Origin of the sequence: Paramesorhizobium deserti (assembly GCF_001558695.1) — a bacterium.
Taxonomy (GTDB): Bacteria; Pseudomonadota; Alphaproteobacteria; order Rhizobiales; family Rhizobiaceae; genus Paramesorhizobium; species Paramesorhizobium deserti.
Genome location: NZ_LNTU01000012.1, coordinates 515,013 through 624,167, shown reverse-complemented (window position 1 = coordinate 624,167; position 109,155 = coordinate 515,013). Strand labels below are relative to the sequence as shown.

Annotated in this window: 122 protein-coding genes, 4 tRNA genes and 1 pseudogene (1 of these 127 cut by a window edge); 89 read left to right on the top strand and 38 right to left on the bottom strand. The window is 61.4% G+C overall.

Annotated features, from left to right (window positions below):
• The first annotated feature begins 99 nt into the window (after positions 1–99).
• Together ATN84_RS12175 and ATN84_RS12170 are read left to right on the top strand one after the other, a co-directional pair.
• Positions 100–483 (top strand): DUF6152 family protein, encoded by a 384-nt coding sequence (locus ATN84_RS12175; RefSeq protein ID WP_425287399.1) that lies wholly within the window; start codon positions 100–102, stop codon positions 481–483.
• A 10-nt stretch (positions 484–493) separates the two neighbouring features.
• Positions 494–964 (top strand): DUF6644 family protein, encoded by a 471-nt coding sequence (locus tag ATN84_RS12170; RefSeq protein ID WP_068881871.1) that lies wholly within the window; start codon positions 494–496, stop codon positions 962–964.
• A gap of 152 nt (positions 965–1,116) precedes the next feature.
• Here the strand turns inward: ATN84_RS12170 and ATN84_RS12165 are convergent, their stop codons facing one another.
• The 4 genes from ATN84_RS12165 to ATN84_RS12150 form a co-directional block, all read right to left on the bottom strand.
• On the bottom strand, positions 1,117–2,388 hold the full coding sequence (locus tag ATN84_RS12165; protein ID WP_068881870.1) for an O-antigen ligase family protein: 1,272 nt from the start codon (positions 2,386–2,388) through the stop codon (positions 1,117–1,119).
• Positions 2,385–3,929 (bottom strand): undecaprenyl-phosphate glucose phosphotransferase, encoded by a 1,545-nt coding sequence (locus tag ATN84_RS12160; protein WP_082766243.1) that lies wholly within the window; start codon positions 3,927–3,929, stop codon positions 2,385–2,387. The genes ATN84_RS12165 and ATN84_RS12160 overlap by 4 nt, the downstream gene beginning before the upstream one ends.
• A 77-nt stretch (positions 3,930–4,006) precedes the next feature.
• Positions 4,007–5,155, bottom strand: a complete 1,149-nt coding sequence (locus tag ATN84_RS12155) for a glycosyltransferase family 4 protein (RefSeq protein WP_068881869.1) — start codon at positions 5,153–5,155, stop codon at positions 4,007–4,009.
• Between the two features lie 10 nt (positions 5,156–5,165).
• Entirely contained in the window at positions 5,166–5,696 is a 531-nt protein-coding gene (locus ATN84_RS12150) for a polysaccharide biosynthesis/export family protein (protein ID WP_068882020.1), read from the bottom strand.
• A 26-nt stretch (positions 5,697–5,722) separates the two neighbouring features.
• On the opposite strand from ATN84_RS12150, the gene ATN84_RS27245 reads away from it, so the two are divergent.
• The 4 genes from ATN84_RS27245 to ATN84_RS12135 all read left to right on the top strand — a co-directional run bounded on the left by ATN84_RS27245 (position 5,723) and on the right by ATN84_RS12135 (position 9,078).
• A complete protein-coding gene (locus tag ATN84_RS27245; protein WP_161939568.1) occupies positions 5,723–5,872 on the top strand; it encodes a hypothetical protein in 150 nt (49 codons plus the stop codon).
• A gap of 145 nt (positions 5,873–6,017) precedes the next feature.
• Complete coding sequence (locus ATN84_RS12145; RefSeq protein ID WP_068881868.1) at positions 6,018–8,225, top strand: GumC family protein; 2,208 nt, start codon at positions 6,018–6,020, stop codon at positions 8,223–8,225.
• A gap of 59 nt (positions 8,226–8,284) precedes the next feature.
• The gene (locus ATN84_RS12140) at positions 8,285–8,572 is read left to right on the top strand and encodes a type II toxin-antitoxin system TacA family antitoxin (protein WP_068881867.1); all 288 of its coding nucleotides are present in this window, start codon (positions 8,285–8,287) and stop codon (positions 8,570–8,572) included.
• The gene (locus ATN84_RS12135) at positions 8,569–9,078 is read left to right on the top strand and encodes a GNAT family N-acetyltransferase (protein WP_244491063.1); all 510 of its coding nucleotides are present in this window, start codon (positions 8,569–8,571) and stop codon (positions 9,076–9,078) included. The genes ATN84_RS12140 and ATN84_RS12135 overlap by 4 nt, the downstream gene beginning before the upstream one ends.
• Before the next feature lie 18 nt (positions 9,079–9,096).
• Here ATN84_RS12135 and ATN84_RS12130 read toward each other — a convergent pair whose 3' ends face one another.
• Both ATN84_RS12130 and ATN84_RS12125 read right to left on the bottom strand, forming a co-directional pair.
• Complete coding sequence (locus ATN84_RS12130) at positions 9,097–10,230, bottom strand: GNAT family N-acetyltransferase (RefSeq protein ID WP_068881866.1); 1,134 nt, start codon at positions 10,228–10,230, stop codon at positions 9,097–9,099.
• A 63-nt stretch (positions 10,231–10,293) separates the two neighbouring features.
• Positions 10,294–10,512, bottom strand: coding sequence for a DUF2842 domain-containing protein (locus tag ATN84_RS12125; protein ID WP_068882018.1), 219 nt, complete (start codon positions 10,510–10,512; stop codon positions 10,294–10,296).
• A gap of 423 nt (positions 10,513–10,935) precedes the next feature.
• Between ATN84_RS12125 and ATN84_RS12120 the strand changes: the two genes are divergently transcribed.
• Positions 10,936–12,006, top strand: a complete 1,071-nt coding sequence (locus tag ATN84_RS12120; protein ID WP_068881865.1) for a COX15/CtaA family protein — start codon at positions 10,936–10,938, stop codon at positions 12,004–12,006.
• A gap of 238 nt (positions 12,007–12,244) precedes the next feature.
• Here the strand turns inward: ATN84_RS12120 and ATN84_RS12115 are convergent, their stop codons facing one another.
• The 6 genes from ATN84_RS12115 to ATN84_RS12090 form a co-directional block, all read right to left on the bottom strand.
• Positions 12,245–13,192 carry an aminoglycoside phosphotransferase family protein gene (locus ATN84_RS12115; RefSeq protein ID WP_082766242.1) on the bottom strand — a complete coding sequence of 316 codons (948 nt, stop codon included), beginning with the start codon at positions 13,190–13,192 and terminating at the stop codon, positions 12,245–12,247.
• Entirely contained in the window at positions 13,192–14,127 is a 936-nt protein-coding gene (argC, locus tag ATN84_RS12110; protein ID WP_068881864.1) for an N-acetyl-gamma-glutamyl-phosphate reductase, read from the bottom strand. The genes ATN84_RS12115 and argC overlap by 1 nt, the downstream gene beginning before the upstream one ends.
• Before the next feature lie 138 nt (positions 14,128–14,265).
• Positions 14,266–15,216, bottom strand: a complete 951-nt coding sequence (gene speB / locus ATN84_RS12105) for an agmatinase (protein ID WP_068881863.1) — start codon at positions 15,214–15,216, stop codon at positions 14,266–14,268.
• Between the two features lie 167 nt (positions 15,217–15,383).
• Positions 15,384–15,866, bottom strand: coding sequence for a 30S ribosomal protein S9 (gene rpsI, locus ATN84_RS12100; RefSeq protein WP_068881862.1), 483 nt, complete (start codon positions 15,864–15,866; stop codon positions 15,384–15,386).
• A 2-nt stretch (positions 15,867–15,868) separates the two neighbouring features.
• A complete protein-coding gene (gene rplM, locus ATN84_RS12095) occupies positions 15,869–16,333 on the bottom strand; it encodes a 50S ribosomal protein L13 (protein ID WP_068881861.1) in 465 nt (154 codons plus the stop codon).
• Between the two features lie 232 nt (positions 16,334–16,565).
• The gene (locus ATN84_RS12090) at positions 16,566–17,033 is read right to left on the bottom strand and encodes a PaaI family thioesterase (RefSeq protein ID WP_068881860.1); all 468 of its coding nucleotides are present in this window, start codon (positions 17,031–17,033) and stop codon (positions 16,566–16,568) included.
• 165 nt (positions 17,034–17,198) lie between these two features.
• On the opposite strand from ATN84_RS12090, the gene ATN84_RS12085 reads away from it, so the two are divergent.
• The 4 genes from ATN84_RS12085 (at position 17,199) to ATN84_RS12070 (ending at position 20,683) form a co-directional block, all read left to right on the top strand.
• Positions 17,199–17,627 (top strand): CoA-binding protein, encoded by a 429-nt coding sequence (locus ATN84_RS12085; RefSeq protein ID WP_068881859.1) that lies wholly within the window; start codon positions 17,199–17,201, stop codon positions 17,625–17,627.
• 35 nt (positions 17,628–17,662) lie between these two features.
• Positions 17,663–18,910: a glycosyltransferase gene (locus tag ATN84_RS12080; protein ID WP_068881858.1), complete on the top strand. Its 1,248-nt coding sequence runs from the start codon at positions 17,663–17,665 to the stop codon at positions 18,908–18,910.
• Positions 18,911–19,038: 128 nt separating this feature from the next.
• Positions 19,039–20,325 (top strand): O-acetylhomoserine aminocarboxypropyltransferase, encoded by a 1,287-nt coding sequence (locus tag ATN84_RS12075; protein WP_068881857.1) that lies wholly within the window; start codon positions 19,039–19,041, stop codon positions 20,323–20,325.
• Between the two features lie 4 nt (positions 20,326–20,329).
• The gene (locus ATN84_RS12070) at positions 20,330–20,683 is read left to right on the top strand and encodes a cupin domain-containing protein (RefSeq protein WP_068881856.1); all 354 of its coding nucleotides are present in this window, start codon (positions 20,330–20,332) and stop codon (positions 20,681–20,683) included.
• 156 nt (positions 20,684–20,839) lie between these two features.
• Here the strand turns inward: ATN84_RS12070 and ATN84_RS12065 are convergent, their stop codons facing one another.
• The 3 genes from ATN84_RS12065 to ATN84_RS12055 all read right to left on the bottom strand — a co-directional run bounded on the left by ATN84_RS12065 (position 20,840) and on the right by ATN84_RS12055 (position 22,546).
• A complete protein-coding gene (locus ATN84_RS12065; RefSeq protein WP_068881855.1) occupies positions 20,840–21,139 on the bottom strand; it encodes a putative quinol monooxygenase in 300 nt (99 codons plus the stop codon).
• 12 nt (positions 21,140–21,151) lie between these two features.
• Positions 21,152–22,405 (bottom strand): cytochrome P450, encoded by a 1,254-nt coding sequence (locus tag ATN84_RS12060; protein ID WP_068881854.1) that lies wholly within the window; start codon positions 22,403–22,405, stop codon positions 21,152–21,154.
• 65 nt (positions 22,406–22,470) lie between these two features.
• Positions 22,471–22,546, bottom strand: a tRNA-Val gene (locus tag ATN84_RS12055).
• 340 nt (positions 22,547–22,886) lie between these two features.
• On the opposite strand from ATN84_RS12055, the gene ATN84_RS12050 reads away from it, so the two are divergent.
• The 24 genes from ATN84_RS12050 (at position 22,887) to dnaE (ending at position 50,690) form a co-directional block, all read left to right on the top strand.
• Positions 22,887–22,963, top strand: a tRNA-Asp gene (locus tag ATN84_RS12050).
• 137 nt (positions 22,964–23,100) lie between these two features.
• The gene (locus ATN84_RS12045; RefSeq protein ID WP_153020191.1) at positions 23,101–23,370 is read left to right on the top strand and encodes a hypothetical protein; all 270 of its coding nucleotides are present in this window, start codon (positions 23,101–23,103) and stop codon (positions 23,368–23,370) included.
• A 146-nt stretch (positions 23,371–23,516) separates the two neighbouring features.
• Complete coding sequence (locus ATN84_RS12040; RefSeq protein WP_068881852.1) at positions 23,517–23,882, top strand: NADH-quinone oxidoreductase subunit A; 366 nt, start codon at positions 23,517–23,519, stop codon at positions 23,880–23,882.
• Positions 23,873–24,454 (top strand): NuoB/complex I 20 kDa subunit family protein, encoded by a 582-nt coding sequence (locus tag ATN84_RS12035; protein WP_068881851.1) that lies wholly within the window; start codon positions 23,873–23,875, stop codon positions 24,452–24,454. Before ATN84_RS12040 ends, ATN84_RS12035 begins: the two co-directional genes overlap by 10 nt.
• Before the next feature lie 11 nt (positions 24,455–24,465).
• On the top strand, positions 24,466–25,074 hold the full coding sequence (locus tag ATN84_RS12030) for an NADH-quinone oxidoreductase subunit C (RefSeq protein ID WP_068881850.1): 609 nt from the start codon (positions 24,466–24,468) through the stop codon (positions 25,072–25,074).
• 11 nt (positions 25,075–25,085) lie between these two features.
• Positions 25,086–26,276 (top strand): NADH-quinone oxidoreductase subunit D, encoded by a 1,191-nt coding sequence (locus tag ATN84_RS12025; RefSeq protein WP_068881849.1) that lies wholly within the window; start codon positions 25,086–25,088, stop codon positions 26,274–26,276.
• Positions 26,276–27,376 (top strand): NADH-quinone oxidoreductase subunit NuoE, encoded by a 1,101-nt coding sequence (gene nuoE / locus ATN84_RS12020; RefSeq protein WP_068881848.1) that lies wholly within the window; start codon positions 26,276–26,278, stop codon positions 27,374–27,376. Before ATN84_RS12025 ends, nuoE begins: the two co-directional genes overlap by 1 nt.
• 132 nt (positions 27,377–27,508) lie before the next feature.
• On the top strand, positions 27,509–28,816 hold the full coding sequence (gene nuoF / locus ATN84_RS12015) for an NADH-quinone oxidoreductase subunit NuoF (protein ID WP_068881847.1): 1,308 nt from the start codon (positions 27,509–27,511) through the stop codon (positions 28,814–28,816).
• An 81-nt stretch (positions 28,817–28,897) separates the two neighbouring features.
• Positions 28,898–30,979, top strand: a complete 2,082-nt coding sequence (gene nuoG / locus ATN84_RS12010; protein WP_068881846.1) for an NADH-quinone oxidoreductase subunit NuoG — start codon at positions 28,898–28,900, stop codon at positions 30,977–30,979.
• Positions 30,980–30,999: 20 nt separating this feature from the next.
• On the top strand, positions 31,000–32,043 hold the full coding sequence (nuoH, locus tag ATN84_RS12005) for an NADH-quinone oxidoreductase subunit NuoH (protein ID WP_068881845.1): 1,044 nt from the start codon (positions 31,000–31,002) through the stop codon (positions 32,041–32,043).
• A gap of 11 nt (positions 32,044–32,054) precedes the next feature.
• Complete coding sequence (gene nuoI, locus ATN84_RS12000; RefSeq protein ID WP_068881844.1) at positions 32,055–32,546, top strand: NADH-quinone oxidoreductase subunit NuoI; 492 nt, start codon at positions 32,055–32,057, stop codon at positions 32,544–32,546.
• Between the two features lie 196 nt (positions 32,547–32,742).
• Entirely contained in the window at positions 32,743–33,363 is a 621-nt protein-coding gene (locus ATN84_RS11995; RefSeq protein WP_068881843.1) for an NADH-quinone oxidoreductase subunit J, read from the top strand.
• 24 nt (positions 33,364–33,387) lie between these two features.
• Complete coding sequence (gene nuoK, locus ATN84_RS11990; RefSeq protein WP_068881842.1) at positions 33,388–33,696, top strand: NADH-quinone oxidoreductase subunit NuoK; 309 nt, start codon at positions 33,388–33,390, stop codon at positions 33,694–33,696.
• Positions 33,697–33,703: 7 nt separating this feature from the next.
• The gene (nuoL, locus tag ATN84_RS11985) at positions 33,704–35,695 is read left to right on the top strand and encodes an NADH-quinone oxidoreductase subunit L (RefSeq protein WP_068881841.1); all 1,992 of its coding nucleotides are present in this window, start codon (positions 33,704–33,706) and stop codon (positions 35,693–35,695) included.
• Positions 35,695–37,203 carry an NADH-quinone oxidoreductase subunit M gene (locus tag ATN84_RS11980; protein WP_068881840.1) on the top strand — a complete coding sequence of 503 codons (1,509 nt, stop codon included), beginning with the start codon at positions 35,695–35,697 and terminating at the stop codon, positions 37,201–37,203. The genes nuoL and ATN84_RS11980 overlap by 1 nt, the downstream gene beginning before the upstream one ends.
• A 17-nt stretch (positions 37,204–37,220) precedes the next feature.
• Positions 37,221–38,657 carry an NADH-quinone oxidoreductase subunit NuoN gene (nuoN, locus tag ATN84_RS11975; protein ID WP_068881839.1) on the top strand — a complete coding sequence of 479 codons (1,437 nt, stop codon included), beginning with the start codon at positions 37,221–37,223 and terminating at the stop codon, positions 38,655–38,657.
• A gap of 207 nt (positions 38,658–38,864) precedes the next feature.
• Positions 38,865–39,665: a biotin--[acetyl-CoA-carboxylase] ligase gene (locus ATN84_RS11970; RefSeq protein WP_068881838.1), complete on the top strand. Its 801-nt coding sequence runs from the start codon at positions 38,865–38,867 to the stop codon at positions 39,663–39,665.
• Between the two features lie 252 nt (positions 39,666–39,917).
• Positions 39,918–41,591, top strand: coding sequence for a ribonuclease J (locus tag ATN84_RS11965; protein ID WP_068881837.1), 1,674 nt, complete (start codon positions 39,918–39,920; stop codon positions 41,589–41,591).
• A 233-nt stretch (positions 41,592–41,824) separates the two neighbouring features.
• On the top strand, positions 41,825–42,229 hold the full coding sequence (gene mce, locus ATN84_RS11955; RefSeq protein WP_068881836.1) for a methylmalonyl-CoA epimerase: 405 nt from the start codon (positions 41,825–41,827) through the stop codon (positions 42,227–42,229).
• Positions 42,230–42,231: 2 nt separating this feature from the next.
• Positions 42,232–42,501, top strand: coding sequence for a DUF1467 family protein (locus ATN84_RS11950; RefSeq protein WP_068881835.1), 270 nt, complete (start codon positions 42,232–42,234; stop codon positions 42,499–42,501).
• 597 nt (positions 42,502–43,098) lie between these two features.
• Positions 43,099–44,424 carry a proline--tRNA ligase gene (gene proS / locus ATN84_RS11945; RefSeq protein ID WP_068881834.1) on the top strand — a complete coding sequence of 442 codons (1,326 nt, stop codon included), beginning with the start codon at positions 43,099–43,101 and terminating at the stop codon, positions 44,422–44,424.
• Positions 44,424–45,710, top strand: a complete 1,287-nt coding sequence (locus tag ATN84_RS11940; protein WP_068881833.1) for a lipoprotein-releasing ABC transporter permease subunit — start codon at positions 44,424–44,426, stop codon at positions 45,708–45,710. Before proS ends, ATN84_RS11940 begins: the two co-directional genes overlap by 1 nt.
• Entirely contained in the window at positions 45,710–46,405 is a 696-nt protein-coding gene (locus tag ATN84_RS11935; protein WP_068881832.1) for an ABC transporter ATP-binding protein, read from the top strand. The genes ATN84_RS11940 and ATN84_RS11935 overlap by 1 nt, the downstream gene beginning before the upstream one ends.
• Before the next feature lie 790 nt (positions 46,406–47,195).
• The gene (gene dnaE / locus ATN84_RS11930) at positions 47,196–50,690 is read left to right on the top strand and encodes a DNA polymerase III subunit alpha (protein WP_068881831.1); all 3,495 of its coding nucleotides are present in this window, start codon (positions 47,196–47,198) and stop codon (positions 50,688–50,690) included.
• Between the two features lie 37 nt (positions 50,691–50,727).
• Here the strand turns inward: dnaE and ATN84_RS11925 are convergent, their stop codons facing one another.
• Positions 50,728–51,654: a hypothetical protein gene (locus ATN84_RS11925; RefSeq protein WP_068882016.1), complete on the bottom strand. Its 927-nt coding sequence runs from the start codon at positions 51,652–51,654 to the stop codon at positions 50,728–50,730.
• A 97-nt stretch (positions 51,655–51,751) separates the two neighbouring features.
• Positions 51,752–53,065, bottom strand: coding sequence for a DNA polymerase IV (locus ATN84_RS11920; protein ID WP_068882015.1), 1,314 nt, complete (start codon positions 53,063–53,065; stop codon positions 51,752–51,754).
• A 50-nt stretch (positions 53,066–53,115) separates the two neighbouring features.
• Between ATN84_RS11920 and ATN84_RS11915 the strand changes: the two genes are divergently transcribed.
• Complete coding sequence (locus tag ATN84_RS11915) at positions 53,116–53,724, top strand: GNAT family N-acetyltransferase (RefSeq protein ID WP_244491062.1); 609 nt, start codon at positions 53,116–53,118, stop codon at positions 53,722–53,724.
• Between the two features lie 2 nt (positions 53,725–53,726).
• Here ATN84_RS11915 and ATN84_RS11910 read toward each other — a convergent pair whose 3' ends face one another.
• A complete protein-coding gene (locus ATN84_RS11910; RefSeq protein WP_068881830.1) occupies positions 53,727–54,023 on the bottom strand; it encodes a DUF3572 domain-containing protein in 297 nt (98 codons plus the stop codon).
• A gap of 222 nt (positions 54,024–54,245) precedes the next feature.
• On the opposite strand from ATN84_RS11910, the gene ATN84_RS11905 reads away from it, so the two are divergent.
• Positions 54,246–54,617, top strand: coding sequence for a response regulator (locus ATN84_RS11905; protein ID WP_068881829.1), 372 nt, complete (start codon positions 54,246–54,248; stop codon positions 54,615–54,617).
• 18 nt (positions 54,618–54,635) lie between these two features.
• A complete protein-coding gene (locus tag ATN84_RS11900) occupies positions 54,636–56,009 on the top strand; it encodes a PleD family two-component system response regulator (RefSeq protein WP_068881828.1) in 1,374 nt (457 codons plus the stop codon).
• Positions 56,010–56,644: 635 nt separating this feature from the next.
• On the opposite strand, the gene ATN84_RS27470 is transcribed toward ATN84_RS11900, so the two are convergent.
• The 7 genes from ATN84_RS27470 to topA form a co-directional block, all read right to left on the bottom strand.
• The gene (locus tag ATN84_RS27470; RefSeq protein WP_201026357.1) at positions 56,645–56,806 is read right to left on the bottom strand and encodes a hypothetical protein; all 162 of its coding nucleotides are present in this window, start codon (positions 56,804–56,806) and stop codon (positions 56,645–56,647) included.
• Positions 56,807–56,958: 152 nt separating this feature from the next.
• Positions 56,959–57,126, bottom strand: a complete 168-nt coding sequence (rpmG, locus tag ATN84_RS11895; protein WP_068881827.1) for a 50S ribosomal protein L33 — start codon at positions 57,124–57,126, stop codon at positions 56,959–56,961.
• Between the two features lie 101 nt (positions 57,127–57,227).
• Entirely contained in the window at positions 57,228–58,373 is a 1,146-nt protein-coding gene (locus tag ATN84_RS11890) for an MFS transporter (protein WP_342027680.1), read from the bottom strand.
• 37 nt (positions 58,374–58,410) lie between these two features.
• On the bottom strand, positions 58,411–59,142 hold the full coding sequence (locus tag ATN84_RS11885) for an NUDIX hydrolase (protein WP_068881826.1): 732 nt from the start codon (positions 59,140–59,142) through the stop codon (positions 58,411–58,413).
• A gap of 37 nt (positions 59,143–59,179) precedes the next feature.
• Positions 59,180–59,611 carry a DUF983 domain-containing protein gene (locus ATN84_RS11880; RefSeq protein ID WP_068881825.1) on the bottom strand — a complete coding sequence of 144 codons (432 nt, stop codon included), beginning with the start codon at positions 59,609–59,611 and terminating at the stop codon, positions 59,180–59,182.
• Positions 59,608–61,917 (bottom strand): ribonuclease R, encoded by a 2,310-nt coding sequence (gene rnr / locus ATN84_RS11875; RefSeq protein ID WP_068881824.1) that lies wholly within the window; start codon positions 61,915–61,917, stop codon positions 59,608–59,610. Before rnr ends, ATN84_RS11880 begins: the two co-directional genes overlap by 4 nt.
• A gap of 218 nt (positions 61,918–62,135) precedes the next feature.
• Positions 62,136–64,721 (bottom strand): type I DNA topoisomerase, encoded by a 2,586-nt coding sequence (topA, locus tag ATN84_RS11870; RefSeq protein ID WP_068881823.1) that lies wholly within the window; start codon positions 64,719–64,721, stop codon positions 62,136–62,138.
• 266 nt (positions 64,722–64,987) lie between these two features.
• Between topA and ATN84_RS11865 the strand changes: the two genes are divergently transcribed.
• Entirely contained in the window at positions 64,988–65,188 is a 201-nt protein-coding gene (locus ATN84_RS11865; RefSeq protein ID WP_068881822.1) for a hypothetical protein, read from the top strand.
• Here ATN84_RS11865 and dprA read toward each other — a convergent pair.
• The 4 genes from dprA to ATN84_RS11845 all read right to left on the bottom strand — a co-directional run bounded on the left by dprA (position 65,156) and on the right by ATN84_RS11845 (position 69,308).
• Positions 65,156–66,352 carry a DNA-processing protein DprA gene (gene dprA, locus ATN84_RS11860; protein WP_068881821.1) on the bottom strand — a complete coding sequence of 399 codons (1,197 nt, stop codon included), beginning with the start codon at positions 66,350–66,352 and terminating at the stop codon, positions 65,156–65,158. The two genes, ATN84_RS11865 and dprA, sit on opposite strands and share 33 nt — an antisense overlap.
• Positions 66,353–66,415: 63 nt before the next feature.
• The gene (plsY, locus tag ATN84_RS11855; RefSeq protein ID WP_068882012.1) at positions 66,416–67,015 is read right to left on the bottom strand and encodes a glycerol-3-phosphate 1-O-acyltransferase PlsY; all 600 of its coding nucleotides are present in this window, start codon (positions 67,013–67,015) and stop codon (positions 66,416–66,418) included.
• A 44-nt stretch (positions 67,016–67,059) separates the two neighbouring features.
• Entirely contained in the window at positions 67,060–68,346 is a 1,287-nt protein-coding gene (locus ATN84_RS11850) for a dihydroorotase (RefSeq protein ID WP_068881820.1), read from the bottom strand.
• Positions 68,343–69,308, bottom strand: coding sequence for an aspartate carbamoyltransferase catalytic subunit (locus ATN84_RS11845; RefSeq protein WP_068881819.1), 966 nt, complete (start codon positions 69,306–69,308; stop codon positions 68,343–68,345). Before ATN84_RS11845 ends, ATN84_RS11850 begins: the two co-directional genes overlap by 4 nt.
• A 194-nt stretch (positions 69,309–69,502) precedes the next feature.
• On the opposite strand from ATN84_RS11845, the gene ATN84_RS11840 reads away from it, so the two are divergent.
• Complete coding sequence (locus ATN84_RS11840; RefSeq protein ID WP_201026356.1) at positions 69,503–71,131, top strand: acyl-CoA dehydrogenase family protein; 1,629 nt, start codon at positions 69,503–69,505, stop codon at positions 71,129–71,131.
• A 248-nt stretch (positions 71,132–71,379) separates the two neighbouring features.
• Positions 71,380–71,661 (top strand): DUF6105 family protein, encoded by a 282-nt coding sequence (locus tag ATN84_RS11835; protein ID WP_068881818.1) that lies wholly within the window; start codon positions 71,380–71,382, stop codon positions 71,659–71,661.
• Here ATN84_RS11835 and ruvX read toward each other — a convergent pair.
• Positions 71,652–72,137 (bottom strand): Holliday junction resolvase RuvX, encoded by a 486-nt coding sequence (gene ruvX, locus ATN84_RS11830; RefSeq protein WP_068881817.1) that lies wholly within the window; start codon positions 72,135–72,137, stop codon positions 71,652–71,654. The genes ATN84_RS11835 and ruvX overlap by 10 nt on opposite strands.
• A gap of 91 nt (positions 72,138–72,228) precedes the next feature.
• Between ruvX and ATN84_RS11825 the strand changes: the two genes are divergently transcribed.
• From ATN84_RS11825 to ATN84_RS11795, 7 genes are all read left to right on the top strand, one after another.
• Positions 72,229–72,936: a metal-dependent hydrolase gene (locus ATN84_RS11825; protein WP_068881816.1), complete on the top strand. Its 708-nt coding sequence runs from the start codon at positions 72,229–72,231 to the stop codon at positions 72,934–72,936.
• A 228-nt stretch (positions 72,937–73,164) separates the two neighbouring features.
• A complete protein-coding gene (gene gatC / locus ATN84_RS11820; RefSeq protein ID WP_068881815.1) occupies positions 73,165–73,452 on the top strand; it encodes an Asp-tRNA(Asn)/Glu-tRNA(Gln) amidotransferase subunit GatC in 288 nt (95 codons plus the stop codon).
• A 5-nt stretch (positions 73,453–73,457) separates the two neighbouring features.
• The gene (locus ATN84_RS11815) at positions 73,458–73,937 is read left to right on the top strand and encodes a GNAT family N-acetyltransferase (RefSeq protein WP_068881814.1); all 480 of its coding nucleotides are present in this window, start codon (positions 73,458–73,460) and stop codon (positions 73,935–73,937) included.
• Positions 73,938–73,949: 12 nt separating this feature from the next.
• Positions 73,950–75,431 (top strand): Asp-tRNA(Asn)/Glu-tRNA(Gln) amidotransferase subunit GatA, encoded by a 1,482-nt coding sequence (gatA, locus tag ATN84_RS11810; protein ID WP_068882010.1) that lies wholly within the window; start codon positions 73,950–73,952, stop codon positions 75,429–75,431.
• A gap of 8 nt (positions 75,432–75,439) precedes the next feature.
• Complete coding sequence (locus tag ATN84_RS11805; protein ID WP_068881813.1) at positions 75,440–75,934, top strand: GNAT family N-acetyltransferase; 495 nt, start codon at positions 75,440–75,442, stop codon at positions 75,932–75,934.
• An 81-nt stretch (positions 75,935–76,015) separates the two neighbouring features.
• Positions 76,016–76,198, top strand: a complete 183-nt coding sequence (locus ATN84_RS11800; protein ID WP_068881812.1) for a hypothetical protein — start codon at positions 76,016–76,018, stop codon at positions 76,196–76,198.
• 406 nt (positions 76,199–76,604) lie between these two features.
• On the top strand, positions 76,605–76,898 hold the full coding sequence (locus tag ATN84_RS11795) for a hypothetical protein (RefSeq protein ID WP_068882009.1): 294 nt from the start codon (positions 76,605–76,607) through the stop codon (positions 76,896–76,898).
• 75 nt (positions 76,899–76,973) lie between these two features.
• Here ATN84_RS11795 and ATN84_RS11790 read toward each other — a convergent pair whose 3' ends face one another.
• From ATN84_RS11790 to gloA, 3 genes are all read right to left on the bottom strand, one after another.
• A complete protein-coding gene (locus ATN84_RS11790) occupies positions 76,974–77,402 on the bottom strand; it encodes a hypothetical protein (RefSeq protein WP_068882008.1) in 429 nt (142 codons plus the stop codon).
• Between the two features lie 196 nt (positions 77,403–77,598).
• On the bottom strand, positions 77,599–79,131 hold the full coding sequence (locus ATN84_RS11785; protein WP_068881811.1) for an acyl-CoA carboxylase subunit beta: 1,533 nt from the start codon (positions 79,129–79,131) through the stop codon (positions 77,599–77,601).
• A gap of 140 nt (positions 79,132–79,271) precedes the next feature.
• Complete coding sequence (gloA, locus tag ATN84_RS11780) at positions 79,272–79,712, bottom strand: lactoylglutathione lyase (protein ID WP_068881810.1); 441 nt, start codon at positions 79,710–79,712, stop codon at positions 79,272–79,274.
• A 285-nt stretch (positions 79,713–79,997) separates the two neighbouring features.
• Here gloA and ATN84_RS11775 point away from each other — a divergent pair, with 285 nt between their 5' ends.
• The 5 genes from ATN84_RS11775 to ATN84_RS11755 all read left to right on the top strand — a co-directional run bounded on the left by ATN84_RS11775 (position 79,998) and on the right by ATN84_RS11755 (position 83,199).
• On the top strand, positions 79,998–80,579 hold the full coding sequence (locus tag ATN84_RS11775; protein ID WP_068881809.1) for a cold-shock protein: 582 nt from the start codon (positions 79,998–80,000) through the stop codon (positions 80,577–80,579).
• 104 nt (positions 80,580–80,683) lie between these two features.
• Positions 80,684–81,163, top strand: coding sequence for a DUF192 domain-containing protein (locus ATN84_RS11770; RefSeq protein WP_068881808.1), 480 nt, complete (start codon positions 80,684–80,686; stop codon positions 81,161–81,163).
• A gap of 33 nt (positions 81,164–81,196) precedes the next feature.
• Positions 81,197–81,967, top strand: a complete 771-nt coding sequence (locus tag ATN84_RS11765) for an alpha/beta fold hydrolase (RefSeq protein WP_068881807.1) — start codon at positions 81,197–81,199, stop codon at positions 81,965–81,967.
• A gap of 101 nt (positions 81,968–82,068) precedes the next feature.
• A complete protein-coding gene (cysE, locus tag ATN84_RS11760) occupies positions 82,069–82,893 on the top strand; it encodes a serine O-acetyltransferase (protein WP_068881806.1) in 825 nt (274 codons plus the stop codon).
• A 99-nt stretch (positions 82,894–82,992) separates the two neighbouring features.
• Complete coding sequence (locus tag ATN84_RS11755) at positions 82,993–83,199, top strand: DUF3126 family protein (RefSeq protein ID WP_068881805.1); 207 nt, start codon at positions 82,993–82,995, stop codon at positions 83,197–83,199.
• 51 nt (positions 83,200–83,250) lie between these two features.
• On the opposite strand, the gene ATN84_RS11750 is transcribed toward ATN84_RS11755, so the two are convergent.
• Positions 83,251–83,976 (bottom strand): hypothetical protein, encoded by a 726-nt coding sequence (locus ATN84_RS11750; protein ID WP_068881804.1) that lies wholly within the window; start codon positions 83,974–83,976, stop codon positions 83,251–83,253.
• Positions 83,977–84,118: 142 nt separating this feature from the next.
• Between ATN84_RS11750 and ATN84_RS11745 the strand changes: the two genes are divergently transcribed.
• On the top strand, positions 84,119–84,646 hold the full coding sequence (locus tag ATN84_RS11745) for a gamma carbonic anhydrase family protein (protein ID WP_068881803.1): 528 nt from the start codon (positions 84,119–84,121) through the stop codon (positions 84,644–84,646).
• A 116-nt stretch (positions 84,647–84,762) separates the two neighbouring features.
• Here the strand turns inward: ATN84_RS11745 and ATN84_RS11740 are convergent, their stop codons facing one another.
• The 3 genes from ATN84_RS11740 to ATN84_RS11730 all read right to left on the bottom strand — a co-directional run bounded on the left by ATN84_RS11740 (position 84,763) and on the right by ATN84_RS11730 (position 87,312).
• Positions 84,763–85,371 carry a transglutaminase-like cysteine peptidase gene (locus tag ATN84_RS11740; RefSeq protein ID WP_068881802.1) on the bottom strand — a complete coding sequence of 203 codons (609 nt, stop codon included), beginning with the start codon at positions 85,369–85,371 and terminating at the stop codon, positions 84,763–84,765.
• A 599-nt stretch (positions 85,372–85,970) separates the two neighbouring features.
• On the bottom strand, positions 85,971–86,576 hold the full coding sequence (locus ATN84_RS11735) for a PilZ domain-containing protein (protein ID WP_068881801.1): 606 nt from the start codon (positions 86,574–86,576) through the stop codon (positions 85,971–85,973).
• A gap of 91 nt (positions 86,577–86,667) precedes the next feature.
• Positions 86,668–87,312, bottom strand: a complete 645-nt coding sequence (locus ATN84_RS11730) for a PAS domain-containing protein (protein WP_068881800.1) — start codon at positions 87,310–87,312, stop codon at positions 86,668–86,670.
• Positions 87,313–87,682: 370 nt separating this feature from the next.
• On the opposite strand from ATN84_RS11730, the gene ATN84_RS11725 reads away from it, so the two are divergent.
• Together ATN84_RS11725 and ATN84_RS11720 are read left to right on the top strand one after the other, a co-directional pair.
• Positions 87,683–88,420: a rhomboid family intramembrane serine protease gene (locus ATN84_RS11725; protein ID WP_068881799.1), complete on the top strand. Its 738-nt coding sequence runs from the start codon at positions 87,683–87,685 to the stop codon at positions 88,418–88,420.
• A 111-nt stretch (positions 88,421–88,531) separates the two neighbouring features.
• Positions 88,532–88,963 (top strand): CBS domain-containing protein, encoded by a 432-nt coding sequence (locus ATN84_RS11720; protein WP_068881798.1) that lies wholly within the window; start codon positions 88,532–88,534, stop codon positions 88,961–88,963.
• Positions 88,964–89,031: 68 nt separating this feature from the next.
• Here the strand turns inward: ATN84_RS11720 and ATN84_RS11715 are convergent, their stop codons facing one another.
• Positions 89,032–89,913 carry a TrmH family RNA methyltransferase gene (locus tag ATN84_RS11715; RefSeq protein ID WP_068881797.1) on the bottom strand — a complete coding sequence of 294 codons (882 nt, stop codon included), beginning with the start codon at positions 89,911–89,913 and terminating at the stop codon, positions 89,032–89,034.
• A gap of 201 nt (positions 89,914–90,114) precedes the next feature.
• On the opposite strand from ATN84_RS11715, the gene ATN84_RS11710 reads away from it, so the two are divergent.
• From ATN84_RS11710 to ATN84_RS11555, 33 genes and pseudogenes are all read left to right on the top strand, one after another.
• A tRNA-Tyr gene (locus ATN84_RS11710) sits at positions 90,115–90,199 on the top strand.
• Between the two features lie 26 nt (positions 90,200–90,225).
• A tRNA-Gly gene (locus ATN84_RS11705) sits at positions 90,226–90,299 on the top strand.
• A 252-nt stretch (positions 90,300–90,551) separates the two neighbouring features.
• Positions 90,552–91,727: an elongation factor Tu gene (gene tuf / locus ATN84_RS11700; RefSeq protein WP_068881796.1), complete on the top strand. Its 1,176-nt coding sequence runs from the start codon at positions 90,552–90,554 to the stop codon at positions 91,725–91,727.
• A gap of 31 nt (positions 91,728–91,758) precedes the next feature.
• A pseudogene (locus ATN84_RS26005) lies at positions 91,759–91,854 on the top strand (EF-Tu C-terminal domain-related protein); the annotation flags it as partial.
• Positions 91,855–91,927: 73 nt separating this feature from the next.
• Complete coding sequence (gene rpsJ / locus ATN84_RS11695) at positions 91,928–92,236, top strand: 30S ribosomal protein S10 (protein ID WP_002964363.1); 309 nt, start codon at positions 91,928–91,930, stop codon at positions 92,234–92,236.
• 27 nt (positions 92,237–92,263) lie between these two features.
• Positions 92,264–93,001, top strand: a complete 738-nt coding sequence (gene rplC / locus ATN84_RS11690; RefSeq protein ID WP_068881795.1) for a 50S ribosomal protein L3 — start codon at positions 92,264–92,266, stop codon at positions 92,999–93,001.
• Positions 93,001–93,621: a 50S ribosomal protein L4 gene (gene rplD / locus ATN84_RS11685; RefSeq protein WP_068881794.1), complete on the top strand. Its 621-nt coding sequence runs from the start codon at positions 93,001–93,003 to the stop codon at positions 93,619–93,621. The genes rplC and rplD overlap by 1 nt, the downstream gene beginning before the upstream one ends.
• Complete coding sequence (locus ATN84_RS11680) at positions 93,618–93,911, top strand: 50S ribosomal protein L23 (protein ID WP_068881793.1); 294 nt, start codon at positions 93,618–93,620, stop codon at positions 93,909–93,911. Before rplD ends, ATN84_RS11680 begins: the two co-directional genes overlap by 4 nt.
• Positions 93,912–93,931: 20 nt before the next feature.
• A complete protein-coding gene (rplB, locus tag ATN84_RS11675) occupies positions 93,932–94,765 on the top strand; it encodes a 50S ribosomal protein L2 (protein WP_068881792.1) in 834 nt (277 codons plus the stop codon).
• Positions 94,766–94,780: 15 nt separating this feature from the next.
• On the top strand, positions 94,781–95,059 hold the full coding sequence (gene rpsS, locus ATN84_RS11670) for a 30S ribosomal protein S19 (protein ID WP_068881791.1): 279 nt from the start codon (positions 94,781–94,783) through the stop codon (positions 95,057–95,059).
• Between the two features lie 2 nt (positions 95,060–95,061).
• Complete coding sequence (gene rplV / locus ATN84_RS11665; RefSeq protein WP_068881790.1) at positions 95,062–95,451, top strand: 50S ribosomal protein L22; 390 nt, start codon at positions 95,062–95,064, stop codon at positions 95,449–95,451.
• Complete coding sequence (gene rpsC, locus ATN84_RS11660; RefSeq protein WP_068881789.1) at positions 95,451–96,161, top strand: 30S ribosomal protein S3; 711 nt, start codon at positions 95,451–95,453, stop codon at positions 96,159–96,161. The genes rplV and rpsC overlap by 1 nt, the downstream gene beginning before the upstream one ends.
• A 38-nt stretch (positions 96,162–96,199) precedes the next feature.
• Positions 96,200–96,613, top strand: a complete 414-nt coding sequence (rplP, locus tag ATN84_RS11655) for a 50S ribosomal protein L16 (protein ID WP_068881788.1) — start codon at positions 96,200–96,202, stop codon at positions 96,611–96,613.
• An 11-nt stretch (positions 96,614–96,624) separates the two neighbouring features.
• Positions 96,625–96,825, top strand: coding sequence for a 50S ribosomal protein L29 (gene rpmC, locus ATN84_RS11650; RefSeq protein WP_068881787.1), 201 nt, complete (start codon positions 96,625–96,627; stop codon positions 96,823–96,825).
• Between the two features lie 13 nt (positions 96,826–96,838).
• The gene (rpsQ, locus tag ATN84_RS11645; protein WP_068881786.1) at positions 96,839–97,081 is read left to right on the top strand and encodes a 30S ribosomal protein S17; all 243 of its coding nucleotides are present in this window, start codon (positions 96,839–96,841) and stop codon (positions 97,079–97,081) included.
• A 68-nt stretch (positions 97,082–97,149) separates the two neighbouring features.
• Positions 97,150–97,518 carry a 50S ribosomal protein L14 gene (gene rplN, locus ATN84_RS11640; protein WP_068881785.1) on the top strand — a complete coding sequence of 123 codons (369 nt, stop codon included), beginning with the start codon at positions 97,150–97,152 and terminating at the stop codon, positions 97,516–97,518.
• Between the two features lie 12 nt (positions 97,519–97,530).
• Positions 97,531–97,845, top strand: a complete 315-nt coding sequence (gene rplX / locus ATN84_RS11635) for a 50S ribosomal protein L24 (RefSeq protein WP_068881784.1) — start codon at positions 97,531–97,533, stop codon at positions 97,843–97,845.
• Positions 97,838–98,395, top strand: a complete 558-nt coding sequence (gene rplE, locus ATN84_RS11630; RefSeq protein ID WP_068881783.1) for a 50S ribosomal protein L5 — start codon at positions 97,838–97,840, stop codon at positions 98,393–98,395. The genes rplX and rplE overlap by 8 nt, the downstream gene beginning before the upstream one ends.
• Before the next feature lie 25 nt (positions 98,396–98,420).
• A complete protein-coding gene (rpsN, locus tag ATN84_RS11625; protein WP_068881782.1) occupies positions 98,421–98,726 on the top strand; it encodes a 30S ribosomal protein S14 in 306 nt (101 codons plus the stop codon).
• Positions 98,727–98,738: 12 nt separating this feature from the next.
• Complete coding sequence (gene rpsH / locus ATN84_RS11620) at positions 98,739–99,137, top strand: 30S ribosomal protein S8 (protein ID WP_068881781.1); 399 nt, start codon at positions 98,739–98,741, stop codon at positions 99,135–99,137.
• A gap of 39 nt (positions 99,138–99,176) precedes the next feature.
• The gene (rplF, locus tag ATN84_RS11615) at positions 99,177–99,710 is read left to right on the top strand and encodes a 50S ribosomal protein L6 (RefSeq protein WP_068881780.1); all 534 of its coding nucleotides are present in this window, start codon (positions 99,177–99,179) and stop codon (positions 99,708–99,710) included.
• A gap of 12 nt (positions 99,711–99,722) precedes the next feature.
• Entirely contained in the window at positions 99,723–100,085 is a 363-nt protein-coding gene (gene rplR / locus ATN84_RS11610; protein WP_068881779.1) for a 50S ribosomal protein L18, read from the top strand.
• A gap of 81 nt (positions 100,086–100,166) precedes the next feature.
• The gene (rpsE, locus tag ATN84_RS11605) at positions 100,167–100,727 is read left to right on the top strand and encodes a 30S ribosomal protein S5 (RefSeq protein WP_068881778.1); all 561 of its coding nucleotides are present in this window, start codon (positions 100,167–100,169) and stop codon (positions 100,725–100,727) included.
• Positions 100,728–100,777: 50 nt separating this feature from the next.
• Complete coding sequence (gene rpmD / locus ATN84_RS11600; RefSeq protein WP_068881777.1) at positions 100,778–100,978, top strand: 50S ribosomal protein L30; 201 nt, start codon at positions 100,778–100,780, stop codon at positions 100,976–100,978.
• Positions 100,979–100,998: 20 nt separating this feature from the next.
• Positions 100,999–101,475, top strand: coding sequence for a 50S ribosomal protein L15 (gene rplO / locus ATN84_RS11595; RefSeq protein WP_068881776.1), 477 nt, complete (start codon positions 100,999–101,001; stop codon positions 101,473–101,475).
• 270 nt (positions 101,476–101,745) lie between these two features.
• Positions 101,746–103,086, top strand: a complete 1,341-nt coding sequence (gene secY / locus ATN84_RS11590; RefSeq protein ID WP_068881775.1) for a preprotein translocase subunit SecY — start codon at positions 101,746–101,748, stop codon at positions 103,084–103,086.
• Complete coding sequence (locus ATN84_RS11585) at positions 103,083–103,667, top strand: adenylate kinase (RefSeq protein ID WP_068881774.1); 585 nt, start codon at positions 103,083–103,085, stop codon at positions 103,665–103,667. Before secY ends, ATN84_RS11585 begins: the two co-directional genes overlap by 4 nt.
• A 312-nt stretch (positions 103,668–103,979) precedes the next feature.
• On the top strand, positions 103,980–104,348 hold the full coding sequence (rpsM, locus tag ATN84_RS11580) for a 30S ribosomal protein S13 (protein WP_068881773.1): 369 nt from the start codon (positions 103,980–103,982) through the stop codon (positions 104,346–104,348).
• 143 nt (positions 104,349–104,491) lie between these two features.
• Complete coding sequence (rpsK, locus tag ATN84_RS11575; RefSeq protein ID WP_068881772.1) at positions 104,492–104,881, top strand: 30S ribosomal protein S11; 390 nt, start codon at positions 104,492–104,494, stop codon at positions 104,879–104,881.
• Positions 104,882–104,984: 103 nt separating this feature from the next.
• Entirely contained in the window at positions 104,985–105,998 is a 1,014-nt protein-coding gene (locus ATN84_RS11570) for a DNA-directed RNA polymerase subunit alpha (RefSeq protein ID WP_068881771.1), read from the top strand.
• Between the two features lie 46 nt (positions 105,999–106,044).
• Positions 106,045–106,473: a 50S ribosomal protein L17 gene (gene rplQ, locus ATN84_RS11565; RefSeq protein ID WP_068881770.1), complete on the top strand. Its 429-nt coding sequence runs from the start codon at positions 106,045–106,047 to the stop codon at positions 106,471–106,473.
• A 454-nt stretch (positions 106,474–106,927) separates the two neighbouring features.
• Positions 106,928–108,451, top strand: coding sequence for a DegQ family serine endoprotease (locus ATN84_RS11560; protein WP_082766237.1), 1,524 nt, complete (start codon positions 106,928–106,930; stop codon positions 108,449–108,451).
• A 16-nt stretch (positions 108,452–108,467) separates the two neighbouring features.
• Positions 108,468–109,155 carry the 5' portion of a replication-associated recombination protein A gene (locus tag ATN84_RS11555; protein WP_068881769.1) on the top strand. It continues 623 nt past the right edge of the window, so the window shows 688 of its 1,311 coding nt (coding positions 1–688); it begins with the start codon at positions 108,468–108,470; its stop codon lies off the right edge, out of view.

Here is a 109,155-nt window from a genome sequence, read left to right as displayed (position 1 = left end):
ATTAACCATTCAGCCTTTCCATCGATGCGCCATCGCGCCATTTTCAGAGCATCGGATTGTTGGGAACGAACCCGCATGAGCCAGATGGAGGCAAAAATGATGATGACTATGTTCGGCCGCTTTCTCGGGGGCGGCATTCTGATGATGCTGATCGTCTCGGGCGCGGCGGCGCATCATGGCTGGTCCTGGGCGGAGGCCGACCAGCTGGAGCTGAAGGGTGTGATCCGCGATATCTTTATCGGGCCGCCGCATCCCACACTCGATATCGAAACCGCCGACGATGGTGTGTGGCGGGTGGAGCTCGCCAACCCATCTCAGACGGAGCGGGCAGGCTTCGTCGAAGGCTCGGCAAAGGTCGGTGACGAGATCGTGGCGCTTGGAAACCGCTCCACCGATCCCGGGGAGAAGCGGATGAAGGCGGTGCGGATCACGGTCGGCGGCAAGACATACGATCTCTATCCCGAGCGTATAAAGACGAACTGACGATGCGCTGATGGAACTGCTGCAGGCGCTTTCCGAATGGCCGGTCGCAGCCGCTCTCCGGCGGTCCACCATCGCCTATCTGCTGGTCAATGCGGCGCATGTCTTCTCGATCGGATTGCTCGTCGGCTCGATCGTGACGCTTGATCTGCGCATTCTGGGGCTGTTCAAGCGCTATCCGATCGCCGTCCTCGGTCCGCCGCTGTCCCATATGGCGGCGGCGGGCCTGGTCCTCGCCATCCTGACCGGCATCCTGCTCTTCACCGTTCGGCCTGTCGCTTACGCGCAGAACAGCGCGTTTCTTGCCAAGATCGCCCTGGTGGGGCTCGGCGTGGCCAATGCGCTCTTAATCAACCGCAGCCGCCGATGGAGGCTTGCTGTTGCCGGCGGTGATGTGTCGGCACAGGTCCGGCTTGCGGCGCTCATCTCGATTACGCTCTGGGCCGGCGCCGTCATTGCCGGCCGCTGGATCGGCTTTCTCTAGAGTTTGTCAGAACTGGCTTGAAGCGACGCCTGTCTGGTCGTCATTCTCGGGCTTGTTCCGAGAATCTACCGCAGCTCAACCTGTCAGGACGGTAGTCGCTTATCTTTTTCTTATGGCAGATTCTCGGGACAAGCCCGAGAATGACGACAGGATTACGCGCGTTCTCTTGTCTGCGTTTCAGTTGAGTTCTGACACATTCTAGCTTCCAGCGCCGCACAGCCCCAGATCATGCCGATCAGGAGATAGAAATGCCGCCAGTGGTCGGTATCGATCACATTGCCGACCATCACATGCGTCAGGTAGGCCACATAGGCGCAGACGAGATAGGGCTGCCAGGGCCGGTTGCGCAGGAGGATGCGAAAGCCGAGACCAATGGTCAGCATCGTCATCGTCAGGAAGGCGGCGAAGCCGAGCCAGCCATAGTCGAGCGCCGCCTTCAGCCAGACATTGTGCGTATCCTCCCCGTAGATCGGCCCGAATTCCAGCGGGCCTATGCCGAGCGGATGCTCCGCGGCCAGCACCAGGCCGTACCAGTGGCGCGCGAAGCGGCCGATCCGGTCGGCGTCATAGGACTGCACCAGTTGCGCGCGTTCTGAGAAGAGTTCCGCCACGCGCGGTATCTGCAATGCGGCGACGATGGCGAGGCCGATGATCACCAGCGCCAGGGCAGCGAGGATGATCAGCTTCAAGCGGAACTTGTTGCTGGGGTTCTGGACGGCGAGGATCAGCGGCAGCAGGATCATCACCACCGCCAGCATTCCCCATGCGGCGCGCGAAAACGATAAAAGAAGCCCCAGCACCAGAACGAGAAGCGGGACGATGTGCATGAGCAGCACGCGCGGCTTTCCCGTCAGTATCCGGTAGATGCTCCATGTCGCGGGCAGGATCAGGAACGGCCCGAAGACATTGGGGTCCTGAAACGCCCCCTTGGCGCGCCCGTAGAGCGTGAACATCTCGGCCCCGGGGAATGCGTTGAAATAGCCGAGAATGCCGCAGACAGACGTGAGGAAGGCGGCGAGATAATAGGCGTGGAAGATGGTCGCCAGCCTGCGGTAATCGGCTTCGACGATGGCGGTGAAGAAGACCGCGGTGAACGCCAGGAAGAGCGATACGGCGATATAGAGCGGCGCGTTCTTCAGATCAGGCATTTGGCTGGCCGAGATCACGCCGCCGAAATTGAAGACCACCAGCAGCGCCAGAAGCACCGCGGCGGTGCGCGATATCCTGAGGCCGAACAGCGCCCAGACCGCGATCAGCCCTGCCATAAAGAGTTCGTAAGGCGCCGGCTCTTCGATCACGAAGCCGGAGAGGAAAACGCCGAGGCCGATCGCGGCTTTCGAGATCAGCCGAATGAGCGCCCGGTTGACCGCCGCCCGGTCGGGCGCGGGTCGGGATTGCGGGTCATCTTCGGCGATCGCGCTCAATAGGCGTTGTCCGTGTTGAGAAGGCGGATCGGGGTCAGGAACAGGATTTTCAGATCGAACCAGAGCGACCAGTTCTCGATATAATAGAGGTCGAACTCGGTGCGCATCTTGATCTTTTCGGCATTGTCGATCTCGCCGCGCCAGCCATTGATCTGCGCCCAGCCGGTAACCCCGGGCTTCACCTTGTGGCGGGCGAAATAGCCGTCCACCACCTCGTTGTAGAGCACATTGTGCGAATGGGCGGCGATGGCGTGGGGACGGGGCCCGACGAGCGACAAGGTCCCCATTAGCGAATTGAAGAATTGCGGTAGTTCGTCGATCGAGGTCTTGCGGATGAAACGCCCGACCTTCGTGACCCGTGGATCGTTCTTGGTCACGGCCATCTTGGCGGTGGGGTCGCATTGCTCGATATACATCGAGCGGAATTTCCAGACCTTGATGATCTCGTTGTTGAAGCCGTGCCGCTGCTGCTTGAAGATGACAGGTCCCTTGCTCTCCAGCTTGATGGCGAGGGCCGTCAGAAGCATGATCGGCGAGAAGACGATGATCCCGATCAGGCTGAACACGATGTCGAAAGCGCGCTTGGCGACCGAATCCCAGTCGTTGATCGGCTTGTCGAAGATATCGAGCATCGGCACCGCGCCGATATAGGAATAGGCGCGCGGACGGAAGCGGAGATGGTTGGTGTGCGCCGATAGCCGGATATCGACCGGCAGCACCCATAGTTTCTTCAGCATGGAGAGAACGCGCGCTTCCGCCGTGATCGGCAGCGACACGATCAGCATGTCGATATGGGCGATCCGGGCGAATTCGATCAGCTCCGAGACATTGCCGAGCTTCGGGTATCCCGCGACGATGGGCGGCGAGCGGCGGTTGTCGCGGTCATCGAAGATGCCGCAGATACGGATGTCGTTATCGGGCTGCTGCTCCAGCGAGCGGATCAGCTCCTCGGCGTTCTTGCCGCCGCCAACAATCACGGCGCGCCGTTCCATGGTGCCGTTGCGTGCCCAGCCGCGGATCTTGCGCGCGATGACGAAGCGCAGCACGACAAGCAGCGCCAGGCCGGTGCAGAACCAGGTGACGAACCACAGGCGCGAATATTCCTCCGAGATTTTCAGGAGGAAACCGGCCAGCGCCAGCATTGCGAAGACGCCGATCCAGGCCAGCAACTGGCGTCCGAGCTGATGCGCGGGATGGCGCAGCGCCATGATCTGATAGCCGTCCGTCATCTCGATCAGGAGCACATAGAGCAGCGCTCCCGCCAGGATGACCATCGGATAGACGAAGGCGAGATGCGTAGCGAGCCCGACATAGACCGCGAAGATGACGAGGCCGGAAATGAGCACGATGCCGAATTCGGCCATGCGCATGAGGCCGCTCACCATCACGGGCGAAATGGTGTCGCGGCGATACTGATGGGCGACCTGGCTTGCGATCGCATTGAGCTTGACGGGCTGTGACGCCTCGTTTCCCGGCTCGGTCTGGCTAGGCCGGGTGATGGCTTCCCTCCTGAAAGGTCCGCCGGAATCTTGACTGTTCATTGTTGTGCGCCTCGCCCGAAGATCGCAGAAATATCGTGCTTTATATTAGGCTATCAGCCACTAAGAAAGGCTTGATGTCAGGCCTTTCCGAGCGTCGCCTTGTAGACGTCCTCGATGGCCTGCGCCATCGCTTCCGCACCGAAGCGCTGGCGGATATCCCTGTGGTCGGGCATTTTCCTGGCGTAGGCCGATGGATCGGCGGCGGCCTCCGCCATCTTTTCCGCGAGCGCCTGCGTGGTCGGGGCGACCAGCGCGGATGGATCGCCGGCAAGGATCTCGGGAATGCCACCGACGCGGGTGGCGATAACAGGCTTGCCTGCGGCAAGCGTCTCCAGAACGATATAGGGCATGGCCTCGGCGCGGGACGGGACGACCACAATCCGCCCCAGGCGGAAGGCCTCGCGCACCGGCATGGGGTCGCAGAACGTGACCCGGTCGGCAAGCCCCAGCTCTTTGGTCATCCTGATATAGCGCGGCTTGTCCGCGCCGTCGCCCACCAGAACCGCTGAGAGCCGGCGCTTGATGAGGCGCTCCGCCTCGGCGATCGCGCCGATGAAGATATCCGGGCCCTTGAGGTCGCGCATCATCCCGACATAGAGGAAATCGGCGGCGTCGGCGGCAGCTTCGACCTTCTCGAAATCCGCCTCCGTCAATCCGTTGTAGATGACGACATCAGGGCATTTCGGAGCGCCGAGCTTCTGGATATAGCTGTCGCGCTCATATTGCGAGACGAAGATGATGGCGTCGGTGAGCGGTTCCATCATGCGTTCGGCGGCAAAGACGAGCTTTCCCTCCCACTCGTCCTTGCCGAAATGCAGGCTACCGCCATGCGGTGAATAGAAACGGGCTACGCGAGACCTGAAAACCCGTAACACTGAGCCGAATATGCGCGAGTAGACGCCGCCCTTGGCGCCGTGCCCGTGCAGGATGTCCGGCCGCAATTTCCTGATGATCCCATATGTTCTGATGCCGGCGAGAAGGTCGCCCGGCCCGACATGGCGCTGCATGGCGATGCGGTGCACGCCGAGCGCCAGCTTGTCGCGTATGCCGTCGAACAGGCGGTCCTCATAGTCTCCGCCCGTCGACGAATCGCAGATGATGCCGATCTGGTGTCCCGCCGCCGATTGCGCCGTCGCCAGATCCCGCACATGGCGGAAGATGCCGCCGACGGGCGAGCGAAAGCAGTGAACGATGCGTAAGGGCCGGAATGCGGGCTCATGGACCATCGATCACGCATCAGAACAGGCGTTCGCGAACATAGATCGTATCGCCGGGCAGGAGGGGATCGGTAATGAGGACGCGCCCCGTGAGGATCTTGCCGTTGAGCTGCCTGGTGATGTCGACATCGGCCTGGTTGGCGCGCGGGCTGAAGCCGCCGGCCGCGGCGATGGCCTTTTGCGCGGTCATCCCCGGCACGTAGGAATATTGCCCGGCGGCGCCCACTTCACCCATGATGAAAACAGGCCGGTAGCGGTCGATCTCGACCGAGACGTCGGGATCGCGCAGATAGCCGTTGCGCAGCTTGGCGGCAATCGCGGCTTCAAGCTGCTGCAGCGTGCGGCCGCGCGCCGGCACCTTGCCAACAAGCGGGAAGGCGACATAGCCCGAGGGATCGACGCTATAGGTATTGGTGAGGTCCGCCTGTTCGAAGACGGTGATGCGCAGCCGGTCGCCGGCGTCCAGCATATAGGGCCGGTTGAGCGCCTCGTGGAAGGCGGCGGGCGCGGGACGATAGCTGGAGCATCCGCTGCTGGCGAGAAGGGCCATGCCGAGAGCTGTCAGGAAAATACGCCTTGTCTGCACCGCTTGTAACCTCTGTCGCTGCGCCGGTTTCTTTCTCAAAGGGCTGTATTGAGCAGACCAATGGATACGCGATCCGCACGCTTGATATGGATGCCGTTATCGAATGGTTAGGGTTAATGACGGGTAAAGACGGATCCTGAAATTCCGACTTTTTTGAAAGCAGGGAAGGGAAGACGGCGGCCTGTTAACCGCTCGCTAATATCCGATAATATTTGCCTAACAGTGGCTTAACGCGATGGTTACCATGTCCGTTTACCATGCTGGGGATTGGTATGGAGTAGATTGATGTCTGGCGCAGGCTCCGTTGGAAACGATGTCGATATAGATCTGGGCGCTCTCTTTGGCAGCCTCCGGCGCCACTGGCTGTTCATTCTGGCCGGTGCGCTGGTCCTTGCGGCGCTCGCCCTGTTGTTCTGCCTGCTGTCGACGCCCGAATACCGCGCCGAGACGCGGATTCTGATCGAAACGCGCGAATCCGTCTTCACCCGGCCCAATGGAGAGACCGCCGCCGACCGCCCGGTCCTCGATCAGGAGGGGGTAAAGAGCCAGGTGGAGGTCATCACATCCTCCGACCTGCTGAAGAAGGTAGGCGCCAGCCTCAAGCTTGCCGAGACGGATGAATTCGGCAGGCCCTCGCTTCTTTCGCGCGGGCTTATCGCGCTCGGGCTGAAGCCGGATCCCGCGAAGATCGGCGGCAACGAATACATGCTGCGCGAAATGCGGGAGCATCTGCAGGTCTATAATGTCCCTGATTCCCGCGTCATCGTCGTGCAGTTCTCGTCGGAGGATCCGGCGCTGGCGGCCAAGGTTTCCAATGCCATCGGCGATGAATATATCGCGCTCCAGCGCGCCGCGAAGCTGCAGTCGACCGACGATGCGACGGGCTGGCTCGAACCGGAAATCGCCGATCTCACCAAGCGGGTGAAGGACGCCGAGGCCAAGGTCGCCAATTACCGCGCATCCTCCGATCTGCTGGTCGGTCAGAACGATTCGCCGATCGCCAACCAGCAATTGTCCGATATCTCGTCGGAGCTCTCGCGGGTGCGCGCCAACCGGGCGGCAAGCGAGGCGAGGGCGGCGAGCATCCGCGCGGCGCTCCAGACCGGCGCGGCGCTCGATACGGTGCCGGATATCGTGTCCTCGGGACTGATGCAGCGCCTGCGCGAGCGCCAGATCCAGCTGAATGCCCAGATCGCCGATCTCTCGACCTCGCTTCTCGATGGTCATCCGCGCATCAGGGCTCTTCGCTCGCAGCTTTCCGATCTCAACCAGCAGATCCGGGCCGAAGGCCGCAAGATACTGGAAAGCCTCGAGAACGAGGCGTCGCTCGCAAAGTTGCGCGAGGTCGAGCTGACGCGCGAACTCAACACCATGAAGGCCCAGGCGGCCCGCGCCGGCGACCAGGAGGTGGAACTGAGGGCCCTGCAGCGCGAGGCGACGGCGCAGCGCGAATTGCTGCAGACCTATCTGACGCGCTACCGCGAAGCCGCCTCGCGCACCGACCGTAACTACCTGCCGGTCGACGCCCGGGTCTTTTCACGCGCCGACACGCCGGCAGAACCCTATTTTCCCAAAACCCTGGCGATCGTCAGCGCGACCTTCTTCGCCGGCCTGCTCCTGCTTTCGATCTTCGTTCTCCTGCGCGAGCTCTTCAGCGGACGCGCCATGCGGCCGGTCGAGGGCGTCGCGCAGGCGCCGGCAAACGAAATCCAGATGCCCGCAGCGGCCGCCGAAGCCGCGGAGCCTGCTTCCGAAGGCGCCGTGACGGAGGAAAAGACCGCTCCGCGTCCATCATATGCAGCGCCTCCGCCCGCATCGGTGGAGACCATCCAGCAGATCTATGACAGCTACACCACCCTCGGCGAGGATGTTCCCGAAAATCCGCACAGCGTGCATGCCGTCGCCTCGCGGTTGATCGAACTTGGCATGACGCGCGGCCTCGTCGTATCGCCGGAGGGCGACGACGGCTCGGCCGCCTCGGTTCATCTGACCCGCGAGCTGGCGGACAGGAAGCTGCGTTCGATCCTGATCGACATGACGGGTACGGGCGCCATCAGCCGGGCGATGCTCGACGGCAAGGAGATGGCCGGCATTACCGATCTCCTCGCATCGGAAAAGCAGTTCACCGACGTCATCCACAGCGATCACTATTCGGACGCGCATGTGATGCCACTCGGCCTTGCCGATCCCGAGCGCGCCATGCGCGCCGTCGACCGGCTGCCGATCATCCTCGATGCGCTGGAGGCCGCTTATGACGCCGTCATCGTGGAATCCGGCCCGTCCACTGCCGAGAACGTCAAAAGGCTGATCGGCACCGCGACGCAGGTCATCCTGAGCGTGGTCGACCCCGACAACAATGCCGTGGCGCTCTCCGCGCTCGACCTTGACGAGAACGGGCTCGACGACGTGCTCATCCTGATGGGCGCCGAGCCCGACGTGCCGACGCCGCCCTCCGGAGGCGAAAAGAAATCGGGCTCGCAACCAACTTTGTGAGCGAATTTACTAGAGATGCACGGCATTTTCACGTACAATATCCGGGAAAGGAAAATGCCGTGCCAGCCATATCCAAAAGCAAGCGTGAACTGAAGACGGATCGAATCGAGCTTCGGGTTTCGCCGGCAGCCAAGCAGCTTATCCAGCGGGCAATGGCTGTGTCGGGCCTGACCGCCGGCGATCTTGCCTTTGAGGCCGCGCGCCGTGTGCTGGATGAGCATGAGCGGATCGTGCTGAGCGGAGAGGATAAGCAGGCTTTTCTGGACGCTCTGCTCAATCCGCCGGAGCCGACGGACAAACTCGTCGCCGCCTTCAAGCGCCATCGCGAAATTACCAGGCCGCAGTGAGGATCGTTTTCCAGCCGCTCGGCAAGCACCATGATCGGGCGCGGTTTTCGAGTGGCCAACCGGCCCTCGACGACTGGTTCCATGAGCGAGCAAGCCAGGACGAGAAACGCGGCATCGCCCGTACATTCGTTGCCTGTGATGATGAACTTGGCGTTGTCGGCTTCTATTGCATCAGTTCTCTCTCGGTGGGGTTCGATGTGATTCCGCCGGAGATATCCCGCAAGCTGCCGCGTTATGATGAGATCCCGGCTGCATTGATCAGGCGGCTGGCGCGTGACGCGCGGGTTCGCGGCGAGGGAATTGGCGAGTTACTGCTGACCGACGCGCTGCAACGGATACTTGGCGCGAGCAAGACGCTGGCCTCATTCGTCATCATCGTTGATGCCAAGGACGATAAGGCGGCGGCTTTTTATGCCGGTTTTGGCTTTCAGCCATTTCCGACGCGGCCGAAACGGATGTTCATCTTGAGATCGGTCGTTGCGGCGGCGCTGGAGCGGTCTTTGTGATGCAAATGCAGCGCGTATTCAACGGCTTTTGTGTCCTAGCCATCCCCGCAGCTTCTTGGCCGCGGCCCACGCCCGAGGATTGTTCTTGATCGCGGCCGCGGCGACATTGCGCAGCCGATAGGCCGCGACGTGCGCGCGGCCCTTCAGCGTGAAGCCCGCCATGCAGTCGTAAAGCGGTTCAACGATATCGCACCAGTCGCGCTTGTAGGGCTCGTCGCCTATGCCGAAGCTATAGACGGCGATGCCGTCGCGGCAGGCTTGCATGATGTCCTCGAAGAACAGGAACTCACCCGGGCTCGCCGAAACGAGATCGTCCTCGGCGATGCCGCCGAATTCCACCGTCAGATCGCCTGACCAGTAGGATTTTCCGATGATGGCGCGCAGGATTCCTGCCACTTCCAGCGCCTTCATCTCGAAAGTTGCGGGCTTTTTGCCCGCCGCTTCCCCGAACAGCGCGCGGAAGAAATCCCGCACGCCTTTGTCGGCGAAGACATCGGTAATACCTGTCTTGGCGAAGCGCTCGGCCTTCATCGCGAAGAAGCGGTCGAGCATGGCGATCGTGTCGTCGGCGGTTGAGGCCGTGACGATCCGGTAGCCGCCGGCTTCCTCGTAGCGGCGGGCATGCTGCCGGTGCTTCTTGCGCTTGCGCTTGGCGTTGCTGCGCTCGAGCACCGCATCGAAGCCGCATGAGAGCGAGGCTGACAGCACCGGATTGGGGTTCAGCGTCTTGTCGAGATGGAGCAGGGGATTGCCGATCCCGTGGAGACGATCGACCTGTCTGGCCAGCAGCAGCGCGTCGATATCGGGCCGCGCCGCGTGAATGGCGCGGGTAAGCCTACGGATATCGCTCTGGCCGATCCTGCTCGCAGCCCCACGCGCCAGGGCGGGAAAATTGCAATTGGCATGGGTGCCGCCGGGAAAGCGCGCCAGCCGGATCGAGCCGGATTTTACAACTTCGAGCGGGAGAAGCAGGACGGGCGTCTCTGTTTCATAAAGTGCGGCGACGAAGCAATCCGCGTTGGCATGGGCCTGCCAGTTACGCACCCACGCCCCCGATTGCGGCAGTCCCGCGAGATGACCGGGCATCCGGTCCCAAAGGGCGAGGGCGGCGCTGATGTCGCCGAGAATACGAGGCGATAGGCTCTCAATCATTCCGCACCCTCCCGATTGCCCGCTCAATGAATCCATAGAGGCAATTGGTGAACGAATGATCGATCAGCCGTTTTTTTCGCGCGGCGGCTTTTCCATCCACCAGATGATCCACATGGCTGGAAGCACCCAGAGAATGCCGGTGAAGAGGAAATAGGCAAGATGCACCCAGCCGCTCGACTGGCCGAGATGGGCGACCGCGACGATCGTGGCGACAAGCGCATAGATCGAGACCAGCGCCACCAGCAGAAATGTCCCGATCAGTTTCTTCAGCCTTACCGGCATCGGCATCTCACTTTCATTTGGAGCTTAACTAACGCTTCGAAGGTGAAAGGAAAAGAGGGAAAGCAGGAACCGGTCATCACTTCTGGACCGTTATAGCAATGGCGATATCGAGGCATGGATTCCTGTGACGAGCACAGAAATGACGCAGTTTGTCTGCCCCTCGGCCAATCGTCGGAGGCGAAGCCCGCTCATCCCGTCATGCCAGTGCTTGTCACTGGCATCCATGCCTCAACGCTGCCACAGCCGCTGCTCGGAAAATGAAACGCGACGGCGTGTCGCGCGGTATCTCCTTGTAATGCAGGCAGGGATGCGGCACCTATCCGCCCTTGGAGCATGATCCCGAACCGAAGGTCAGCGTCAGCAAAAAGTTGCAGACTTCCAGGTAAGATCATGCGGCTAAAAAAGAATGCGCGGAGTGGATAGATGGCGACAACGGCGATGGGCGGCAATCTTGTTTCAACAACGGAGCAGGAAGACCGCAACCGGCGCGCCGTGCGCTATTGGCTCTACCTGGTATTCGCGGTCCTCGTCGCCATCGTCATGGTCGGCGGCGCAACGCGCATGACCGGCTCCGGTCTTTCGATCACCGAGTGGAAGCCGATCCACGGTGTCATTCCGCCACTCAATCAGGCGGAATGGCAGGAGGAATTCGAGAAATACAAGCAGATCCCGCAATATGTCGAGATCAACAAGGGGATGACCCTCGACGAGTTCAAGGGCATCTTCTGGTGGGAGTGGGCACACCGGCTCTTGGCGCGCGGCGTCGGCTTCCTGGTGGCGATTCCGCTCGCCTTCTTCTGGTTCACGGGCAGGCTGCAGCGTGGGCTGAAGCCGCGCCTCCTCGGCATCCTTGCGCTGGGCGGCCTGCAGGGCGCGATCGGCTGGTGGATGGTCGCCTCCGGCCTCAGTGAGCGCGTCAGCGTCAGCCAATACCGGCTGGCAATCCACCTGACGCTCGCCTGCATCATCATAATAGCCGTGTTCTCCGTGGCGCGCGGGCTCGTGACCTATAGCGAACGGCCCGCTGAACGTTCCATCCGCCGTTTCGCCGGCTGGATGGTCGTGGCTGTTCTCGTGCAGATTTATCTGGGCGCCCTCGTGGCCGGGCTCCACGCGGGCCTCACCTACAACACCTGGCCGCTAATGGACGGCGCGATCGTCCCATCCGACCTTTTCATCCAGTCGCCCTGGTGGCGCAATCTCTTCGAGAACCCGAAGACCGTGCAGTTCGTCCACCGCATGTTCGCCTATACGGTGCTGGTGCTGGCCGTCCTTCACGCCGTCCAGGCCTGGCGGATTGCGCCTGAAACCACCCATGCGCGCCGCACGATCGTGCTCGTCGGGCTGATCGTGGTGCAGGCGGCGATCGGCGTGATGACGCTTCTCCTGAACGTGCCGATCCATTGGGGCCTGACGCATCAGGCCTTCGCGCTGGTCGTCCTTGCCTTCGCCGTGGCGCACTGGCGTGCGGCCAAGGGGACCTATGCGGGATAGGTCGACACGTAGAGAGCGTGACTTAGTGTTTGTCAGAACTAGCTTGAAGCGCCGTCCGTCCGATCGTCATTCTCGGGCTTGTCCCGAGAATCTGCTGCAGCCTGATCTGTCAGGACGGTAATTATTCTCTTTTTTTCTTATGGTAGATTCTCGGGACAAGCCCGAGAATGACGGCGGGATAATGGGCCGCGTTCTGCTAGCGTTTCAATTAAACCATGACAGACTCTAAGGATATACATCAGGACCGGTCCGTCTTGCCCGGCATTTCGCCGGAGCGAGGGAAGTCAACCTCGATATCTTCGATGACCGGCGGCGAGCCGAGGCCATCGATTAAACTTTGCTGCTGGCCAATGTTCTGCGGATAGGCAGATAGCCGCAGCCCGCGCAGCGCGGCGGCGATTTTCAGTTCCCGCGCTTCGTCTTTCTCATTGCCGTCCTCGCGATGCCATGCGGCGGAAAGGCAGCCATAGGCGAAGGCATAGTCGAGGATGAAGGCGGGGTGCCGGTTGATAACAGGCGCAAAATGCTCCGCCATGCGCTGGGCACGCTTCAAGTCGAGGCAGAGATCTTCCCGATCGAGCGGATTATAGAAGATATTGGCCGCGTCGAACGCCGCATCGCCCACCAGCCCATGTGGATCGATCGCCAGCCAGCCGCGCGGGCTCCGGATGATATTTTCGTGGTGGATGTCGCCATGCAGCGGTATCGCCTCATGCGGCGTCGCAAGGAGGCGTTGGGCGAGCGCCGTGGCTTCGGCATAAACAGGCTTTTCGCCCGCCACCGCGAACAGACCGGAAAAGTGCTTCTCCAGCGGCTGCAGATCGGCGGGAATGGGCGAGGGGGAGGGCGTGTGCAGCGCGGCAAGTATCTGTCCGAAGATTTCCAGGCATTCCGCGTCCTTGCCGGCGTCGAGATGCTCTTCGAGGTGATAGCTGCCCGCATATTCGAGCAGCATCGACGTGCCCTTGAGATCGTATAGGCGGGCGGCACCATGGCCATTCCGCCAGTCAAGATAATGCGCGCCGCGCAGCTCCTCCATTCCGGCGGGTTTCAGCTTCTTGACGACCAGCGGAACACCCGGATGATCCAGGCTCTCTACCTTCCAGATATGGCTCGAATGCGTGTCGGCCAGCGGCTCGAACGAGCCGATATTCCATTCGGGCGGAAATATCGGCTGCGTATCCATCAGGCCTTCCCGAGCATCAGGTTCATGTTCTGCACGGCAGCACCCGAGGCGCCCTTGCCGAGATTGTCGAGGAGCGCCACGAGATTGGCCTGCCCGTCGCCTTCCGTGCCGAAGACGAAGAGCTTCATCCGGTCGCTTCCCGCCAGCTCCTCGGCGTCGACGCGCGGAAGCTTGGCGCTTTCCTCCAGCGGCACCACTTCAACGATGTCCTGCCCGGCATAGTGCTCGGAGAGCACCGCATGAACCTTCTCGAGCGAGGGCGAACCATCGAGCTCGCCCAGGAACAGCGGCACCTGCACGATCATGCCTTGCGGAAAGCGTCCGACGCTGGGGCTGAAGATCGGCCGCCGGTCGAGCCGGCCATGCATCTGCAGTTCCGGCACATGCTTGTGGCGCAGTGGCAGGCCATAGAGGAAATTGTTCGCGGCAAGGTAATCCGGATTATTCTTGTCCTCCATCTGGGCGATCATCTGCTTGCCGCCGCCGGTATAGCCGGAAACGGCGTTGACGCTGATCGGATAATCGGCGGAGAGCAGCCCGGCATCGCGCAAGGGGCGGACAAGCGCGATCGCGCCGGTCGGGTAGCAGCCGGGATTGGCGACGAGCCGCGCCTCGGCAATCCGCTCACGCTGGCCTTTGGCGAGTTCGGCAAAGCCATAGGCCCAGTCGGGGTGCACGCGATGCGCCGTGGAGGTGTCGATGATGCGCGTCGAATTATGTCCTTCGAGCAGCGACACAGCCTCGCGCGAGGCGTCATCAGGCAGGCAGAGAATGGCGATGTCGGCGGCCCGCAGATAGTCGGCGCGCAAATCCTTGTTGCGCCGCTCGGCCTCGGGGATCGAGATCACGTCGAGATCGTCGCGCTCGGCAAGCCGCGTCCTGATCTGCAGGCCCGTCGTGCCGTGTTCGCCATCAATGAAGATCTTCGGTTTCATGCGTCTTGCCTTTAGTCCATGTTTTTCAGAATGATGCGGAAATTTTCGGAATCTGTTTCCGAAGCGCTTGAATCAATGTGCAAGCTTCATCAGCCGCATGATCTTACCTGGAAGTCTGCAACTTTTCGGGATCCTGCTCTATCGTCGCGCTCGTTTCTCCGCAAGCAGGCCCAGATAGTACATGGCGATGGTCGCGCCGGCGATCGCCGTTATATCGGCATGGTCATAGGCCGGCGCAACTTCGACCACATCGGCGCCGACAATGTCGAGCCCGCCGAGCTGGCGCAGCACCGACAGCATCTTGGCGGAGGAGGGGCCGCCCGCGACCGGCGTCCCCGTGCCCGGCGCATAGGCGGGGTCCAGGCAGTCGATATCGAAGGTGAGGTACACCTTGCGGCCGGCGGTCCGCCCGGCAATCGCCTGGGCGATTGCGCGGGCCGGCATCTCCTCGACCTCATGGCCATGGATAAGCTTGATGCCGTAATCCTCCGGCGCATGGGTGCGGATGCCGATCTGGATAGAATGATCAGGATCGATCACGCCGTCGCGCACCGCCCGCCCGACAAAGGAGCCGTGATCGATGCGCTTGCCATCATCATGCCAGGTGTCCTGATGCGCGTCGAACTGGACGAGCGCCAGCGGCCCGTATTTTGCCGCGTGGGCCCTCAACAGCGGCCAGGTGACGAAATGGTCGCCGCCGAGCGACAGGAGAAACGCGCCGGATTTGAGAATCTTCGCCGCTTCGCGTTCGATGGTCGCCGGCGTCTTCTGGTGATTGCCATAGTCGAGCAGGCAATCGCCATAGTCGATCACCGCCATCTCTTCGAAGAGATCGCGCTCAAACGGATATTGGGGGTCATTGTCGAAAATCGCGGAAGCACGTCGGATCGCCTGCGGGCCGAATCGAGCGCCTGGCCGGTTGGAGACGGCCGCATCGAAGGGAATGCCCCAGACGACCGCATCCGCGCCCTTCAAATTCTTCGTATAACGCCGCCGCATGAACGACAGCGCCCCCGCATAGGTCGGGTCCGTTGCCGCGCCGGTCAGGCCGCGGGCGGTAAAGGCGTGGTCGATGGATTTTGAGGGCATGGGATTAACCAGTGAGATAGTGAGTAGTGAGGTAGGGAATAGGAATAGTGAGATAGTAAATGGAATTTTCCTATCTCACTACCTCACTACTCACTATCTCACTACCCACAACAAAAAAGCGGACCCGAAGGCCCGCTTTTCCGTGAATTCCGTCCGAAGCGTATGAATTAACGCTTGGAGAACTGGAACGAACGACGGGCCTTGGCCTTGCCGTACTTCTTGCGCTCGACCACGCGGCTGTCGCGGGTCAGGAAGCCGCCCTTCTTGAGGACGCTGCGCAGCGCCGGCTCGTAATAGGTCAGCGCCTTGGAGATGCCGTGACGCACAGCGCCGGCCTGGCCGGAGAGGCCGCCGCCGGCGACGGTGGCGATCACGTCGTACTGGCCGGCGCGGTTCGTCGCGACGATCGGCTGCTGCAGGATCATCTGCAGGACCGGACGGGCGAAATACTTTTCGAATTCCTTATCATTGACGATGATCTTGCCGGAGCCCGGCTTGACCCAGACGCGGGCAACCGCGTCCTTGCGCTTGCCGGTCGCATAGGCGCGGCCATGGGCGTCGAGCTTCTGGACGTGAACCGGTGCGGCCTCGGCCTGCGTAGCGCCTGCGACATTGCCGAGTTCTTCGAGCGAGTTGAGCTGCTCAGCCATGATTATGCGGTCCTCTTGTTCTTACGGTTCAGCGCGCCGATATCGAGTACCTCGGGCTGCTGGGCTTCATGCGGATGGGCAGCACCGGCGTAGACGCGCAGGTTCTTCATCTGACGGCGGCCGAGAGGCCCGCGCGGAATCATGCGTTCCACGGCCTTCTCGACGATGCGCTCGGGGAAACGGCCCTCGAGGATCTGGCGCGCGGTGCGCTCCTTGATGCCGCCCGGATGGCCGGTGTGCCAGTAATATTTCTTGTCCTGAACCTTTTTGCCGGTCAGGACCACCTTGTCGGCATTGATGATGATGACGTTGTCGCCGTCGTCGACATGCGGGGTGAAGGTGGCTTTGTGCTTGCCGCGCAGACGGTTGGCGACGATCGTGGCGAGACGGCCGACGACGAGACCCTCGGCGTCGATCAGAACCCACTTTTTCACCACTTCTGCCGGCTTCTGGGAGAAGGTTGTCATGTTTCGATCCTTGAATGATCCTTCACGAAAGAAGGCATTTCTTGTTGCTTGCGTTGCCAGGAGAGGCCGGAGCCGCCCAGAACAACAAAGGATGCGAAAAGCGAACTTTCCGCATCCGTGCGGCCAGATACACGCATGCCGGCATTGCGTCAAGCGTTTATTTATACGAATGCGCAGAAAACATCAATGAAAACAATAGCTTGAAATTTTGGTATTATAATACCGTATCTTTTCAACCCGTTTTGGGTGGAATGGAATAGGTGGCGGTGGCATGCGCCACCAGTTCGCCGTCCGCCACGCTCGTCATTGACACCTCCACCACGGCCAGCCGTTTGCCGAGTTTTAGGATGCGGCAGGTAGCGTCGATGCGCCCTGAGGCAGGCTTGCGCAGGAAATTGATGTTGAGGTTCGTCGTCACCGCCAGCGCCACCGGCCCGATATGGGCGAGGATCGCCACATAGGCGGTGATATCGGCAAGCGCGAACAGGGTCGGCCCCGAAACCGTGCCGCCGGGGCGCAGGTGCCGCTCGTCGGCCTCGAGCCGCATCGATGCGGTGCCGTCGCCGATCGCGAGAATCGCGTAGGTCGGCCTGCCGGGCGAGCTCCCGGCATTGACCTGCGGGAACTCCCGTTCGATGAAACGGTTCACGTCCTGAACGCTCATGACGGGATTGAGTTTTCGAAACGAGGTGTGATCCATATGTCCTCCCATATCATGCGGATGTTATGGGGCAAGGCGCGGCAAGGGAAGGGATCGGCAGGCGCTTCGTTACAATATCTGAATCGGATTGTAAGAAAGCATGCGCAATCCACTGTTGCGAAATCATCTTTGACGCTGAAACGCCGGCCGGAATGGAGAGAGCGAATGGACCGATTGATTTATCCCGATGAATACCTCCGCGATATCCTGCGCTCGGTGAAGACCATTGCCATGGTCGGCGCCTCTCCCAAGGAGATCAGGCCGAGCTTTCGTGTCATGGCTTTTCTCCTGGCGCGGGGCTACCGCGTCATCCCCGTCAATCCCGGACAGGCGGGCAAGGAGATCCAGGGGCAAGGGGTTTATGCCCGGCTGGCCGATATCGGGGAGCCGATCGACATGGTGGACGTCTTCCGCGCATCTTCCGCGCTGCCGGCGCTTGTCGATGAGGTGCTGGCGCTGGAGCCCGTGCCGAAAGTGCTGTGGACGCAACTGGATGTGCGAGACGACGAGGCGGCGGCGCGTGCGGAACGGGCCGGCATCAAGGTTGTGATGGACCGCTGCCCGGCGATTGAATATCCTCGGCTTATCGGCTGAACCGGTAGCTTTGCGTCGGAAAATCAGGAAACAGGATGAACGACCTTTCCGGTGCTTTCACCAGCGGCAGGCGCGTCGCGCTTTTCATCCGCGCGCTCAAGGGCAATGGCGCCGAGCGCTCCACCCTCTATCTGGCGCGCGCTCTGGCGGAGCGCGGCATCCCGGTCGACCTGCTGCTTGTCGAGGCGACAGGGGAACTGCTTTCCGAGGTGCCGGATACGGTCGAGGTGATAGTGTTGAAGCGCAACTCCACCGTGGGGGCGTTGCTTTCGCTCCTGCGACGGCCGCACGACCTTCTTGCGCTTCTCTCGCTCGTCCTCGTACCTCATTCGCCCAAGCCGCTCAGGGCAATCCCAGGCCTCGTCACCTATCTGCGCGTGACGCGGCCGGTCGCGCTTTTGTCCGCTCTCGATTACGCCAATATCGCCGCTGTCGTCGCCGCCGACATGGCTGATGTGGGTACGCGGATCGTCATAAGCCAGCGCAACCATTTCTCGTCCGAGATGGCCGGCCGGCAGGCCTGGCGTATCGGATATGCCCGCCGCATCTTCCGCTGGTTTTATTCCCGCGCCTATCGCATCGTCGCGGTTTCGCAGAACGTTGCCGATGATATCGCGACATCGTGCAATCTGCCGCGCGAGCAGGTGGTGACGATCTATAATGCCGTTTCCGGAGCTGTTCTCGATGCAAAGGCCGCGGAGCCGCTCGACCATCCCTGGTTTGCACCGGGCGCGCCGCCGGTCATCCTCGGCGCCGGCAAGATGAAGCCGCAGAAGGATTTCCCCACGCTTCTGCGGGCTTTCGCCGCACTGCGACAGGCACGCGAGGCGCGGCTGATGATCCTGGGCGAAGGGCCTGACCGGGAAGCGCTCGAGGTGCTCGCTCGTGAACTCGGCATTGCCGAGGATGTCGCCTTTCCCGGTTTCGTGGTAAACCCGTTCCCCTATATGGCGCATGCCGGGCTTTTCGTATTGTCGTCGACATTCGAGGGCCTGCCCGGCGTGCTGATCCAGGCGCTCGCCTGCGGCTGCCCGGTCGTCAGCACCGATTGCCCCGGCGGTTCGGCCGAAATCCTGGAAAAGGGCCGCTATGGCCCGCTGACGCCCGTCGGCGATGCGCAAGCGCTCGCCCGGGCGATGAAAGCCGTGCTGGACGCGCCGCCCGTTCGGAAAATTTTGAAGGAACGCGGTGACTTCTTCTCGCCTGAGCGCGCCGTAGACGGCTATCTCGACGTCCTGCTTGGCGCCAGGCTGCCCCGCGCGCAAGCCCTGAAAGGGCGGTGATTGCGGGCAGATCTTCGCCGTTTTTCCTCTTTTCCGCATTTTTTCTGGAATGAATTGCTTTGATTTCCGGCAAGGTGCTGGCCCATAGATAGGTGATAAACAGGCAAAGCCAGTCAAGCGGAGGAAACATGGCCAGACACACCCCAGCTATCGAAACGCTCGCGGTTCACGCCGGCGCCAAACCGGATCCGACCACCGGCGCCCGCGCCACGCCGATTTATCAGACGACCTCCTTCGTCTTCGAGGATGCCGATCACGCCGCCTCGCTCTTCGGCCTCCAGGCTTTCGGCAACATCTATACCCGCATCACCAACCCCACCACCGCCGTGCTTGAGGAGCGTATCGCGGCGCTCGAAGGCGGCACGGCGGCGCTGGCGACAGCCTCCGGCCATGCGGCCCAACTCCTGGTCTTTCAGACATTGATGCAGCCGGGCGACAATTTCATTGCCGCGAACAAGCTTTATGGTGGCTCGATCAACCAGTTTGGCCATGCCTTCAAATCCTTCGGCTGGGAGGTGCGCTGGGCCGATACCGACGATCCGGCCTCCTTTGAAAGCCTGGTCGACGAGCGCACCCGCGCCATCTTTGTCGAAAGCATCGCCAATCCCGGCGGCATCATCGTCGATCTCGAAGCGATAGCCGCCGTCGCCCGCAGGCACGGCATCCCGCTCATCGTCGACAACACGCTGGCCTCGCCCTATCTGATCCGCCCGATCGAGCATGGCGCTGATATCGTCGTCCATTCGCTGACCAAGTTCATCGGCGGCCACGGCAATTCCATGGGCGGCATCATCGTCGATGGCGGCACCTTCGACTGGTCGAAATCGGGCAACTATCCGCTTCTTTCCGAGCCGCGCCCGGAATATGCGGGGATGGTGCTGCACCAGACCTTCGGCAATATCGCCTTCGCCATCGCCGCCCGCGTTCTCGGCTTGCGCGATCTCGGTCCCGCAATCTCACCCTTCAATGCTTTCCAGCTGCTCACTGGCGTGGAGACGCTGCCGCTGCGCATGCAACGCCATTGCGACAACGCGCTTGCCGTCGCCACCTGGCTGGAAAAGCACGACAAGATCTCTTGGGTCTCCTATTCGGCCCTGCCGGCGGACAAATATCACGCGCTCCAGCAGAAATATTCGCCCAAGGGCGGCGGCGCCGTGCTGACCTTCGGCCTCAAGGGCGGCTATGAGGCGGGCGTCAAGCTCGTCGGCAGCCTCGAGCTCTTCTCGCATCTCGCCAATATCGGCGATACGCGCTCGCTGGTCATTCATCCCGCCTCGACAACGCATCGCCAGCTCTCCGACGAGCAGAAGATCGCCGCAGGCGCCGGCCCGGATGTGGTGCGCCTTTCCATCGGCATCGAGGACGCGAATGACATCATCGCCGATCTCGACCAGGCCCTGGCGAAGGCAGGCTGATTCCATGACGGCGCGCCCTCTCTTTCAACCGATCGATACGAATCATGCGGATATGGAGGAGGGCGCGCCTCCTGCCGACCGTGTCATCTCCGGCAATCCCACATTCCGCACATGGAATGTGGAGGAAGCCGAAGGCGGCCTCTATGCGGGCATCTGGGAGGCGACCCCCGGCAAATGGCGCATAGAGTATGACGAATGGGAGTTCTGCCACATCATCTCCGGCGTTTCGGTCATAACGGAGGAGGGCGGCCCGGCGATCACCGTGCGCGCCGGTAACAGCTTCGTCTTGCGCCCCGGCTTCAAGGGAACGTGGGAAGTTATTGAAAAGACTCGCAAGGAATATGTGATCAGGGTTTGAGCGCGGCAGGCATGGGGATTCTGGCATTGGAGTGTTCCCACGCTAGGCTGGTTCCGGGTTTGATGGAATCGCTACCCTCTCCATCGTCATTCTCGGGCTTGTCCCGAGAATGACGATGGAGAGGGCTTTGCCGCTTCCGCCGAAACAGGAACTGCTCTAGGTCGCGCGCGGATATCCTACTTCATAGACACAAAGATTGCGCTCGCCGATTCCAAGCCTTGGCCACTCCGCGCGCCATTTCGCAATGTGCTCCGACGCAAAGTGCCGATCCAGCGCCGCCTGGTCGCGCCACATCTCCTTGACGTGAATAAGCCCCGGTTCGAGGACGTCTTGCGCGTAGGAATATTCCTCGCAGCCATCCTCGGCACGGCTGGCAAATACCATCCGCGACATCACCGGACGGGCAATTTCCAGATTCTCGGGCGGTAAACGGATCGTTCCGACGATTAAAAGCATGCAGTCACCCCGTCACCATTCAAGAAGCAGCCGCTCCAGCCCGTGGAAATGATAGGTGTCGCGGTAGAGCGGCGTCTCGGCAAGACGAAGATCGGGCAGGCGCGTGAAAAGCGTATTGAGCGATACCTGCATTTCCAGCCGTGCCAGCGGTGCACCGATGCAGAAATGGATGCCGGCGCCGAACGAGACATTCTTCTGGTCCGCTCGCCCGGGCAGAAACCGGCCCGACTCCTCGAACGCGCGGGGATCGCGATTGCCGGCACCCAGGATCAGCCCGATCTGCTCTCCCGGCTGGATGGTGATTCCATCGTCAAGCTTGATCTCGCCATAGGCATAGCGCGTGAACATGTGCAGCGGCGCGTCATACCGCAGGCATTCCTCGACGGTTGCCGCCGTCGATTCGGGTGACGCGAACAGCGCCTTCGGATCGCGGCCGCTTTTGAGAATGGTCTTTACGGCATTCCCCGTCTGATTGACGGTGGCCTCGTGGCCGGCGTTGAGCAGCAGGATCGCGGTCGTCACCAGCTCGTCTTCGGAAAGCTTCGCCCCGTCTTCCTCGGCGGCGAGCAGCAGGCTCAGGAGGTCGTCTCCCGGCTTCTTGCGGCGCTCATTGGCGTAATCGCGGATGTAGGCGGAAAATTCTGCCGCGGCGCGATTGGCGCTTTCCTGCGTCTCGCGGCTGTGTCCGTGCATATACATGGCGACCATGCGGTGTGACCAGTCGAGAAGCTGCGGCGCATTCTCGGTCGGCACACCCAGCATTTCCGCGATCACCACCACGGGAATGGGTGTCGCAAAGGCCGGCATCAGGTCGACGCCGCCATCGCTTTCGAATCCGTCGATCAACTCGTTGGCAAGCTTTTCGATGCGCGGGCGCAGCCGTTCCACCTGCCGTGAAACGAAGGCGCGATTGACGAGCGTTCGCAGGCGCGTATGCACCGGTGGTTCGAGCTCCAGCATCGAATGCCGCTCAACCCGGTCGAAATCGGCAAGATGGGCGCGATCCATGCCGCCGTCGGAGTCATCCGCCGGCTTTTCGCGGCCGAAACGGCGGTCGCGCAGCAATCTGCTGATCTCATCATGGCCGGCGAAGCACCAGAAACCGTAATCCTCCCAGAAGAAGGCAGGGGAATGGGCGTGCAGCCAGCCATAGGCCGCGTAAGGATTCTGCACGAAGACCGGCTCGTGCGGATCAAGCCGGATATGGCGCGTGGCCGCATCGAAATGGAGATAGGGCAGGATGGAGATATTCGCCGAGTCGTTCATGGAACCGTTCTAGCAGGGCTCAATTACCAGAACGAGATAATCCAGATGATTTCGGTGAGAAGAAATGGTGGGCGATGACAGGCTCGAACTGCCGACATCTTCGGTGTAAACGAAGCGCTCTACCAACTGAGCTAATCGCCCGTCTGCTTGAAGCAGCGTATGTGTGCAGCGTTTAGGCAATTCGCCGGCCAAGTGCAAGAGGCAAGTGCGCGATCGAGGCGAATCCCGGAAATCGATGCCCCGGGCCGGCTGATGCGTGAGCGGATTCGGCAGACGGGATCATTTCAGGCCATGTGCGACGGGCTGCGAGAGAAATATCGAGCGGAACCCAGCCATTCCGGGGTCGTCGACGGGCGGTCCAACCCCACGTTTCCCGGCGCTGAAAATATTCTCGAAATTTCCTTCAGATGTTCGCTTGACAGGTGCCGACGAACCCCTTAAACGACCGCTCACGCCGGACGAAGCGCCGGCCGAAAAATGCGCGGGTGTAGCTCAGTTGGTTAGAGTGCCGGCCTGTCACGCCGGAGGTCGCGGGTTCGAGCCCCGTCACTCGCGCCACTTTTCACTGGCAAGTCAGAGATTTGATTTGTTCGATGAAGAGTGGCGCTTCCACGCGGTTTCGACTTTCTTTCCCTGACGGTTTCAATTTTCTCGCATCGTTCTGCTGCGAGCAAGCCCTGGCTTGATGGCTGTGATTGCTGCTCGCGCATCACGAACATTTGAAACGTCTATACAAGTTGCAAAACATTTGTTCGGCCTGCCTTCCGTGCGAAATCGCATGCGAAATGTCGGCTATCTCCGCCTTTTTGCATCTTTATTTCCCGATCTTTGCGGGCGTCATACCTAGCCGCGCCGCCCTGATTGTCCTATATGCGGCGCAGGGCGGCATGTTATTAAGCATGTGGCAAAAGCTCGGCGGCTCTTTGGCGGTCTATGGGCTTGCGCCGTCGGCGGCTCTGCGCTAACCCTCGCCGCAAATTCGCACGGCATGCCTTTTGAAGCTGCTTGGGCGAGGGGCTTTGCACAGGTGCAATGTGTCGCATGTTCGTGGCCGTCAAAAGGCTTATAGACCAAGCGCAACAGCCTCGTTTCAAAAGGCGGAAACAGGATCATGAACGAACTTTTGAGTTCCTACCTGCCCATCGTCATTTTCATTGGCGTGGCGCTGGTGATCGGTCTGGCGCTTCTCGTCGCGCCCTTCCTTGTGGCTTACCGGCAGCCGGACCCCGAGAAATTGTCGGCATATGAGTGCGGCTTCAATGCCTTCGATGATGCGCGCATGAAGTTCGACATCCGCTTCTATCTGGTGTCGATTCTCTTCATCATCTTCGATCTGGAAGTCGCCTTCCTCTTTCCGTGGGCCGTTTCCTTCGGCGCCATAGGCTGGTTCGGATTCTGGTCGATGATGCTGTTCCTCGCCGTGCTGACCATCGGCTTCATCTATGAATGGAAGAAAGGAGCGCTGGAATGGGATTGACCGATAGCAGCGCCACGCTCGTCGCGCCCCAGCCCAAGGGGATCATCGATCCCCGGACCGGCAAGCCGGTCGGTGCGGATGACGCGTTTTTCAACGATATCAACAGCGAGCTCTCCGACAAGGGCTTTCTCGTCACCTCCACCGACGCGCTCGTCACCTGGGCGCGCACCGGCTCGCTGATGTGGATGACCTTCGGCCTCGCCTGCTGCGCGGTGGAGATGATGCACATCTCCATGCCGCGCTATGACGCCGAGCGCTTCGGCATTGCACCCCGCGCGTCCCCGCGCCAGTCCGATGTGATGATCGTCGCCGGCACGCTGACCAACAAGATGGCGCCGGCGCTCCGCAAGGTCTACGACCAGATGCCCGAGCCGCGCTACGTCATCTCCATGGGCTCCTGCGCCAATGGCGGCGGCTATTATCATTATTCCTATTCGGTGGTGCGCGGCTGCGACCGCGTCGTGCCGGTGGATATCTATGTGCCGGGCTGCCCGCCCACGGCGGAAGCGCTGCTCTACGGCATTCTTCTTCTGCAGAAGAAGATCCGCCGCACCGGCACGATCGAGCGATAGGAGAGGCCGATATGAACGAGGAAGCCCTCGGCGATCTCAAGGTCTATCTCACCGAGCGTCTCGGCGCCGGCATCGATGACATCGCGTTGAGCTATGGCGAGCTGACGCTGGTGGTGCCGATCGAAAAGCTCATCGGCACGCTGACATTCCTGCGCGATGACGTGCAGTGCCAGTTCGTGGCCTTCATCGATATCAGCGGCGTCGATTATCCGGAGCGCGCCAAGCGTTTCGATGTCGTCTACCAGCTCCTGTCGCCGCGCCAGAACCTGCGCGTCCGCGTCAAGGTTGAGACCGACGAAGATACGCCCGTTCCTTCGGCGACCTCGGTCTATCCCGGCGCGGACTGGTACGAGCGCGAGGCCTATGACATGTACGGCATCCTGTTCTCCGGCCATCCGGACCTGCGCCGCATCCTGACCGACTATGGCTTCGAGGGGCACCCGCTGCGCAAGGACTTCCCGCTCACCGGCTATGTCGAAGTGCGCTATGACGACGAGCTGAAGCGCGTCGTCTACCAGCCGGTCGAGCTCAGGCAGGAATTCCGCAATTTCGATTTTCTCTCCCCGTGGGAAGGGACGGATTACGTCCTGCCGGGTGACGAGAAGGCCAAGGCGAACTGAGGCGATAAAGAATGGCTGAAACACAGGTTCGCAACTTTAATATCAATTTTGGGCCGCAACACCCTGCCGCCCATGGTGTTTTGCGTCTGGTTCTCGAACTCGACGGTGAGGTCGTGGAACGCGTCGATCCGCATATCGGCCTGCTGCATCGCGGCACCGAGAAGCTGATGGAGGCCAAGACCTATCTGCAGGCGGTGCCCTATCTCGATCGCCTCGATTACGTCGCGCCGATGAACCAGGAGCATGCCTATGCGCTCGCCGTCGAGCGCCTGCTCGGCATCGAAGTGCCGCGTCGCGGTCAGGTCATCCGCGTGCTCTTCTCCGAGATCGGCCGCATCCTCAACCATCTCTTGAACGTCACCACGCAGGCCATGGACGTCGGCGCGCTCACCCCGCCGCTCTGGGGTTTCGAGGAGCGCGAGAAGCTGATGGTCTTCTATGAGCGCGCTTCCGGCGCGCGCATGCATGCGGCCTATTTCCGTCCCGGCGGCGTCCATCAGGATATCCCGCAGAAGCTGGTCGAGGATATCGGCAAGTGGATCGATCCGTTCCTGAAAACCTTGGCCGATCTCGATGATCTCATCACGCCGAACCGCATCTTCAAGCAGCGCAATGTCGATATCGGCGTCGTCACCCTTGAAGAGGCGTGGGCATGGGGTTTTTCCGGCGTCATGGTGCGCGGTTCCGGCGCGGCCTGGGATCTGCGCAAGTCGCAGCCCTATGAAATCTATCCGGAAATGGAATTTGATATTCCCGTGGGCAAGAACGGCGATTGCTACGACCGCTATCTGATCCGCATGGAGGAGATGCGCCAGTCGGTCCGCATCATGCGCCAGTGCGTCGATCTGCTGCTGGGCAAGGATTCCACCGGTCCCGTCTCCAATTCGGACCACAAGATCGTGCCGCCGAAGCGCGGCGACATGAAGCGCTCGATGGAAGCGCTCATCCAGCACTTCAAGCTCTATACCGAGGGCTATCACGTGCCGGAGGGCGAGGTTTATGCCGCCGTCGAGGCGCCCAAGGGCGAATTCGGCGTCTATCTCGTCTCCGACGGCAGCAACAAGCCCTATCGGGTCAAGTTCCGCGCGCCGGGTTTTGCCCATCTCCAGGCTATGGACTTCATGTGCCGTGGCCACATGCTTGCCGACGTCTCCGCGATCCTCGGCTCGCTCGATATCGTGTTTGGTGAGGTTGACCGCTGATGTCCGTACGCCGTCTCGCTGATGATTCCGTCCAGCCGCTCGCCTTTTCGTTCAACCGCGCGAACCAGGTCTGGGCCGAGCAGACTATTCTGAAATATCCCGAAGGACGCCAGCAGTCGGCGGTGATCCCGCTGCTGATGCGTGCGCAGGAGCAGGATGGCTGGGTCACGCGCGCCGCGATCGAATATGTGGGCAAGATGCTCGACATGCCGCTGATCCGCGTGCTCGAAGTGGCGACCTTCTATACGCAGTTCCAGTTGAAGCCGGTCGGCACCCGCGCTCATATCCAGGTCTGCGGCACCACGCCGTGCATGCTGCGCGGCGCGGAAGAGCTTAAGAAGGTCTGCCAGCACAAGATCAATCACGAGCCGTTCGAGACCAATGCCGACGGCACGCTGTCGTGGGAAGAGGTCGAGTGCCTGGGCGCCTGTGTCAACGCGCCCATGGTCATGATCTTCAAGGACACCTATGAGGATCTGACGCCGGAGCGCCTTGAGGAGATCATCGATGCCTTCGAGGCGGGCAGGGGCGACGAGGTGAAGCCCGGTCCGCAGATCGATCGCATGCTCTCCGCGCCAGCGACCGGATTGACGACGCTCAAGGGCGAAGGAGCGGCAAAGCCGAAGGCTGTCGAAAGCAAGCGCAAGGCCGCCAAGGGCGCTGCTGCGGCCGATGCCGATCTGCCGCCGTCGAAAGCGGCAAAGCCCAAGACCTATGCCGAGGAGACGAGCGAGGCGATCAAGTCGCCGTCGCCGGTCAAGGTGAGCAAATCAGCCGAAAGCAAGACCTCGACGGCGCCCGCGCCGGGTGCCTCGCTTGACGACAAGAACCGCCCGGCGGCGATCGAGAAGCCGGCTGTGGTCGACGATCTGAAGCTGATTTCAGGCGTCGGCCCGAAGATAGAGGGCATCCTGCACGAACTCGGCATCTATACCTATGCGCAGGTCGCCGCATGGAAGAAGGCCGAGCGCCAGTGGGTCGACGGCTACCTGAAATTCCACGGCCGCATCGAGCGCGAGGATTGGGGGAAGCAGGCCAAGGCGCTCGCCAAGGGCGGCGTCGCCGAATACGAAAAGGTTTTCGGCAAGAAGCCGGTTTAAAGCATTTGCAGCCAAGCGGGAGCTTGGCGTCGCATAATGCGATGGAGATAAAGCATAGCTTGGCGTCGCATGATGCGACCAAAGAATGCGATGTGGATGATGAACGAGATCGATCGGGACAAGAGGTGAGACATGCTGGCTGACAAGGATCGCATCTTCACCAATATCTACGGCCAGCATGGCCACTCGCTGAAAGAGGCGATGGCGCTTGGGCGTTGGGATAACACCAAGGCCCTGATCGAGAAGGGTCGCGACTGGATCATCAACGAGATGAAGGCGTCCGGCCTGCGCGGCCGTGGCGGCGCGGGCTTCCCGACCGGCCTCAAATGGTCCTTCATGCCGAAGGAGAGCGACGGGCGTCCGCATTACCTCGTGGTCAATGCCGACGAGTCCGAGCCCGGCACCTGCAAGGACCGCGACATCATGCGCAACGACCCGCACACGCTGCTGGAAGGTTGCCTGATCGCGGGCTGCGCCATGGGTGCCCATGTCGCCTATATCTATATCCGCGGCGAATATATCCGCGAGCGCGAGGCGCTGCAGCGGGCAATCGATGAAGCCTACGAGTTCGGCCTGCTCGGCAAGGACAACAAATGCGGCTGGGACATGGATATCTATGTCCACCACGGCGCCGGCGCCTATATCTGCGGCGAGGAAACCGCGCTTCTCGAAAGCCTCGAGGGCAAGAAGGGCCAGCCGCGCCTGAAGCCGCCATTCCCGGCCAATATGGGCCTCTATGGCTGCCCGACGACGGTCAACAACGTCGAATCCATCGCCGTCGCGCCGACCATCCTGCGCCGCGGTGCGGCATGGTTCTCCTCGCTCGGCCGGCCCAACAATGTCGGCACCAAGCTTTTCATGATCTCCGGCCATGTCAACACGCCCTGCACGGTCGAGGAAATCATGGGCATCACCTTCCGCGAGCTGATCGAGCAGCACGCAGGCGGCATTCGCGGCGGCTGGGACAATCTGCTCGCGGTCATTCCCGGCGGCGCGTCCTGCCCGGTGGTCAAGGCCGAGGACATCATCGACTGCCCGATGGATTTCGACGGGCTGCGCGAGGTCAAATCCTCCTTCGGCACCGCCGCTGTCATCGTGATGGATAAATCCACCGATATCATCAAGGCGATTGCGCGCCTGTCGCAGTTCTTCAAGCATGAGAGCTGCGGCCAGTGCACGCCGTGCCGCGAGGGCACCGGCTGGATGTGGCGGGTCATGGAGCGCATGGTCACCGGCAACGCGCAGAAGCGCGAGATCGACATGTTGCTCGACGTCACCAAGCAGGTGGAAGGCCACACGATCTGCGCGCTGGGTGATGCGGCCGCCTGGCCGATCCAGGGGCTCATCCGCAATTTCCGTCCGGAAATCGAGAAGCGGATCGATCACTACAGCCGCAATGCCGTGAACAGCCGCAATATCGCGCTGGAAGCGGCGGAGTAGGGCATTTTGTGACCAAGGCGGTATCCGCCGGTTTGAAGACTGATTGAAGAATGCGGCGCGGGCCGCGGGTTTGGACAAACGATGGCAAAGATCAAGGTTGACGGCAGAGAGATCGAGGTTCCCGATCACTACACGCTCCTTCAGGCAGCCGAGGAGGCGGGGGCAGAAGTGCCGCGCTTCTGCTTCCACGAGCGTCTTTCCATTGCCGGCAATTGCCGCATGTGCCTGGTCGAGGTGAAGGGCGGCCCGCCGAAGCCCGCCGCCTCCTGCGCCATGGGCGTGCGCGACCTGCGTCCCGGCCCGAATGGCGAGACGCCGGAGATCTTCACCAACACGCCGATGGTCAAGAAGGCCCGTGAAGGCGTGATGGAGTTCCTGCTGATCAACCATCCGCTGGATTGCCCGATCTGCGACCAGGGCGGCGAATGCGACCTGCAGGACCAGGCCATGGCCTTCGGCGCCGATGGTTCGCGCTATCGTGAGAACAAGCGCGCCGTCGAGAACAAATATATCGGCCCGCTGGTCAAGACGATCATGACGCGCTGCATCCACTGCACGCGCTGCGTCCGCTTCACCACGGAAGTGGCCGGCATTTCCGAGCTCGGCCTCATCGGCCGCGGCGAGGACGCCGAGATCACCACCTATCTCGAACGCGCCATGACCTCCGAATTGCAGGGCAATGTCATCGATCTCTGCCCGGTCGGCGCGCTGACCTCCAAGCCTTATGCCTTCCAGGCGCGTCCGTGGGAACTTTCCAAGACCGAATCCGTCGATGTGATGGATGCGGTCGGCTCGGCGATCCGCGTCGACACGCGTGGCCGCGAGGTGATGCGCATCCTGCCGCGCGTTAACGACGCGGTGAACGAGGAGTGGATCTCCGACAAGACCCGCTTCATCTGGGATGGCCTGCGCACCCAGCGCCTCGACCGCCCCTATGTCCGCCGCAATGGCCGGCTGCAGGCCGCCACTTGGCCGGAAGCTTTCGCGGCCATCGCCGCCAAGGTTTTCGCCACCTCTGGCGAGCGGATCGGCGCGGTTGCCGGTGATCTCGCCAGCGTCGAGGAGATGTATGCGCTGAAAGGCCTTCTCGCCTCGCTCGGTTCCGCCAATATCGATTGCCGGCAGGACGGCGTGGCGCTCGACCCGTCGCTCGGCCGCGCCTCCTATCTCTTCAATCCGACCATCGAAGGCATCGAGGATGCCGATGCGCTGCTGATCGTCGGCTCCAACCCGCGCTTCGAGGCATCGGTGCTGAACGCCCGCATCCGCAAGCGCCAGCGTCAGGGCAATTTCCCGATCGGCCTGATCGGCGAGGAAGCGGATCTGCGCTATGACTACGCCTATCTCGGCGCCGGCATGGACACGCTGCGCGGCCTGGCTGGCGGCAAGGGCGAGTTCTATTCCGTTCTCGAAAACGCCAAGCGCCCGTTGATCCTGATCGGCCAGGGCGCGCTTACAGGCGAGAACGGCATGGACGCGCTGGTCCTCGCCGCCAAGCTGGCGGCGAAGGTCGGCGCCGTCAGCGAAGGGTGGAACGGCTTTGCCGTGCTTCACACGGCTGCGGCGCGGGTCGGCGGTCTCGACATCGGCTTCGTGCCGGGCGAGGGGGGCAAGAAGGCCGCGGAAATGGTGGGCGGTCTCGATGTCCTGTTCCTGCTCGGCGCGGACGAGCTTGACTTGTCAAGCAAGGACAACACCTTCACCGTCTATATCGGCACCCATGGCGATGCCGGCGCCCATGCCGCCGATGTTATCCTGCCGGGTGCCGCCTATACAGAGAAGTCCGGCACCTATTTGAACACGGAAGGCCGCGTACAGATGACGAGCCGCGCCGGCTTCGCGCCGGGCGAGGCCAAGGAAGACTGGGCGATTCTCCGCGCGCTTTCGGACGTGCTCGGCCACAGACTGCCATTCGATTCGCTAGCCGCATTGCGTGCGTTGCTCTATGCTGAGCACCCGCATCTCGCCCGGATCGATGCGATCGAGCAGGCACAAGCGGACGATATTGTCGCACTTGGCGCGAAAAAGGCCGGTTCGGGCAAAGGCGCATTTGCTTCCGTGATCAAAGACTTTTATTTGACGAACCCGATCGCGCGGGCATCGGCGGTCATGGCCGAGTGTTCCGCACTCGCCCAGGGCGGCTTCCAGCAGGCAGCCGAATAGGCAGGGAAAGAAACGGAAAAATGGACGGTATTTTCGTAAACTTCGTCTTGCCGACGCTGATTATCGCGTTGAAGTCGGTCGTACTGCTCGTCGTGCTGCTCATCGTCGTGGCTTATCTGCTTTATGCGGACCGCAAGATCTGGGCCGCCGTGCAGCTGCGCCGCGGTCCGAACGTCGTCGGCCCCTGGGGCCTGTTCCAGGCATTCGCCGATCTTTTGAAGTTCGTCGTCAAGGAGCCGATCATTCCGTCGGGCGCCAACAAGGCGGTGTTCCTGCTCGCCCCGCTCGTCTCCGCCGTCCTGGCGCTGGCCACATGGGCGGTGATCCCGGTCAATGAGGGCTGGGCGGTCGCCAATATCAATGTCGGCATTCTCTATATTTTCGCCATCTCCTCGCTCGAGGTCTATGGCGTGATCATGGGCGGCTGGGCGTCGAACTCGAAATATCCGTTCCTCGGCGCGCTGCGTTCGGCGGCGCAGATGGTCTCCTACGAGGTCTCCATCGGCTTCGTCATCGTCACGGTGCTGCTTTGCGTCGGCTCGCTCAATTTGACGGATATCGTGCTTTCGCAGAACACCGGCCTCGGCACGATGATGGGCCTGCCAAGCTCGTTCCTCGACTGGCACTGGCTTGGCCTGTTCCCGATGTTCGTCATCTTCTTCATTTCGGCACTTGCCGAGACCAACCGTCCGCCCTTTGATCTGGTCGAGGCGGAATCGGAACTCGTCGCCGGTCACATGATCGAATATTCGTCGACGCCGTTCCTTCTGTTCTTCCTCGGCGAATATGTCGCCATCACGCTGATGTGCGCGCTCACCACCATCCTCTTCCTCGGTGGCTGGCTGCCGCCGCTCGACGTGTGGTTCCTGAACTGGGTGCCGGGCGTGATCTGGTTCATGTTGAAGCTGTGCTTCTGCTTCTTCATGTTCGCTATGGTGAAGGCTTTCGTGCCGCGCTACCGCTATGACCAGCTGATGCGTCTGGGCTGGAAGGTGTTCCTGCCGATCTCGCTGTTCATGGTCATCGCGACCGCCGCCTTCCTCAAGATCACCGGTCTGGCATAAGGAGATTGAATATGGCTTCACTTGCTCAAGCCGCAAAATCGCTCCTTCTGCAGGAGTTTGTCGGTGCGTTCTTCCTTTCCATGCGCCAGTTCTTCTCGCCCAAGGCGACGCTGAACTACCCCTTCGAGAAGGGCCCGGTCAGCCCGCGCTTCCGGGGCGAGCATGCGCTGCGCCGTTATCCCAACGGCGAGGAACGCTGCATCGCCTGCAAGCTCTGTGAGGCGATCTGCCCGGCGCAGGCCATCACAATCGAGGCTGGCCCGCGCCGCAATGACGGCACCCGCCGCACGGTGCGCTACGACATCGACATGGTGAAGTGCATCTATTGCGGCTTCTGTCAGGAGGCCTGCCCGGTCGACGCCATCGTCGAGGGCCCCAATTTCGAATTCGCGACCGAGACGCGCGAGGAGCTTTACTACGACAAGGAGAAGCTGCTCGCGAACGGCGACCGATGGGAGCGCGAGCTCGCGCGCAACATCGCCATGGATGCACCGTACCGCTGAGTACGGTTGGTGGCAAAAACACGGGGATTTAGTATCCCCAAACACCCCTGTACGCCCCCCAAAAGAGGGGTATAGGGGGGTGTAAATGAACGGATGTCCCACCGTCGGGCCTCTAGGCCTCGGCGGAAGGCGACATTGAAATATAACGATCGCGTCGGGTGTCCGGCGCGAAAATTGGAACAGTCGGGGAACCCCCATGCTGACAGGTCTAGCGGCGGCGTTTTTCTACCTATTCGCCTTTATCATGATCGCGAGCGCCTTCATGGTGATTGCGGCGCGCAATCCCGTGCATTCGGTGCTGTTCCTGATCCTTGCCTTCTTCAACGCGGCCGCGCTGTTCCTGCTGGCCGGCGCCGAGTTCCTGGCATTGATCCTCCTCGTCGTCTATGTCGGCGCGGTGGCCGTCCTCTTCCTCTTCGTGGTCATGATGCTCGACGTCGATTTCGCGGAATTGAAGAGCGGCGCGCTGCAATATGCGCCGATCGGCGCGCTGGTCGGCATCATCCTGGCGGCGGAGCTGATCGTCGTGCTCGGCGGATCGGTCTTTGCGCCGCAGCTCGGGCAGGCGACGGCGCAGCCGATCCCGGATATGGCGACGCGCACCAACACCGCTGCGCTCGGCGACATCCTCTATACGAACTATGTCTTCTTCTTCCAGATCGCCGGCCTCGTGCTGCTGGTCGCCATGATCGGCGCGATCGTGCTGACGCTGCGGCACAAGGAAGGCGTCAAGCGCCAGTCGGTCCCGGCGCAGGTGGCGCGCACGCCGGCCACCGCGATCGAGGTCAAGCAGGTCGAAACGGGCAAGGGTATCTGAGGGTAAACAGACGGGAAACATATGATGGAAATCGGTATCGCACATTATCTGACCGTCTCGGCCGTTCTGTTCACGCTCGGCGTCTTCGGCATCTTCCTGAACCGCAAGAACGTCATCGTCATCCTGATGTCGGTTGAATTGATCCTTCTCGCCGTGAACCTCAATTTCGTCGCCTTCTCCGCAGCGCTGGGCGATCTGGTCGGACAGGTCTTCGCGCTTTTCGTTCTCACCGTCGCGGCCGCCGAGGCCGCCATCGGTCTGGCAATTCTCGTTGTTTTCTTCCGCAACCGCGGCTCCATCGCGGTGGAAGACGTCAATGTCATGAAAGGTTGACGGGCAAATGCTCTATTACGCGATCGTCTTCCTTCCGCTTCTGGGCTTTCTGGCTGCCGGGCTTCTCGGCAAGCAGCTCGGCGTCAAGGCTTGCGAGTATATCACCTCCGGCTTCCTGGTGATCAGCGCGGCCCTTTCCTGGGTCGCCTTCTTCCAGGTGGCGCTCGGCCATGGTGAAACGCTGCGCATTCCGGTGCTGCACTGGGTCAACTCCGGCGCGCTCACCTTCGATTGGGCCTTCCGCATCGACACGCTGACTGCCGTCATGCTGGTCGTGGTCAACACCGTCTCGGCGCTGGTGCATATCTATTCGATCGGCTACATGCACCACGATCCGAACCGGCCGCGCTTTTTCGCCTATCTCTCGCTCTTCACCTTCGCCATGCTGATGCTGGTGACGGCGGATAATCTCGTGCAGATGTTCTTCGGCTGGGAAGGCGTCGGTCTCGCCTCCTATCTGCTGATCGGCTTCTGGTACAAGAAGCCCTCGGCCAATGCCGCCGCGATGAAGGCCTTCATCGTCAACCGTGTCGGTGATTTCGGCTTCCTGCTCGGCATCTTCGGCGTGTTCGTGCTGTTCAGCGCCGTCAATTATGACACGATCTTCGCTGCCGCGGCGCAATATCTGCCCGCTGAAGGCAGCGCTGAGGCAGGGCAGGCGGTTCTCAATTTCTTGGGCTATTCGCTCGACCGGCAGGGCGCGATCACTATCGTCTGCCTGCTCCTCTTCATGGGCGCGATGGGCAAGTCGGCACAGTTCCTGCTGCACACCTGGCTTCCCGACGCCATGGAGGGCCCGACGCCCGTCTCCGCGCTCATCCATGCCGCAACCATGGTGACAGCAGGCGTGTTCATGGTAGCGCGCATGTCGCCGCTGTTCGAGCTGTCGCAGACCGCGCTCACCTTCGTCACCATCATCGGCGCCACCACCGCCTTCTTCGCGGCGACCGTGGGTCTCGTACAGAACGACATCAAGCGCGTCATCGCCTACTCGACCTGCTCGCAGCTCGGATACATGTTCGTGGCGCTCGGCGTCGGCGCCTATGGCGCGGGCATCTTCCACCTCTTCACCCACGCCTTCTTCAAGGCGCTTCTGTTCCTTGGCGCGGGCTCGGTCATCCATGCCGTCTCCGACGAGCAGGACATGCGCCGCATGGGTGGCCTGCGCAAGCTGATCCCCACCACCTACTGGATGATGATCATCGGCACGGTGGCGCTGACGGGTCTCGGCATTCCCTTCACCTCCATCGGCACGGCGGGCTTCTTCTCCAAGGATGCGATCATCGAATCCTCCTACGCCTCGCATGCCCCGGCGGCGGGATACGCCTTCGTTCTGCTGGTCGTCGCGGCGCTGTTCACCAGCTTCTATTCGTGGCGCCTGATCTTCATGACCTTCCACGGAAAGCCGCGCGCCACCGCCGATGTCATGCATCATGTGCATGAATCGCCGCCGGTCATGCTGGTGCCGCTGTTCGTGCTGGCGCTCGGCGCGCTCCTGGCCGGTTTCCTGTTCCACGATTATTTCTTCGGCCATCATTACGTCGAGTTCTGGAAGGGCGCGCTCTTCACCGGACCCGAAAACGAGATCCTCGAAGAGTATCATCACGTGCCGTTCCTGGTGAAGATCGCGCCATTCGTCGCAATGGCGATCGGCTTCGTCATCGCCTGGATCTTCTATATCCGCTCGCCGGAAACGCCGAAGGAACTGGCGCGCCGCCATCCCGGCCTCTACCAGTTCCTGCTCAACAAATGGTATTTCGACGAGCTCTACGACTTCCTGTTCGTCCGTCCCGCCAAGGCGCTCGGCCGCCTGTTGTGGAAGGGCGGCGATGGCTGGCTGATCGACGGCTTCGGCCCGGACGGCATTTCTGCCAGGGTCGTTGATGTCACCAACCGGGTCGTCAAGCTGCAGTCCGGATACCTTTATCACTACGCATTCGCGATGCTTATCGGCGTCGCCGCGCTCGTCACTTGGATGATGCTCGGGAGCTCTTTCTGATGACCGACTGGCCAATTCTCTCAACGGTCACCTTTCTGCCGCTCGTCGGCGCGTTCCTGATCCTGCTGATCAAGGACGACAGCGAAGCCGCACGCCGCAACATCCGCAATGTCGCGCTGCTGACGACCTTGTTCGTTTTCATTCTTTCGCTCGTCGTCTGGGGCTCGTTCGACAATGCGAACGCCGGCTTCCAGATGGTCGAGAAGCATGACTGGCTCGGCTCCGGCATCTCCTACCATATGGGCGTCGACGGCATCTCCATGCTGTTCGTCGTGCTCTCCGCCTTCCTGATGCCGTTCTGCATCCTGGCGAGCTGGCAGTCGGTGGATTTCCGCGTCAAGGAATACATGATCGCGTTCCTGATCCTGGAAACGCTGATCATCGGCGTGTTCTGCGCGCTCGACATCGTGCTCTTCTACGTGTTCTTCGAGGCGGGCCTCATTCCGATGTTCATCATCATCGGCGTGTGGGGCGGCAAGCGCCGCGTCTATGCCAGCTTCAAGTTCTTCCTCTATACGCTGCTCGGCTCCGTGCTGATGCTGATCGCCATCATGGCGATGTACTGGCAGGCCGGCACGACGGATATCACGGAGCTGTTGAAGTATAACTTCCCCGCGTCCATGCAGACTTGGCTGTGGCTCGCCTTCTTCGCCTCCTTCGCGGTGAAGATGCCGATGTGGCCGGTCCATACCTGGCTTCCCGACGCGCACGTCGAGGCGCCGACAGCCGGTTCGGTGATCCTGGCGGGCATTCTCCTGAAGCTCGGCGGCTACGGCTTCCTGCGCTTCTCTCTGCCGATGTTCCCGCTTGCTTCCGCCGAGCTCGCGCCGTTCGTCTTCACCCTGTCGGTGATCGCGATCATCTACACCTCGCTGGTGGCGCTGGTGCAGGAGGATATCAAGAAGCTGATCGCCTATTCCTCCGTCGCCCATATGGGCTATGTGACGATGGGCATCTTCGCCGCCAACCAGCAGGGCGTGCAGGGCGCGATCTTCCAGATGCTGTCGCACGGCATCGTCTCGGGCGCGCTCTTCCTCTGCGTCGGCGTCGTCTATGACCGCATGCACACTCGCGAGATCGCGGCCTATGGCGGCCTCGTCAACAACATGCCGAAATATGCCGTCGCCTTCATGATCTTCACGATGGCCAATGTCGGTCTGCCCGGCACGTCGGGCTTCATCGGCGAATTCCTGACCCTTTTCGGCGTGTTCCAGGTCAATAGCTGGGTGGCGTTCTTCGCGGCAGCCGGCGTGATCCTGTCGGCGGCCTATGCGCTGTGGCTCTATCGCCGGGTGATCTTCGGCTCGCTCGACAAGGAAAGCCTGAAGGCGCTGCTCGATCTCTCGCCGCGCGAGAAGGTCATCCTCTACCCGCTCGTGGCTCTCACCATATTCTTCGGCGTCTATCCGGCTCCGGTCTTCAACGCGACCGCAACCGCCGTGAACGCGCTCGTCAACCAATACAACGCATCGCTGGCCGCAGCCGCCAGCCTTGCGCTGGCGCACTAGTAAAGAGGCGAAGGCCGATGCAGACCGATCTGATTGCTCAACTGACGCTCGCGGCTCCCGAGCTGTTCGTCGCGGCCGGAGCGCTGGTGCTTCTGATGGTGGGGGTCTTTTCCGGCGAGCGGGCGAACACGCTGGTGACCGGCCTTGCTGTCGCCGTGCTGGTTGGCGCGCTGGCGCTCGTCATCCTCTTTCCCGATAACGGGAACGCATTCGGCGATGCCTTCGTCAGCGATGGTTTCGGGCGTTTCATGAAGGTGCTGACGCTGATCGGCTCGCTCGTCACCCTCGTCATGTCCGTCGGTTTCGCCAAGGCGGAGAAGTTCGACCGGTTCGAATTCCCGGTGCTGATCCTGCTCGCCACCCTCGGCATGATGCTGATGGTCTCGGCCAGCAACATGCTGACGCTCTATCTCGGCCTCGAATTGCAGTCGCTCTCGCTTTACGTGCTGGCGGCGATCAACCGCGACAGCGTCCGCTCGACGGAAGCAGGCCTGAAATATTTCGTGCTGGGCGCGCTTTCATCAGGCATGCTGCTCTACGGCATCTCGCTGGTCTATGGCTTTACCGGCCAGATCGGCTTCCGTGAGATCGCCGCGGTCCTTTCCGGCGGCGAGCGCCAGCTCGGCCTCGTCTTCGGCCTGGTCTTCGTGCTCGCCGGCCTCGCTTTCAAGATTTCCGCCGTGCCCTTCCATATGTGGACGCCGGATGTCTATGAAGGCGCGCCGACGCCGGTGACGGCCTTCTTCGCCGCAGCACCGAAGATGGCGGCCATGGCGCTCGTCGTGCGCGTGGTGATGGGCGCATTCGAGCCGGTCACGCAGGACTGGCAGCAGGTGATCATCTTCATTTCGATCGCCTCCATGCTGCTCGGCGCCTTCGCGGCGATCGGCCAGCGCAACATCAAGCGCCTGATGGCCTATTCCTCGATCGGCCATGTCGGCTACGCGCTTGTCGGCCTTGCCGCCGGCACCACGACGGGCGTGCGCGGCGTCGCGCTCTATATGCTCATCTATCTCGTCATGACACTCGGCACCTTCGCCTTCATCCTCGCCATGCGCACCAAGGACGGCAATGTCGAGCAGATTGAAGATCTGGCGGGCCTGTCGCGAACCAATCCTGTGATGGCGACGATCATGACCATCTTCCTGTTCTCGCTGGCCGGTATTCCGCCGCTCGCCGGCTTCTGGGCGAAATGGTATGTCTTCCTCGCCGCCGTCGAGGCCGGTCTCTATCCGCTCGCCGTCATCGGCATCGTCAGCTCCGTCATCGGCGCCTTCTATTACCTGCGCCTGATCAAGATCATGTGGTTCGACGAACCCGCCGGCGGCTTCGTGCCGGTGGCCGGAGAACTGCGGCTGGTGCTCGGTGTATCAGGAGCTTTCGTCCTGCTCTATGTCTTGATCGGCGGGCCGATCGGCGCGATCGCCGACGCTGCGGCGAAGTCGTTCTTTTAAAGAAATGGATGGGCTGACGGGACAGTACCCCCCTCTGCCCTGCCGGGCATCTCCCCCACAAGGGCGGAGATTATGCCTTCATAAACGTTCGTCACCAATCGCAGACGTCACAGAGTATGGGCGGTATGTCCTGTCAGCCAATCTCCCCCCTTGTGGGGGAGATGCCCGGCAGGGCAGAGGGGGGTGTTTGGAGCCCGCCTTCCCACTATGACCTTCTCCCTCTCACCACTCGCCGGCCGGGGCGGCTATCGCCTGGAAGCCTTCGACACGGTCGGCTCCACCAACGCCGTCGCACTTGACCGCGCACAATCGGGCGATCCGGGCAAGCTCTGGGTTGTTTCGAAGCGTCAGGAAAGCGGGCGTGGACGGCGTGGACGCGCCTGGGCGACACCATCAGGCAATCTGGCCGCCACGCTGCTCCTCGTAGAGACCTATGAGCTGAAAACGGCGGCGACGCTCGGTTTTGTCGCCGGGCTGTCGCTCGCCGACGCGCTCGACGCCGTCTTTTCCGGGACGCCCTCGCTCGCCTCCGCCCGCATCGGCCTCAAATGGCCTAACGACGTGCTGGTCGATGGCGCCAAGCTTTCCGGCATTCTGCTGGAATCGTCGCTTTTATCCGAAGCCCGTTTTGCTATTGCCGTGGGGATCGGCGTCAACGTGGTTTCCCATCCCGAGGACCTGCCATATCCCGCAACGTCCTTTCAGGCGCTGGGCAGCGCTTGCGATGCCGAAACCCTGTTCCTCGCGCTCTCCGATAGCTGGCGGGAGAATTATGCGCTGTGGAACGAGGGGCGGGGGCTTGGAAAAATCCGTTTGCGATGGCTTGAGCGAGCCGCGGGTCTCGGCGGTGAAGTGTCCGTGCGGGTGGACGACCGCGTCATCCGCGGCATATTCGAAACCATCGACGAGGACTGCCGTTTCGTCATCCGTGATGAGAACGGAGAGCGAGTGCGCATCGCCGCCGGTGACGTTCATTTCGGCGCCGTGGCGTCTGCGAGTGCGGGATAGCGCGTCCTCTCCGCCTTCATTCTCGGGCTTGTCCCGAGAATCCTACTGCCATGGCAGAACTGGCCTTCTCGCTGCTTCCTGCGCGTACAAGTCGCTGACGTTGGTTCGCGCCTGTCTTTTGTCAGTAGATTCTCGGGACAAGCCCGAGAATGACGGCGACGGGGACAACGTAGGGGTAGCATTGGGTAATCCCCCAGTGTTAAGCGTTTGCAAACAATGCAAGTATTCGTGAAAACTTTGCGAGGAGCCTGAATGCCTCAACCCAAATCCGCGGAACTCGTCTTTCTGCCGCTAGGCGGCGTTGGCGAAATCGGCATGAATCTCGCCATGTACGGCTACGGACCGGAAGACGACCGCGAATGGATCGTTGTGGATATGGGTGTGAGCTTCGCCGGACCGGAACTGCCGGGCGCCGATCTGATATTGCCGGACATCCGCTTTCTGGAGGCCGAGCGCCACAATCTCAAGGGCATCGTCATCACCCACGCCCATGAGGACCATTACGGCGCGCTGCTTGATCTCTGGCCGCGCCTGAAAGTGCCGGTCTATGCCTCGCCCTTCACCGCCGGACTGCTGGAAGCCAAGCGCCAGGCGGAGCAGAACGCGCCCGAAATCCCGGTGACGCTCTACCGTGTCGGCGAGACCTTCTCCGTCGGCCCCTTCGAGATCGAGGCGATCCCGGTCACCCATTCCATCCCCGAGCCGGCGTCGCTGGCGATCACCACGCCGCTCGGCACCGTCATCCACACCGGCGACTGGAAGAGCGATCCCGAACCCTCGCTCGGGCCGCTGCTCGACGAGGACCGCTTCCGCGAACTCGGAGACGAGGGCGTGCTGGCGCTCGTCTGCGATTCCACCAACGCCATGCGGGAAGGGGAGTCGCCCTCCGAACGGCAGGTCGGCGAATCCCTGCGTGAGCTGATCGAGAATGCCCGCGGCCGCGTCGCCATCACCACCTTCGCCTCCAATGTCGGGCGTATCCGCTCGATCGCCGAGGCCGCGCGAGATGCCGGACGCCAGGTGCTGGTCCTCGGCCGATCGATGAAGCGGGCGATCGAGGTCGCCTCCGACCTCGGCTACATGGAGGGCCTGCCGGAATTCCTGTCCGAGGAGGATTACGGCTATATCCCGCGCGAGAACGTGGTGCTCATCCTGACGGGCAGCCAGGGCGAGTCGCGCGCCGCGCTCGCCAAGCTGGCGCGCGACGAGATGCGCAGCGTGGCGCTTTCGCCGGGCGACACGGTGATCTATTCCTCCCGCACCATTCCCGGCAATGAAAAGGCGATCATCGAGACGAAGAACCTGCTGATCGAGCAGGGCGTCAAGATCATCACCGATAGCGACGCTCTCGTGCACGTCTCCGGCCATCCGCGCCGCAACGAGCTGAAGCGCATGTATTCCTGGGTGAGGCCCAGGATACTGGTTCCCGTACATGGCGAGGCCGCGCATCTGGTGGCGCAGGGCTCCCTCGGCGCCCTGGAAGGCATCCCTGAAGTGGCGCAGGTGCGCAATGGCGATATGCTCCGACTCGCGCCGGGGCCGGCGGAGATCATCGACGAGGCGCCCTTCGGCCGCGTCTTCAAGGACGGCAAGCTGATCGGCGACGAGGACGAAGTTGGCATTACCGAGCGCCGCAAGCTCTCCTATGTCGGCCATGTCGCGGTCTCGATCCTCGTCGACGGCAATTACAACATCGTCGGCGATCCCGATCTGGTGCCTATTGGCCTGCCGGAAGCAGATGCCGGCGGCGACCTGATGGAGGATATCCTGTTCGATGCGGCCGTGAGCGCCGTCGAAAGCATTCCGCGCGCCCGCCGCAGGGATATCGAGGTGCTGCGCGAGGCGGTTCGCCGCGCCGTGCGCGCCGCCGCCAACGAGGTCTGGGGCAAGAAACCCGTCGTGACGGTGTTTTTGACGAGGGTGTAAGGGGAAACTTTGATGGAATCCCTAGGCGCCCCCCTCTGTCCTGCCGGACATCTCCCCCGCAAGGGGGGAGATTGGCTTACACTGCCCAAGGCGCTTGTTCGGCAACGTCTGCGGCTGGCGCCGAACCTCCATGAAGGCATAATCTTCTCCCCCCTTGCGGGGGAGATGGGCGGCAGCCCAGAGGGGGGCGCTGTCCTGCCAGCCTTTCCGGTTCAAGGTGGAGAACACTAACCATGCTCACCCGCCTCAATCATGTCGCAATCGCAGTGCCCGATCTTAAGGCGGCGGCCGCGCTTTACCGCACGGCGCTCGGCGTCGAGCCGAGTGTGCCGCAGGCGCTGTCCGAGCATGGCGTCACCGTCGCCTTCGTCGATGTCGGCAACACCAAGATCGAATTGCTCGAACCCTTGGGGGAAGACTCGCCAATCCGGGCCTTTCTGGATAAGAATCCGGCTGGCGGCATGCATCACCTCTGCTATGAGGTGGAGGATATCATCGCGGCGCGGGATCGCCTGAAGAGCGAGGGCGCGCGCATTCTGGGCGACGGCGAGCCGAAGATCGGCGCGCATGGAAAGCCGGTGCTGTTCCTGCATCCCAAGGATTTCAACGGCACGCTCATTGAACTGGAACAGGTGTGAACATGGGTATTGGTTCGGCTTTGGCAATCTATTTCATCATCTGGTGGGTGATGCTCTTCGCGATGCTGCCGATCGGTCTGCGCACACAGGCCGAAGAGGGCGACATCACGCTCGGCACGACCGCCAGCGCGCCAGCGCGGCCGCGCATCTGGCTGGCGTTTTTCCGCACCACCATCGTCTCCACGATCATTTTCGCGGCCTTTTATTACTTGACGCAGGTCGCCGGCTTCGGTCTTGACGATATTCCGCGTTTCTTTCCCGAGCTTAAGTAAAGCGGATGCCGCGCCATCGGCGCTGATAGCGGGTCGCATTCCTATCGTTTTGAAATCCCGCAGGATTTTCCCACAAAAATAGTGTAGTTTAGCCGCCGTTCGCCAGCGGCTTTTTCTTTTGAACCCGCATGCAGGCCAAACGGGCGTCCTGCCACCGCCCCATCGGACCAGGGCAGCTCACCCGCAACCGCAGAAAACCGGGATTATTGCTTGAATTTGCAAAAAAAAAGCAAGGCTTGCGCCTTGCAGTTGAATACGCGTCCGATCTCATATCCGTGTAGTCGGCGGCTGCGGAATATCGCGCCGAGATCGCATCCTCCCAAGACTTTGACCGCGTAGGAAAGCAGTTTCATACCTGCTTTCTCTTTATGCTTAAAAAAATAGCGGAGTGCTTACGGATTGTCACGCAAATTTTTTCAATTTTTCACATTGTGATTAATCACGACGCAATCCGCTATGCCTTTTGCCGGCTGACGTTTGAAAGAGCATTTTCTTGCCGGGTTCCCAACGGGATGAGAAGCCGCTAGAAACGCCTAACCCTGCTCATGCTTTCGCCTGATTCTTCAAGCACTCAGGCTTTTCTGTTTCGGTGGTCCCATGCGTCTTTCGCGTTACTTCTTGCCCATTCTCAAGGAAAATCCCAAAGAGGCGGAAATCGTCTCGCATCGGCTGATGCTGCGTGCCGGCATGATCCGCCAGCAATCCGCCGGCATCTATTCCTGGCTGCCGATGGGCCTCAAGGTGCTGAACAAGGTCTGCGACATCATCCGCGAGGAGCAGAACCGGGCAGGGGCGAACGAAATCCTCATGCCGACCATCCAGTCGGCCGATCTCTGGCGCGAGAGCGGCCGGTATGACGCCTACGGCAAGGAGATGCTGCGCATCAAGGACCGCCAGGAGCGCGACATGCTGTTCGGCCCGACCAACGAGGAAATGGTCACGGACATCTTCCGTTCCTATGTCCGTTCCTACAAGGACCTGCCGCTCAATCTCTATCACATCCAGTGGAAGTTCCGCGACGAGGTGCGCCCGCGCTTCGGCGTCATGCGCTCGCGCGAATTCCTGATGAAGGACGCCTATTCCTTCGACCTCGATTATGAGGGCGCGAAGATGGCCTATTACCGCATGTTCGTGGCTTACTTGCGCACCTTCACGCGGGTCGGCCTGCAGGCGATCCCGATGCGCGCCGATACCGGCCCGATCGGCGGTGATTTGAGCCATGAATTCATCATCCTGGCCGATACGGGCGAAAGCCAGGTCTTCTGCGACCGCGCCTATCTCGATCTCGCGGTGCCGGGCGCGGACACCGATTTCCGCAATGATCAGCAACTGACCGATATCGTCAATCGCTGGACGGCGCCTTATGCGGCGACCGACGAGATGCATGACGAGGCGGCCTGGGCGAAGGTCAAACCGGAGGATCAGGTGTCCGCGCGCGGCATCGAGGTCGGCCACATCTTCCATTTCGGCACGAAATATTCAGAACCCATGGGTGCCAAGGTGCAGGGCCCCGACGGCAAGGAGCATCTGGTCTCCATGGGCTCCTACGGCATCGGCCCGTCGCGTCTTGTGGCCGCGGCAATCGAGGCCTCACATGACGAGAACGGCATCATCTGGCCGAAGGCGATCGCCCCGTTCGGCGTCGGCATCGTCAATATGAAGGCGGGCGACGAGGCCTGCGACAGCGTCTCGGAAAAATTCTATCAGGCGCTGACCAAGGCCGGGCTCGACCCGCTGCTCGATGACACCGACGAGCGCGCCGGCGCGAAATTCGCCACGATGGATTTGATCGGCCTGCCGGTTCAGGTCATCGTCGGCCCGCGCGGCGTAGCTAGCGGCGAGGTCGAGATCAAGGACCGGGCGACGGGCGCGCGCGAGACGCTCTCGATCGAGGCCGCGATCAACAGACTGGCGGGGGCCTGATGAGCGAATCGGCGGCTGCGACAAGGCAGGGCTCCGGCCCTTTTTCCGCCTTCGAGCGGATGATCGCGTGGCGCTATCTGCGCGCCCGCCGCCGCGAGGCGTTCATTTCGGTCATCGCCGGCTTCTCCTTCACCGGTATCATGCTCGGCGTCGCGACGCTGATCATCGTCATGGCGGTGATGAACGGTTTCCGCGCCGAGCTGTTGACCCGCATCCTCGGAATCAACGGCCATCTGATCATGCAGCCCATGGACCGGCCGCTCGATGACTATGCCGATTTGATCAAGCGCATAGATGCCATTCCGGGCGTCTCCTTCGCCATTCCGCTGGTCGAAGGCCAGGCGCTGGTCCAGGGCAATGTCGGCGCCGGTTCCGGCGCCCTGGTGCGTGGCCTGCGCGGCGAGGATATCGCCAAATTGAAACTCGTCGCAGACAATGTGAGGCAGGGCACGTTCGAGGGTTTCGATGAGAGCGGCGGTGTCGCTATCGGCACCCGCATGGCCCAAAATCTCGGGCTCGCTGTCGGCGATAGCCTGACGATCGTCTCGCCGGAAGGCGATGTCACGCCCTTCGGCGTCAATCCGCGGGTCAAATCCTACAAGATCGTGGCCATCTTCGAGATCGGCATGTCGGAATATGATGCCACGATCGTTCTCATGCCGTTGACCGAGGCGCAGCTCTTCTTCAACCAGGAAGGCAAGGTGCAGTCGATCGAGATTTTCGCCGACAATCCGGATAATGTTGATGCGCTGAAGAAGCCTGTCGAGGACGTCGCCGGCCGCCAGCTCCTCCTGACCGACTGGCGCCAGCGTAACCAGACCTTCTTTTCCGCGCTGGAAGTCGAGCGCAACGTGATGTTCATGATCCTGACGCTGATCGTGCTCGTCGCGGCGCTCAACATCATTTCCGGCCTGATCATGCTGGTTAAGGACAAGGGCAGGGACATCGCAATCCTGCGCACCATGGGCGCGACCCGCAATGCCATCCTGCGCATCTTCCTGATGACGGGGGCCGCCATCGGCACCGCCGGCACCCTGGCCGGCGTGGTGCTCGGCATTGTCGTCTGTTTGAATGTCGAGCGCATCCGCGAATTCTTTTCCTGGCTTTCCGGCACCACGCTCTTCAATCCCGAGCTCTATTTCCTGAGCCAGCTGCCGGCCAAGATGGACCCCGGCGAGACGATCTCCGTCGTCGTCATGGCGCTGGCGCTCTCCTTCCTCGCCACGCTTTTCCCGGCCTGGCGCGCCGCCGCGCTCGATCCGGTCGAAGCCCTGAGGTATGAGTGATGGCGAACAAACAGCTTCGCAACCCTATTCTGAAGCTCACCGGCGTCGACCGCGCTTATCATGAGGCCGGGCGCGAGCTGGTCATCCTGAAGGATGCCGATTTTTCGCTTCAGCGCGGCGAGATGGTGGCGCTTGTCGCGCCTTCCGGCGCTGGGAAGTCCACGCTTCTGCATACCGCCGGGTTGCTCGAGCACCCTGACAAGGGCGATGTCATCCTCGACGGCCGGTCCTGCAGTGCGCTTTCCGATGACGAGCGTACCGCAATCCGCCGCAACGATGTCGGCTTCGTCTACCAGTTCCATCACCTTCTGCCGGAATTCTCCGCGCTTGAGAATGTGATGATCCCGCAGATGGTGCGCGGGCTCTCCCCGGCGGCGGCCGCCGAGCGGGCGCAGCAGCTTCTCGATTACATGAAGGTCGGCCCACGCGCCTCGCACCGCCCGTCGGAGCTTTCCGGCGGCGAGCAGCAGCGCGTGGCGATCGCCCGCGCCGTCGCCAACGCGCCGCTGGTGCTTCTCGCCGACGAGCCGACCGGCAATCTCGACCCGCAGACGGCCGGTTACGTCTTCGACGCGCTGGAAGCGCTGGTGCGCCAATCCGGCCTTTCCGCGCTGATCGCCACCCACAACCACGAGCTCGCCGCCCGCATGGACCGTCGCGTGACGCTGAAGGACGGCAAGGTCGTCGATATCTGAGGGAGTTAACTGGGGGCCTTCCGCCCTCAGCCATTGGTCCTCGGGTTGAGTTTGGTGATGTATCAGACGGTCCGGAATGAATCCTCGGATCAAGCCCGAGGATGACGATAGGAGGGATGGAAACATTCGTCTCCTGCCATAGCGCCTGCCAATTCGTGTCAGCCGCAGCGCCTGCTATTGAGGTGCCTTCCTCCTCACAGTCGTCATCCTCGGGCTTGATCCGAGGATCCATTCCGGAACGATAAAAGCGCTCGTAACGAAACCCTTCTTCCAAAACCTTATCCTACACTTCCCGCTCTGCCCAAATCTTTGCCCTCAGTTCTTCTCGCGGGAACGTGGCTCGCGGCGACGGCTCCCTCGGGGAGATGCCCGGCAGGGCAGAGGGGCGCGCTGTCCCGCCGGCGTTTCCATCCAAGGTGACCGCGCCAAGGCGAAGAAAGCCTCCCAATCCCATTAACCCTTCGCAAACCATGAGCGAAAAACAGCGGGGAAAACTTGCTTGACTTTAGAACAAAAATGGAACAAAAACTAAACATACGCGAACAGAGAGGAGTTCACCGATGCCCGATCTTTTCCAGGATGTCTTGTCCTTCGTTTCCGTCAGCCTGTTCATTGCAACTTTCGCCATCTGGGTCAGTGCGATCTGAGGTATTTCCCGCCGGTAGACTGTTAACTGCCTGTAACAGGCGCGGCTTTGTCTGGACATGCCGCGCACGATCCCTAAGACTGAATGCTGAGGCGGCCGAGAGTCGCCGGACGCGTCAATTGGGGAAGCGAAGTGGCAGACGGCATGGCACAGGCAGGAACGGGTGAGCCGAACGGGGCCAATGGAACATCCGGCCCGCGTTTCATCCATTTGAGGGTCCATTCCGCCTATTCCCTGCTTGAGGGTGCACTGCAGGTCGGCAAGATCATCGGCCACGCGGTCAAGGACGATGCGCCGGCCATTGCCATCACCGACACCAACAATCTTTTCGGCGCGCTGGAATTCGCCCAGAAAGCCGTCAAGGATGGTGTGCAGCCGATCATCGGCTGCCAGCTCGATATCGGCTTCGGCGACAGTGGCGATGACAGCCGCAGCGCTTCGAGGCGCGATGCGCTCGGGCTGGCGCCCATGGTGCTGATCGCCGCCAGTGAGGAGGGCTATGCCAATCTGGTACGGCTCGTCAGCCGCGCCTATCTCGATACGGCGCCCGGCGATCCTGTGCATATCGAAGCCGGCTGGCTGGAAGGCCATTCGGAAGGCATCATCGCGCTGACCGGCGCAGCACTCGGGCCAATCGGCCGCGCGCTAGCCGCAGAGCGGGCCGACCGCGCGGAGCAGCGGCTGCGTTATCTGCACTCCCTGTTCGGTGATCGTCTCTATGTCGAGCTGCAGCGTCCCGCCGGCTATGACCGGATGATCGAGGCGCGCATGGTCGAGCTTGCCTATTCGAATGCTCTGCCTCTGGTGGCGACCAATGAGGCTTTCTTCCGCGAGAGCGCCGATTTCGAGGCGCATGACGCGCTGCTCGCCATCGCCGAAGGGCAATTGCTCTCCTCCGACGAGCGCCGCCGGCTGACGCCGGATCACTATCTGAAGAGCCAGGCCGAGATGGCGGCGCTCTTCGCCGACCTGCCGGAGGCGCTGGAGAATACCGTCGAGATCGCGCGGCGCTGCTGTTATTATCCAGAGACCCGCAAGCCCATTCTGCCGCGTTTTACCGGCGAGGCCGATGATCCGGAGGCAGCCCTCAAGGCGGAAGCCGACGAGATGGCCCGCCAGGCGCGCGAAGGCCTCGAGCGGCGCATCGAGACCCTGGGGATGGCCGAGGGCTATACGCGCGAGCAATATGCCGAGCGTCTCGAATATGAGATCGGCATCATCACGCGGATGAAGTTTCCCGGCTACTTCCTGATAGTTTCCGACTTCATCAAATGGGCGAAGGCGCAAGGCATCCCCGTCGGGCCGGGGCGCGGTTCGGGCGCCGGCTCGCTGGTCGCCTATGCGCTCACCATCACCGACGTCGATCCCTTGCGCTTCTCGCTGCTCTTCGAGCGCTTTTTGAATCCCGACCGCGTGTCGATGCCGGACTTCGATATCGATTTCTGCCAGGATCGGCGCGACGAGGTCATCCGCTACGTTCAGCGCAAATATGGCCGCGACCAGGTGGCGCAGATCATCACCTTCGGTACGCTGCAGGCCCGCGCCGTGCTGCGCGATGTCGGGCGCGTGCTCGAGATGCCTTATGGCCAGGTGGACAGGCTCTGCAAGCTGGTACCGCAGAACCCGGCCAATCCGGTGACGCTCGGCCAGGCGATCGAGGGCGAGCCGAAGCTTATCGAGGAGCGCGACAAGGAGCCGGTGGTCGGGCGGCTGCTCGATATCGGCCTGAAGCTCGAAGGGCTCTACCGCCACGCCTCGACCCACGCGGCGGGCATCGTCATCGGCGACCGGCCGCTGTCGGAGCTGGTGCCGATGTACCGCGACCCGCGCTCCGACATGCCGGTCACCCAGTTCAACATGAAGTGGGTGGAGCAGGCGGGGCTGGTCAAATTCGACTTCCTCGGCCTGAAGACGCTGACGGTCCTGCAGACGGCGGTGCAGCTCATCGCCCGAAAGGGCATCGAGATCGATCTTTCCAACCTGCCGCTCGATGACCAGCTCACCTACGAGATGCTGTCGCGCGGCGAGACGGTCGGCGTGTTCCAGGTGGAAAGCGCGGGCATGCGCAAGGCGCTGATCGGCATGAAGCCGGACCGCATCGAGGATATCATCGCGCTGGTCGCGCTCTATCGCCCCGGTCCGATGGAGAACATCCCGACCTATAATGCCCGCAAGCATGGCGAGGAGGAGGTCGCCTCCATCCATCCGAAGATCGATCACTTGGTGAAGGAGACGCAGGGCGTCATCGTCTATCAGGAACAGGTGATGCAGATCGCGCAGGAGCTTGCCGGCTATTCGCTCGGCGAAGCGGATCTCTTGCGCCGTGCCATGGGCAAGAAGATCCGTGAGGAGATGGACAAGCAGCGCATTCGCTTCGTTGATGGCGCAGTCGAGCGCGGCGTCGGCAAGGCGCAGGCGAACATGATCTTCGACCTGCTGGCGAAATTCGCCGACTATGGCTTCAACAAGTCGCACGCGGCCGCCTACGCCATCGTCTCCTACCAGACCGCCTATCTGAAGGCGCATCATCCGGTCGAGTTCCTCGCCGCTTCGATGACCTACGATATGTCCAACACGGACAAGCTCAACGATTTCCGCCGCGAGGCGGAACGCCTCGGCATCGAGGTCGTGCAGCCTTCGGTCACGAGCTCCTTCCGGCCGTTCGAGGTGGGCGAGAACAGGATTTTCTATTCGCTCGCCGCGATCAAGGGCGTCGGTGAGGCCGCCGTCGACCACATCGTCGAGAAGCGGCAGGAGAAGCCTTACGAGAGCCTAGAGGATTTCTGCGAGCGCATCGATCCGCGCGTCGTCAACCGCCGGGTTCTGGAAAGCCTGATCAACTCAGGCGCGCTCGATTGCTTCAAGCGCGACCGCGAGGCGATGAGCGCCGGGCTCGACCGCATCATGGGCCATGCCCAGCGCACGCAGGAAAACGCCGTCAGCGGCCAGGCGGATATTTTCGGGGCAAGCGGCGGTCCCAAGGAGAAGCTGCAGCTTCCCGTCGCAACGCCCTGGCTTCCATCGGAAAAGCTGCATCGCGAGTTCCAGGCGGTCGGCTTCTATCTCTCCGCCCATCCGCTCGACGAGTACCGCTCGGTACTGGAGAAAATGCGCGTGCAGAGCTGGGCCGATTTCTCCAACGCCGTCAAGCGCGGCGCCAGCGCCGGGCGGCTGGCCGGCACGGTGACGAGCCGGCAGGAGCGCAAGACCCGCACCGGCAACAAGATGGGCATCGTGCAGCTGTCGGATGCGACCGGACAGTTCGAGGCGGTGCTTTTCTCCGAAGGGCTCGCGCAATACCGCGACCTGCTCGAGTCGGGCAAATCGGTGGTGATCACGGTCGCGGCGGAGAACCGGCCGGAGGGGATCAGCCTGCGCATCCAGACCGTCCAGTCGCTGGAGGACGAGGCGAGCCGCATCCAGAAGGCGCTGCGGCTCTATCTGCGCTCGAGCGAGGCGCTGAAGCAGATCACGCCGCATCTGACGACGCGCGGCGACGGGCAGGTCAGCCTCATCGTCATCAAGGAGAACGGCCTGCGCGAGGTGGAGATCGAACTACCCGACCGCTACCGCGTCAGCCCGCAGATCGCCAGCGCCATGAAGGCGATCAAGGGCGTGGTGGACGTGGAGCTGGTTTAGCGCGGAACCGTTGTGGTAAAGGACCGCGCGCGACTCCCTATCTTCCCTGCAATGCAGACAGCAACCTGTCATAGGTCGGCGCGAGCGCCCGCAACAGGGCTGCTGCATCCGGATCGGCGCCCGTCGTGAGCGGATATTGCAGCGCGCCGACCAACTCCGCCTGTTCGGACGCGATGGAGGCCGCTTGCGTCTGGCCGATTTGCGCGAGACAGGTCGCGGCATCTGCGAGCCGTCTCGCACCGACGCGCACGGCGAAATAGATGAGATGTCCGCGCAAGTCCTCCGTGCAGCCTTCTTCGATCATCTTGGCCAGGGCGTTAGCGGCTTCGCCGTTGCCTAGGGTTCCCGGCGACAGATGGTGCGGTTCGCCCATTGACAGCCAGCGGATCGCGTTGGGCAATGACGCCCGGATCGCATCCTCCTCCGATACCTTTCGCACGCGCCGGAAATCAGTTCGCATTGTGAAGGGCTCGCCATAGCCGAGCGTTTCCGCCTGCCACGCAGTGAGAAAGTCTTTGAGCGGCAGAGAAGCGAAAGGAAAACCCTGAGGGTCGTGCATCTGCACCCTATCGCCGTCAACGGCGAGGACGATGACATAATGATCCGCCCCAATAGGGCCTTTCATGCCCGGCTGGTGTCGAAGATGCCCCATCTCGACGGGGCCGACCCAGACCGGGCCGCCGGCGAGCGCTTGCCGAAGTCGGACAAGGGCGTCATCAGCGCTTCCGCCCTTCGTCACTGACGATGTCCATCCCAACGCCGTGAGGGCGTCTTCAAACCCCGCTTCCGGCGTCCAGCTATAGGGGTCGAAGAAGGGAAGGGTGCCGCCGACGAGTTGCATCCCGAACGGACTGCATGTGGCGAACTCGATGATCACCGGCGATGGCGCATCCACGCCGAACATCATGGCAAAGCAGTTGGCGTAGCAATATGGGCCAGAGCCGATATAGGAAAAATGCTTCACGAAAACGCCTCCAAATTCGGGAGTAGAGGTGAGAAAGAGCGGCATTTTTCTTAAAATTGTCAACCCAAAGCGTCATGAAGCGTGGGGCTGCAATAATTTACCCCTCAGCGCCTTCCGGGGGCGGTTCCCTCCGCTCCTTGCCGAAAGTGTAGCCGGTCTCCACAGCCTTGTTGCCAAACTTGTTTCGAAGTTTGTCGATCGCGCTTTCGGCTACGGCGCGCTTCGTCGCCTGGGCGTCGACCAAGTCGGGTGGGTCGGCCTTTCCCGCATCGGCCAAGTCGCTGACGCCGATGCCGATCAGGCGGAACTTCGTCCCGTCGAGCTCCTTTTCGAGAAGCTGCAGGCCGGTGCGGAATATCCGGTCGGCGAGCTGCGTTGGATCGGAAAGCTGTCGGTTGCGCGTCTTGATCTTGAAATCCCGCGTCTTGAGCTTCAGGACGACCGTTCGTCCGGCGATGCCGCCGGCCTTCAGCCGCCGCGACACCTTCTCCGAAAGCGAGCGCAGGATCGGCACCAGATCGTCGGCGGAGGCGAGGTCCGTATTGAAGGTGGTCTCGGACGAGACGCTCTTCATCTCGCCATCAGGCTCGACCCGCCGCACATCCATCCCGCGTGACAGGCGGTAGAGCCGCTGGCCCATCGTGCCATAGGCCTTCATCAGCGCCGCTTCCTCCATGCCCTGCAACTGGCCGATCAAGCGGATGCCATCCGCCTGCAAGGTCGCCGCGAAGGCTTTGCCTACGCCCCAGATCAGCGTCACTGGCTTGTCCTTGAGGAAGGACAGCGCCTCCTTTTCTCCGATGACGGAGAAACCGCGCGGCTTCTCGAAATCGGAAGCAACTTTCGCCAGGAATTTGCAATAAGAGAGGCCGATGGAGATGGTGATGCCGATCTCGTCCTCGATGCGCCTGGCGAAACGCGCGAGCACGCGGGCAGGGGGATCGCGATGCAGCTTCTCCGTGCCCTTCAAATCAAGAAACGCCTCGTCGATCGAAAGCGGTTCGACCAGCGGCGTCAGTTCCAGCATCAATTGCCGGATTTCTCGGCCAACCCGGACATATTTCTCCATATTCGGCTTCAGCACCACCGCTCCAGGGCAGGCCTCCAACGCCTTGAACATCGGCATGGCCGAGCGCACGCCGTGAATGCGGGCAATATAGCAGGCCGTCGAGACGACGCCGCGTTTGCCGCCGCCGATGATCAGCGGCTTGTCCCGAAGCTCCGGATTGTCGCGCTTCTCCACCGCCGCATAGAAGGCGTCGCAGTCGATATGTGCGAGCGACAGGCTGTAGAGTTCGTCATGACGCACGAGCCGCGGGCTGCCGCAGGCATGGCAGCGCCGCGCCGCGGGACGTTGCAGCGTCAGGCAATCGCGGCAGAAACCGCTAAGCGGATCGTTGACAGGGCCCATGTGTATCGCGAACATAAGAAGAACATTTGGAATCATATGGGAGGGACGCTATGGCGGCAAGTGAGATGCGCGATCATGCACCGATAGAAATCGCCACCGCGCCGCTGACGCCGGAGCGCTGGTCGGATTTCGCCGATCTCTTCGGCCCGCGCGGCGCCTGCTATGATTGCTGGTGCTTGCATTTCCGTCTGCCGCCGAAGCTGCGGCAGTCGCTGTCCGGGCCCGAGAAGAGGGATCTGATGCGCCGCCGCGTGGAGGAGGGGCCGCCGCCCGGAATTCTGGCCTATGGCGGCGATGAGGCGATCGGCTGGATGCAGATCGGCCCGCGCGCCGACGTGCCGGAATGGAACAACAAGGGCCGCGTCAGCGCGCCGTTGGATGATGCTCCAATGGGGGATCGGGCTGTCTGGGCGGTTTCATGCTTCTTCGCCAGATCGTCCGCACGCGGCAAGGGCATTTCCCATGTGCTGCTTGCATCGGGCATCGATTTCGCCCGGGCCAATGGCGCACGTGTTCTGGAAGCCTGCCCGATGGACCGGGCCAAGCAATCGAAATCCATCGGCCTGTTTGTCGGCTCGACCCGCGTTTTCGAGGTGGCTGGTTTCGAAAAGCTGGCCGTGCGCAAGGAGGGACGGCCGCTGATGCGGCTTGAATTGTGAAATCAGATCTGCCGGTCCCACGCCTCGTCGCCGCCCGGCAGGGCGTTGAGCGCGCGCTGCATGTCCTCCGGCTTGCTGCCGGTCGCCTCGCAGAAGCGCATGAGCGTCGGCTCATGCGCGAGATAGAACTGCAGCACGCCGGCGAGGAAGCCGGGCTCGCGCGCCGCGGTTCTGATATCGCCCGGCTGAATGCCGGTCAGCGAAAGGAACCGCGGCAGAAGCTCGTCGTCCCCGGCAAGAAAGGCCAAGGCCTGCACGGCCAGCGTCTGGGCACTCTCGGTTGTCATGTTGGTTTTCATGAGCCTTTCCCGGCGCAAGCATCCATTAGAATCGGCTGAAATTTTTAGGGCTAGGCAATCCGTTCCGCAACTTTATAGTAGGCGCGGGAACATCAGCGGGTTCATTTGCCTTTCGTCAATCAAATCGACTTAGGATGCCAATAACCGATTGGGCGGCTTTAGCGGGATTATTGTCGCACGCATAATGAACGGCAAGCGCTGCCAGATGCGAGAAAGTTTTCAATGACAAAGAAAGTGATGATCGTTGAAGACAACGAGCTCAACATGAAGCTTTTCCGGGATTTGATCGAGGCGAGCGGCTATGAGACCATTCGCACGCGCAACGGTCTGGAGGCGCTGGATCTCGCCCGGCAACATAAGCCCGATCTGATCCTCATGGACATACAGTTGCCTGAGGTTTCCGGTCTCGAGGTCACGAAATGGCTGAAAGAAGACGATGAATTGCACCGCATTCCCGTCATCGCGGTCACCGCGTTTGCAATGAAAGGCGACGAGGAGCGTATCCGTCAGGGCGGCTGCGAGGCCTATATCTCGAAACCCATTTCCGTTCCGCGGTTCATCGAAACCATAAAATCCTATCTGGGCGATGCCTGAGAGGCTGGGGATTCTTTTGTGACTGCTCGCATTCTTGTCGTCGATGATCTTCCTGCCAATGTGAAGCTGCTCGAAACGCGGCTTCTCGCGGAATATTACGACGTTGTTTCCGCGCTGAGCGGCCAGGAAGCGCTCGAGATCTGCCACAGCAGCAATGTCGATATCGTGCTTCTCGACGTGATGATGCCGGGGATGGACGGGTTCGAAGTCTGCCGTCGTCTCAAGGCCGATCCGAAGACGACCAATATTCCGGTGGTGATGGTGACGGCGCTCGACCGTCCGGAGGACCGCGTGCGTGGGCTGGAAGCCGGCGCCGATGATTTTCTGACCAAGCCGGTCAACGACCTGCAGCTGATATCGCGGGTAAAGAGCCTGGCGCGGCTGAAGAACCTTTCGGACGAACTGTTCCTTCGGGCTTCCACGGCGCGGGAGGCGGATATCGAGGCCCTGCTGATGAGCCGGGCGGATGACGCCAAGGCGCGGGCAAAGCTTCTCATCGTTGATGAGGACCTGAAGGTGGCCTCGCGGCTGGAGGGCCTGCTTTCGAAGGACAATCAGATCGATATCGTCACCCAGCCTCCAGCCGCGCTGATCAGCGTGGTGGAAGGCGGCTATGATTGCGTGATCATTTCCACGGGCCTTTCCGGTTACGATCCGTTGCGCCTGTGCTCGCAGATGCGGGCGATCGAGCGCACGCGTCTCCTGCCGATCATTCTCATCGCCGAGCACGGCGAGACCGGTCTCGTCGCCCGCGGGCTGGATCTCGGCGTCAACGACTATCTGATGCGCCCGCTGGATCGCAATGAGCTGCTCGCCCGTGTGCGCACCCAGGTCAAGCGCAAGCGCTACAACGATCTTCTGCGCCGGAGCCTCAGCCAGACGATCGAAATGGCGGTGACCGACGGTCTGACCGGTTTGCACAACCGCCGCTATCTCGACAGCCACATGTCGATGCTGTTCACGCGCTCGGTCTCACGCGAGCGTCCGTTGTCCGTCCTGATGACCGACATCGATCATTTCAAGCGGATCAACGACACCTATGGTCATGACGCCGGGGATGATGTCCTGCGCGATTTCGCTGGACGCCTGCACCGCAACATCCGGGGCATCGACCTCGCCTGCCGCTACGGTGGCGAGGAGTTCATCGTCGTGCTGCCGGATACCGACGCGCACATGGCGGCTGTCGTGGCTGAGCGCATCCGCGAAACTGTTGCTTCGACGCCGTTTCTCATCTGCAATGGTACGGCAAGCGTTGACGTCACGATCAGCATCGGGCTGGCCTCCCTTCAACTGCGCGACGACAGCGTAGAGAAGCTTTTCAAGCGCGCCGACGTGGCGCTGTACGAGGCCAAGAAGAACGGCCGCAACCGCGTGGTCGGGGCGGTCGCCTAGTGTCCCGAATCCGAAATTCGCATCATTTCCGGGAGGCGTCGGTCGAATTTCGGATTCGATCAGGACACTAGCAAGCTAATGATTATAGTGTGGTTTTCGGATTTGAAATTCGCTCGCCACGCTCGATCCATTCCGGAACATCGCCTCTCCACCAACGCCAGGTATTAAGCCGCCGTCTCTACGATGCGGGTGGTGCGATATCTCCACCAAAGTTGGAACCGCTTGCGGCCGGAGCACCCTCTAAATCCGTACCTGCGCAAATGCGCATTTACCAATTTATCAGGATGTTGCGCGAGATGGTTAAGATTTAGTTGCTTTTCTCTTTCATTTGCGCAAATTTCTTGGGAGCAAAAACGCGTGGTTGGGGGCTTCCACGCGCATAAATACCCCATGATGCTCAGGTCCGCCGCATCTCCTGGGTCCGTGGGGTCGGTCGGTCGGCGTTGGCACATAGTGGAATCCTCGTACCGCTGCCAATTCGCCGGCCGACCCCCTTTTCTTTTTATTTCAATCACTTGCCGCCAAATCTGCAGGCAAAATAAAACGCCGCCCGAAAGGCGGCGCTTACAGTTCCTTTCTTTCTCCCGCAAGGGGAGAAGGGTGTTCATAGGCAGTGCTGTGTTCAAAGACCAATCCTATTCGGTCTTGGTCTCTTTTTTGTCGGTGGACTGCGTATCGGTCGAAATGCTTGCCGTGGTCGTGTTCTTGTCGACGGATGCCGAATGGGCGGGGCAATCCGCGGCGGCGGCTGATATCGAGAGGCCGAAAGCGGCGGCAAGTACGAGGATTGTCTTCATCGTCTGTCTCCAAGCTTTGTTAGGGCCGGAACAGGCTAACCGCAATTTCCGGATCGACCAAATCAACTTTTCGTCGGCTTTCGCTGATGCCCGGCCGCAAACACAAACGCCGCCCCGAGGGACGGCGTTCTGAAAATCGCAGAAACCGGAGATTACTTGATCTTGGTTTCCTTGAACTCGACGTGCTTCTTCGCGACGGGATCGTATTTGCGCTTTGTCATCTTGTCCGTCATCGTGCGGCTGTTCTTCTGCGTGACGTAGAAGAAACCGGTGTCTGCGGTCGACAAAAGCTTGATCTTGATGGTCGTAGCCTTAGCCATTTTACAATACCTGCTCTTTTCTGATTGAAACCGCCTGCGATTCCGGCGATATCATCCGGCAGCGGAAATTCGGCGCGACACTACGGATAAGCGTTGAAAAGTCAAGCCCGGTTCTTGTGCGCAATGAGCCTGAATGCGGCAATAAGCATGTAAAGCGCGAAAAATATGCCGAGAACGATGGCAAAACCCTTCGGCCCCATGGCGTCCATGCCGATGCCGACGGCCTGCGGGCCGGCCAGCATCCCCAGCGCATAGCAGAAGACGAAGGCGGCGTTGGCCGAGGCGAGTTCGCGTCCGGTGAGCTGCGAGCCGAGATGCGCGAGGCCGATCGTATAAAGCCCCGCCACCACGCCGCCCCAGACGAAGAGCAGCGCCGCCACCAGATACCAGTTGCCGATGATGAAAGGTAGGAGAACCATGCCGACGAGCCCGATGAATGCGCAGATGAGCAGGAGGTTGCGCCGGTCGCGGACTTTGTCGCTGATGATGCCGAGCGGGATCTGCAGAAGCACATTGCCGAGGCCGATCATGGTAAGCAGCAGGGCGGCCGCGCTTTCGGAATAGCCGATGCGGGCGCCGAAGACGGGGAAGAGGGCGAAGCCGCCGGTCTCCACCGCGCCGAATACGAAGACGGCGGCCGTGGCCGTGGGCACGGCGAAGATATAGGGTACGAACGGTACGTGATCGCCGTCCTCGAAATCCGGGCTGTCCTTCCAGGCGAGAAGCACCGGCACGGCCGCCAGCAAGATGATGGCGAAGCCGACGCCGAAAGGCAGCATGCCCGTACTGCCGATATGCGCGAAGAGCCAGGGGCCGAGCGCGAAGCCGAGCGACAGCGTGGTGGCATAGATGCCGAGCACCAGCCCCCGCTTTTCCGGCGGCGCGGACGCGTTGATCCAGTATTCCGACAAGACGAACAGAACGGTCAGCGCGAAATGCAGGGCGACGCGCAGGAGAAACCACGCCCACAGGGCCTGGAAGAAATGAAATCCGAGAAAGGCGAAGCCGCCGAGAACAAGCATCGCCAGGATCGACCGCGCCACGCCGAAGCGTGCGGCGATCGGCGCGGAGAGCGGGGCGGCGGCGATCGAGGCGAGCCCGGCGACGGCGGTGTTGGCGCCGATCAGGCTTGCCGAATAGCCGCGGCTTTCCAGAAGCACGCTCAGCAGCGGAATGCCGAGGCCGATCGCCATGCCGACGGCGCTGATGGTGGCGATGGCCGCCCCCAGGGAGCGCCAAAGCGTCACGGGCTGCTCTTGGTCCGAGGAGAAGGTTGTTAGGTCGTCAGATGACTTCACGAACAAAGCGGCCATACCGCATTTTGTATTGCACCACCGGGAGGCCGGGAGAAAGGGCGGGGCTGTCCCGCAATTGCGCCTCGGTCTCCCTGAGAATCGTCAGCGTAATCGAAGGCAGGTCCAGAGAACAGGCGTCGGCAAATGACAGCCAGCACAATTCCTCCAGTTCGCCGGAAGGGCCGGTGCCCTCCGGCAGATGATCGGCGATGGCGTCGCGGAAGGCGATAAAGAAGCGCGTGTCGAAACGCCTGATATTGCCCGGCGGAGTGATGGCGCGCGCGGCATAGCGCAGGGCCGAGAGATCGGGCGCGAGGCTGCGTGCGGAGAACGCCTCCCAGTCGGGATGGCTGGAGGCGGGCTTCGTCCCGTTCCCGACGGGGCTGCCCAGAAAGAGCCCGGCTTCCTCATAGGTCTCGCGGATCGCGCAGAGGGCAAGCGCCCTGGCGCGCCGCCGTGTGGGGCGAGCGCCCATGCCGGCCATGAGCTTTTGTTCGTCCGGGCCGACGAGCTCGGCCGCGGCAGGGATATCGCCATCGGCCGGATCGGCTCGTCCGCCGGGAAAGACGAATTTGCCCGGCATGAAGACATGGCCCATATGCCTGCGTCCCATCAGGACACGGAAATCCTTGCCCTCGCGGTCAACCAGGATCAGCGAAGCCGCGTCGCGCGGGCGCAGGGGAAGCTTCTTTGCATCCGGCTTTACCTGTGCTTCTGACATTTGCTGGGCGCTTGCGGACGGCATGTTTCGGATTGCGCTAGATGTGGTCTTCTTCGCCGCCGAACCCGTGCATGTAATAGGCCCATTGCAGCCCGATGGTGGCGCCTTTGAGCGGTTGCAGGAGCGCGAGCGCCAGGAGGAATGTGAGCGGGCCCCAGATCGCCATATGCGCCCAGAGCGGAAGATCGACCGCGGCTTCGACGCCCATGAATGCGCCCACGACGATGTGACCGACGACGAAGATCGTCAGATAGGCCGGCAAATCGTCGGCGCGCTGGTGATGGTACTCCTCGCCGCAGACCGCGCAGGCATCGACAGGCTTGACGAAGGCGCGGAACAATTTGCCTTCGCCGCAATGCGGACAGCGTCCGCAAAAGCCGCGCCACATGGCCTGCCACAGTGGTCGCACGGGGCGCGCGGCGGCCGGGGCTGCGCCGAAGACTTGGCGGTCGTCGACAGACTGGTTCATGAACGTCCTCTCCGCTTGCCGCGCGGAATGCCCGATGGCCTTCCCCGGCGCCCGCGCATGGCGCGGCTCGATTTGTGGTGCGAACGCATGGATGCCGGCATGGGATGTGGTTCGGAGACCATCTCGAAACGAAGCGCTCCCGCGATCGGAAGCGCTTCGACCAGCCTGACATCGACGATATCGCCGAGGCGATAACCCTTGCCGCTGCGTTCACCGGTAACGGCATGGTTCGCTTCGTCGTATAGATAGTACTCGGCCCCCAGCGTTGAAATGGGGATGAAGCCGTCCGCGCCATATGTCGCAAGCGCGACGAAGAGGCCGGATTTCGTGACGCCGGAGATCCTCCCCTGGAACTCATTGCCGATCTGGGTCGCCAGATGATGCGCGATCAGCCGGTCTATGGTGTCGCGCTCCGCCGCCATCGCGCGGCGCTCGGTAGCCGAGATGAGGGCTGCGATCTCCTCGAGCTGCGCTTCCTCGTCCGGCGTGATTCCGCCGGGGCCGAGGCCGAGCGCGCCGATCAGCGCGCGATGGACGATCAGATCGGCATAGCGGCGGATCGGCGAGGTGAAATGCGCATAGCGATGCAGATTGAGGCCGAAATGGCCGATATTGTCGGGGCTGTATTCGGCCTGGCTCTGCGAGCGCAGCACCACCTGGTTGACCAGTTCCTCATGGGCGCTGCCCTCGACGCGCTTCAGGATCTGGTTGAACTGGCCAGGCTTCAACTGGGCGCCCTTGGCGAGGCTGATATCGAGCGTATGCAGGAATTCGCGCAAGGTTTCCTGCTTGATCATCGACGGCGCGTCATGGGTGCGGAAGATCAGCGGCTGGCGCTTGCGCTCCAGCGTTTCCGCCGCCGCGACATTCGCCTGGATCATGAACTCCTCGATGAGCTTGTGCGCATCGAGCCTGGGCGGAATGACGACCTTGTCGACCTTGCCTTCGGTGTCGAGCAGGATCTTCTTTTCCGGCAGGTCGAGCTCCAGCGGCTCGCGCTCGTCACGGCCGCGCTTGAGCGCTCTGTAGGCCTCCCACAGGGGCTTGAGGATCGTGTCGAGGATGGGCCCGGTCTTCTCGTCCGGCGCGCCGTCGATCGCGGCTTGCGCCTGGGGATAGGCGAGGCGGGCGGCCGAGCGCATCATCACCCGGTGGAAGCTGTGCGAGCGCTTGCGCCCCTCGGCGGTGAAGATCATCCGCACGGCGAGGGCAGGGCGGTCGACCAGCTCCTTCAGCGAGCAGAGATCGTTGGAAATCCGCTCGGGCAGCATCGGCACCACGCGGTCGGGGAAATAGACCGAATTGCCGCGCTTCAGCGCCTCGCGGTCGAGCGCGGAGCCGGGCAGCACATAGGCCGAGACGTCGGCGATCGCCACCGTGACGACATGGCCGCCGGGGTTGGAGGGATCGCTGTCAGGCTCGGCATGGACCGCGTCGTCATGGTCCTTGGCGTCCGCTGGGTCGATGGTGACGAGCGGGAGCGCGCGCCAGTCCTCGCGATGCGCCATGGTGGCGGGCTTCGCCGCCTCCGCCTCGCGCAGCACGGCTTCAGGAAACACATGCGGGATCTCATGCGCATGGATGGCGATCATCGACAGCGCCTTTTCGCTGTCGATCGAGCCGACAACCTGGCGCACGCTGGCGCGGGCGAGCCCGTAGCGCCCGGCGCGGGTGACGTTGACCTCGACGAGATCGCCGGCTTTCGCATCGTTCAGCGCCCCACTGTCCACTACCAGCTCCGCTTGCCGGCGTTCCACCGGCTCGATGCGCCATTCGCCATCGCTGGTCTGGCGCAGCACGCCCAACACCGCATCGCGCCGGTGCTCCAGACGCTTCATGATGCGCGCGGTGTAGGCTGGCCCGGTTTTCTCGGTGGTTGGGAATATCTTGGCGAGGACCCGATCGCCGATGCCGGGCGCGGGGCCTTTGTCGCCGCGCGAGGGGCGAATGAGGACCTCGGGCGCCTTCTCGCCGGTCGCGTCCCATTCCGCCGGTGTGGCGATCAAGCCGCCATCTTCGTCGCGGCTCGTGATGTCGAGAACGGCGACATGCGGCAGCGCGCCCTTGGTGGTCAGGCGCTTGGCGCGCTTTTCGACGAGGCCTTCGTTGGCCAGATCGCGCAGCATGTCCTTGAGATAGATGCGCGCATCGCCCTTCAGGTTGAAAGCCTTGGCGATATCGCGCTTGCCGGCGCGATCGGGGTTCTCGTTGATGAAGGTCAGGATCTCGTCACGCGTCGGCAGATGCGCGCTGGCGCCGGCGCTTGCCCGCCTGGGCTTGGGTGATTTTGAGATACGCCGCGCCAACTCCTAGGGCCTTTTCTGTTCAACGGGAGATGCTGGTGACGACACCCCCCTCTGGCCTGCCGGCCATCTCCCCCACAAGAGGGGAGATCGGATATAAGTTCCGCTTTCGCCAATCGCCAACATTGCAGAATGAAGCGGAGCGGCTAGTGCAAGCCAATCTCCCCCCTTGTGGGGGAGATGCCCGGCAGGGCAGAGGGGGGTGATTGGCTCGGCGGTTTTCATTCGGACTTCGTTGTTTTCTTCGCCGTCTTGGCCGATGTCTTGCGGGCAGGGGCCTTCTTCTTCGGGGAAGCGCCGCCCTTTTCCGCGATCAGCGCCAGCGCTTCCTCAAGCGTCACCGTTGCCGGGTCCTTGCCCTTGGGCAGCGTGGCATTGACCTTGCCCCAGTTCACATAGGGGCCGTAGCGGCCGTCGCGCACCGTGATGGGACCGCCATCGGGATGGTCGCCCAGGGTGGAGAGCGCCGCCGGCGTGGACCGCGCGCGCCCGCCCTTCGCCTGCTTGTCGGCAAGAACGGTCACGGCGCGGTTGATGCCGATGGAGAACACGTCGTCGACATTCTCGATATTGGCGAATGTGCCGTCATGCGTCACATACGGACCATAGCGCCCGATGCCGGCCGAGATCATCTTGCCCGTTTCCGGATGCTTGCCGATGTCGCGCGGCAGGGACAGGAGCGCCAGCGCCTTTTCATGGTCGATGGTTTCGAGCGACCAGCCCTTCGGCAGGCTGGCGCGCTTTGCCTCCTTGCCTTCGCCCCGTTGTATATAGGGGCCGAAGCGGCCGTTTCGAGCGGTGATCTCCTCATCGGTATAGGGATCCTTGCCAAGCACCTTCGGCTCGTCGGCAGCGGCCGATCCATTGCCATCGCCGCCATTGGCGTCGCCGCCGAGCTGGCGGGTATATTTGCATTCCGGATAGTTCGAGCAGCCGACGAAAGCGCCGTAGCGGCCGAGCTTGAGCGACAGCGTGCCGGTGCCGCAGGTGGGGCATGCGCGGGGGTTCCCACCGTCCTCACGCGCGGGGAAGACGAGCGGGCTCAGTTCCTCGTTCAGCGCGTCAAGCACATTGGTGACGCGCAATTCCTTGATATTGCCGACAGCGCCTGAGAAATCCCTCCAGAAATCGCGCAAGACCTCCTTCCAGGAAAGCTTGCCGTCAGAAATGAGGTCGAGCTTTTCTTCGAGATCGGCCGTGAAGTCATACTCGACGTACCGATCGAAGAAGCTTTCCAGAAATGCCGTGACCAGCCGCCCCTTGGCCTCCGGAATGAGCTTGCGTTTGTCGACCGTGACATATTCGCGGTCGCGCAGGGTGCTGAGCGTGGAGGTGTAGGTGGAGGGCCGGCCGATGCCGAGCTCTTCCATTTTCTTGATAAGCGTCGCTTCGGAATAGCGCGGCGGCGGCTCGGTGGAGTGCTGCGTGGCGTTGATCTTCTCACGTGCGAGCGCCTCGCCGGAACGGATTTCCGGCAGGCGGGCGCTGTCCTCGTCTTCGTCCTCGTCTTCGCGGTGCTCGGTATAGGCGGCGATGAAGCCGTCGAAGCGGATGACGGAGCCGGTGGCGCGCAGCTGCGCCGTCTGCGAACCGTTGACGGCTTCGATCTCGACGGTGGTGCGCTCGATATCGGCCGACTGCATCTGGCTGGCGATCGCGCGCTTCCAGATCAGGTCGTAGAGCTTCGCCTGGTCGTCATCGAGATATTGACGCATCTCCTTCGGATGCCGGGCGAAGTCGGTCGGGCGGATAGCCTCGTGCGCTTCCTGGGCGTTCTTGGCCTTCGTCGAGTAGTAGCGCGGCTTTTCCGGCACGTAATTGTCACCGAACCCGCTGCCGATGGCGCGCCGCGCCGCCTGGATGGCGTCGGGATCCATCTGCACGCCGTCGGTACGCATATAGGTGATCAAGCCGGCCGTCTCGCCGCCGATGTCGATGCCTTCATAGAGACGCTGGGCGATCTGCATGGTGCGCGACGAGGAGAAGCCGAGCTTGGCGGAAGCCGCCTGCTGCAGGGTAGACGTGGTGAAGGGCGGCGCGGGGTTGCGCTTCGTCGGCTTGGCCTCGACCGAAGCTGCCTGGAAGGTCGCCCCTTCCAGCATTGTGCGGATGCCGCCTGCCTGTTCGGCGTTCTTGATGTCGAGCCTGCCGAGCTTCTTGCCGTCGAAAACGGTGAGCCTTGCCTCGAACGAATCATCGCGCGGCGTCTTCAGGAGCGCGGCGATATTCCAGTATTCCTCGCGAACGAAGCGCTCGATCTCTCCCTCGCGGTCGCAGATGAGGCGCAGCGCCACCGACTGGACGCGGCCCGCCGAGCGCGCGCCGGGCAGCTTGCGCCAGAGCACCGGCGAAAGCGTGAAGCCGACCAGATAATCGAGAGCGCGGCGCGCGAGATAGGCATCGACGAGCGGCGCATCGATCTCACGCGGATTGGCGATGGCATCGAGCACCGCCTTTTTCGTGATGGCGTTGAAGGCCACGCGCTTGACGGGCTTCGAGCCGAGCGCCTTCTTCTGGCGCAGTACCTCAAGCACATGCCACGAGATCGCTTCGCCTTCGCGATCCGGGTCGGTTGCGAGAATGAGGCCGTCGCTCTCCTTCACCGCCTTGGCGATGTCGTTGAGGCGTTTGGCGGACGGCGTGTCGACTTCCCACGACATGGCGAAATCTTCGTCCGGCCGAACGGACCCGTCTTTGGCCGGAAGGTCGCGGACATGGCCGAACGACGCCAGGACCTTGTAGCCCGAGCCCAGATATTTGTTGATTGTTTTTGCCTTGGCAGGCGATTCGACAACGACGACGTTCATTCCCTGACCCTGTTCTGCGGGCCCCTGTCGCTACACAAAAGCACATTCGATGGGGTAAATTCGTTCCCCAAATGAACAGCCCATTCCGTTTGGTCAAGGGCAACACGATATTTTTCGTGAAATACAACCAATGGTTGCTTTCTATTGAATTGAAAGTCAAAGTAGTATTAATGAAATTTAACCGACCAGCGAATAGCCGGATTTTGAAACAAATATCAACATGCTGAAACTTATCGATTTGCTGTTAAAATTTTTCAAGGTCTGCAATGAACGATACCGATGTAAAACGCATTGAAGTCCTTTCCTATATCCAGCAGATGCTTGGCGAATTGCGCTCCATGGCTCACGCTGTAGACTATCCGTTACTCGCATATTTCATTGAGATGGCCTACATCGAAAGCGAGGATACGCTAAGGGGCGAGCGCGATGCGAGGTTACACAGGCAGAAGCGAGACGGCGCCGCCTGAATGGCGCGTGATGCGGCCGGCGAGATCGAGTTCCAACAAAACCAGGAACACTTGCGACGGGTGCAGGCCCGTATGACGTATGAGCAGATCCGGATCGGTCGGCACCGGGCTCAGCGCCTCGATAATGCGCTCCCGGTCCGTCTCTCCCAGAAGCGGCATGGGAGAGGCGGCTGCCTCGTCGTCGAGGACATTGTCGGAAAGACTGAGCGGCAATTCGCCCTGGGCAGCTCCGCTGATCAGCGGCGCGAGCGCTTCCACGATATCGTTGGCTTCGGTGACGAGGATCGCCCCGTTTTTCAGGAGCCTGTTCGTCCCGGCCGAGCGCGGATCGAGCGGCGAACCGGGAACCGCGAACAATAGCCGCCCCATCTCGCCGGCAAGCCGGGCGCTGATCAGCGAACCCGACCGGTCGGCGGCCTCGATCACGACCAGCCCGAGCGAAATGCCGGCGATGATGCGGTTGCGGCGGGGAAAGTCACGGGCGCGTGGCTCCCAGCCCATCGGCATTTCGCTGATCAGCACGCCGCCTTTCTCTGGAATGGCATTATAGAGATGCATGTTCTCGGGCGGGTAGGGCTTGTCCAATCCACCTGCGAGGACGGCGATGGTGCCGGTCTCCAAGCTCGCTTCATGGGCGGCAGCGTCGATCCCGCGCGCGAGGCCTGAGACGATGGCATAGCCGGCGGCGCCAAGCTCCCTGACTAGCCGATGCGTGAAACGGTTGCCGACCGCCGAGGAATTGCGCGCGCCGACGATTGCGACCGGCGGGGCGTGGAACACGCTGGCGTTGCCCTTGATGGCGACGAGCGGCGGAGACGCCTCGTAATGGCGCAGATAGGGCGGGTAATCCGGTTCGCCCATTCCGACGAAACGCGCGCCGATTTTTTCGATCTGCTCCATTTCGCGCTCGGCGTCCTCGATCGTCGCCACACGGATCGGCCGGTTCCCGCCGCCGCGGCGCATCAGTTCCGGCAGCATCTGCAGCGCGTCGCCGGCAGAGCCGAAATGCGAGACAAGGTCGCGAAAAGTGACGGGGCCGACATTCTCGCTGCGAATGAGACGCAGCCAGTTCAGCCTCTGGCGGTCCGACAGGCGAATCCCCTCAGAGCGCCGCGCGCCCGGTTGGGCGCGCAAAGGACGCTCTGGGTCATTGTATCTAGGCATCGTGCTTTCCGAAAATCGATTTCGATTTTCGGGCCGATGCCGGTGAATCCGCCGGAGCCGCCATTATCCCTTGGCTCCGATCTTGCCTTCCGTTCCATTCAGGAGACGGGAAATATTGGCGCGATGCTTAATGAAGATGATGACGCTCATGATCGCGAAGAGCAGGGCGACATCCCGGAGCCCGAGAAAATAGAGTACGATGGGCACGGCGACCGTCGCGATGAGGGCCGAAAGCGAGGAATAGCGCGTCACGAACGCCACTGCGAGCCAGACGAGGGCAAAGACCAGTGCTCCTTGCCAGGCAAAGCCGATGAGGACGCCGAGATAGGTGGCCACGCCCTTGCCCCCCTTGAAACCGATCCAGACGGGATAGAGATGGCCGAGAAAAGCGCCGAAGCCTGCGGCAAGCGCGAGTTCCCGCCCCCAATGCCAGGCAATGAGAACGGCGGCGGTGCCTTTCAGCGCATCGAGGAGAAGCGTTGCCGCGGCCAGCTTTTTGTTGCCGGTGCGCAGCACATTGGTTGCGCCGATATTGCCCGAGCCGATGGAGCGCACGTCGCCAAGCCCGGCGAGGCGCGTAAGGATCAGGCCGAAGGGGATCGACCCCAGGAGATAGCCGAAGAGAAGCGCGGCAGCGAGGGCGGGCAGGCCCGCCTCAAGGATGGTCTGGTCGATCACTATGCCTCCCCCTCGACTGGAGATTCAACTTATATGCTAAATTTCGTCTTTCCGGCAACCATAGTCTGTATTACTCGACCCTGGAAGCGCGCGCCCTCGAAACAGCTGTTCTTGGAGCGCGAGTGCAGGTCTTCTTCCCGCACGATCCACGGCTCGTCCAGATCGACGATGGCGAGGTCAGCCGGCGCGCCGGGTTTGAGCGTGCCCGCGTCGAGACCGAAGATCCGCGCCGGCGCGGTCGACAGCACCTCGATGATGCGGATGAGCGGCAGGCTCTCATTATGGTAGAGGCGCAGCGCCGCCGCCAGTAGCGTCTCGAGGCCGATCGCGCCCGCCGCGGCGTCCGAGAAGGGCAGGCGCTTGGTATCGACGTCCTGCGGATCATGCGCGGAGGCGACGAGATCGATCACCCCGGCGCGCACGGCTTCCACCATCGCCAGCCGGTCCTCCTCCGTCCGCAAGGGCGGCGACAGGCGGAAGAAGGTGCGGAATTCCCCGACATCGTTCTCGTTGAGCGAGAGATGGTTGATCGAAATCCCCGCCGTGACCGGCAATCCCTGGTCCTTGGCGCGCAGGATGGCCTCCGCCGACATCGCGGTCGAGATCTGCGCGGCATGGTATTTGGCTTTCGTCAGCGCCGCCAGCCGCAGGTCGCGTTCGAGCGGGATGACCTCCGCCTCGCGCGGAACGCCGGGCAGGCCCAGCCAGCTTGCGAACAGCCCCTCATTCATCACGCCATTGGCGGCGAGATAGGGGTCGTGCGTCTCATGGGCGATGACGACGCCGAAATCGCGCGCATAGGTGAGCGCCCGGCGCATCAGCAGTGTATTGGCGATCGTCTTGCGCCCTTCGGTGATGGCGACCGCGCCGGCTTCCTTCAGAAGCCCCACCTCGGTCATCTCCTCGCCGTGCAATCCCCTGGTGATCGCGGCTGCGGGATGAACGTTGACGATCGCGGTATCCCGCGCCGTGCGCTTGACGAATTCGACCAGCGCCACATCGTCGATCACCGGATCGGTATCCGGCATCATGATGATGGAAGTAACGCCGCCCGCCGCTGCCGCCTGGCTCGCCGAGGCGATGGTCTCGCGATGTTCCGCGCCCGGCTCGCCGATGAAGACGCGTGCGTCCACCAGTCCCGGGATGATCGCCTTGCCACCGACGTCGATCCGCTCCGCACCCTCCGGCGCACCCTGGTTGCGCGCCTCAGCCCCCGAGGCAGCGATCTTGCCGTCCTTGACGATGACCGTCCCGATCTCGTCGAGCCCACGGGACGGGTCGATGACGCGAGCATTTTCGAAAACGACCGCGCTCATACGGATTCTCCGGGCTCGTTGCGGCGCGGATCGAGCAGCGCCTCCATCACCGCCATGCGGACGGCCACGCCCATCTCGACCTGCTGCTGGATCACGCTTTGTGGCCCGTCGGCGATATCGGAGGCAATCTCGACGCCGCGGTTCATGGGACCGGGATGCATCACCAGCGCATCGGGCTTGGCGAATTTCAACTTCTCGCGGTCGAGGCCGTAATAGCGGAAATATTCGCGCACCGAAGGCACGAAGGAGCCGGCCATGCGCTCGCGCTGCAGGCGCAGCATCATCACGACATCGGCGTCCTTCAGCCCTTCCTTCATGGAATTGAAGACCTCGACGCTCATTTGCGCGATCCCCGAGGGGAGCAATGTCGAGGGCGCGACCACCCGTACACGGGCGCCGAGCGCGTTGAGCAACAGGATGTTGGAGCGCGCCACGCGCGAATGGAGCACATCGCCGCAGATCGCAATCGTCAGCCCTTCGATCCGGCCCTTGGCGCGGCGGATGGTCAGCGCATCGAGCAGCGCCTGGGTCGGGTGCTCATGCGCGCCGTCGCCGGCATTGACGACCGAGCAACCGACTTTCTGCGCCAGCAGTGCCGCCGCACCCGCCGAGGCATGGCGGATGACGAGGATGTCGGGGCGCATGGCGTTGAGCGTCATCGCCGTGTCGATGAGCGTTTCGCCCTTCTTCACCGAGGAATTGCCGACCGACATGTTCATCACATCCGCGCCGAGCCGCTTGCCGGCCAGCTCGAAGGAGGATTGCGTCCGCGTCGACGATTCGAAGAAGAGGTTGATCTGGGTCCGCCCGCGCAGCACGGTCTTTTTCTTCTCGGGCTGGCGCGAAATCGCCACTTCCTGGTCTGCCAGATCGAGAAGGCAGACGATGTCCTGGGGAGAAAGACCCTTGATGCCAAGCAGGTGGCGATGAGGGAAGAGGAGGGAGGCCGGGTTTGATGTCATATCAAGACACCCCTATAGGCCCGATGCGGTAAGCCCGCAAGCGGCGTATATCGAAGAAATCGGTGGAGTTTGCAGTCATTCCTTGGAAAGGGGCCGCAAGAAGGGGAAAATTTAGCAAATAGGCATAGGACATCTTAAATTAGTGCGGAATCGCCCCGCGACGAACGGGGCCTGCAAGCAGATGGAAATTGTCGTTGAAAACGCATGAGGTCACCAACCAGCCGCCGCCGATGACCGGCATGAACGCCTATCTCGGCGATCCGCTGCTGATGCAGATCGCATCCGGTTTTCCGAAGGCGCTGCACAGCGATCTGGAGCAGGCGGGCCGCTTCGTTCTGTCGGCCGAGGCGCAGGACCTGGCGCGTCTGGCCAATACCGAACTGCCCAAGCTTAGGACCCATGACCGGCAGGGCAGGCGCATCGATCTGGTCGAGTATCACCCCGCCTATCACGCGCTGATGCGGCGCTCGATCGGGCAGGGGCTGCATTCCTCGATCTGGGAGAACGGCCAGGAAGAGGCGAGCCGCCGTCATCAGGTGCGTGCCGCGCGGTTTTACGTGACGGCGCAGCTCGAGACCGGCCATCTCTGCCCGGTCACCATGACCAGCGCCTCGCTGGCCGCCCTCATGGCGACCCCCAATCTTTATCGCGAGTGGGCGCCGCTGGTGCTCACCCGCAAATATGATCCGAGCCAGAAGCCGCCAGCAAGGAAAGCCGGCCTGACGCTCGGCATGGGCATGACGGAGAAGCAGGGCGGCACGGACGTGCGCGCCAACACCACGCGCGCCGAGCGCGCCGGCAACGGCTTCTACCGCATCACCGGCCATAAATGGTTCCTCTCCGCGCCGATGTCGGATGCCTTTCTGGTGCTGGCGCAGGCGGCTGAAGGGCTTTCCTGCTTCCTCGTTCCACGTATCCTGCCCGATGGCAGCGCCAATGGCTTCCGCTTTCAGCGGCTGAAGGACAAGCTGGGCAACCGCTCCAATGCCTCCGCGGAAGTGGAGTTCGAGGAGACGCTGGGCCAGATGGTCGGTAAGCCGGGCGAGGGTGTGAAGACCATCATCGACATGGTGACGCTGACCCGGCTCGATTGCGCGATCGCCTCGGCCGGCCTGATGCGGGCCGGTTTGGCGGAGGCGGTGCACCATGCGCGCCACCGCCAGGTCTTCGGTAACGCGCTTTTCGAGCAGCCGCTGATGCAGCGTGTTCTGGCCGACATGGCACTCGACGTGGCGGGCGCGACGGCGCTTTCCCTGCGTCTGGCGCGCGCCTTCGACATGGCGGCGAGCGATCGTGGCGAGGCGGCTTTCGCCCGTGTGATGACGCCCGTCGTCAAATATTGGGTGGCGAAGATCGCCCCCGCACTTCTTTATGAAGCCATGGAGTGCCTGGGCGGCAACGGCTATGTCGAGGAGGGCAACCTCGCCCGCTATTACCGGGAAGCGCCCGTCAACGCCATCTGGGAAGGCTCGGGCAATGTCATGGCGCTCGATGTGAGACGGGTTCTCCTGCGCGCGCCGAAGCTTTTCGATGATGTGCTGGCCTGGATCGCCCGGCAATTGGGCCGGAGCGGGCAGGGGACGGTGGATGTGCTGCGCGCCGCCATGAGCGTGGCCGAATCCGACGAGGGGGCGGCCCGCATCCTGACGGAACAGCTAGCGCTCGCCGCCGCCGGTGCCGAACTTCGCCAGCTCGGCGCGGACAATATTGCCGATGCTTTCGTCGAAACCCGTCTCGCCGGACAGTGGCGCACGACCTATGGCATGATCGACGCCCGCCACAACGCCAAGACGATCCTCAACTCGCTTTATCCGGCTCCGTAGTTGGCGTGGGCTCGCATCTTGCGAAGGTCCTAACGTCCGACCGCTGGTGACATGGGGGTGTTCGGCATCACTCCACCAGCATCCAATGGGACGCACCGCACCCCGTGAGGCGGCTTTTCCACTCCGCCATTAACCTTAACAAATGGTTTCGATTGCCGTCCGGGTGTTAACTAACCAAGGTGCGGGTCGAAAGGATATGCCCCCATGATTCCCGAACTGAGAGCCTTGCAGGAGAGGAGACGGATGCCGTGCGCTATCTCCTGATCTTCTGGGCCGGCCCGCTCGCTCTCTTCTGGGGGTGGTATTTCCTGTCTTTGAACGATGTCAGCTTCGGCACCGTGTTTTTTAGCCGCCAGATGCATGATCTGGTCTTTGCGGTCTATGGCAATGTGCTTGATATGGACCCGCAAGCAATCCCGCCGCTCGCCGCACGGGCATGTGTGGTCGATTCGTTGATCCTGTTCGCCATTCTTGCCTTTCGCAGGCGGCGCGAAATCCGCTGCAGGCGCGGGCGTGAGCGCTATTCCTGATCGGCCACGCGCCGAAGCGTGTTCAGCCTGTCGAGCGCGCCTTGCAGGATGAAGGCGGCTGCCGCGGAATCGATCCGTTCCGCGCGTTTCTGGCGGGAGACGTCCATGCCGATCAGCGCCCGCTCGGCGGCCACCGTCGAAAGGCGCTCGTCCCAATAGACGAAGGGCAGGTCGGTCAGTTTTTCCATATTGCGCACGAAAGCGCGGGTCGCCTGCACGCGCGGTCCCTCGCTGCCATCCATATTGACCGGCAGGCCGATGACGACCGCTCCGGCATTTTCCGCCTTCAGCGCCACTAGCAGCACCTGCGCGTCGATGGTGAACTTGGCGCGCCTGATCACCGGGCGCGGATTGGCGAAGGAGAGGCCGCGGTCGGAAACGGCGAGGCCGATCGTCTTGGTGCCGAGGTCCAGGCCGGCAATGGTCTGGCCGGGCGCCAGGGCCTTCTCGACGGTTTCGATAGCCAGAACGGTCAATTCACACCCTTTCCGTTTCTGCTCTTGAATTGAGCCTTGCCCGCGTCATAACTGTCTCCTTACGATTGCGATATCCCAAGGAGCAAATCTCATGAAGATCAAATGGCTTGGCCATTCGGCTTTCCGCGTCGACATAGCAGGTGCGGCGATCCTGATCGATCCTTTCCTGACCGGCAATCCCGGCGCGAAGGATGTGGATCTCAAGGCCGCCACCCAGGGGATCACGCATATCGCCCTGACCCATGGCCATGGCGACCATGTCGGCGATACGATCAAGATCGCCCAGGAGACGGGCGCGACTGTCATCGCCAATGCCGATCTCGCCGCCTGGCTGGCGCGCCAGGGCGTCGAAAAGGTCGATATGGGCAATACCGGCGGCACGATTTTTCATGGCCCCTTTTCCATAACCTTCGTCAACGCGCTGCATTCCTCCGCCACCATCACCGAGGACGGTGTTTCTCATTCGCTGGGGAATGCCAACGGTCTCGTCTTCCATTTCGAGGATGAACCGACGCTTTATCACATGGGCGACACCGACATCTTTTCGGATATGGCGCTGATCGACGAGCTGCACCGTCCCGAGATCGGCATCGTCCCCATCGGCGACCGCTTCACCATGGGCGGCGCGGTGGCGGGGCTCGCCTGCCAGCGTTACCTGAAGTTCTCCACCGTTCTTCCCTGCCACTACGGTTCCTTCCCGATCATCGACCAGACGGCCGACAAGTTCGTGGCGGCGATGGAGGACGCGAACGGTACAAAAGTCGAGGTGCCGAAGGCGGGCGATACGCTGTCCGTCTGAGGCATCGGGAAAGGCCGCACCGGGCGATTGTGCAATTAACTGCAAAATTATTGCGCTTCCAGCGCCCGCCCGGTATAGCCGCATTGTGCGGCAAAGTGCGGCCATTGGACCTACGCAAATAGATCATTGGAGTGGTTCCTGATTCCATCAAAACAGGAACCGTTCAAAGCCCAACAAACCAGCGATCTGTCGGCGCACTTTGCGCTGGCTGGATTTCGGAGAATTTAGATGTCAGTTGATCTTTCAACCGTGAAGCGCGTGGCGCATCTCGCCCGCATCGCCGTGGACGACGAGGACGCGGAGCGCATGACCGGCGAGCTCAATGCGATCCTAGGCTTTGTCGAGCAGTTGAACGAGGTGGATGTGAGCGGCGTCGAGCCGATGACCTCCGTCACACCGATCGCCATGCGCATGCGCGAGGATGTGGTGACTGACGGCGACAAGGCTGCCGATATCGTCGCCAATGCCCCGGTGACCGAGGAGAATTTCTTCGTCGTGCCGAAGGTCGTGGAGTAAGCGACATGCCCGTTGCCATATCTGTGGAAACGCCGCTGCAGGACGATGTGCGCGGGCTGGTCGAACAGCTCAACGCGCATCTTCTGCCGCTGTCTCCGATCGAGTTCCAGTTCAAGATGACCGTCGAGGAGATGGCGTGCCCGCACACGACGGTGTTCATCGCTCGTGACGAGGGCGGTCGCGCCGTCGGCTGCGGCGCCCTGAGAGTCCATACGCCTGATGTCGGCGAGGTCAAGCGCATGTACACGCTCCCCGAGGTGCGTGGCTTGCGGGTTGGATCGTCGCTGCTGGACGCGATCACGCGGCTCGCGCAGGGCAAGGGCCTGGCGCGTCTGATCCTCGAGACGGGCACCGGCCCCGGCTTTACCGCCGCCTGGCGTCTTTACGAGCGTTCCGGCTTCACACGCTGCGGTGTGGTGCTGGACTATCCCGATACCGAACACAGTGCTTTTTTCGAAAAGCGCCTTTCTCCCTTGATGCACTGAAAGGCTCGAATGATGACCGACCTGACCGCACTCACGATCTCCGAGGCGCGCGACAAGCTGAAGGCCAAGGCGTTCACCGCGGCGGAACTGACCAACGCCTATCTCAGGGCTATCGATGCGGCGAACGAGACGCTGAACGCCTATGTCGCGGTGACGCCGGAAAAGGCGCGGGAGATGGCGAAAGCTTCCGACGCGCGCCTGGCGAAAGGCGAGGGCGGCGCGCTCGAGGGCATTCCGCTCGGCATCAAGGATCTCTTCGCCACCGAAGGCGTGCACACGCAGGCCTGCTCGCACATCCTGAATGATTTCAAGCCGCGCTATGAATCGACCGTGACAGCCAATCTCTGGGCGGACGGCGCGGTGATGCTCGGCAAGCTCAATATGGACGAGTTCGCCATGGGCTCGTCCAACGAAACCTCCTATTACGGCCCGGTGAAGAACCCCTGGCGCGCCAGCGGCTCGAATGCCGACCTCGTGCCCGGCGGCTCCTCGGGCGGCTCCGCCGCCGCCGTTGCCGCAAGGCTCTGCGCCGGCGCGACGGCTACCGATACCGGCGGCTCGATCCGCCAGCCGGCGGCCTTCACCGGCACGGTCGGCATCAAGCCGACCTATGGCCGCGTCTCGCGCTGGGGCACCGTCGCCTTCGCTTCGTCGCTCGACCAGGCCGGGCCGATCGCCCGTGACGTGCGCGACAGCGCCATTTTGCTGAAATCCATGGCGTCGGTCGATCTGAAGGACACGACCTCCGTCGATCTGCCGGTGCCCGATTACGAGGCCGCGATCGGCAGATCGGTCAAGGGCATGAAGATCGGCATCCCGAGGGAATATCGCGTCGATGGCATGCCGGAGGAAATCGAGAAGCTCTGGCAGCAGGGCATTGCCTGGCTGAAGGATGCGGGGGCGGAGATCGTCGACATCTCGCTGCCGCACACCAAATACGCGCTTCCGGCCTATTACATCGTCGCGCCGGCCGAGGCCTCTTCGAACCTCGCGCGCTATGACGGTGTGCGCTACGGCCTCCGCGTGCCGGGCAAGGACATCGCCGAGATGTACGAGAAGAGCCGCGCTGCCGGCTTCGGCCGCGAGGTCAAGCGCCGTATCATGATCGGCACCTATGTGCTCTCCGCCGGCTACTACGACGCCTATTATCTCAAGGCGCAGAAGGTCCGCACCCTCATCAAGAAGGATTTCGAGGACGTCTTCCATGCCGGCGTCGATGCGATCCTGACGCCCGCCACCCCGTCGGCCGCCTTCGGCGTGGCCGATGAGGATCTGGCCGCCGATCCGGTGAAGATGTATCTCAACGACATTTTCACGGTCACGGTGAACATGGCCGGCTTGCCGGGCATCGCCGTTCCGGCTGGTCTGAGCGCGCAGGGGCTGCCGCTCGGCCTGCAGCTGATCGGCCGGCCGTTCGACGAGGAAACGCTCTTCCAGACGGCCCATGTCATCGAAGAGGCCGCGGGCCGTTTCACGGCGCCGAGCTGGTGGTAAACTGAGCCATGGAAATCCGGCGGGCTGCTGCCAGCGATAGGGCTGCGATTGCCGCCGTGGGATGCCGCGCCTGGATTTCCGCCTTCTTCCGCTTCGAACCGGAAGCGAACGAGCCTGATGTGGGGGAGCGTACGGAAAAGGTCTTTCGCTCCTTCGCTGACGAGTTCTATCCCCAGATTCTCCTTGCCGAAACGGCGGGGGTTATTCTCGGCTGGGGTGCGCGGGACACGGACGCTGATTACATCTCCGACCTTTGGATAGATCCCGCCTTTCACCGGCGCGGCATCGGCCTCACGCTGATGGACGCGCTTCTGGCCGAAATCATGCTCAAGGGATATGCAAGGGCGAGCATCGACACGCACGCCCGTAATCTTCCCGCCATCCGCCTTTACGAGCGATGCGGTTTCCATGTCGTCTGGCGCGGGGAGGGGTGGTCCGACAGCCTCGGCCGGGACATCGAGAAGGTCAGGATGGAAGCGCTGCTGAATGAAAGGTTCGATTAAGAACGGTCCATTGAGGAGGATTGTCTCTCGCCGTCTTTGTCCTATCCTATTACTGACCAGGCAAGCAGAAAGGGAAAAGACGTGTGGATCGAACTGACTGACGTCAACGGCGAACGCATCACGATCAATTTCGATCATGTCGTATCGTATAACGCCTATGGCACCGGCGCGCATATCGTGACCACGGCTCCCGATCTGACGTTCTTCGTCAAGGAGGACATCGATACGATCCAGCAGAGGATCGGCATCAAGCCGGTCGGCTGAAACGGCGCGAGAATTGGCTGCGCCGGCTGGATCGAACCCATGTGAAAAGGCCGCTTTTCCGGCCTTTCTGGAAATTACCCCCCGACTCAGGGTAGTTTCTCATAGTGCCTGTTTTCCCGAGTGCTCCGAGTAGCCTGGCGGGCAGGGCAGAAGAGTCAGTTGAAGTTATTGCAATCGATTCCGGGCGGGTGGGATTACGACAACCCTATCCGTGATGAGGTATGGCATGCTCAACACAGACAAGACAGCTCTTCGGTTTCCATTGCAGCAACTGGCCGTTCTGCTCGAATGGAGTGTGTTCCGCTTTGGGTGGCCGTCCTTGTGGAGAAGACGAAACCCCAATGAAGCCGATAACGAAGATTTGAAGGGTGCGGGCGTCTTGCGCGCGCTCCTCCCGCTTCCGGTATTGGCGGCGCTGCTGTTCCTCCCGACAGCCTCGTTTCGCGCCTCGGCGCATGAGGCGGCTACCGGCTGGTCCTATCCCTACCAATGCTGCCATGACATGGACTGCCGCCCGGTCAGCACCCAATCCGTTGCCGAGCGCCCGGAGGGATATGTCATTACCGGCACGGGAGAGGTGGTCGGCTATCGCGATAGCCGCATCCGTCAATCGCCCGATGGGCTCTTTCACTGGTGCTCGGTTGCGGGAAAATCCAACTCGCGGACTATCTGCCTGTTTGTTCCGCCGCGATCTTTCTGAAAAGGGGGCCTCACACTCTTGCGGCTCGCCACTGGCGAGCCGCGCTATATCCCGTCCTGTTTATTGATACGTTCATCAAACAAATGAACCGCGTAGTCTGGCAAGCATGCCGGACCCGCCGATGGCGCCTCTGACGTGACGGGCGGCTGTCGCAGCGGAAACCGTTGCGCCATAATGGCAATAGCAGACGATTTCGTGCAGTTGCCGGTCCGTTATTTCAAAGAAACGCTTTGCTTCGCCGTAGCTGTCGTCTTTCATGCCTTCGGCACGGAAAACGGCGTCTTCAAATGCAACCGAGATCGGAGAGCCGGCGCTACGCATCGTCTCCCGTGTCTCGACCGGTTGATATTCCGTTCCGGGAAGCGTTGCCAGAAGCCTGCCGGGCTCTTTCTCAAGAAGCGCGGCCCAACGTTCGAGCCGTTCGGTCCTGGTCATGACCGGACGGGTGATGTCGGGATTGGCTTCGGCAATGACTTGCATTTGCTCGAGCGTCTTGTGCTGCATAGTCACCTCCTGTTTCAGGATATGCGGTGCCACAGCCCCCTGGGTATCGCCCATGAAGAAAGGGTACTCCAACCCTCCGACAAGTCCAGCATAAACAACATACTGGCCGGTCACATTTTTCATGAACGGTCAATTCATATCTGCATGATTTCAGCCCGGCAGGACTTCCTCTCTCCTGACCGGGATTGTGCATATGTCAGAGCGGAATGTTGTCGTGCTTCTTCCAGGGATTTTCCAGATTCTTGTTACGCAGCATCCTGAGCGCGCGCGCCACGCGCCGCCGCGTCGAATGGGGCATGATCACCTCGTCGACATAGCCGCGCTCCGCCGCCACGAAGGGCGACAGAAACCGGTCCTCGTAGCGCTTGGTGTGTTCCGCGATCTTCTGCGGATCGCCGATATCCTTGCGGTAGATGATCTCGACCGCGCCCTTGGCGCCCATCACCGCGATCTGGGCCGAGGGCCAGGCATAGTTGATGTCGCCGCGCAGATGCTTCGACGCCATCACGTCATAGGCGCCGCCATAGGCCTTGCGCGTGATCACCGTAATCTTCGGTACGGTCGCCTCGGCATAGGCGAAGAGCAGCTTGGCGCCATGCTTGATGAGCCCGCCATATTCCTGGCTCGTTCCAGGCAGGAAGCCCGGCACGTCGACGAATGTCACGATCGGAATGCTGAAGCAGTCGCAGAAGCGCACGAACCGACCGGCCTTGCGCGAGGCGTCGCTATCGAGAACGCCTGCCAGCACCATTGGCTGATTGGCGACGATACCGACCGTTCGCCCTTCGATGCGGCCGAAACCGCAGACGATGTTCTTCGCAAAATTCTCCTGGATCTTGAAGAAATCGCCTTCATCGACCGTTTTCAGGATCAGTTCCTTGATATCGTAAGGCTTGTTGGCATTATCGGGCACCAGCCGGTCGAGTGACGGATCCTGCTCCTCCGTCGACTGGTGGCAGGCGACCTCAGGGATTTCCGCCGTGTTCGAGGCTGGCAGGAAATCGATCAACCGGCGCATCTGCGAAAGCGCCTCTATGTCATTGTCATAGGCGCCGTCGGCGATGGAGGATTTGGTGGTGTGAACGACCGCGCCGCCGAGCTCTTCCGCCGTCACGGTTTCGTTGGTGACGGTTTTGACCACATCAGGGCCGGTCACGAACATGTAGGAAGTGTCGCGCACCATGAAGATGAAGTCGGTCATAGCAGGCGAATAGACGTCGCCTCCCGCGCATGGTCCCATGATCACGGAAATCTGCGGGATGACGCCGGAGGCGAGCACATTGCGCTGGAAGATCTCCGCATAGCCGCCAAGCGCCGCCACGCCTTCCTGAATGCGTGCGCCGCCGGCATCGTAGAAGCCGATGATCGGCGCCCGGTTGCGCAGCGCCATGTCCTGTATCTTCTGCACCTTCTCGGCATGGGCTTCGGAGAGCGAGCCGCCGAAAACGGTGAAATCCTTGGCGAAGACGAAGACGGTGCGGCCGTTGACCGTGCCCCAGCCGGTGACGACGCCGTCACCGGCGAATTTGGTTTTCTCCATGCCGAAATCGGTGGAGCGGTGCTCGACGAACATGTCGAACTCCTCGAAGGAGCCCTCGTCGAGGAAGACGTCTATGCGCTCGCGCGCGGTCAGCTTGCCCTTGGCATGCTGCGCATCGATGCGGACCTGTCCTCCGCCTTGTCTTGCGATTTCGCGGCGGCGCTCGAGCTCCGTCAACACGTCTTTCATGCAGGCTCCTCCAAAGAAGTGAGTAGGAGAGTAGGGCGTACGGGAATAGGAAAGGAAGCTTATCCATTCCTGATGATTTCCGCGAGCCGATTTCCCTTACACCCTTACACCCTTACTCCCTTATTCCCCTACTGCCCTGATCACCAGCTGCCGGTGTTCGGCATCGAGGCCCAGGGCTCCTGGGACGGCAGGCTTCCGCCTTTCTGGATGAGTTCGATGGAAATCCCGTCGGGCGAGCGGACGAAGGCCATGTGGCCGTCGCGCGGCGGACGGTTGATGGTCACGCCCTTGTCCTGGAGCTTTTGGCAGGTGGCATAGATATCGTCCACCATATAGGCGAGGTGGCCGAAATTGCGCCCGCCCGTATATTCCTCGGGGTCCCAATTGTAGGTGAGCTCCAGTTCCGGTGCGCGCTCCGAGGCTGCGCGTTCCTTGTCCTCGGGCGCGGCGAGGAAGATCAGCGTGAAGCGGCCCTTCTCGTTTTCCGTGCGGCGGATTTCTTCAAGGCCGAACTTGTTGACGTAGAAATCCAGCGCTTCGTCGATATCGCGGACTCGGACCATGGTGTGGAGGTAACGCATGTCGGCTCCTGTTCCCTGTTGGCAAATGGTTGCGGTTGAATATTTGATTGCGCAAGAACGCTCGGTCGCGGCATTTTTGATATGGTGGGATTAGTGAAATCGGCAAGCCTGTCAACGGCCTGTCGCCATTCTCTACCGTCCAAAGTCGATCACGGAAAATAAAGTCTGTGGTATCCGGCCAATAATCGGAAGTAGGGACTTGCCCCTTCGCGCTATGGGAGTGTTATTCTCAAGTTGAGAATCAGTTTAGATTTTACCGAGGCTGAAAGGAGGGGGACTGGCGCTATGGCGGACAAATCTGTGTCGAAGGACCAGTTCCTGGGCGGCGCTTCTTCGGAGGAGCTCGTCGGGCTCGTGGAGGTGTCGGGTTCGATCAAGTGGTTCGATGTCGCCAAGGGATATGGCTTCATCGTGCCCGATCAGCCGGGATTGTCCGATATTCTGCTGCATGTCACATCCCTGCGCCGGGACGGTTTTCAGACCGCGCTCGAAGGCGCGCGCGTCGTCTGTGAGGTCAAGCAGGGCGAGCGCGGCCTGCAATGCTTCCGCGTGATTTCGATGGATACGTCTACGGCCGTCCATCCCGCGCAGATGCCGCCGCAGCGAACCCATGTCAGCGTCGTCCCTTCGAGCGGGCTCGAGCGCGTCATCGTCAAATGGTTCAACCGGACCAAGGGATTCGGCTTCCTGACGCGCGGCGAGGGCACCGAAGACATCTTCATCCACATGGAAACGCTGCGGCGTTTCGGCCTTACCGAACTGCGCCCCGGGCAGGTGGTTCTCGTGCGCTTCGGCACGGGTGAGAAGGGCCTGATGGCGGCGGAAATTCATCCTGACATCGGCACGCAGTTTCCCGCATCGCATTGAATTCTGACGAGGGCGAGTTGGTGAAAGATTCGCTGGTGTCATTGACGCGCGCGGATCGATAGGCGAAAGCTTCGGGCGTTTCCGCCCATCCATGGATGCCGCCCATGCCACGTTTCCTCACGTTCTTCCTGCTGCTTTTCCTCGTCTTTCCCGCCCGGGCCCAGACGGCGGAACCGATGCGGTTGCCCGTCGATGAGCATCCGCTGGTTTTCGAGACCGCGAAGGGCAAGGTTTCCCTGGGCGTCGAAATCGCCGATACCGATGCCGAGCGCATGCGCGGGCTGATGTACCGGACCGATTTTCCCGACGATCGCGCCATGCTCTTCGTTTTCGATCAGACGCGCACCGTGATGATGTGGATGAAGAACACGCCGCTGCCGCTCGATATGGTGTTCGTCGGCCGCGATGGCGCTATCGCCACGATCCGCGAAAACACCGAGCCGTTCTCCGAGGCGATCGTTTCGTCGGTGGTGCCGGTCGATTTTGTCGTAGAGCTGCGCGCCGGCGTGGCAAAGCGGCTGGGTCTTGCCGTGGGCGATCATGTCCGCCACCCCGCCATATGCGGCGAGTGCGCCGCGCAATAACCCGTCCGGAATTCTCATGAAAGGCTCCACGGAGTGAATACGCCTGAAATCCGCTACTTCCAGCATGACGGCCTGCGTCTTGCCTATCGCGAGCAGGGCGAGGGCGATCCCGTGCTGCTGATCCACGGTTTTGCCTCGTCGAGCTATGTCAACTGGGTATCGCCCGGCTGGTTCCAGACGCTGACGGAGGCGGGATATCGCGTCATCGCGATTGACGATCGCGGCCATGGTCAGTCAGAAAAGAGCCATGAGGCCGCCGATTACACGCCGAGCCTGATGGCCGGGGATGCTGCGGCGCTTCTCGATCATCTCGATATCGAGGAGGCCCATGTGATGGGCTATTCCATGGGCGCGCGTATCGCCGCCTTCATGGCGCTGGAGCATGCCTCTCGCGTTCACAGCCTGGTTTTCGGCGGGCTCGGCATCGGCATGGTTACCGGCGCCGGCGACTGGGGACCGATCCATGAGGCGCTGCTTGCCGATGATCCGGCGACCATCACCCATCCGCGCGGCCTGATGTTTCGCAAATTCGCCGACCAGACCAAGAGCGATCGCCTTGCGCTCGCCGCCTGCGTGCTCACTTCCAAGGAGACACTGAGCGCGGAGGCGATCGGCCGCATCACCCAGCCGACCCTGGTCGCGGTCGGCACGAAGGACGATATCGGCGGCAGCCCGCATGATCTGGCAGCTCTGCTGCCGAACGGCCGGTCGCTGGATATTCCGGGGCGGGACCATATGCTTGCCGTCGGCGACAAGGTGTTCAAGCAGGCGGTTCTGGAATTCCTGCGCGAAAACCCCATTTGAGCTTCACGGTTGCGTTTCAGCAAATTGACGTGTCAAGCAATGGTATTTGCTCTATGTTGCTGTGAAAGAGCAAGAAAATCGGCGAAACCGGGAGTTTTGAAATGCCCGCACACAATACCGCCAAGATGGTCAACGCCATCGATCAGGTGGATCCGATCTGGAATGCGATCCGTATCGAGGCTGAAGAGGCCGCCGAGCGCGATCCGCTGCTGACGGCCTTTCTCTATTCGACGGTTCTCAATCAGGGCAGTCTGGAGGAAGCGGTCAGCCATCGCATCGCCGAAAGGCTGGGCCATGCGGATTTGGATGCGGGCATCCTATCCCAGACCTTTACCGAGATGCGGAGGGCAGAGCCGGAATGGTCGCAGGTCCTGCGCGTCGACATTCAGGCGGTCTATGACCGCGACCCGGCTTGCAACCGGTTTATCGACCCCGTTCTCTATCTCAAGGGCTTCCACGCCATCCAGACGCATCGCTTGGCGCATTGGCTCTGGCAGGAGGGGCGCAAGGATTTCGCCTATTATCTGCAGAGCCGTTCTTCCTCCGTCTTCCAGACGGATATCCATCCGGCCGCGCAGCTCGGCAGCGGGATTTTCCTCGATCACGCAACCGGGCTGGTCGTCGGCGAGACGGCGGTCATCGAGGATAATGTGTCGATCCTGCATGGCGTCACGCTCGGCGGAACGGGCAAGGCCGGCGGCGACCGTCATCCCAAGATCAGGCATGGCGTGCTGATCGGCGCCGGCGCCAAGATCCTCGGCAATATCGAAGTGGGCCATTGCTCGAAGGTGGCCTCGGGCTCGGTGGTGGTGAAGCCCGTGCCGAGCAATGTGACGGTCGCCGGCGTCCCAGCGCGCATCGTCGGCGAAAGCGGCTGCGCGGAGCCGTCGCGCGTCATGGATCAGCTCATCAACGGCGCGGACTGATAATTCCCGATCAAAGCCGGTGACAAGCTTTTTACGGGCTTTACATGGTTGGACGGGCCATGCAAAAACCCGCCTCCAACAAATGCATAGGAGAATTCGTTGAAACCCGAAGAACTGAGAAAACTCGACGCCTATTTCAAACGGACTTTCAAGAATCCCGGCCTTGAAGTGAAGGCGCGTCCGCGCAAGGACGATTCGTGCGAGCTTTATCTCAACGACGAATTCCTCGGCCTCATCTACAAGGACGAAGACGAGGGCGAGCTGTCCTATAATTTCTCGATGGCCATTCTGGACATCGACCTCTGATTCAGGTGAGGGCGGGCTGCGAAAGCTCGCCTGGACCTATCTTAAGATAGCTCATCTGGCGCCGGCCAGGTGAGCTGTGGCAAAGGACTGGACGGCTTCATCCAGCGCGCGCCATTCACCGAGCAGATGGCGCGGAAACCGGTAGAAAAGCTGCAGGCCGTTGCCGAACTGGATATCGCGCTCGCAGGCGCCGGCCATCTCCCTGGCAACGCTTTCATCAAGACAGCGTGCCACGAAATCGGGTTGATCCCCTCCGGCCGAGGAAACGGCCAGTTCCTCGCCGATATAGCCGCTCACCGGATGAAAGCTATGGAGCGTCAGCCCTGCGGGGCCGGCTTTTCCAGGCTGTTCGATCAAGGCCGAGTAGATCGGCAGATAGCGCCCCGACATGTCGCGCGACATGGTTCTGGGCTCAACCGAGAGGAAGAGAAGCTGTCGTCGCGGCGCGGTGAAATTGAAATCGCTGCGCGTTTTCTCGCTATACCCCGCCATCTCAGGCCATTTCAGATAAAGATCGACGCGGTTTGCAACGCCGTCGCGCCGCTGCGCGGGAAAGCGGATCATGTTTGATGGGATGGCGAGCACGTCATTGCCGATGACGATTTCGCGGATCGTCATGTCGTCCGTATGGCCGCCCATGGCAATCAGCGGGCCGAAATACCGGCCGCTGAGATTGATGGCGGCCGAGAGCAGGGCGAGGCCGAAAAACGCGTAGAAGACGCGCGTGAAGAAGCGGCTCTCCGTAATCGAAATCCCCGTCTGTGCCGTGCTTTGCATGGCTTGTCTTTTCCGCCTCGTCCGACCAGCCTCCATTATTGATTTTTATGGTTAATAGCTCGTGAATTATCGGGGCGCGCTTGCGGCGTTGCCGTCGCTCGGCCATTCTCTGCCACAGATATGCCGAACGGAAGGATGTTTCATGCCCATCTATGCGTTGGACGGCCACAAGCCGGAATTCGACGACCGCGAAACCAACTGGATCGCGCCCGACGCGACGCTGATCGGCAGAATCAGGCTGGGGAAGGGGGCAGGCATCTGGTTCGGCGCGGTGCTGCGCGGCGACAACGAGCCGATCGTGATCGGAGCGGATACCAATGTCCAGGAGCATACGGTAATGCACACCGATATGGGCTATCCCCTGACGATCGGCGAGGGCTGCACGATCGGCCATCGCGCCATGCTCCATGGCTGCACGATCGGCAATAACAGCCTTATCGGTATCGGCGCTATCGTGCTCAACGGCGCCCGGATCGGCAGGAACTCGCTGGTCGGCGCGGGCGCGCTGGTGACCGAAGGCAAGGAATTCCCCGACAACTCACTGATCGTCGGGGCGCCTGCCCGCGCCGTGCGGGTGCTGGATGAAGCTGCCATCGAGAAACTGAAGGCTTCGGCGCTGCATTACGTTGACAATGGCGCCCGGTTCAGGCGCGGCCTTGAGATCGTCTGAAACCAACGCCTTCCCTATAAAGGGAGGGAGCCGGCCCCGGGGATGGGACCGGCTCCCGAACCCGGTCGTTGGGGACGGGTGGGGACTCGACCGGGTTATCTCACTAGGCTTTTGCCCTATTCCTTGATGCTGCCCACCAGGATCTGGCGGTCGTCGTCGATTGCGACCCACACGCCGGTGTTCCGGGTCGATTGACGCTTGAGATATTGATATTCAGTCTGGTTCCAGACGAGGACGCGCGGCTCCAGATTGTCGAGGATGAAATCGCCGCGGTCGGTGCGCATCGTCAGCACCGCATGGCCGTCGCCATTCGTCTGGCGCACGACGGTGATCAGCAACGTGTTGACCGGAACCCCCGCCTCTTGCAGCAGTTGGCGCTTGAGCAGGGCATAATCCTCGCAATCGCCATATTTCGTGGGATAGGACCAGACTTCCGGCTTACCCCACATTTCCATGTCGGTGCGCGCCTCGATGGCGGTGTTGACCTGATTGTTGATCTCGATGACCTTGCGCCACAGATCCGGGGTCAGCACGACGGGCCTGTCCGATTTGCTGACAATATTGCACTCATCGGCATAGCGCTGGCAGAACTCGTAATGGCCGATCGGCTGCGTGGTGCGCCCGCCTGAATTCATCCAGGGGGAGGGCAGGCCAAACTGCGCCGCCTGCGCCGCCGCCGTGCCGATCAGAAAAAGAACCCCTGCCAAAACCGTCTTGCATTTCATTATGTTGTCTCCGAGTTGGAGCAACAATGACATGCAGAGTTTTAGTTCACGCGAATTTCGGAGAGAAAATCCAAATAAAAATCAGAGAAAACAAGTATAAAACTCAATTCAAATTTTAATTTTAAAAGTAAAAAATTGTAAAGGTGCTCAATTTGGTGGTTCAGTCAATCTGAACCGTTATCGTAGTATAGCGGGAGAGGCATGGATTCCAGTGACGAGCACTGGAATGACGGGGCGGGAATGAATTCGCCTTGTCGGGAACCGTTTCAGGGGCGTTGAGCTTTAGAGTTTGTCAGGACCGGCATGAAACAGCGCCCCTCTCGCCGTCATTCTCGGGCTTGTCCCGAGAATCTACCGCAGCCTAATCTGTCAGGACGGTAATCGCTTATCTTTTTCTTTATGGCAGATTCTCGGGACAAGCCCGAGAATGACGGCAGGATTACACGGTTTCCCTCATCTGCGATTTAGTTGAGTTCTGACAGACTCTAGCAGCCAACAGCCAAACTGCCATCATTCCAGTGTTCGTCACTGGAATCCATGCCTCAACCTTGCCGCCGCAACAGCGGTTCGGACGAGGCGCGCGAGTCGCTAAGCCGGATCTACCGGAACAGCTGGTCGAGCGCCGTGCGCTGCTGCACATGGGCGAACTCGATGGCGATGCCGTCTTCGAAATGGCGCACCACCGTTCCGCGCATCATGCCGAGCGTGACAGCCGTATGCAGCGCCGGGCGCACGTCGATCTCGACCGCCGCGCCTGAAAGCGAGAGATCGATGATGCGGCAGCGATATTGCCGCCCGTCTGGCATGACAAGGACGTTGTTCGGATTGCGCGGCGCAATACGCTCGTGCCGGCGGTCCTCAGGCAAGTCCAGCTCGTGCTTGTTGGCGAGCCACGTCAGCTGCGCAGCGAGCTTGTCCTTCTTGCGCTCCGAAGCGATGAGCGACATGGAAAAGCCGTCCGGCATCTGCCGGAGGACGGTGCCTTCGATCCGACCGATATGATCGACATAGGCGATGATGCGTTCGCCGATTCGCGCCAGCCCCTTGCCGCGCAGCAGAGCGCTGCCCGGTGACATCTCGACGACGATGCAGGTATGCTCGGACCGGTTCTCGAGCATGTAGCGCCCGTGGAGGTTCACCTTCACGGAATGGAAGTTCTCATGCGGAGTATCGCTTGCGATGTGGTTGTTCGCGATATTCTGCATTTCACCCTGCTGTGTTCCGGCCGACGCGTTGAATGTTGCCGGAAACGTAAAGAGCCGGAGTTAATATGCGGTAAGGAGCCGCATTTCCTCGTCAAACCTTGCCGCCGTCGAGGACGGTCAGGTGACGGATATGGCGTGGGGCGGGGGCGCTGAAAAAGCCCGGCATCTCGTAGGGACGCGAAACGGCGCGCGACGAGGCGACCGCCGCAGCGGCGAGGGGCTTTTCTTCGGCATGCAATTCGGCGCGTTTGGGGTCGATCAGGCTGATCGAAAGCACGCTGCTTTCGACGATTCGGTCCGCGCCCAGCCAGTAGGCGGGATCGAGCGCGATCATGGAGCCGATCAGCCGGGCTTCGGAGGCGCTGCCGGCGAGCGGCAGGAGCAGCGTCTCGAAGCTCGAGCGGCGGCCCGAATGGCTTTTGCCCTCATGGTCGATCACCGCCGCGGTCTTGCTTTCGAAGACAGTCTGCAGGAGCTGATCGATTGCCGCGCGGTCCTCCTCTTTCCACAGCGAGAGGAACCCCGTATTTCGCAGTTCGCCGCCGTGGATGGTGCATAGCCGCGTCCCGGCCAGGCGGAAACGCGTTTCCCCGTTTTCCGGCTTTTCCAGAATGAAAATGTCGGGCAGCCGCTTGCGAATCTCTCCCGGCTCGATCTCTGCTCTTTCCGGAGCAGGGCGCTTCTCGCGGATGCGGTTCCAGTATGCGAGAAGCTCTGCTGTTCCATCATGCTTCATCTGTGATGTCTCGTTTCCGAATAATGTGCTGTTTCGGCACATTTGTTGGCTTATGAATATCTCTTGCCAGACACAGTGCAGGAAGCGTGCCATCCGCGGTGCTGCGGTACCACCTTAACCTTTTGTTCATCCACTGCGCCGGGCTGTTAAGGTTAACAAAGGGTTTCTGTTGCGCGGGCGCCAGAGATATGAGCAGGATGGATCTCGAAGAAAGCTTTGTCTTTACAGCACTTTTGGGTTCATGACTATTCAGGGTTACGGGTGGGAGCTCGACCCGGCCGCTCAGGGGTAAATCCCCGAGCGGCCTTTTCTTTTACCAAAGCCTCTCATATCTAGAGCATCGGGCGCGGCGGATTTGGCGAATCGCGCAATGTCTCCGGAGAATCATTTGGACCGCGAGCAGACATCTGAACCCGTTTTCAACATCCCCGGAATTATCCTGGTTCTCATTGGCATTTGCGTCGCGGCCTTCCTCGCACAGAACTATGTGCTCGACGACCGGCAGAACCTCTGGGTGCTGATGAATTTCGCCTTCTGGCCGGCGCGGTTTTCTCTAGGGGGCGGTTTCGGCGATCCGGCCGCATGGCTGACGGCCGTCACCTATTCCTTCCTGCATGGCGGGTTTGCCCATATCGCCGTTAATATGGTGTGGCTTGCCGCCTTCGGCTCGCCTTTGGCCGGGCGGATCGGTACTGCCAGGATGATCATATTCTGGATCGCGACGGCAATCGCAGCCGCTTTTACCCATTATGTGATCCATCCCGACAGTGCGATGCCGCTGGTGGGCGCTTCGGGATCGATTTCCGGCATGATGGGGGCTGCCGCGCGCTACGGTTTCCGCCGGGTGCCCGATATGTTGCAGCAGAAGGGTAGATCGGAATTCGCCGGCCCGCTGCTGCCGGTCGGCGTTGCGCTGACATTGCGCCCCGTTCTGGTGTTCCTCGCCGTCTGGTTCGTCATCAATATGGTCACGGGGCTGATCTCGCTCGCCCCCACCGAATCGGCGGCGATTGCCTGGGAGGCACATATCGGCGGCTTCCTTGTCGGCTTCTTCGGTATAGCATTTCTCGACCGGCCGAGCCCGTTGGACGAGATGCGGCGTTATTGAACAAGGACTTGCTTTGCCCGGCGCATGCGCGCACCATATCTCCCCTATCTTGCCGGATGGGTAGGACGGTTCCGGCGGCTATGGCGCAGCGGCGCCGTGAGGAGGCAAAGCATGACGGTCAGATCTATCCTTGAACGCAAGGGCCGCAATGTCGTCAGCATCTCGCCGGATGCGACGATCGTCGAGGCAGTCGCCGTTTTGGCCATGCATCGCATCGGCGCGGTCGTCGTTTGCGACGACGAAAAGGCGGTGAAAGGCATCCTGTCGGAGCGCGATGTCGTCCGCGCCATCGCCGGAGAGGGGCCAGAGGCCCTCGATCGCAAAGTCTCCGATTTCATGACCAGCAAGGTGCATGTCTGTTATGAACAAAACACCGTCAACGAGGTGATGGAAGTCATGACGGTCAACCGTTTCCGCCATCTGCCGGTGGAACGTGACGGACGCCTGGACGGAATCATCTCGATCGGCGACGTGGTTAAACGCCGGATCGAGGAAGTCGAGCGCGAAGCCGAAGAGATCAAGGCCTATATCGCTACTGCTTGAAGGGAATAGGGGAATAGGGGAATAGGGTGGATTCCCTTACTCCCTTACTCCCTTACTCCCTTACTCCCTTACTCCCTTACTCCCTTACTCCCATCAAGATACCGCCGCACCGCATAGAGCGAGATAGCGGCCGCATTCGATACGTTGAGCGACTTGATCGCCCCCGGCATGTCCAGCCGGGCAAGCGCGGTCACCGTCTCGCGCGTTTTCTGCCGCAGGCCCTTTCCTTCGGCACCCAGCACGAGCGCGATGCGCGTCCCCGCGAGCGCCGCTTCCATTTCCTTGGGGCCTTCCGAATCAAGCCCGATGGTCATGAAACCGAGCCGGTGCAGCTCGCCCAACGCCTCGGCGAGATTGCGCACCTCGATATGCGGGATGATCTCTAGCGCGCCGGATGCAGCCTTTGCCAGGACGCCCGATTCCTGCGGGCTGTGACGCGCCGTGGTGATAAGGGCGCCCGCGCCGAAGGCGACAGCCGAGCGCAGGATCGCGCCGACATTATGCGGGTCGGTCACCTGGTCGAGCACCAGAAGCAGCGAACTTTCGCCCAGATCCGCGAGCCTTTTGGCAGGAAGCGGCTCCGCTTCGATCATAACGCCCTGATGGACGGCCTCCGACCCGGTTTCCCGGTCGATCGCCTTCGGCTCGACGATCTCGACGGGGAAGGGCAGGGCTTGTGCCTCTCCGATCTCCAGCCTGGCGAGCGCGTTTTTCGTCACCAGCATCCGCCGGATCCGGCGCTCGGGATTATCCAGCGCCGCGCGCACGGTATGAAGCCCGTAGAGCCGGACCAGCCCTTCGGGCGCGGCAGTCCCCTCGATGGCAGGTCTTGCGGGACGGTGCTTTTGCCCTATCTGTCCTGTCGCGGCGGCTTTGCGATCGCGGTGCTGGCGGCGAAGGCGCGCATAGTGGGAATCTTTGGGCGATTTGGGATGTTGGTCGTCACTCATGGCGACGCTTATAACGCGTCATATGACCTTGCGATAGAACCGTCAGGCGGCAAAAGAGCTTAATGATTTTTCTTTTCAGCGATCTCCTGTTGACAGGGGGGAGGCTTCTCTGCATAACGCCCCCCGCGGATCACCCGCCTGCCGAAAACGGGCGGGGTATTCGTGCGAATGCCTAGTCGCTCGACTCCGCTGGCAGTGACCGGAGGGGTGCCCGAGTGGTTAAAGGGGACGGACTGTAAATCCGTTGGCTTAGCCTACGTTGGTTCGAATCCAACCCCCTCCACCACTGCCGGAGTTCGGAGTTGCGAGTGCGCGGGTATAGCTCAATGGTAGAGCAGCAGCCTTCCAAGCTGAATATGCGGGTTCGATTCCCGCTACCCGCTCCAGATTCTTGAAGAGCGGTTTGGTGTGAGGAAGCAACCGACGGGCGGTTCGCCGTTCCGTCTCTGGATAAAACATAGGTCGGGCATACCGGCCGGGCGCAAACGGTTCTAGAAGACGAGAGAACGACGGCGATGGCGAAGAGTAAGTTTGAACGTACGAAGCCGCATGTTAACATCGGCACGATCGGCCACTCCCCGAAGGTTGCGCTTGTCATTAGAGAATGCCTGAGCAGGCGAAAATAACGGAGAGCTCAGATGGCGAAGAGTAAGTTTGAACGTACGAAGCCGCATGTTAACATCGGCACGATCGGCCACGTTGACCATGGCAAGACGTCGCTGACGGCGGCGATCACGAAGTACTTTGGCGAGTTCAAGGCGTATGACCAGATCGACGCGGCGCCTGAGGAAAAGGCGCGCGGCATCACGATCTCGACGGCGCATGTCGAATATGAGACGGAGAACCGTCACTACGCCCACGTCGACTGCCCCGGCCACGCCGACTATGTCAAGAACATGATCACCGGCGCCGCGCAGATGGACGGCGCGATCCTGGTGGTTTCGGCCGCCGACGGCCCGATGCCGCAGACCCGCGAGCACATTCTGCTCGCCCGTCAGGTCGGCGTTCCGGCGATCGTGGTGTTCCTGAACAAGGTCGACCAGGTCGACGATCCGGAGCTCCTCGAGCTGGTCGAGCTTGAAGTGCGCGAGCTTCTGTCGAAGTACGACTTCCCCGGCGACGACATTCCGATCGTCAAGGGCTCGGCGCTGGCTGCGCTCGAAGACTCCAACAAGGAGATCGGCGAGGACGCGGTGCGGGCGCTGATGAAGGAAGTCGATGCCTATATCCCGACGCCTGAGCGTCCGGTCGACCAGCCGTTCCTGATGCCGATCGAGGACGTGTTCTCGATCTCGGGCCGCGGCACGGTTGTGACGGGTCGCGTCGAGCGCGGCATCGTCAAGGTCGGCGAGGAAGTCGAGATCGTCGGCATCAAGCCGTCGACCAAGACGACCGTCACCGGCGTCGAGATGTTCCGCAAGCTGCTCGACCAGGGCCAGGCCGGCGACAATATCGGTGCGCTGATCCGCGGCGTCGGCCGTGAGGACGTGGAGCGCGGCCAGGTGCTGTGCAAGCCGGGTTCGGTGAAGCCGCACACCAAGTTCGTGGCTGAAGCCTACATCCTGACCAAGGACGAGGGTGGCCGTCACACGCCGTTCTTCACCAACTACCGGCCGCAGTTCTACTTCCGCACGACGGACGTGACGGGTGTTGTGACGCTGCCGGAAGGCACGGAGATGGTGATGCCCGGCGACAACATATCGATGGACGTGACGCTGATCGTGCCGATCGCGATGGAAGAGAAGCTGCGCTTCGCCATCCGTGAAGGCGGCCGCACCGTCGGCGCCGGCATCGTGTCGAAGATCGTCGAGTAACGGCGACAACATATCGATGGACGTGACGCTGATCGTGCCGATCGCGATGGAAGAGAAGCTGCGCTTCGCCATCCGTGAAGGCGGCCGCACCGTCGGCGCCGGCATCGTGTCGAAGATCGTCGAGTAATAAGAAGATTGTGCAGGAGGTGCCTGTCCGTCCACACCGGGCAGGCGTCTACCGCGAACAAGGAACAGATGAAATGAACGGTCAAAACATCCGCATTCGCCTCAAGGCGTTTGATCATCGGATCCTTGACGCTTCGACGCGGGAGATCGTGTCGACTGCCAAGCGTACCGGTGCCAATGTGCGCGGACCGATCCCGCTTCCGACCCGGATCGAGAAGTTCACGGTCAACCGGTCGCCGCATATCGATAAGAAGAGCCGCGAGCAGTTCGAGATGCGCACGCACAAGCGCCTTCTCGATATCGTTGACCCGACCCCGCAGACTGTCGATGCGCTGATGAAGCTCGACCTGTCCGCAGGTGTCGATGTCGAGATCAAGCTGTAAGGCTTGAGGACGGAAGGAACGAACCCGATGCGTTCAGGTGTTATTGCACAGAAGCTGGGCATGACCCGCGTCTATAACGACGCCGGCGAGCATGTGCCGGTGACGGTTCTCCGCATGGAGAACTGCCACGTGGTGGCCCAGCGTACAGTTGAAAAGAACGGTTACACGGCTGTTCAGCTTGGCGTTGGCCTTGCCAAGGTCAAGAACACGCCCAAGGCGTTGCGCGGCCACTTCGCCGCTGCATCCGTTGAGCCCAAGGCGAAGGTAGCCGAGTTTCGCGTGTCGCCGGACAATCTCCTCGACATTGGCGTCGAGATCACGGCGGAACATTTTGTTCCCGGCCAGAAGGTCGACGTGACCGGTACCTCGATCGGTAAAGGCTTTGCCGGTTCGATGAAGCGCCACAATTTCGGCGGTCATCGTGCCTCGCACGGTAACTCGATCACCCACCGCGCGCATGGTTCGACGGGTCAGCGCCAGGACCCCGGCAAGGTGTTCAAGGGCAAGAAGATGGCCGGTCACATGGGTCAGACCCGCGTGACGACGCAGAACATCGAAGTTGTGTCCACGGATCTCGATCGCGGCCTCATTCTGGTCCGCGGCGCGGTTCCGGGTTCGAAGGGTGCATGGATCCTGGTGCGTGACGCCGTGAAGGCTTCGCTGCCCGAGAATGCGCCGAAGCCGGCCGGTCTCCGTCAGGCCGCACAGACTGAAGCAGCGTCGTCCGCGCCGGAAACGGCCGCAGCGACTGAGGGAGCCGAATAATGGATCTCACGATTACAACTCTTGAAGGCAAGGATGCCGGCAAGGTGAAGCTCTCCGAGGAGATCTTCGGTCTTGATCCGCGCGACGATATCCTTCAGCGCGTTGTCCGCTGGCAGCTCGCACGCCGCCAGCAGGGCACCCACAAGGCCAAGGGCCGTTCGGAAATCGACCGTACGGGCGCCAAGATGTACAAGCAGAAGGGTACGGGCCGCGCCCGCCATCATTCTGCTCGCGCTCCGCAGTTCCGCGGCGGCGGCAAGGCCCATGGTCCGGTTGTTCGCAGCCACGAGCACGAGCTGCCGAAGAAGGTTCGCGCTCTCGGCCTGCGTCATGCGCTTTCGGCCAAGCTGAAGTCGTCCGACCTGATCGTCATCGACGATCTGGCCGCCAAGGAAGCCAAGACCAAGCTCTTGACGGCACAGTTCGCCAAGCTCGGCCTCGAAAACGCGCTGCTCATCGGCGGCGCTGAGATCGATGTCAACTTCCGCCGCGCTGCTTCGAACATTCCGAATATCGATGTGCTGCCGGTGCAGGGCATCAATGTCTACGACATCCTTCGCCGCGGTAAGCTCGTTCTTTCCAAGGCGGCGGTCGAAGCTCTCGAGGAGCGTTTCAAATGACTGATCTTCGCCACTATGACGTGATCGTCAGCCCGGTCATCACCGAGAAGTCCACCATGGTTTCTGAAAACAACCAGGTGGTCTTCAACGTGGCCCGCAAGGCGACGAAGCCGGAAATCAAGGCTGCGGTCGAAGCGCTGTTCGGCGTGAAGGTGACCGCGGTGAACACTGCAGTGCGCAAGGGCAAGGTGAAGCGGTTCCGCGGCATCGTCGGGCGCCAGAGCGATGTCAAGAAAGCGGTCGTGACGATTGCCGAAGGGCAGTCCATCGATATTTCGACTGGTCTTTGAGAGGCCGTGGAGTAAAGACAATGGCACTCAAGCATTTTAACCCCACCACGCCCGGCCAGCGTCAGCTGGTCCTCGTGGATCGCTCCGAGCTCTACAAGGGCAAGCCGGTCAAGTCTCTGACCGAAGGCTTGACGAAGAAGGGCGGACGCAACAATTACGGCCGCATCACCGCCCGTTATCAGGGCGGCGGTCACAAGCGCACCTATCGCTTCGTCGATTTCAAGCGTCGCAAGCACGACGTTTCGGCGACGGTGGAGCGTCTTGAGTACGATCCGAACCGCACGGCGTTTATCGCACTCATCCGTTATGCGGATGGCGAGCTGAGCTACATCCTGGCGCCGCAGCGTCTTGCTGTTGGTGACACCGTCATCGCCGGTCAGTCGGTTGACGTGAAGCCCGGCAATGCGATGCCGCTTGCGTCCATGCCTGTCGGCACCATCATCCACAATGTGGAGATGAAGCCTGGCAAGGGTGGTCAGATCGCCCGTTCCGCTGGCACCTATGCACAGCTCGTGGGCCGCGACCAGGGCATGGCGATCCTGCGCCTGAACTCGGGCGAGCAGCGTCTGGTTCATGGTTCCTGCTTCGCCACGGTCGGCGCGGTTTCGAACCCGGACCACGGCAACGTGTCGCTCGGCAAGGCCGGTCGCCGCATCTGGCTCGGCAAGCGTCCGAGCGTTCGCGGCGTCGCCATGAACCCGGTCGACCATCCGCACGGCGGCGGTGAAGGCCGCACCTCCGGTGGCCGCCATCCTGTTTCTCCGTGGGGCAAGCCCACGAAGGGCAAGAAGACGCGCTCCAACAAGGCGACGGACAAGTTCATCATGCGTTCGCGCCATCAGCGCAAGAAGTAAGAGAGGAAGTCTGAAGTGGCTCGTTCAGTTTGGAAAGGACCGTTCATTGACGGCTATCTTCTCAAGAAGGCTGAGAAGGTACGCGAAGGCGGTCGCAATGAGGTCATCAAGATCTGGAGCCGTCGCTCCACGATCCTGCCGCAGTTCGTCGGCCTAACCTTTGGCGTTTATAACGGCAACAAGCATGTGCCGGTTTCGGTGTCCGAGGAAATGGTCGGACACAAGTTCGGTGAATTCGCGCCGACCCGGACCTATTACGGTCACGGTGCGGACAAGAAGGCGAAGAGGAAGTAACGATGGGCAAGGCTAAGGCTCCGCGCCAGCTTAAGGATAACGAGGCGAAAGCCGTCGCCCGCACGATCCGCGTCAGCCCGCAGAAGCTCAACCTGGTGGCGAGCTTGATCCGCGGCAAGAAGGTGAGTGCGGCACTGGCCGATCTGACGTTCTCGCGCAAGCGGATCGCCGGCACGGTGAAGAAGACGCTCGAATCTGCGATCGCCAACGCGGAAAACAACCACGACCTCGATGTCGATGCGCTGATCGTCGCGGAAGCCTATGTCGGCAAGTCGATCGTGATGAAGCGCTTCCACGTCCGTGGCCGCGGCCGCGCGAGCCGGATCGAGAAGCCTTTCTCGCATCTCACCATCGTTGTCCGCGAAGTCGCGGAAAAAGGGGAGGCCGCATAATGGGCCAGAAGATTAATCCGATCGGCTTCCGCCTCGGCATCAATCGCACCTGGGATTCGCGTTGGTACGCGAACACCGGCGAATACGGCAAGCTGCTGCACGAAGATCTGAAGATCCGTCAGTATCTGATGGACGAGCTGAAGCAGGCCGCGATCTCCAAGGTCGTGATCGAGCGTCCGCACAAGAAGTGCCGCGTGACGATCCACTCGGCTCGTCCGGGCCTGATCATCGGCAAGAAGGGCGCGGACATCGAGAAGCTGCGTCGCAAGCTTTCCGAGATGACCAATTCGGAAGCCGCGCTCAACATCGTCGAAGTGCGTAAGCCGGAAATCGACGCGACCCTGGTCGCCCAGTCGATCGCCCAGCAGCTGGAACGCCGTGTGGCATTCCGTCGCGCCATGAAGCGCGCCGTGCAGTCGGCCATGCGTCTCGGCGCCGAGGGCATCCGTATCAACTGCTCGGGCCGTCTCGGCGGCGCTGAAATCGCGCGTATGGAATGGTATCGCGAAGGTCGCGTTCCGCTACATACGCTGCGCGCCGACATCGATTACGGAACGGCCGAAGCACAGACCGCCTACGGCATCTGCGGTGTCAAGGTCTGGGTGTTCAAGGGCGAGATCCTTGAGCACGATCCGATGGCTTCCGAGCGTCGCTCCGTCGAGGGCGAGGCCCAGGGCCATTCATCGAACCGCCGGCGCGAAAACGCCTGATTGGTCGGTTGCGGTCAAGAATTTTGGAGTAGAGAACAATGTTGCAGCCTAAGCGCACAAAGTTCCGCAAGCAGTTCAAGGGCCGTATTCACGGCGCGTCGAAGGGCGGTACGGAGCTCAATTTCGGTGCTTTCGGATTGAAGGCTTTGGAGCCGGAGCGCGTTACCGCACGTCAGATCGAGGCGGCTCGTCGCGCGATCACCCGTCACATGAAGCGTGCGGGCCGCGTGTGGATCCGTATCTTCCCGGATGTGCCGGTCACCTCGAAGCCGACCGAAGTCCGCATGGGTAAAGGTAAGGGTGGCGTGGATTATTGGGCAGCACGCGTTGCTCCAGGCCGCGTCATGTTCGAGCTTGACGGCGTACCGGAAGATGTGGCACGCGAAGCGCTTCGACTCGGAGCCGCGAAGCTTCCGATCAAGACGCGTTTCATCCAGCGCATCGCAGAATAAGAGAGGCAGCCATGAAAGCCGCAGAAGTTCGGGCGCAGAGCCTCGATCAGATGAATGACGAACTGGCAAAGCTGAAGAAAGAGCAGTTCAATCTGCGCTTCCAGAAGGCGACCGGCCAGCTCGAGAAGACCGCGCGTGTCAAGCAGATCCGCCGGGATATCGCACGTATCAAGACTATCGCCCGCCAGAAGGCGGCCGAAAGCAAGGCATAAGGAAAAGAATATCATGCCTAAACGCATTCTGCAGGGCGTTGTCGTCAGCGACAAGAACGACAAGACCATCGTGGTCAAGGTCGAGCGGCGCTATTCGCATCCGCTTCTCCAGAAGACCGTGCGCCAGACCAAGAAGTACAAGGCGCATGATGAGAACAATCAGTTCAAGGTCGGCGATATCGTTTCCATCGAGGAATCGAAGCCGATTTCGAAGGACAAGTGCTGGGTCGTCTTAACCGACGGTTCGGCGGGCTAACAAACAACAGCAATCGAGGGCAGGGCGATAACGCCTGACCCGGCTGAACGAAAAGAAGGCGGCCAGTCATGATTCAGATGCAAACAAACCTCGACGTCGCGGATAATTCCGGCGCCCGTCGTGTCATGTGCATCAAGGTGCTGGGCGGTTCGAAGCGGAAATATGCTTCCGTCGGCGACATCATTGTCGTTTCGATCAAGGAAGCCATTCCGCGCGGCCGCGTGAAGAAGGGTGACGTGATGAAGGCGGTTGTCGTGCGCACCGCCAAGGACATCCGTCGCGCCGATGGCAGTGTTATCCGGTTCGACAAGAACGCTGCCGTTTTGATCGATAACAAGAAAGAGCCCATCGGCACCCGTATCTTCGGACCGGTTCCGCGCGAGCTGCGCGCCAAGAACCACATGAAGATCATCTCGCTGGCTCCGGAAGTTCTGTAAGGGAGCAAGACGATGCAAAAGATTCGCAAAGGCGACAAGGTCGTCGTTTTGGCCGGCAAGGACAAGGGTCGCACGGGCGAAGTGCTCAGCGTTGCGCCCAAGGAAGACAAAGCCGTCGTTCGCGGCATCAATGTAGTGAAGCGCCACCAGCGCCAGACCCAGACGCAGGAAGCGGGCATCATTTCCAAGGAAGCCCCCATCCATCTGTCCAATCTGGCCGTTGCCGATCCCAAGGATGGCAAGCCGACCCGCGTCGGCTTCCGCATCGAGAAGGACGGCAAGAAGGTGCGTGTGGCAAAACGTTCTGGAGAGCTGATCGATGGCTGATGCAAAGATCGAACCGCGCTTGAAGAAGCATTACCAGGACGTTGTCCGCAAGGCGCTTCTCGAGCAGTTCAAATACGAAAACGAGATGCAGATCCCGCGCGTCGACAAGGTCGTGCTCAACATGGGTGTCGGCGAAGCGACGGGCGATTCCAAGAAGCCGACGATCGCCGCCGATGATCTCGCGCTCATCGCCGGCCAGAAGCCGGTGATTACGCACGCGCGCAATTCCATCGCGACCTTCAAGGTCCGTGAGAATATGCCGCTCGGCGCCAAGGTTACGCTCCGTAAGGATCGTATGTACGAGTTCCTGGACCGGCTGATCACCATCGCGCTGCCGCGCGTTCGTGACTTCCGCGGCCTGAACCCGAAGAGCTTTGACGGCCGTGGCAATTTCGCCATGGGTATCAAGGAGCACATCGTGTTCCCGGAGATCAACTACGACAAGGTCGATCAGATCTGGGGCATGGATATCATCGTTTGCACGACCGCCAAGACGGATGATGAGGCGCGGGCATTGCTCCGTGCTTTCAACTTCCCGTTCCGGCAGTAACGACAAGCGTAGCGAGGTAATTGAAATGGCCAAGACTAGCGCAGTCGAAAAGAACAAGCGCCGCGTGCAGTTGGTTAAGCGTTACGCTGCAAAGCGTGCACGGTTGAAGGCGGTCGTTATGGACCAGGCCCTTCCGTTGGACGAGCGTTTCCGCGCGACCATCCAGCTTGCTGAAATGCCGCGTAATTCTGCAAAGGTCCGTATCCGCAATCGTTGCGAGGTTTCGGGTCGTCCGCGCGGTTTCTACCGCAAGCTCAAAATGTCGCGTATCGCGCTCCGCCAGCTGGGTTCGCTCGGCCAGGTTCCGGGCGTGGTCAAGTCGAGCTGGTAAGGGAGAAGCCCCATGTCTATGTCAGATCCTCTCGGCGATATGCTGACCCGCATCCGCAACGCGATCGGCCGCAAGAAGAGCAAGGTTTCCACCCCTGCCTCCAAGCTTCGCGCCCGCGTTCTCGATGTGCTTCAGTCCGAAGGTTATATCCGCGGCTACAGCCAGACCGAGTTTGAAAACGGCAAGGCCGAGATAGAAATCGAGCTGAAATATTACGAAGGCGCTCCGGTGATCCGCGAGATCACCCGCGTTTCGAAGCCTGGCCGCCGCGTTTATGTGTCGGTCAAGTCTATTCCGCAGGTCGCAAATGGTCTTGGTATCTCGATCCTGTCGACGCCGAAGGGCGTGATGGCGGATCACGAGGCCCGCGAACAGAACGTTGGTGGTGAGCTGCTCTGCCGTATTTTCTAATTCGGTAGACAGTACACAGATAAACGGACAGGTATAAAAATGTCTCGTATCGGTAAAAAACCCGTGCCGGTCCCGGCAGGCGTGACCGCCACCGTCGATGGTCAGACCGTCAAGGCGAAGGGCGCGAAGGGCGAGCTTTCGTTCGTCGTCAACGATGAAGTGCTGGTGAAGCTGGAAGATAACGCGGTTCATGTCGATCCGCGCGACCAGTCGAAGGATGCGCGCTCGAAGTGGGGCATGTCCCGCACGATGATCGCCAACATCTTCAACGGCGTGAAGGATGGCTTCGAAAAGAAGCTCGAGATCAACGGTGTCGGTTATCGCGCGGCGATGCAGGGCAAGAACCTGCAGCTTTCGCTGGGCTTCAGCCACGAGGTGATCTATGAGGTTCCGGCCGGAATCACGGTTGCCGTGCCGAAGCCGACTGAAATCGTTGTCAGTGGCATCGATAAGCAGCAGGTCGGCCAGGTCGCGGCTGAGATCCGCGAATATCGCGGACCCGAGCCCTACAAGGGCAAGGGCGTGAAATATGCTGGCGAGAAGATCGTCCGCAAAGAAGGCAAGAAGAAGTAAGGAACCCGCGTCATGGCATCGCCGAAAGAAACCATTCAGCGTCGCGCATCACGCGTTCGCCGTCAGATCAAGGCGGTCGCCAACGGCCGTCCGCGGCTCAGCGTGCATCGCTCTTCGAAGAATATCTACGCACAGATCATCGACGATGTGCGTGGTGTCACGATCGCAGCCGCCTCGTCACTCGATGGCGAGCTGAAGGGCATGCTCAAGACCGGTGCGGACACGGGTGCCGCCGCCGCTGTCGGCAAGCTTGTCGCGGAACGCGCCGTCAAGGCCGGCGTGAAGGAAGTCGTGTTCGACCGTGGCCCGTTCATTTTCCACGGCCGTGTCAAGGCCTTGGCCGAGGCCGCTCGTGAGGCCGGTCTGAGCTTCTAAAAAAATTAGCCAGGGTGTTACCTTCAAAGTGACTCTCTAACTTTAAATGTGTGCTTCCGGAAAAGAAAAAGGAACTAGGATATGGCACAGAGAGAACGTAGCCGCGATGATCGCGGTCGGGACGAGCGCGATAGCGAATTCGTCGACAAGCTCGTCCACATCAACCGTGTCGCCAAGGTCGTCAAGGGCGGCCGGCGCTTCGGTTTCGCCGCACTCGTCGTGGTTGGCGATCAGAAGGGCCGCGTAGGCTTCGGTCACGGCAAGGCACGCGAAGTACCGGAGGCGATCCGCAAGGCGACCGAGGCTGCCAAGCGCGACCTCATCTTCGTCCCGCTGCGTTCGGGCCGCACGCTTCATCATGACGTCGAAGGCCGTCATGGCGCCGGCAAGGTTCTGCTGCGCGCCGCCGCTGCCGGTACCGGCATCATCGCCGGTGGTCCGATGCGCGCCGTCTTCGAGACGCTCGGCATGCAGGACGTCGTTGCCAAGTCGCTCGGCTCGTCCAACCCCTACAACATGGTTCGGGCGACGTTCGATGCGCTGAAGCATCAGATGCACCCGAAGGATATCGCCGCACAGCGTGGCATCAAGTATTCGACCCTTCAGGCTCGCCGCCGTGATGTGGTCGGCGCCGAAGAATAGCCGACGCTGGCGCGGGCCCGTGGGCCTGTCGAAGACAAGGAATATGAGTGATGGCTGAGAAGAAGAAGGGCAAGACGGTCACGGTCGAACAGACCGGCAGCCCCATCCGTCGTCCGGCTGAGCAGCGTGCAACGCTGATCGGTCTGGGTCTTAACAAAATGCACCGCCGCTCGACGCTGGAAGATACGCCGGCAGTTCGCGGCATGATCGCCAAGGTTCAGCACCTCGTCCGCATCGTGGACGAGGCCTGATAACGCGGGAGATTGAAAAGATGAAACTCAACGATCTGCGTGAAAAGCCTGGCGCCGCCAAGGCTCGCAAGCGCGTCGCCCGCGGTATTGGTTCGGGTTCGGGCAAGACCGGCGGACGTGGCGTGAAGGGTCAGAAGTCCCGCTCGGGCGTCTCGATCAACGGCTTCGAAGGCGGCCAGATGCCGATCTATCGTCGCCTGCCGAAGCGCGGCTTTACCAATATCTTCGCCAAGAGCTACAATGTCGTGTCAGTCGGCCGCGTCCAGCAGGCCATCGATGCCGGCAAGCTCGACGCCAAGCAGGCCATCACCGCCGAGGCCCTCAAGGCCGCTGGCGTGATCCGCCGTCCCAAGGATGGTGTTCGCCTGCTCGCCGATGGCGAGATCACCGCTAAGGTGAGCTTCGAAGTGGCCGGCGCATCGAAAGCCGCCATCGAGAAAATCGAGAAAGCAGGTGGCTCGGTGAAATTGCCGGAAGCTGCCGCCGCTGCCGAATAAGCACAGGGCTGATAGCGGCCGTCTTCTGGTGGAGCGACGTTGACGTCTGGAACCGTGACTGTCACGTGCGTTCAGATGGTCAACTCGAAAGCTCCACCAGTCGCACGCAGTGATTGGTGGTCCCTTTCATTCCGATATTTGCTGATCTGTCGACGGCAGCAGGGGCAAATATCGGAACGGGACCATTAGCCGCGCTTGTACCTTTGCGCCTTTGCGCATATCTGGGGTAGGACCGCCACATGTTGGCGGGGGACAGACCGGAGATTTTCCATGGCATCGGCTGCAGAACAGCTTGCATCCAATCTGAATTTCTCGGCTTTTTCAAAAGCCGAAGAGCTGAAAAGACGGATCTGGTTCACCCTGGGTGCGCTGCTCGTCTACCGGTTCGGTACCTATATCCCGCTTCCCGGAATCAATCCCGATGCGCTGGCCCAGGCATTCCAGCAGCATAGCCAGGGCGTCCTCGGCCTTTTCAACATGTTCGCCGGTGGCGCGGTCGGCCGTATGGCCATCTTCGCGCTCGGCATCATGCCTTATATTTCCGCTTCGATCATCGTGCAGCTCATGACCTCGGTCGTGCCTTCGCTTGAGCAGTTGAAGAAGGAAGGCGAGCAGGGCCGCAAGGTCATCAACCAGTATACGCGCTACGGCACGGTTCTGTTGGCGACGGTGCAGGCCTACGCCATTGCTGCCGGGCTCGAATCGGGCAATGGCATCGTCACGGATCCGGGATTGTTCTTCCGTATCTCGACGGTCATCACGCTCGTCGGCGGCACGATGTTCCTGATGTGGCTCGGCGAGCAGATCACCGCGCGCGGCATCGGCAACGGCATTTCGCTGATCATCTTCGCCGGCATCGTCGCCAACCTGCCGCACGCCATTTCCGGCACGCTGGAACTGGGCCGCACGGGCGCGCTTTCCACTGGGCTGATCCTCGGTATCATCATCCTGGCGATCGTGCTGATCGCCGTGATCGTCTTCGTCGAGCGTGCGCAGCGCAGGCTACTGATCCAGTATCCCAAGCGTCAGGTCGGCAACCGCATGTTCCAGGGCGATACCTCGCATCTGCCGCTGAAGCTCAACACGGCCGGCGTCATTCCGCCGATCTTCGCCTCGTCGCTGCTCCTGTTGCCGGCGACCGCCGCAGGCTTTGCCAACACGCAGGATCTGCCCGGCTGGGCGACCACCATCCTGGCGGCGCTTGGCCATGGACAGCCGATCTATATGTTCCTTTATGCGGCGCTGATAGCTTTCTTCTGCTTCTTCTACACCGCGATCGTCTTCAACCCGAAGGATACGGCGGATCAGCTCAAAAAGCATTCGGGCTTCATTCCAGGCATTCGTCCCGGCGAGAGGACTGCGGAATATATCGATTACGTGCTGACGCGTATCACGGTCGTCGGCGCCATCTATATCGTGCTGGTCTGCCTCCTGCCCGAGTTTCTGATTTCGGCAACAGGTGTTCCCTTCTATCTCGGCGGCACCTCATTGCTCATCGTGGTCAGCGTGACGCTCGATACGGTCGCGCAGGTACAGGGACATCTGATTGCCCATCAATATGAGGGGCTTATCAAGAAATCGAAGCTTCGGGGAGGAAAGCGCAGCAAATGAGACTGATTCTTCTTGGACCTCCAGGAGCGGGGAAGGGGACGCAGGCCAAGCTTCTGGCACATAAGCACGGCATACCCCAGCTCTCCACCGGCGACATGCTTCGCGCCGCCGTCGCTCAGGCGACCGAGGTCGGCAAGCGCGCCAAGGCTGTGATGGATGCCGGGCAACTGGTTTCCGACGAGATCGTCAACCAGATCGTCTCGGACAGGATCGACGAGCCGGATTGCGCAAGGGGTTTCATTCTCGACGGCTATCCCCGCACCGTCCCCCAGGCCAAGGCCCTGGGGCAGATGCTGAAGGACAAGGGGCTGCGCCTCGACGCGGTGATCGAACTCAAGGTCGATGAAGCGGCCCTGGTGCGGCGCATGGAGAACCGTGTCGCGGAAACGACCGCATCCGGCGGCCAGGTTCGCTCCGACGATAATCCGGAAGCCTTCCGCAAGCGTCTGGTGGAGTACCGGGAGAAGACGGCGCCGCTGTCGGAATATTATGCCGGTACCGGTGAATTGAGGGTGGTTAACGGCATGGAAAACGTCGATGCCGTGACCGCCGAGATAGAGAGAATACTGATACCGGCCTGAGCATTTTGCAGCCAAGCGGAAAGCTTGGCGTCGGATAAATGCGACGAAAGCAAAGTGATCAGGACGGTATTTAAAAAGAAACGCCCGGGGAGTTGACTTTTCCCGGCGATTCCGCCAAAGACAGCACCAATTCGTTTAGTTTTGAATGGTCGGTGCCGGCGAAACGACAAGAGCCGATACCGGGCATTTTTGTGTTGTCCGGGTCAGGAGCAGGTCCAGGAAAAGTGTGAAGCGGTTTTCCGTCCGGACTTGCGATGAAATTAAGGTAGTGAGCGTCCGGACAGGACAGCGGCAACATTAAGGAGAATAGGCGTGGCTCGTATTGCTGGCGTCAACATCCCGACGAACAAGCGTGTTATCATTGCGCTTCAGTACATTCACGGGATCGGACAGAAGTTTGCTCAGGAAATCGTCGACAAGGTCGGCATTCCTTCTGATCGTCGTGTCAATCAGTTGACGGATGCTGAAGTGCTTCAGATCCGTGAGACGATCGATCGCGACTATCAGGTCGAGGGTGATCTTCGTCGCGAAGTTTCGATGAACATCAAGCGTCTGATGGACCTTGGCTGCTATCGCGGCCTGCGTCATCGCCGCTCGCTTCCCGTTCGCGGTCAGCGCACGCATACCAATGCGCGCACCCGCAAGGGCCCGGCCAAGGCGATTGCCGGCAAGAAGAAGTAATTAGAGTGAGTAGGGAATAGGGGTTAGGGAGTAGTCAGTAGGGTTTTAATCCTCTGCTCACTATTCCCTACTCCCTATCTCACTATTCCCTCTGGTGTAGCCGCTGGCGTTACGGCGGCGTTGAGATCAACGGAAGGACTACCATGGCCAAGGAAGCCACCCGCGTTCGCCGTCGCGAGCGCAAGAATATTTCGTCGGGCGTTGCCCACGTTAATTCGACGTTCAACAACACGATGATCACCATCACCGACGCGCAGGGCAATGCGATTGCCTGGTCGTCCGCTGGTGCTCAGGGTTTCAAGGGTTCGCGCAAGTCGACCCCGTTCGCAGCCCAGATGGCCGCTGAAGACTGCGCCAAGAAGGCGCAGGAGCATGGCATGCGTTCGCTTGAGGTCGAGGTTTGCGGTCCGGGTTCCGGCCGTGAATCCGCGCTTCGCGCGCTGCAGGCGGCCGGCTTCATGATCACCTCGATCCGTGACGTGACGCCGATCCCGCACAATGGTTGCCGCCCGCGCAAGAAGCGCCGCGTCTAACCTGCGATCTTAAACCGTACGAGCCCCAGTCGGGGCTCCTCTGCGGTTCCACGCTCTGTCGCCACGATTGGATGGTGGTGAAGGCAAGGACAAGGAAAAGCAAATGATCCAGAAAAACTGGCAGGAACTGATCAAGCCGAACAAGGTTGAGTTCCAGACCTCGGGTTCGAAGACCAAGGCGACCGTGATCGCCGAGCCGCTCGAGCGCGGCTATGGCCTGACGCTCGGCAACGCGCTGCGCCGCGTGCTGCTTTCTTCGCTGCGCGGCGCTGCGGTGACCGCGGTGCAGATCGACGGCGTGCTGCATGAGTTCTCCTCGATCGCCGGTGTGCGCGAGGACGTGACGGATATCGTCCTCAACATCAAGGAAATCGCCATCAAGATGGAGGGCGACGGGCCGAAGCGCATGGTCGTCCGCAAGGAAGGCCCCGGCGTGGTGACCGCAGGCGATATCCAGACGGTCGGCGATGTCGAGATCCTCAATCCAGATCATGTGATCTGCACCCTCGACGAGGGCGCGGAAATCCGCATGGAATTCACTGTCAACACCGGCAAGGGCTACGTCCCGGCCGACCGCAACCGCGCTGAAGACGCGCCGATCGGCTTGATCCCGGTCGACAGCCTCTACTCGCCGGTCCGCAAGGTGTCTTACAAGGTCGAGAACACCCGCGAGGGCCAGGTGCTCGACTATGACAAGCTGACGCTCAACATCGAGACGGACGGTTCGATCACCGGCGAGGATGCGGTTGCTTACGCTGCCCGTATCCTCCAGGATCAGCTTTCGATCTTCGTCAATTTCGAAGAGCCGCAGAAGGAAGCGCCGCAAGAGCAGGTGGCGGAGCTCGCCTTCAACCCGGCGCTGCTGAAGAAGGTGGACGAGCTGGAGCTGTCGGTCCGTTCGGCCAACTGCCTGAAGAACGACAACATCGTCTATATCGGCGACCTGATCCAGAAGACGGAAGCCGAGATGCTGCGGACCCCGAATTTCGGCCGCAAGTCGCTGAACGAGATCAAGGAAGTCCTGGCCTCCATGGGCCTCCATCTGGGCATGGAGATTCCGTCCTGGCCGCCGGAAAACATCGAAGATCTCGCCAAGCGTTACGAAGATCAATATTGAGAATACCGGCCAGACGCCGGACAGGAAAGATTGAAGGAGAAGGCTCATGCGCCACGGTAAATCAGGCCGCAAGCTGAACCGGACTGCCAGCCACCGCAAGGCGATGTTTGCCAATATGGCCGCATCGCTGATCGAGCATGAGCAGATCGTGACGACGCTGCCCAAGGCCAAGGAAATTCGTCCCATCGTCGAAAAGCTTGTCACCCTTGGCAAGCGCGGCGATCTTCATGCTCGCCGTCAGGCCATTTCGGCCATCCGCGACGCTAAGCTGGTCGCCAAGCTGTTCGATACGCTGGCAACCCGCTACGCCCAGCGCAATGGCGGCTATCTCCGCGTCATGAAGGCCGGTTTCCGCGCCGGCGACAACGCGCCTCTGGCGGTTGTTGAATTCGTGGAGCGCGATGTCGATGCCAAGGGCGCCAAGGACCGCGCCCGCACCGAGGCTGAAGAGGCCTCGACGGCAGAAGCGGCATAATCGCTTTCACATCTGAGATGAACAAGGGGCCGCAAGGCCCCTTTTTCGTTTGGGGGAGCCGGCGGGGCCCAGCATATGCAGGATTTCAAAACTGCGAAGCGATTTTCGGTTTGACCGTTCCGGAATGGATCCCCAGGGGCACGAGGATCCATTCCGGAACATCGCCACTCCACCAGCGGTCAGAATTAGAGAATCGCTACCCGTGGCCCCGATTCCATCAAAATAGAAACCTCTCTACTTCCTGTAGTGGCCGTGCTCTATCTTTCCGCTGCGATAACGGTTCAGAACGATCTCAAGCAAATTGGCTCAACCGCGGAATCCTGTCGATTGCGGCAATCTGCGGATTGGATTTCATATTCCCGCCCCTTATCGCTAGCAATCATCCGATGCTTGCGGCTTGGCCGGCCAGGCTTTCCCGCCTATCTATCTCTCAGCACCAATTCCGGAGTTCCCCATGCCTTTCCGTTCTTCCAGGATCGTTGGTTTTCTTGCAGCGGCGATGACGATCGCTGCCCTGTCGTCTCCCGTGGCATCGTTTGCGCAGGAGAAAAGCACGACCGACATGCTGCGCGATACCTTCAAGGGGCTCCTCGATGGCGGTTCCGGCAAGACTGGCGACACCCAGCCGACTACGCCGCCTCCCGCGCCTTTGGGCAAGCAGATCCCGCTGAGCCGTGGTGACATGCAGTTGTCCTTCGCGCCGCTCGTCAAGGCGACGGCGCCGGCCGTCGTCAATGTCTATGCCGCACGGCAGGTGACGACCCGCTCGCCCTTTGCCGGCGATCCGTTCTTCGAGCAGTTCTTCGGTCGCCAGTTCAGCGGCCCGCCGCGCATCCAGTCCTCTCTTGGCTCCGGCGTGATCGTCGATCCGAGCGGCATCGTGGTGACCAACAACCACGTTATCAGGGATGCCGACGACATCAAGATCGCGCTCTCCGACGGCCGCGAGTTCGAAAGCCGCATCCTGCTCAAGGACGAGGCGACCGATCTCGCTGTCCTGAAAATCGACGCCAAGGAAGCCTTTCCGACCCTCGCATTCGGCAATTCCGACGATGTCGAGGTCGGCGATCTGGTGCTCGCGATCGGCAATCCCTTTGGCGTCGGCCAGACAGTGACGAACGGCATTGTCTCGGCGCAGTCGCGCACGCGCGTCGGTATTTCCGATTTCGATTTCTTCATCCAGACCGATGCGGCGATCAATCCCGGCAATTCCGGCGGCGCGCTGATCGACATGCGCGGCCAGCTCATAGGCATCAACACCGCCATCTACTCGCGCTCCGGTGGCTCGATAGGCATCGGCTTCGCCATTCCCTCCAATATGGTGCGCGCGGTGGTCGAGACGGCGAAGAAGGGCGGCAAGAACTTCGAACGTCCCTTCATCGGCGCCACCTTCCAGTCGGTGACGCCCGACGTGGCGGAAAGCCTCGGCCTGCCGCAGCCCTACGGCGCCCTGATCACGGCCGTCACCGATGGCGGACCGGCAGCGAAGGCCGGGCTCAAAGTCGGCGATCTGGTCCTCTCCATGGATGGCGTGCGTGTCGATAACCCGGATGTGCTGGCTTATCGGACTTCGACGGTGGGCATCGGGAATATCGTGAAATTGAACGTCCTGAGCGGATCGCAGCAGCGCGAGGTGCAGGTGACGCTCGCGAGACCGCCCGAGCCGGTGGCCGCAAAAACCCAGATCATTGAAGGCGAAAACCCGCTCGCCGGTGCCGAAATCACCGATCTGACGCCGGAGAATACCCGCCAATTCCGCCTGCCCAGGACAACGCGCGGTGTGGTGGTGACGGGCGTCTACCGCAACTCGCCCGCCATGCGGCTCAATCTGCGCAAGGGCGATATCATCCGCAGGGTCAACGGTGTCGAGATCAAGACGGCTGGCGATCTGACCGAGGTGCTTTCCGCCGGCACGAGCCTCTTGTGGCGCTTCGAGTTCGAGCGCAACGGCGCTATTATTCGACAATATATCCGTTAGCCTTTAGGCATAGGGCATGACCGACCTTTTCTCCGCCAGTATCGATCCTCAGGCCGACCGCAACCGGCCGCTCGCCGATCGCATGCGTCCCCGCCACCTTTCTGAGGTGACGGGACAGCCGCATCTGACCGGTCCCGAGGGCGTGCTGACGCGCATGATCGCCTCGGGCACGCTCGGCTCGATGATCTTCTGGGGGCCGCCCGGCACCGGCAAGACGACCGTGGCGCGGCTGCTTGCCGGCGAGACCAATCTGGCCTTCGAGCAGATATCGGCGATCTTCTCCGGTGTCGCGGATTTGAAGAAGGTATTCGACGGCGCCCGCGCGCGCCGCATGTCGGGCCGGCAGACGCTGCTCTTCGTCGATGAGATCCATCGCTTTAATCGTGCGCAGCAGGATTCATTCCTGCCGGTGATGGAGGACGGCACCGTTATTCTGATCGGCGCGACGACCGAGAACCCGTCCTTCGAGCTGAACGCCGCGCTTTTGTCGCGGGCGCGTGTGCTGACCTTTCATCCCCATGATGCGACAAGCATCGCCACGCTTCTTGCCCGCGCCGAGGAGAGCGAAGGCCGCAAACTGCCGCTCGACGAGGAGGGTAGGGCAAGCCTCGTCCGCATGGCGGATGGCGACGGCAGGGCGGCGCTGACGCTTGCCGAGGAAGTCTGGCGTGCCGCGCGCGAGGGAGAAACCTTCAATGCCGCCC

Bases quoted from the DNA above. Each gene is read 5' to 3' on its own strand.
- ATN84_RS12175 (WP_425287399.1), top strand. From the start codon at position 100: ATGATGACTATGTTCGGCCGCTTTCTCGGGGGCGGCATTCTGATGATG.
- ATN84_RS12170 (WP_068881871.1), top strand. From the start codon at position 494: ATGGAACTGCTGCAGGCGCTTTCCGAATGGCCGGTCGCAGCCGCTCTC.
- ATN84_RS12160 (WP_082766243.1), bottom strand. From the start codon at position 3,929: ATGAACAGTCAAGATTCCGGCGGACCTTTCAGGAGGGAAGCCATCACC.
- ATN84_RS12155 (WP_068881869.1), bottom strand. From the start codon at position 5,155: ATGGTCCATGAGCCCGCATTCCGGCCCTTACGCATCGTTCACTGCTTT.
- ATN84_RS12150 (WP_068882020.1), bottom strand. From the start codon at position 5,696: ATGGCCCTTCTCGCCAGCAGCGGATGCTCCAGCTATCGTCCCGCGCCC.
- ATN84_RS12145 (WP_068881868.1), top strand. From the start codon at position 6,018: ATGTCTGGCGCAGGCTCCGTTGGAAACGATGTCGATATAGATCTGGGC.
- ATN84_RS12130 (WP_068881866.1), bottom strand. From the start codon at position 10,230: ATGATTGAGAGCCTATCGCCTCGTATTCTCGGCGACATCAGCGCCGCC.
- ATN84_RS12125 (WP_068882018.1), bottom strand. From the start codon at position 10,512: ATGCCGGTAAGGCTGAAGAAACTGATCGGGACATTTCTGCTGGTGGCG.
- ATN84_RS12120 (WP_068881865.1), top strand. From the start codon at position 10,936: ATGGCGACAACGGCGATGGGCGGCAATCTTGTTTCAACAACGGAGCAG.
- ATN84_RS12115 (WP_082766242.1), bottom strand. From the start codon at position 13,192: ATGGATACGCAGCCGATATTTCCGCCCGAATGGAATATCGGCTCGTTC.
- argC (WP_068881864.1), bottom strand. From the start codon at position 14,127: ATGAAACCGAAGATCTTCATTGATGGCGAACACGGCACGACGGGCCTG.
- speB (WP_068881863.1), bottom strand. From the start codon at position 15,216: ATGCCCTCAAAATCCATCGACCACGCCTTTACCGCCCGCGGCCTGACC.
- rpsI (WP_068881862.1), bottom strand. From the start codon at position 15,866: ATGGCTGAGCAGCTCAACTCGCTCGAAGAACTCGGCAATGTCGCAGGC.
- rplM (WP_068881861.1), bottom strand. From the start codon at position 16,333: ATGACAACCTTCTCCCAGAAGCCGGCAGAAGTGGTGAAAAAGTGGGTT.
- ATN84_RS12090 (WP_068881860.1), bottom strand. From the start codon at position 17,033: ATGGATCACACCTCGTTTCGAAAACTCAATCCCGTCATGAGCGTTCAG.
- ATN84_RS12085 (WP_068881859.1), top strand. From the start codon at position 17,199: ATGGACCGATTGATTTATCCCGATGAATACCTCCGCGATATCCTGCGC.
- ATN84_RS12080 (WP_068881858.1), top strand. From the start codon at position 17,663: ATGAACGACCTTTCCGGTGCTTTCACCAGCGGCAGGCGCGTCGCGCTT.
- ATN84_RS12075 (WP_068881857.1), top strand. From the start codon at position 19,039: ATGGCCAGACACACCCCAGCTATCGAAACGCTCGCGGTTCACGCCGGC.
- ATN84_RS12070 (WP_068881856.1), top strand. From the start codon at position 20,330: ATGACGGCGCGCCCTCTCTTTCAACCGATCGATACGAATCATGCGGAT.
- ATN84_RS12065 (WP_068881855.1), bottom strand. From the start codon at position 21,139: ATGCTTTTAATCGTCGGAACGATCCGTTTACCGCCCGAGAATCTGGAA.
- ATN84_RS12060 (WP_068881854.1), bottom strand. From the start codon at position 22,405: ATGAACGACTCGGCGAATATCTCCATCCTGCCCTATCTCCATTTCGAT.
- ATN84_RS12040 (WP_068881852.1), top strand. From the start codon at position 23,517: ATGAACGAACTTTTGAGTTCCTACCTGCCCATCGTCATTTTCATTGGC.
- ATN84_RS12035 (WP_068881851.1), top strand. From the start codon at position 23,873: ATGGGATTGACCGATAGCAGCGCCACGCTCGTCGCGCCCCAGCCCAAG.
- ATN84_RS12030 (WP_068881850.1), top strand. From the start codon at position 24,466: ATGAACGAGGAAGCCCTCGGCGATCTCAAGGTCTATCTCACCGAGCGT.
- ATN84_RS12025 (WP_068881849.1), top strand. From the start codon at position 25,086: ATGGCTGAAACACAGGTTCGCAACTTTAATATCAATTTTGGGCCGCAA.
- nuoE (WP_068881848.1), top strand. From the start codon at position 26,276: ATGTCCGTACGCCGTCTCGCTGATGATTCCGTCCAGCCGCTCGCCTTT.
- nuoF (WP_068881847.1), top strand. From the start codon at position 27,509: ATGCTGGCTGACAAGGATCGCATCTTCACCAATATCTACGGCCAGCAT.
- nuoG (WP_068881846.1), top strand. From the start codon at position 28,898: ATGGCAAAGATCAAGGTTGACGGCAGAGAGATCGAGGTTCCCGATCAC.
- nuoH (WP_068881845.1), top strand. From the start codon at position 31,000: ATGGACGGTATTTTCGTAAACTTCGTCTTGCCGACGCTGATTATCGCG.
- nuoI (WP_068881844.1), top strand. From the start codon at position 32,055: ATGGCTTCACTTGCTCAAGCCGCAAAATCGCTCCTTCTGCAGGAGTTT.
- ATN84_RS11995 (WP_068881843.1), top strand. From the start codon at position 32,743: ATGCTGACAGGTCTAGCGGCGGCGTTTTTCTACCTATTCGCCTTTATC.
- nuoK (WP_068881842.1), top strand. From the start codon at position 33,388: ATGGAAATCGGTATCGCACATTATCTGACCGTCTCGGCCGTTCTGTTC.
- nuoL (WP_068881841.1), top strand. From the start codon at position 33,704: ATGCTCTATTACGCGATCGTCTTCCTTCCGCTTCTGGGCTTTCTGGCT.
- ATN84_RS11980 (WP_068881840.1), top strand. From the start codon at position 35,695: ATGACCGACTGGCCAATTCTCTCAACGGTCACCTTTCTGCCGCTCGTC.
- nuoN (WP_068881839.1), top strand. From the start codon at position 37,221: ATGCAGACCGATCTGATTGCTCAACTGACGCTCGCGGCTCCCGAGCTG.
- ATN84_RS11970 (WP_068881838.1), top strand. From the start codon at position 38,865: ATGACCTTCTCCCTCTCACCACTCGCCGGCCGGGGCGGCTATCGCCTG.
- ATN84_RS11965 (WP_068881837.1), top strand. From the start codon at position 39,918: ATGCCTCAACCCAAATCCGCGGAACTCGTCTTTCTGCCGCTAGGCGGC.
- mce (WP_068881836.1), top strand. From the start codon at position 41,825: ATGCTCACCCGCCTCAATCATGTCGCAATCGCAGTGCCCGATCTTAAG.
- ATN84_RS11950 (WP_068881835.1), top strand. From the start codon at position 42,232: ATGGGTATTGGTTCGGCTTTGGCAATCTATTTCATCATCTGGTGGGTG.
- proS (WP_068881834.1), top strand. From the start codon at position 43,099: ATGCGTCTTTCGCGTTACTTCTTGCCCATTCTCAAGGAAAATCCCAAA.
- ATN84_RS11940 (WP_068881833.1), top strand. From the start codon at position 44,424: ATGAGCGAATCGGCGGCTGCGACAAGGCAGGGCTCCGGCCCTTTTTCC.
- ATN84_RS11935 (WP_068881832.1), top strand. From the start codon at position 45,710: ATGGCGAACAAACAGCTTCGCAACCCTATTCTGAAGCTCACCGGCGTC.
- dnaE (WP_068881831.1), top strand. From the start codon at position 47,196: ATGGCACAGGCAGGAACGGGTGAGCCGAACGGGGCCAATGGAACATCC.
- ATN84_RS11920 (WP_068882015.1), bottom strand. From the start codon at position 53,065: ATGGGCCCTGTCAACGATCCGCTTAGCGGTTTCTGCCGCGATTGCCTG.
- ATN84_RS11915 (WP_244491062.1), top strand. From the start codon at position 53,116: ATGGCGGCAAGTGAGATGCGCGATCATGCACCGATAGAAATCGCCACC.
- ATN84_RS11910 (WP_068881830.1), bottom strand. From the start codon at position 54,023: ATGAAAACCAACATGACAACCGAGAGTGCCCAGACGCTGGCCGTGCAG.
- ATN84_RS11905 (WP_068881829.1), top strand. From the start codon at position 54,246: ATGACAAAGAAAGTGATGATCGTTGAAGACAACGAGCTCAACATGAAG.
- ATN84_RS27470 (WP_201026357.1), bottom strand. From the start codon at position 56,806: ATGAAGACAATCCTCGTACTTGCCGCCGCTTTCGGCCTCTCGATATCA.
- rpmG (WP_068881827.1), bottom strand. From the start codon at position 57,126: ATGGCTAAGGCTACGACCATCAAGATCAAGCTTTTGTCGACCGCAGAC.
- ATN84_RS11885 (WP_068881826.1), bottom strand. From the start codon at position 59,142: ATGTCAGAAGCACAGGTAAAGCCGGATGCAAAGAAGCTTCCCCTGCGC.
- ATN84_RS11880 (WP_068881825.1), bottom strand. From the start codon at position 59,611: ATGAACCAGTCTGTCGACGACCGCCAAGTCTTCGGCGCAGCCCCGGCC.
- topA (WP_068881823.1), bottom strand. From the start codon at position 64,721: ATGAACGTCGTCGTTGTCGAATCGCCTGCCAAGGCAAAAACAATCAAC.
- ATN84_RS11865 (WP_068881822.1), top strand. From the start codon at position 64,988: ATGAACGATACCGATGTAAAACGCATTGAAGTCCTTTCCTATATCCAG.
- dprA (WP_068881821.1), bottom strand. From the start codon at position 66,352: ATGCCTAGATACAATGACCCAGAGCGTCCTTTGCGCGCCCAACCGGGC.
- ATN84_RS11850 (WP_068881820.1), bottom strand. From the start codon at position 68,346: ATGAGCGCGGTCGTTTTCGAAAATGCTCGCGTCATCGACCCGTCCCGT.
- ATN84_RS11845 (WP_068881819.1), bottom strand. From the start codon at position 69,308: ATGACATCAAACCCGGCCTCCCTCCTCTTCCCTCATCGCCACCTGCTT.
- ATN84_RS11825 (WP_068881816.1), top strand. From the start codon at position 72,229: ATGAAGATCAAATGGCTTGGCCATTCGGCTTTCCGCGTCGACATAGCA.
- gatC (WP_068881815.1), top strand. From the start codon at position 73,165: ATGTCAGTTGATCTTTCAACCGTGAAGCGCGTGGCGCATCTCGCCCGC.
- ATN84_RS11815 (WP_068881814.1), top strand. From the start codon at position 73,458: ATGCCCGTTGCCATATCTGTGGAAACGCCGCTGCAGGACGATGTGCGC.
- gatA (WP_068882010.1), top strand. From the start codon at position 73,950: ATGACCGACCTGACCGCACTCACGATCTCCGAGGCGCGCGACAAGCTG.
- ATN84_RS11805 (WP_068881813.1), top strand. From the start codon at position 75,440: ATGGAAATCCGGCGGGCTGCTGCCAGCGATAGGGCTGCGATTGCCGCC.
- ATN84_RS11790 (WP_068882008.1), bottom strand. From the start codon at position 77,402: ATGCAGCACAAGACGCTCGAGCAAATGCAAGTCATTGCCGAAGCCAAT.
- ATN84_RS11785 (WP_068881811.1), bottom strand. From the start codon at position 79,131: ATGAAAGACGTGTTGACGGAGCTCGAGCGCCGCCGCGAAATCGCAAGA.
- gloA (WP_068881810.1), bottom strand. From the start codon at position 79,712: ATGCGTTACCTCCACACCATGGTCCGAGTCCGCGATATCGACGAAGCG.
- ATN84_RS11775 (WP_068881809.1), top strand. From the start codon at position 79,998: ATGGCGGACAAATCTGTGTCGAAGGACCAGTTCCTGGGCGGCGCTTCT.
- ATN84_RS11770 (WP_068881808.1), top strand. From the start codon at position 80,684: ATGCCACGTTTCCTCACGTTCTTCCTGCTGCTTTTCCTCGTCTTTCCC.
- cysE (WP_068881806.1), top strand. From the start codon at position 82,069: ATGCCCGCACACAATACCGCCAAGATGGTCAACGCCATCGATCAGGTG.
- ATN84_RS11750 (WP_068881804.1), bottom strand. From the start codon at position 83,976: ATGCAAAGCACGGCACAGACGGGGATTTCGATTACGGAGAGCCGCTTC.
- ATN84_RS11745 (WP_068881803.1), top strand. From the start codon at position 84,119: ATGCCCATCTATGCGTTGGACGGCCACAAGCCGGAATTCGACGACCGC.
- ATN84_RS11740 (WP_068881802.1), bottom strand. From the start codon at position 85,371: ATGAAATGCAAGACGGTTTTGGCAGGGGTTCTTTTTCTGATCGGCACG.
- ATN84_RS11735 (WP_068881801.1), bottom strand. From the start codon at position 86,576: ATGCAGAATATCGCGAACAACCACATCGCAAGCGATACTCCGCATGAG.
- ATN84_RS11730 (WP_068881800.1), bottom strand. From the start codon at position 87,312: ATGAAGCATGATGGAACAGCAGAGCTTCTCGCATACTGGAACCGCATC.
- ATN84_RS11725 (WP_068881799.1), top strand. From the start codon at position 87,683: ATGTCTCCGGAGAATCATTTGGACCGCGAGCAGACATCTGAACCCGTT.
- ATN84_RS11720 (WP_068881798.1), top strand. From the start codon at position 88,532: ATGACGGTCAGATCTATCCTTGAACGCAAGGGCCGCAATGTCGTCAGC.
- ATN84_RS11715 (WP_068881797.1), bottom strand. From the start codon at position 89,913: ATGAGTGACGACCAACATCCCAAATCGCCCAAAGATTCCCACTATGCG.
- tuf (WP_068881796.1), top strand. From the start codon at position 90,552: ATGGCGAAGAGTAAGTTTGAACGTACGAAGCCGCATGTTAACATCGGC.
- rpsJ (WP_002964363.1), top strand. From the start codon at position 91,928: ATGAACGGTCAAAACATCCGCATTCGCCTCAAGGCGTTTGATCATCGG.
- rplC (WP_068881795.1), top strand. From the start codon at position 92,264: ATGCGTTCAGGTGTTATTGCACAGAAGCTGGGCATGACCCGCGTCTAT.
- rplD (WP_068881794.1), top strand. From the start codon at position 93,001: ATGGATCTCACGATTACAACTCTTGAAGGCAAGGATGCCGGCAAGGTG.
- ATN84_RS11680 (WP_068881793.1), top strand. From the start codon at position 93,618: ATGACTGATCTTCGCCACTATGACGTGATCGTCAGCCCGGTCATCACC.
- rplB (WP_068881792.1), top strand. From the start codon at position 93,932: ATGGCACTCAAGCATTTTAACCCCACCACGCCCGGCCAGCGTCAGCTG.
- rplV (WP_068881790.1), top strand. From the start codon at position 95,062: ATGGGCAAGGCTAAGGCTCCGCGCCAGCTTAAGGATAACGAGGCGAAA.
- rpsC (WP_068881789.1), top strand. From the start codon at position 95,451: ATGGGCCAGAAGATTAATCCGATCGGCTTCCGCCTCGGCATCAATCGC.
- rplP (WP_068881788.1), top strand. From the start codon at position 96,200: ATGTTGCAGCCTAAGCGCACAAAGTTCCGCAAGCAGTTCAAGGGCCGT.
- rpmC (WP_068881787.1), top strand. From the start codon at position 96,625: ATGAAAGCCGCAGAAGTTCGGGCGCAGAGCCTCGATCAGATGAATGAC.
- rpsQ (WP_068881786.1), top strand. From the start codon at position 96,839: ATGCCTAAACGCATTCTGCAGGGCGTTGTCGTCAGCGACAAGAACGAC.
- rplN (WP_068881785.1), top strand. From the start codon at position 97,150: ATGATTCAGATGCAAACAAACCTCGACGTCGCGGATAATTCCGGCGCC.
- rplX (WP_068881784.1), top strand. From the start codon at position 97,531: ATGCAAAAGATTCGCAAAGGCGACAAGGTCGTCGTTTTGGCCGGCAAG.
- rplE (WP_068881783.1), top strand. From the start codon at position 97,838: ATGGCTGATGCAAAGATCGAACCGCGCTTGAAGAAGCATTACCAGGAC.
- rpsN (WP_068881782.1), top strand. From the start codon at position 98,421: ATGGCCAAGACTAGCGCAGTCGAAAAGAACAAGCGCCGCGTGCAGTTG.
- rpsH (WP_068881781.1), top strand. From the start codon at position 98,739: ATGTCTATGTCAGATCCTCTCGGCGATATGCTGACCCGCATCCGCAAC.
- rplF (WP_068881780.1), top strand. From the start codon at position 99,177: ATGTCTCGTATCGGTAAAAAACCCGTGCCGGTCCCGGCAGGCGTGACC.
- rplR (WP_068881779.1), top strand. From the start codon at position 99,723: ATGGCATCGCCGAAAGAAACCATTCAGCGTCGCGCATCACGCGTTCGC.
- rpsE (WP_068881778.1), top strand. From the start codon at position 100,167: ATGGCACAGAGAGAACGTAGCCGCGATGATCGCGGTCGGGACGAGCGC.
- rpmD (WP_068881777.1), top strand. From the start codon at position 100,778: ATGGCTGAGAAGAAGAAGGGCAAGACGGTCACGGTCGAACAGACCGGC.
- rplO (WP_068881776.1), top strand. From the start codon at position 100,999: ATGAAACTCAACGATCTGCGTGAAAAGCCTGGCGCCGCCAAGGCTCGC.
- secY (WP_068881775.1), top strand. From the start codon at position 101,746: ATGGCATCGGCTGCAGAACAGCTTGCATCCAATCTGAATTTCTCGGCT.
- ATN84_RS11585 (WP_068881774.1), top strand. From the start codon at position 103,083: ATGAGACTGATTCTTCTTGGACCTCCAGGAGCGGGGAAGGGGACGCAG.
- rpsK (WP_068881772.1), top strand. From the start codon at position 104,492: ATGGCCAAGGAAGCCACCCGCGTTCGCCGTCGCGAGCGCAAGAATATT.
- ATN84_RS11570 (WP_068881771.1), top strand. From the start codon at position 104,985: ATGATCCAGAAAAACTGGCAGGAACTGATCAAGCCGAACAAGGTTGAG.
- rplQ (WP_068881770.1), top strand. From the start codon at position 106,045: ATGCGCCACGGTAAATCAGGCCGCAAGCTGAACCGGACTGCCAGCCAC.
- ATN84_RS11560 (WP_082766237.1), top strand. From the start codon at position 106,928: ATGCCTTTCCGTTCTTCCAGGATCGTTGGTTTTCTTGCAGCGGCGATG.